General features: G+C 73.5%; 93 protein-coding genes and 2 pseudogenes (1 of these 95 running past the window's edge). 36 read left to right on the top strand and 59 right to left on the bottom strand.

The genetic code is table 11. The features are described from left to right. On the bottom strand, positions 1 to 1,053 hold the 5' portion of the coding sequence (locus AC3CHW_RS29235; protein WP_488468441.1) for an MBL fold metallo-hydrolase. The gene continues 51 nt to the left of window position 1, outside the view; the window shows 1,053 of its 1,104 coding nt (coding positions 1-1,053); the start codon lies at positions 1,051 to 1,053; its stop codon lies off the left edge, out of view. 174 nt (positions 1,054 to 1,227) lie between these two features. Next, positions 1,228 to 2,553 carry an aminotransferase class I/II-fold pyridoxal phosphate-dependent enzyme gene (locus AC3CHW_RS29230; RefSeq protein WP_488468440.1) on the bottom strand — a complete coding sequence of 442 codons (1,326 nt, stop codon included), beginning with the start codon at positions 2,551 to 2,553 and terminating at the stop codon, positions 1,228 to 1,230. A 371-nt stretch (positions 2,554 to 2,924) separates the two neighbouring features. Here AC3CHW_RS29230 and AC3CHW_RS29225 point away from each other — a divergent pair, with 371 nt between their 5' ends. Beyond that, positions 2,925 to 3,482 (top strand): hemerythrin domain-containing protein, encoded by a 558-nt coding sequence (locus AC3CHW_RS29225; protein WP_488471203.1) that lies wholly within the window; start codon positions 2,925 to 2,927, stop codon positions 3,480 to 3,482. On the opposite strand, the gene AC3CHW_RS29220 is transcribed toward AC3CHW_RS29225, so the two are convergent. Further along, the gene (locus tag AC3CHW_RS29220; protein WP_488468439.1) at positions 3,421 to 4,359 is read right to left on the bottom strand and encodes an ANTAR domain-containing response regulator; all 939 of its coding nucleotides are present in this window, start codon (positions 4,357 to 4,359) and stop codon (positions 3,421 to 3,423) included. The two genes, AC3CHW_RS29225 and AC3CHW_RS29220, sit on opposite strands and share 62 nt — an antisense overlap. 184 nt (positions 4,360 to 4,543) lie before the next feature. On the opposite strand from AC3CHW_RS29220, the gene AC3CHW_RS29215 reads away from it, so the two are divergent. After that, complete coding sequence (locus AC3CHW_RS29215; protein WP_488468438.1) at positions 4,544 to 6,346, top strand: PAS domain-containing protein; 1,803 nt, start codon at positions 4,544 to 4,546, stop codon at positions 6,344 to 6,346. Between the two features lie 88 nt (positions 6,347 to 6,434). On the opposite strand, the gene AC3CHW_RS29210 is transcribed toward AC3CHW_RS29215, so the two are convergent. After that, positions 6,435 to 7,229, bottom strand: coding sequence for a SigB/SigF/SigG family RNA polymerase sigma factor (locus AC3CHW_RS29210; protein ID WP_387601716.1), 795 nt, complete (start codon positions 7,227 to 7,229; stop codon positions 6,435 to 6,437). 421 nt (positions 7,230 to 7,650) lie between these two features. On the opposite strand from AC3CHW_RS29210, the gene AC3CHW_RS29205 reads away from it, so the two are divergent. Continuing rightward, the gene (locus AC3CHW_RS29205; RefSeq protein ID WP_176160841.1) at positions 7,651 to 8,199 is read left to right on the top strand and encodes a type 1 glutamine amidotransferase domain-containing protein; all 549 of its coding nucleotides are present in this window, start codon (positions 7,651 to 7,653) and stop codon (positions 8,197 to 8,199) included. Positions 8,200 to 8,314: 115 nt separating this feature from the next. Here AC3CHW_RS29205 and AC3CHW_RS29200 read toward each other — a convergent pair whose 3' ends face one another. Then, the gene (locus tag AC3CHW_RS29200; protein WP_488468437.1) at positions 8,315 to 8,902 is read right to left on the bottom strand and encodes a TIGR03086 family metal-binding protein; all 588 of its coding nucleotides are present in this window, start codon (positions 8,900 to 8,902) and stop codon (positions 8,315 to 8,317) included. A 552-nt stretch (positions 8,903 to 9,454) separates the two neighbouring features. Here AC3CHW_RS29200 and AC3CHW_RS29195 point away from each other — a divergent pair. The 4 genes and pseudogenes from AC3CHW_RS29195 to AC3CHW_RS29180 all read left to right on the top strand — a co-directional run. Next, positions 9,455 to 9,874 (top strand): annotated as a pseudogene (locus AC3CHW_RS29195) (CBS domain-containing protein); the annotation flags it as partial. A gap of 633 nt (positions 9,875 to 10,507) precedes the next feature. Continuing rightward, on the top strand, positions 10,508 to 12,082 hold the full coding sequence (locus AC3CHW_RS29190) for a phosphatase PAP2 family protein (protein WP_488471202.1): 1,575 nt from the start codon (positions 10,508 to 10,510) through the stop codon (positions 12,080 to 12,082). A gap of 291 nt (positions 12,083 to 12,373) precedes the next feature. Further along, on the top strand, positions 12,374 to 13,204 hold the full coding sequence (locus AC3CHW_RS29185; RefSeq protein WP_488468436.1) for a methyltransferase domain-containing protein: 831 nt from the start codon (positions 12,374 to 12,376) through the stop codon (positions 13,202 to 13,204). A 24-nt stretch (positions 13,205 to 13,228) separates the two neighbouring features. After that, positions 13,229 to 13,588: a VOC family protein gene (locus AC3CHW_RS29180; RefSeq protein WP_488468435.1), complete on the top strand. Its 360-nt coding sequence runs from the start codon at positions 13,229 to 13,231 to the stop codon at positions 13,586 to 13,588. 263 nt (positions 13,589 to 13,851) lie between these two features. On the opposite strand, the gene AC3CHW_RS29175 is transcribed toward AC3CHW_RS29180, so the two are convergent. The 3 genes from AC3CHW_RS29175 to AC3CHW_RS29165 all read right to left on the bottom strand — a co-directional run bounded on the left by AC3CHW_RS29175 (position 13,852) and on the right by AC3CHW_RS29165 (position 17,537). Beyond that, a complete protein-coding gene (locus AC3CHW_RS29175) occupies positions 13,852 to 15,978 on the bottom strand; it encodes a DUF5107 domain-containing protein (protein WP_488468434.1) in 2,127 nt (708 codons plus the stop codon). Positions 15,979 to 16,201: 223 nt separating this feature from the next. Next, positions 16,202 to 16,681: a hypothetical protein gene (locus tag AC3CHW_RS29170; protein ID WP_488468433.1), complete on the bottom strand. Its 480-nt coding sequence runs from the start codon at positions 16,679 to 16,681 to the stop codon at positions 16,202 to 16,204. 106 nt (positions 16,682 to 16,787) lie between these two features. Then, positions 16,788 to 17,537, bottom strand: a complete 750-nt coding sequence (locus tag AC3CHW_RS29165) for a FadR/GntR family transcriptional regulator (protein ID WP_488468432.1) — start codon at positions 17,535 to 17,537, stop codon at positions 16,788 to 16,790. 114 nt (positions 17,538 to 17,651) lie between these two features. Here AC3CHW_RS29165 and AC3CHW_RS29160 point away from each other — a divergent pair, with 114 nt between their 5' ends. From AC3CHW_RS29160 to fes, 3 genes are all read left to right on the top strand, one after another. Then, entirely contained in the window at positions 17,652 to 18,197 is a 546-nt protein-coding gene (locus AC3CHW_RS29160) for a flavin reductase family protein (RefSeq protein ID WP_488468431.1), read from the top strand. Positions 18,198 to 18,220: 23 nt separating this feature from the next. Continuing rightward, positions 18,221 to 19,423 carry an acyl-CoA dehydrogenase family protein gene (locus tag AC3CHW_RS29155; protein WP_488468430.1) on the top strand — a complete coding sequence of 401 codons (1,203 nt, stop codon included), beginning with the start codon at positions 18,221 to 18,223 and terminating at the stop codon, positions 19,421 to 19,423. A gap of 307 nt (positions 19,424 to 19,730) precedes the next feature. Further along, positions 19,731 to 21,128, top strand: coding sequence for an enterochelin esterase (gene fes, locus AC3CHW_RS29150; protein ID WP_488468429.1), 1,398 nt, complete (start codon positions 19,731 to 19,733; stop codon positions 21,126 to 21,128). Positions 21,129 to 21,177: 49 nt separating this feature from the next. On the opposite strand, the gene AC3CHW_RS29145 is transcribed toward fes, so the two are convergent. The 5 genes from AC3CHW_RS29145 to AC3CHW_RS29125 form a co-directional block, all read right to left on the bottom strand. Continuing rightward, positions 21,178 to 21,627: an RICIN domain-containing protein gene (locus AC3CHW_RS29145; RefSeq protein ID WP_387601690.1), complete on the bottom strand. Its 450-nt coding sequence runs from the start codon at positions 21,625 to 21,627 to the stop codon at positions 21,178 to 21,180. Positions 21,628 to 22,379: 752 nt separating this feature from the next. After that, a complete protein-coding gene (locus AC3CHW_RS29140; RefSeq protein ID WP_488468428.1) occupies positions 22,380 to 22,742 on the bottom strand; it encodes a glyoxalase superfamily protein in 363 nt (120 codons plus the stop codon). Continuing rightward, positions 22,739 to 23,350, bottom strand: a complete 612-nt coding sequence (locus tag AC3CHW_RS29135; protein ID WP_488468427.1) for a GNAT family N-acetyltransferase — start codon at positions 23,348 to 23,350, stop codon at positions 22,739 to 22,741. Before AC3CHW_RS29135 ends, AC3CHW_RS29140 begins: the two co-directional genes overlap by 4 nt. A gap of 127 nt (positions 23,351 to 23,477) precedes the next feature. Continuing rightward, positions 23,478 to 24,011 carry a hypothetical protein gene (locus AC3CHW_RS29130; protein ID WP_488468426.1) on the bottom strand — a complete coding sequence of 178 codons (534 nt, stop codon included), beginning with the start codon at positions 24,009 to 24,011 and terminating at the stop codon, positions 23,478 to 23,480. Next, entirely contained in the window at positions 24,008 to 24,328 is a 321-nt protein-coding gene (locus tag AC3CHW_RS29125; RefSeq protein WP_387601682.1) for a hypothetical protein, read from the bottom strand. Before AC3CHW_RS29125 ends, AC3CHW_RS29130 begins: the two co-directional genes overlap by 4 nt. A gap of 394 nt (positions 24,329 to 24,722) precedes the next feature. Here AC3CHW_RS29125 and AC3CHW_RS29120 point away from each other — a divergent pair, with 394 nt between their 5' ends. From AC3CHW_RS29120 to AC3CHW_RS29105, 4 genes are all read left to right on the top strand, one after another. Continuing rightward, on the top strand, positions 24,723 to 25,547 hold the full coding sequence (locus tag AC3CHW_RS29120) for a helix-turn-helix domain-containing protein (RefSeq protein ID WP_488468425.1): 825 nt from the start codon (positions 24,723 to 24,725) through the stop codon (positions 25,545 to 25,547). Next, complete coding sequence (locus AC3CHW_RS29115; RefSeq protein WP_488468424.1) at positions 25,544 to 25,750, top strand: DUF397 domain-containing protein; 207 nt, start codon at positions 25,544 to 25,546, stop codon at positions 25,748 to 25,750. Before AC3CHW_RS29120 ends, AC3CHW_RS29115 begins: the two co-directional genes overlap by 4 nt. A gap of 228 nt (positions 25,751 to 25,978) precedes the next feature. Beyond that, positions 25,979 to 26,182: a DUF397 domain-containing protein gene (locus AC3CHW_RS29110; protein ID WP_488468423.1), complete on the top strand. Its 204-nt coding sequence runs from the start codon at positions 25,979 to 25,981 to the stop codon at positions 26,180 to 26,182. Between the two features lie 32 nt (positions 26,183 to 26,214). Next, entirely contained in the window at positions 26,215 to 26,418 is a 204-nt protein-coding gene (locus tag AC3CHW_RS29105) for a DUF397 domain-containing protein (protein WP_488468422.1), read from the top strand. A gap of 127 nt (positions 26,419 to 26,545) precedes the next feature. Here AC3CHW_RS29105 and AC3CHW_RS29100 read toward each other — a convergent pair whose 3' ends face one another. Both AC3CHW_RS29100 and AC3CHW_RS29095 read right to left on the bottom strand, forming a co-directional pair. Further along, a complete protein-coding gene (locus tag AC3CHW_RS29100) occupies positions 26,546 to 26,917 on the bottom strand; it encodes a VOC family protein (protein ID WP_488468421.1) in 372 nt (123 codons plus the stop codon). Further along, positions 26,880 to 29,804, bottom strand: coding sequence for an AfsR/SARP family transcriptional regulator (locus tag AC3CHW_RS29095; RefSeq protein ID WP_488468420.1), 2,925 nt, complete (start codon positions 29,802 to 29,804; stop codon positions 26,880 to 26,882). The genes AC3CHW_RS29100 and AC3CHW_RS29095 overlap by 38 nt, the downstream gene beginning before the upstream one ends. 183 nt (positions 29,805 to 29,987) lie before the next feature. Between AC3CHW_RS29095 and AC3CHW_RS29090 the strand changes: the two genes are divergently transcribed. The 4 genes from AC3CHW_RS29090 to AC3CHW_RS29075 all read left to right on the top strand — a co-directional run bounded on the left by AC3CHW_RS29090 (position 29,988) and on the right by AC3CHW_RS29075 (position 32,601). Further along, positions 29,988 to 30,482, top strand: coding sequence for a ricin-type beta-trefoil lectin domain protein (locus AC3CHW_RS29090; protein ID WP_488468419.1), 495 nt, complete (start codon positions 29,988 to 29,990; stop codon positions 30,480 to 30,482). 480 nt (positions 30,483 to 30,962) lie between these two features. Further along, entirely contained in the window at positions 30,963 to 31,604 is a 642-nt protein-coding gene (locus AC3CHW_RS29085) for a DUF6461 domain-containing protein (protein WP_488468418.1), read from the top strand. Then, positions 31,601 to 31,807, top strand: coding sequence for a DUF397 domain-containing protein (locus tag AC3CHW_RS29080; RefSeq protein ID WP_488468417.1), 207 nt, complete (start codon positions 31,601 to 31,603; stop codon positions 31,805 to 31,807). Before AC3CHW_RS29085 ends, AC3CHW_RS29080 begins: the two co-directional genes overlap by 4 nt. A gap of 407 nt (positions 31,808 to 32,214) precedes the next feature. Then, positions 32,215 to 32,601, top strand: a complete 387-nt coding sequence (locus AC3CHW_RS29075; RefSeq protein WP_488468416.1) for a hypothetical protein — start codon at positions 32,215 to 32,217, stop codon at positions 32,599 to 32,601. 77 nt (positions 32,602 to 32,678) lie between these two features. Here AC3CHW_RS29075 and AC3CHW_RS29070 read toward each other — a convergent pair whose 3' ends face one another. Further along, the gene (locus AC3CHW_RS29070; protein ID WP_488468415.1) at positions 32,679 to 34,397 is read right to left on the bottom strand and encodes an eCIS core domain-containing protein; all 1,719 of its coding nucleotides are present in this window, start codon (positions 34,395 to 34,397) and stop codon (positions 32,679 to 32,681) included. A 246-nt stretch (positions 34,398 to 34,643) separates the two neighbouring features. Beyond that, complete coding sequence (locus AC3CHW_RS29065; RefSeq protein WP_488468414.1) at positions 34,644 to 34,976, bottom strand: type II toxin-antitoxin system PemK/MazF family toxin; 333 nt, start codon at positions 34,974 to 34,976, stop codon at positions 34,644 to 34,646. A 255-nt stretch (positions 34,977 to 35,231) separates the two neighbouring features. On the opposite strand from AC3CHW_RS29065, the gene AC3CHW_RS29060 reads away from it, so the two are divergent. Then, the gene (locus AC3CHW_RS29060; protein ID WP_488468413.1) at positions 35,232 to 36,449 is read left to right on the top strand and encodes an MFS transporter; all 1,218 of its coding nucleotides are present in this window, start codon (positions 35,232 to 35,234) and stop codon (positions 36,447 to 36,449) included. 57 nt (positions 36,450 to 36,506) lie between these two features. Here the strand turns inward: AC3CHW_RS29060 and AC3CHW_RS29055 are convergent, their stop codons facing one another. Further along, a complete protein-coding gene (locus AC3CHW_RS29055; protein ID WP_488468412.1) occupies positions 36,507 to 37,085 on the bottom strand; it encodes a DinB family protein in 579 nt (192 codons plus the stop codon). Positions 37,086 to 37,439: 354 nt separating this feature from the next. Here AC3CHW_RS29055 and AC3CHW_RS29050 point away from each other — a divergent pair, with 354 nt between their 5' ends. Together AC3CHW_RS29050 and AC3CHW_RS29045 are read left to right on the top strand one after the other, a co-directional pair. Further along, entirely contained in the window at positions 37,440 to 37,802 is a 363-nt protein-coding gene (locus tag AC3CHW_RS29050) for a trypco2 family protein (protein WP_488468411.1), read from the top strand. Positions 37,803 to 37,857: 55 nt separating this feature from the next. Then, complete coding sequence (locus AC3CHW_RS29045; protein WP_488468410.1) at positions 37,858 to 42,540, top strand: hypothetical protein; 4,683 nt, start codon at positions 37,858 to 37,860, stop codon at positions 42,538 to 42,540. 148 nt (positions 42,541 to 42,688) lie between these two features. On the opposite strand, the gene AC3CHW_RS29040 is transcribed toward AC3CHW_RS29045, so the two are convergent. After that, a complete protein-coding gene (locus AC3CHW_RS29040; RefSeq protein WP_398610003.1) occupies positions 42,689 to 43,453 on the bottom strand; it encodes an alpha/beta fold hydrolase in 765 nt (254 codons plus the stop codon). A gap of 209 nt (positions 43,454 to 43,662) precedes the next feature. On the opposite strand from AC3CHW_RS29040, the gene AC3CHW_RS29035 reads away from it, so the two are divergent. Genes AC3CHW_RS29035 through AC3CHW_RS29025 form a run of 3 tightly spaced genes read left to right on the top strand, consistent with a single transcriptional unit; the run spans position 43,663 to position 46,168 of the window. After that, complete coding sequence (locus AC3CHW_RS29035) at positions 43,663 to 44,469, top strand: alpha/beta fold hydrolase (protein ID WP_488468409.1); 807 nt, start codon at positions 43,663 to 43,665, stop codon at positions 44,467 to 44,469. After that, positions 44,466 to 45,773 (top strand): PP2C family protein-serine/threonine phosphatase, encoded by a 1,308-nt coding sequence (locus tag AC3CHW_RS29030; protein WP_488468408.1) that lies wholly within the window; start codon positions 44,466 to 44,468, stop codon positions 45,771 to 45,773. Before AC3CHW_RS29035 ends, AC3CHW_RS29030 begins: the two co-directional genes overlap by 4 nt. A gap of 56 nt (positions 45,774 to 45,829) precedes the next feature. Beyond that, complete coding sequence (locus AC3CHW_RS29025; protein ID WP_488468407.1) at positions 45,830 to 46,168, top strand: STAS domain-containing protein; 339 nt, start codon at positions 45,830 to 45,832, stop codon at positions 46,166 to 46,168. A gap of 34 nt (positions 46,169 to 46,202) precedes the next feature. Here the strand turns inward: AC3CHW_RS29025 and AC3CHW_RS29020 are convergent, their stop codons facing one another. Continuing rightward, positions 46,203 to 46,772 carry a TetR/AcrR family transcriptional regulator gene (locus AC3CHW_RS29020; RefSeq protein WP_488468406.1) on the bottom strand — a complete coding sequence of 190 codons (570 nt, stop codon included), beginning with the start codon at positions 46,770 to 46,772 and terminating at the stop codon, positions 46,203 to 46,205. A 205-nt stretch (positions 46,773 to 46,977) separates the two neighbouring features. Between AC3CHW_RS29020 and AC3CHW_RS29015 the strand changes: the two genes are divergently transcribed. Both AC3CHW_RS29015 and AC3CHW_RS29010 read left to right on the top strand, forming a co-directional pair. Then, on the top strand, positions 46,978 to 48,477 hold the full coding sequence (locus AC3CHW_RS29015; RefSeq protein ID WP_488468405.1) for an MFS transporter: 1,500 nt from the start codon (positions 46,978 to 46,980) through the stop codon (positions 48,475 to 48,477). 104 nt (positions 48,478 to 48,581) lie between these two features. Next, positions 48,582 to 49,823: an FAD-dependent monooxygenase gene (locus AC3CHW_RS29010; protein ID WP_488468404.1), complete on the top strand. Its 1,242-nt coding sequence runs from the start codon at positions 48,582 to 48,584 to the stop codon at positions 49,821 to 49,823. Positions 49,824 to 49,924: 101 nt separating this feature from the next. Here AC3CHW_RS29010 and AC3CHW_RS29005 read toward each other — a convergent pair whose 3' ends face one another. Beyond that, positions 49,925 to 50,473, bottom strand: coding sequence for a DUF1062 domain-containing protein (locus AC3CHW_RS29005; RefSeq protein WP_488468403.1), 549 nt, complete (start codon positions 50,471 to 50,473; stop codon positions 49,925 to 49,927). 259 nt (positions 50,474 to 50,732) lie between these two features. On the opposite strand from AC3CHW_RS29005, the gene AC3CHW_RS29000 reads away from it, so the two are divergent. Next, on the top strand, positions 50,733 to 51,848 hold the full coding sequence (locus tag AC3CHW_RS29000; RefSeq protein WP_488468402.1) for a MerR family transcriptional regulator: 1,116 nt from the start codon (positions 50,733 to 50,735) through the stop codon (positions 51,846 to 51,848). Between the two features lie 60 nt (positions 51,849 to 51,908). Here AC3CHW_RS29000 and AC3CHW_RS28995 read toward each other — a convergent pair. Then, positions 51,909 to 52,298: pseudogene (locus tag AC3CHW_RS28995) on the bottom strand (carboxymuconolactone decarboxylase family protein); the annotation flags it as partial. On the opposite strand from AC3CHW_RS28995, the gene AC3CHW_RS28990 reads away from it, so the two are divergent. After that, the gene (locus tag AC3CHW_RS28990; RefSeq protein WP_488468401.1) at positions 52,242 to 52,748 is read left to right on the top strand and encodes a sigma-70 family RNA polymerase sigma factor family protein; all 507 of its coding nucleotides are present in this window, start codon (positions 52,242 to 52,244) and stop codon (positions 52,746 to 52,748) included. The pseudogene AC3CHW_RS28995 and the gene AC3CHW_RS28990 sit on opposite strands and share 57 nt — an antisense overlap. Before the next feature lie 29 nt (positions 52,749 to 52,777). On the opposite strand, the gene AC3CHW_RS28985 is transcribed toward AC3CHW_RS28990, so the two are convergent. The 11 genes from AC3CHW_RS28985 to AC3CHW_RS28935 all read right to left on the bottom strand — a co-directional run bounded on the left by AC3CHW_RS28985 (position 52,778) and on the right by AC3CHW_RS28935 (position 66,372). Beyond that, complete coding sequence (locus tag AC3CHW_RS28985) at positions 52,778 to 53,635, bottom strand: alpha/beta fold hydrolase (protein ID WP_488468400.1); 858 nt, start codon at positions 53,633 to 53,635, stop codon at positions 52,778 to 52,780. 162 nt (positions 53,636 to 53,797) lie between these two features. Then, positions 53,798 to 53,950: a hypothetical protein gene (locus AC3CHW_RS28980; protein ID WP_488468399.1), complete on the bottom strand. Its 153-nt coding sequence runs from the start codon at positions 53,948 to 53,950 to the stop codon at positions 53,798 to 53,800. A 102-nt stretch (positions 53,951 to 54,052) separates the two neighbouring features. Further along, the gene (locus AC3CHW_RS28975; protein ID WP_488468398.1) at positions 54,053 to 55,195 is read right to left on the bottom strand and encodes a hypothetical protein; all 1,143 of its coding nucleotides are present in this window, start codon (positions 55,193 to 55,195) and stop codon (positions 54,053 to 54,055) included. A gap of 19 nt (positions 55,196 to 55,214) precedes the next feature. Beyond that, positions 55,215 to 55,454: a LapA family protein gene (locus tag AC3CHW_RS28970; RefSeq protein WP_381166990.1), complete on the bottom strand. Its 240-nt coding sequence runs from the start codon at positions 55,452 to 55,454 to the stop codon at positions 55,215 to 55,217. Between the two features lie 231 nt (positions 55,455 to 55,685). Further along, the gene (locus AC3CHW_RS28965; RefSeq protein WP_488468397.1) at positions 55,686 to 60,041 is read right to left on the bottom strand and encodes an amino acid adenylation domain-containing protein; all 4,356 of its coding nucleotides are present in this window, start codon (positions 60,039 to 60,041) and stop codon (positions 55,686 to 55,688) included. After that, the gene (locus AC3CHW_RS28960) at positions 60,038 to 60,268 is read right to left on the bottom strand and encodes a phosphopantetheine-binding protein (protein WP_176160880.1); all 231 of its coding nucleotides are present in this window, start codon (positions 60,266 to 60,268) and stop codon (positions 60,038 to 60,040) included. The genes AC3CHW_RS28965 and AC3CHW_RS28960 overlap by 4 nt, the downstream gene beginning before the upstream one ends. Positions 60,269 to 60,273: 5 nt before the next feature. Next, positions 60,274 to 60,906, bottom strand: a complete 633-nt coding sequence (locus AC3CHW_RS28955; protein ID WP_488468396.1) for an isochorismatase family protein — start codon at positions 60,904 to 60,906, stop codon at positions 60,274 to 60,276. 91 nt (positions 60,907 to 60,997) lie between these two features. Then, entirely contained in the window at positions 60,998 to 62,716 is a 1,719-nt protein-coding gene (locus AC3CHW_RS28950; protein WP_488468395.1) for a (2,3-dihydroxybenzoyl)adenylate synthase, read from the bottom strand. Beyond that, entirely contained in the window at positions 62,713 to 63,885 is a 1,173-nt protein-coding gene (dhbC, locus tag AC3CHW_RS28945; protein ID WP_488471201.1) for an isochorismate synthase DhbC, read from the bottom strand. The genes AC3CHW_RS28950 and dhbC overlap by 4 nt, the downstream gene beginning before the upstream one ends. A gap of 431 nt (positions 63,886 to 64,316) precedes the next feature. Then, positions 64,317 to 65,096, bottom strand: coding sequence for a 2,3-dihydro-2,3-dihydroxybenzoate dehydrogenase (locus AC3CHW_RS28940; RefSeq protein ID WP_398609988.1), 780 nt, complete (start codon positions 65,094 to 65,096; stop codon positions 64,317 to 64,319). 268 nt (positions 65,097 to 65,364) lie between these two features. Continuing rightward, positions 65,365 to 66,372 carry an ABC transporter substrate-binding protein gene (locus tag AC3CHW_RS28935; protein ID WP_488468394.1) on the bottom strand — a complete coding sequence of 336 codons (1,008 nt, stop codon included), beginning with the start codon at positions 66,370 to 66,372 and terminating at the stop codon, positions 65,365 to 65,367. A 172-nt stretch (positions 66,373 to 66,544) separates the two neighbouring features. Here AC3CHW_RS28935 and AC3CHW_RS28930 point away from each other — a divergent pair, with 172 nt between their 5' ends. From AC3CHW_RS28930 to AC3CHW_RS28920, 3 genes are read left to right on the top strand one after another with little or no spacing between them, the layout of a single operon-like run. Further along, a complete protein-coding gene (locus tag AC3CHW_RS28930; RefSeq protein WP_398609986.1) occupies positions 66,545 to 67,645 on the top strand; it encodes a FecCD family ABC transporter permease in 1,101 nt (366 codons plus the stop codon). Then, positions 67,642 to 68,838 (top strand): FecCD family ABC transporter permease, encoded by a 1,197-nt coding sequence (locus AC3CHW_RS28925; protein ID WP_488468393.1) that lies wholly within the window; start codon positions 67,642 to 67,644, stop codon positions 68,836 to 68,838. The genes AC3CHW_RS28930 and AC3CHW_RS28925 overlap by 4 nt, the downstream gene beginning before the upstream one ends. 2 nt (positions 68,839 to 68,840) lie before the next feature. Then, on the top strand, positions 68,841 to 69,758 hold the full coding sequence (locus AC3CHW_RS28920; protein WP_488471200.1) for an ABC transporter ATP-binding protein: 918 nt from the start codon (positions 68,841 to 68,843) through the stop codon (positions 69,756 to 69,758). Between the two features lie 36 nt (positions 69,759 to 69,794). Here the strand turns inward: AC3CHW_RS28920 and AC3CHW_RS28915 are convergent, their stop codons facing one another. From AC3CHW_RS28915 to AC3CHW_RS28865, 11 genes are all read right to left on the bottom strand, one after another. Continuing rightward, complete coding sequence (locus AC3CHW_RS28915; protein WP_488468392.1) at positions 69,795 to 70,553, bottom strand: hypothetical protein; 759 nt, start codon at positions 70,551 to 70,553, stop codon at positions 69,795 to 69,797. A 12-nt stretch (positions 70,554 to 70,565) separates the two neighbouring features. Beyond that, entirely contained in the window at positions 70,566 to 70,925 is a 360-nt protein-coding gene (locus AC3CHW_RS28910; protein WP_398609984.1) for a hypothetical protein, read from the bottom strand. Further along, on the bottom strand, positions 70,922 to 72,649 hold the full coding sequence (locus AC3CHW_RS28905) for a hypothetical protein (protein WP_488468391.1): 1,728 nt from the start codon (positions 72,647 to 72,649) through the stop codon (positions 70,922 to 70,924). Before AC3CHW_RS28905 ends, AC3CHW_RS28910 begins: the two co-directional genes overlap by 4 nt. A 295-nt stretch (positions 72,650 to 72,944) precedes the next feature. After that, positions 72,945 to 75,005 carry a S9 family peptidase gene (locus AC3CHW_RS28900; RefSeq protein WP_488468390.1) on the bottom strand — a complete coding sequence of 687 codons (2,061 nt, stop codon included), beginning with the start codon at positions 75,003 to 75,005 and terminating at the stop codon, positions 72,945 to 72,947. A gap of 3 nt (positions 75,006 to 75,008) precedes the next feature. Continuing rightward, positions 75,009 to 76,382, bottom strand: coding sequence for a M20/M25/M40 family metallo-hydrolase (locus tag AC3CHW_RS28895; protein WP_398609981.1), 1,374 nt, complete (start codon positions 76,380 to 76,382; stop codon positions 75,009 to 75,011). Positions 76,383 to 76,395: 13 nt separating this feature from the next. Next, positions 76,396 to 77,229, bottom strand: a complete 834-nt coding sequence (locus AC3CHW_RS28890) for a M55 family metallopeptidase (protein ID WP_398610085.1) — start codon at positions 77,227 to 77,229, stop codon at positions 76,396 to 76,398. A gap of 372 nt (positions 77,230 to 77,601) precedes the next feature. Continuing rightward, on the bottom strand, positions 77,602 to 79,866 hold the full coding sequence (locus AC3CHW_RS28885) for an MMPL family transporter (RefSeq protein ID WP_488468389.1): 2,265 nt from the start codon (positions 79,864 to 79,866) through the stop codon (positions 77,602 to 77,604). 490 nt (positions 79,867 to 80,356) lie between these two features. Continuing rightward, positions 80,357 to 81,079, bottom strand: coding sequence for a class I SAM-dependent methyltransferase (locus AC3CHW_RS28880; protein WP_488468388.1), 723 nt, complete (start codon positions 81,077 to 81,079; stop codon positions 80,357 to 80,359). 200 nt (positions 81,080 to 81,279) lie between these two features. Further along, positions 81,280 to 83,826 carry a SpoIIE family protein phosphatase gene (locus tag AC3CHW_RS28875; protein WP_488468387.1) on the bottom strand — a complete coding sequence of 849 codons (2,547 nt, stop codon included), beginning with the start codon at positions 83,824 to 83,826 and terminating at the stop codon, positions 81,280 to 81,282. A gap of 365 nt (positions 83,827 to 84,191) precedes the next feature. Beyond that, positions 84,192 to 86,849 (bottom strand): MFS transporter, encoded by a 2,658-nt coding sequence (locus AC3CHW_RS28870; protein ID WP_488468386.1) that lies wholly within the window; start codon positions 86,847 to 86,849, stop codon positions 84,192 to 84,194. 533 nt (positions 86,850 to 87,382) lie between these two features. Next, positions 87,383 to 87,826 carry an SRPBCC family protein gene (locus AC3CHW_RS28865; protein ID WP_387604016.1) on the bottom strand — a complete coding sequence of 148 codons (444 nt, stop codon included), beginning with the start codon at positions 87,824 to 87,826 and terminating at the stop codon, positions 87,383 to 87,385. A 145-nt stretch (positions 87,827 to 87,971) separates the two neighbouring features. Here AC3CHW_RS28865 and AC3CHW_RS28860 point away from each other — a divergent pair, with 145 nt between their 5' ends. Further along, positions 87,972 to 89,000 carry an Rv2578c family radical SAM protein gene (locus AC3CHW_RS28860; RefSeq protein WP_488468385.1) on the top strand — a complete coding sequence of 343 codons (1,029 nt, stop codon included), beginning with the start codon at positions 87,972 to 87,974 and terminating at the stop codon, positions 88,998 to 89,000. Positions 89,001 to 89,048: 48 nt separating this feature from the next. After that, positions 89,049 to 89,447, top strand: coding sequence for a RidA family protein (locus AC3CHW_RS28855; RefSeq protein WP_176160893.1), 399 nt, complete (start codon positions 89,049 to 89,051; stop codon positions 89,445 to 89,447). A 58-nt stretch (positions 89,448 to 89,505) separates the two neighbouring features. On the opposite strand, the gene AC3CHW_RS28850 is transcribed toward AC3CHW_RS28855, so the two are convergent. From AC3CHW_RS28850 to AC3CHW_RS28835, 4 genes are all read right to left on the bottom strand, one after another. After that, positions 89,506 to 91,266: a dipeptide ABC transporter ATP-binding protein gene (locus tag AC3CHW_RS28850; RefSeq protein WP_488468384.1), complete on the bottom strand. Its 1,761-nt coding sequence runs from the start codon at positions 91,264 to 91,266 to the stop codon at positions 89,506 to 89,508. Between the two features lie 50 nt (positions 91,267 to 91,316). Beyond that, positions 91,317 to 92,309 carry an ABC transporter permease gene (locus tag AC3CHW_RS28845; protein ID WP_488468383.1) on the bottom strand — a complete coding sequence of 331 codons (993 nt, stop codon included), beginning with the start codon at positions 92,307 to 92,309 and terminating at the stop codon, positions 91,317 to 91,319. Positions 92,310 to 92,326: 17 nt separating this feature from the next. After that, a complete protein-coding gene (locus AC3CHW_RS28840; RefSeq protein ID WP_488468382.1) occupies positions 92,327 to 94,102 on the bottom strand; it encodes an ABC transporter substrate-binding protein in 1,776 nt (591 codons plus the stop codon). A gap of 196 nt (positions 94,103 to 94,298) precedes the next feature. After that, positions 94,299 to 95,267, bottom strand: coding sequence for an ABC transporter permease (locus AC3CHW_RS28835; RefSeq protein WP_488468381.1), 969 nt, complete (start codon positions 95,265 to 95,267; stop codon positions 94,299 to 94,301). 597 nt (positions 95,268 to 95,864) lie between these two features. On the opposite strand from AC3CHW_RS28835, the gene AC3CHW_RS28830 reads away from it, so the two are divergent. Beyond that, positions 95,865 to 96,296, top strand: coding sequence for a subtilase-type protease inhibitor (locus tag AC3CHW_RS28830; RefSeq protein WP_488468380.1), 432 nt, complete (start codon positions 95,865 to 95,867; stop codon positions 96,294 to 96,296). Positions 96,297 to 96,557: 261 nt separating this feature from the next. On the opposite strand, the gene AC3CHW_RS28825 is transcribed toward AC3CHW_RS28830, so the two are convergent. From AC3CHW_RS28825 to AC3CHW_RS28790, 8 genes are all read right to left on the bottom strand, one after another. Beyond that, positions 96,558 to 97,619 (bottom strand): S1 family peptidase, encoded by a 1,062-nt coding sequence (locus AC3CHW_RS28825; RefSeq protein WP_488468379.1) that lies wholly within the window; start codon positions 97,617 to 97,619, stop codon positions 96,558 to 96,560. Positions 97,620 to 97,957: 338 nt separating this feature from the next. Then, positions 97,958 to 99,046: a slipin family protein gene (locus AC3CHW_RS28820; protein ID WP_488468378.1), complete on the bottom strand. Its 1,089-nt coding sequence runs from the start codon at positions 99,044 to 99,046 to the stop codon at positions 97,958 to 97,960. A 195-nt stretch (positions 99,047 to 99,241) separates the two neighbouring features. Next, positions 99,242 to 100,165, bottom strand: a complete 924-nt coding sequence (locus AC3CHW_RS28815) for a S1 family peptidase (protein ID WP_398609968.1) — start codon at positions 100,163 to 100,165, stop codon at positions 99,242 to 99,244. A gap of 282 nt (positions 100,166 to 100,447) precedes the next feature. Further along, positions 100,448 to 101,437, bottom strand: coding sequence for a DUF1684 domain-containing protein (locus tag AC3CHW_RS28810; protein WP_398609967.1), 990 nt, complete (start codon positions 101,435 to 101,437; stop codon positions 100,448 to 100,450). A 14-nt stretch (positions 101,438 to 101,451) separates the two neighbouring features. Next, entirely contained in the window at positions 101,452 to 102,780 is a 1,329-nt protein-coding gene (locus AC3CHW_RS28805; RefSeq protein WP_488468377.1) for an NtaA/DmoA family FMN-dependent monooxygenase, read from the bottom strand. After that, positions 102,777 to 103,802 carry an LLM class flavin-dependent oxidoreductase gene (locus tag AC3CHW_RS28800; RefSeq protein ID WP_488468376.1) on the bottom strand — a complete coding sequence of 342 codons (1,026 nt, stop codon included), beginning with the start codon at positions 103,800 to 103,802 and terminating at the stop codon, positions 102,777 to 102,779. The genes AC3CHW_RS28805 and AC3CHW_RS28800 overlap by 4 nt, the downstream gene beginning before the upstream one ends. A gap of 99 nt (positions 103,803 to 103,901) precedes the next feature. Continuing rightward, on the bottom strand, positions 103,902 to 106,001 hold the full coding sequence (locus AC3CHW_RS28795) for an FAD/NAD(P)-binding protein (RefSeq protein ID WP_488468375.1): 2,100 nt from the start codon (positions 105,999 to 106,001) through the stop codon (positions 103,902 to 103,904). A 962-nt stretch (positions 106,002 to 106,963) separates the two neighbouring features. After that, entirely contained in the window at positions 106,964 to 108,286 is a 1,323-nt protein-coding gene (locus AC3CHW_RS28790) for a DUF5685 family protein (protein WP_488468374.1), read from the bottom strand. Between the two features lie 230 nt (positions 108,287 to 108,516). On the opposite strand from AC3CHW_RS28790, the gene AC3CHW_RS28785 reads away from it, so the two are divergent. After that, a complete protein-coding gene (locus tag AC3CHW_RS28785) occupies positions 108,517 to 108,951 on the top strand; it encodes a cell division protein SepF (RefSeq protein WP_176160906.1) in 435 nt (144 codons plus the stop codon). A gap of 152 nt (positions 108,952 to 109,103) precedes the next feature. On the opposite strand, the gene AC3CHW_RS28780 is transcribed toward AC3CHW_RS28785, so the two are convergent. Together AC3CHW_RS28780 and AC3CHW_RS28775 are read right to left on the bottom strand one after the other, a co-directional pair. Beyond that, a complete protein-coding gene (locus AC3CHW_RS28780) occupies positions 109,104 to 110,291 on the bottom strand; it encodes an acyl-CoA dehydrogenase family protein (protein ID WP_398609962.1) in 1,188 nt (395 codons plus the stop codon). 184 nt (positions 110,292 to 110,475) lie between these two features. Beyond that, positions 110,476 to 112,230 carry an MFS transporter gene (locus AC3CHW_RS28775; RefSeq protein ID WP_488468373.1) on the bottom strand — a complete coding sequence of 585 codons (1,755 nt, stop codon included), beginning with the start codon at positions 112,228 to 112,230 and terminating at the stop codon, positions 110,476 to 110,478. A 775-nt stretch (positions 112,231 to 113,005) separates the two neighbouring features. Here AC3CHW_RS28775 and AC3CHW_RS28770 point away from each other — a divergent pair. Beyond that, a complete protein-coding gene (locus tag AC3CHW_RS28770; RefSeq protein WP_176160909.1) occupies positions 113,006 to 113,962 on the top strand; it encodes a phosphatase PAP2 family protein in 957 nt (318 codons plus the stop codon). A gap of 145 nt (positions 113,963 to 114,107) precedes the next feature. Here the strand turns inward: AC3CHW_RS28770 and AC3CHW_RS28765 are convergent, their stop codons facing one another. After that, a complete protein-coding gene (locus tag AC3CHW_RS28765; protein WP_488468372.1) occupies positions 114,108 to 114,323 on the bottom strand; it encodes a proteinase inhibitor I78 in 216 nt (71 codons plus the stop codon). Positions 114,324 to 114,597 lie beyond the last annotated feature (274 nt).

The following is a 114,597-nucleotide window of genomic DNA, read 5'->3' as shown; positions in this document are numbered from 1 at the left end:
CTCGCGGTCCCGCCCGGCCGCCTCCCACGCGGCGCGCACCCGGCGCTGGGGTTCCACCGGCGGCTCGGCCGAGAGGAGGAACGTCGCCCAGTGCATCGGCGCCATCCGGCGCGCCCCGAGGTCGCCGAGCGCGCGCACGGCCTCCTCGGGGTCGGTGTGGACCGGGTGCAGCATCCAGCGCGGTTCGTACGCGCCGATCGGCAGCAGGGCCAGGTCGATGCCGGGGTAGCGGTCGCCGATCTCGGCGAACCAGTGGCCGTAGCCGGTGTCGCCGGCGAAGTAGATCCGGTGCGCCGGCCCCTCGCCCACCGTCTGCGGGGCGGTGATCACCCAGCCGCCCCACAGCGAGCGGCAGGTGTCGGTCAGGCCGCGCTTGCTCCAGTGGTGGGCGGGCACGAAGTCGAAGCGGACGGCGCCACCCTCGGGGGCGGGCAACTCGACCGCCTCCCACCAGTCGAGTTCCGTCACGCGGGTGAACCCCCGACGGCGGCACCAGGCGGCGAGCCCGGCCGGCACCAGCAGGTGGGTGGCGCGCGGCAGCCGCCTGAGGGTGGGCACGTCCAGGTGGTCGTAGTGGTTGTGGCTGATCACGACGGCGTCCACGCGCGGCAGGTCCTCCCAGCGCACCCCCACCGGCGTCACCCGGGCCGGGGTGCCGAGGATCTTCCGGGACCAGACCGGGTCGGTCAACACGGTCAGCCCGCCGACGCGGATCACCCAACTGGCGTGCCCCGCCCAGGTGACCGACACCGCGCCGGGCCCGGGCGTCGGCAGCGGGCCGGGGGCGAACGGCAGCTCCGGAACGGTGTGCAGGGCCCGGTCGGAGGGGCGCAGCAGCCCCTCGCGGGCGAGTCTGGCCAACGCGCGCACGCCGGGCAGCGGCGCGGTCAGCCGGTGCGCGAACGTCCGGGGCCAACGGCGCACTTCGCCCAGCGGGCGGGGCGCCGGCAGCGGGCGCGGGCCCGTCGCGGGGCGCGCGCGGCGCACGGCGTGCGGGCGGCCCGCGCCACGGGGGCCGGCGTCAGTGCGGGACCGCTCGGTCTGATCGGTCATCGGCAGGACTCCATTCGTCGGGGGAACGGACTCGGGCGCGGCGATACGTCCCCTCACACGGCTACCCCGTCACGCCCGTCAACCGACGCGCCCGGCGCGCCCGCGACAGGGCGGCGAGGGGCTCGGTGTGGTCGGGGGCGTACGAGGGGGCGTGGGGCGTACGGGGTGGGCGGGTCAGTCGGCCGCCAGCTCGCTGAAGGCCGACTCCAGGAGGGTCAACGCCGCGCGGACGTGCGGCCGTTCCAGCGGGTCGCGCGCCGCCAGGGTGGCGAGCCGCTGCTCGTCGTCGGCGCCGAGCAGCGGCAGCGTGGACAGCCGCACCCGCAGGTCGTCCGGCGCGTCCCCGAACCGGTGTCCGCCGGGCACCGGCCGCCCGAGGCGCCGGGTCAGGTGGCGTTCGAGGTCCACCACGTCGGCGATGCCCCGTTCGGCGAGCGGCCCGCGCAGCTCCGCCAGGTCGACGTACAGGTGGTGGCCGGCGCGCGGTGGGCGGCTGAGTACGCCGAGGTCGGTCAGCCGGTCGTAGGCGGCGGTGCCGACGGCGCCGTAGGCCCGGGCGGCTGCGGCCGTCCTGGCCCGCACCGGCGCCGGCTCGCGCAGCGCGTGCAGCGCCGCCGCGGCGACCGGGGCCGGGAGTTCGCCGCGTACGGCGCCGAGCGCGGCCAGCAGCCCGGCGTGCAGCTCGGCGCCGCGGTCGGAGGCGGGCAGGCGGGCGATGGCGGCGGGCCAGCTCGGCGGGGTGAGCGCGCCGGCGAGGTCGGTCAGCACCACCACCCGGTCGGGCACCATCTCGGCCGGGCTGACGACGACGGTCTCCCCCGGCCCCCCGGTGACGGGCCGCTCCGGGCCGTCCGCCGGTTCGGGGGGCGCCGCGCCGCCGGGGCGGGGTGGCGGGCCGGTCGCGGCGGTGGGCGGCGGGTCGGCGGCGGTGGGGTGCACGGTGTCGCGCCAGGTCTCGTCACTGATGATGAGCAGGTCCTCCGCCGCGGCGGCCTCGCACACCTCGTGCAGCAGCTCGGGGGGCGCCACCGTGCCCGTCGGGTCGTCGGCGACCGCGAGCACCAGCACCCGCGGGTCGCCGCCCTCGGCCCGGACCCGGCGCACGGTCTCCAGGAGCGCGAACGGGTCGGGCACTCCGCCGCTCGGGGCCGGCGCCGGGGCGTGGTAGGTGGGGCGGCCGGCGAGCCGGGCGAGCGGCGCGTACCAGGCCGCCGACGGGCGGGTCAGCAGCACGTCGCCGCCGCTGGCCGCGAGCAGGGCCAGCAGCAGCGGCTGGCCTCCGGCCCCGGCGAACACCTGGTCAGGGGCGGTGTGCAGGCCACGCCGGGCCCAGTAGCCGCAGGCCGCGCGGTGCAGTTCCGGCGCGCCGCCGACGGGCTCCGGCTGACTACGGCCGGTGGCGGCGGCAAGGCGGGCGGCGAGTTCCGGCAGCGGGGGCAGCGCGCCCTCCGCCGCCCAGGGGGTCGCGGCGCTGTGCGGAGCCGGGGCGGGCCGCTGCATCGGTACCTCCGTCGACGAGCGGGGCGGGGCGGTCTGCTACGCGCTGAACGCGTACGCATATCAACACATACTCTCCTACCCGCCGAACGGTGCCACCTTCGCGGACCGCCCGCCTCCGGTGGCGGGCCGACACGACACGTGGGGGCCCGGCCACGGCGTTTGCCCGTCGGGGGTGCGGGCACTCGGCCGGTGCCCGGCGCCGCCCCGGCGTCACGGCGTCCGGACGCCGCGGCGACCCGCGCAACGGGCGCGTGAGTGCCCGCGTGGCGAGGGTGGCCGCCGGGCGCGCCCGGTCGGGGCGGTCGCACCGCGCGGCCCGGCAGGCGGAAGAAGCGACGACGAGGACGAGCAGGGGGCACACCGTGACGACCATGCCCGAGGGGCAGCGGGACGGCCTGGAGGTGCTGGCCAGCGACCACCGGGCGGTGGAGGGCCTGCTCGCCACGTACGGGCCGGACCTCGAACCCGAGGAGCAGCTCGCCCTGGTCGAGCGGGTGACGGTCCTCGTGGTGCGGCACATGGTGGCCGAGGAGGAGTACCTGTACCCGGTGGTGCGTGGGGAACTGCCGGACGGCGACGCGCTGGCCGACGACGACCTGGGACGGCAGGCGGCGATCGAGGCCACGCTCAACGAGCTGGACGGGCTCGACCCGGTCAACGAGCGGTTCGAACCGCTGGTGCGCCGGCTGACGGACGAGGTGGCCGCGCACGTCGAGTTCGCCGAGGGGCGGCTCTTCCCCGGGCTGCGGGAGCGGCTGAGCGCCGAGCGGCGCATGGGGCTCGGCCTGCGTCTGATGTCGGCCAAGCGCACCGCGCCCACCCACCCGCACCCGGAGGCGCCGGACCGGCCGCCGCTCAACAAGCTGATCAACCCCGGGGTCGGGCTCGTCGACCGGGTGCGGGACTGGCTGTCCGGCCGAACTCGATGAGCTGCGGTTCCAGGCCGCGACCCCGGCTGCGGACCACCGTCTCGGCCAGTTCGGCGAGCTTGCGGTTGGACCGCTGGGACATCCGGCGCAACATGTCGAAGGCGGTCTGCGCGTCGCAGCCCACGATGTGCATGAGGATGCCGCACGCCTGGTCCACCACCGGTCGGGTGCGCAGCGCGGTGTCCAACTGGTCGACCTCGGCGAGCGCCGCCCGGTAGCGCTGGGCACATACCAGGTTGGCGACGGTCAGGTCGCCAAGCAGTTCGGCGGTGTCCCGGTCGGCCGGGCCGAGGACGCCCGGGCGCAGCCCGTACAGCGTGATGGTGACGGCCAGCCCGTCGTGCTCGAAGGGCAGCGTGGCGCTGGCCCGTACGCCGGCCGCCAGCGCCCTGGCCCGGTAGCGCGGCCAGCGCTCCTCGTACAACAGGTCGTCGGTGACGGCGGGCCGCCCGGTGTGCAGGGCGGCGGGGATGGGGCCGTCGCCCTGGCTGAGTTGCACGGCGACCAGCGCGGACAGGTCGGGGTGGGTGGCGGCCGTCAGTTGCTGCTCCACCTCGGCCTCGGCCACCTCGGCCTCCGCCGCGCCGGCTGCGGCGGGCCCGCCGTCGGGCCCGGGCGCCTCGGCGGGCGGGCGGGAGGCGGGCGGGCGGCTGCGCCCGGCGGGCGTGTCCTGGCGCGGGACGCGGGGCGGGTCGCCGGGCCCGGCCAGGGCGGCGACGTCGCGGGCGGCGACGGCGGTCGCGGTGGCGCCGCAACTGCCGGGGGTGTGCGCGACGGCCTGCTCGGCGAGCCGCGTCAGCTCCCGGCTGAGGGCGACTCCGGCGTCCGGCGGCGGGGTGAGTGGCTGGTGGGGAACGGCGGATGTGCGGTCGTGCATGTTCACGAGCTTCCTTTCCTGGGCGGTGGCCGTCTTCCCCCTGCTCCTCTCCTCGTGCTTCCTCGGATGCCCGGGTCGACGCGGCGGAAACGAAACGGTGAACGACGCGCGAGCAAGCGTGTTCCTATCATTCGGACATGGCGGGGCGGGGCCGGAAGGGTCGGGCAACGGTTAGCGTGTGGCCATGACAGAGGGTGAGGACGAGGGGTTCAGCCAAGAGCTGACCGACTTTCGCCGACGAGTGGAAGAACTGCGCGCCGTGCAGGCGCTGCCTGCGGCGGAACGGCTTGGTGCGCTGGACGCGGCGCTGGTGGAGCTCCAGCACGCCGCCGACGTCCTGTGGCCGCGTTTCGAGCGCTGGACGGCCGTACGTGGCGACGGGCGCGGCAACGCGCAGGAACAACGGCTGCTGCGCGCCCTGTTCCAGCGGCTGCCGGTGGCCGTCGCCCTGGTGGACCGGGAGGCGGTCGTACGGCGGATGAACTTCGCCGCCACCCAGCTCTTCGGCACCCAGGCCGGCTACGCCACGGGCCGCACGCTGACCGGCTGGTTCCGGCACGACGGCCGGGCCGCGCTGCGCTCGCAGATAGCGGCGGTGGCCCGGGGTGAGGGCGGGCGCATCCTGCTGGCGCGCGTCCCGCGCCGTCCGGGCGCGACGGACCCCGTGCCGGGGCTGCCAGGCCGGGCGGCGGAGGCCGAGAACGCGGGGCCGGAGAGCGCCCCGGACGCGCTGTGGGTCACGCTGGGCGCGATACGCCCGCCGGACGAGCGGCAGCTCGCGGTGCTCGCGGTCTTCCAGCCCGCGGACGGCGCGAGCGCGACGAACGGCCCCACCGCAGCGGGCTTCTCGCTCGGCCCCAGCCGTTCGCCCGCCCAGCCCGACCTCGCCGAGGTCACGCGCCAGGCGGAGGTGCTCGACCTGGTGGACGAGGCGGCCACGGCGCTGCTGAGCGCGCCGCCCGACGCCGACCCGGAGGCGGTCGCCCTGCGCGCCGCCCAGGTGCTCCACCGGCGCTTCGCCGACTGGGTGGTCGTCGACTGGGCCAACCGCGACGGCACCGGAGGTGGTGGGCAACGCGTCGAGACGCCCGCCACCGCAGGTGCCCCCGAGGTCGCGACCTTCGGGGGCACCGCTCATGGCACCGGTGGTGCCACGGCCCCCACGGCGGCCGAGACCGCGCCGCCGGGCACGCCCGTCGAGGCGCCGCCCGGCGCCGGGCCCGGGGGCGCGCTCCCGCTGCGACGCCTGGTGGTCTGCGGCCCGGACGACGGAAGCGACCTGGTGGCCACCGTGGCCGCCCAGGACCCGGCCGACTGCCCGCTGGTGGCGGGCGCCGTACGCAGCGGCACCTCGGCGCTCCAGGTACGCCCCGACGAGGTGACGGCGTTCGGCCGCGACGCGTCCGGCGCGCCGGTGCTGGTGGCCGCCGAGGTGACGTCGCTGCTGTGCGTGCCGCTGCGGGTCGCGGACGCCGGGCCCGTTCAGGGCGCGCTCACCGTGTTCCGGACCGGCGCCCGGGGGGCGTTCGGAATGGCGGAGGCGGGCGCGCTCGACCGCGCGGCCCGACACCTGGCGCTCGCCCTGGACCGCGCCGCCGCCTCCGGCGCCGCGACCCGGAACGGGCCGGCCGCGCCCGGCGCACCGGACACGCCGGACAGACCCGACAGACCCGACAGACCTGAGAGACCCGGCAGACCCGAGGGGTCGCCGGCGGTCGCCGCCACGACGTGCGCCACCGCGACGGGTGCCGCCCCCATCGGTGGGGACCGGACCGGCACGCCCGCCCCAGCGGGCACCACGGCATGCGCCGCCGGCCCCGTGGGAGGCGCGGGGCACGCCGGCGCGGCGGCGGGCCCGGACCAGGGCCAGGTCAGCCAGCAGGTCTGCCACACCCCACCCACGGAGCCGGGCGCCGGGCCCGGGGGCGCGCCCCGGGCGCCGGAGCCGCGGCACCCGTCGGACCCGACGCGCCCGCCGGGGCGCTGAGGCGCCGGCCGCCGCCCGCCGCGTGGTGGGCGGCCCGGCCGGGGGTCACGGCGCGCGGCGCGGTCCGCGCCGCGCGCCGGGCGCCCTCTCACGCGGCGTCCGCCAGCACCCGTTCACCGATCCGGGCGCAGGTGCGGTTGATGAGCCGGGAGACGTGCATCTGGGACATGCCGAGCTGGTCGGCGATCCGGCTCTGCGTCATGTCGCAGAAGAAGCGCAGGTAGAGGATGCGCCGCTCGCGTTCGGGCAGGGCGTGCAGCTTGGGCTTGACGGCCTCGCGATCCACGATGCGGTCGTAGTCGGGCTCGGGGGCGCCGAGCGTGTCCACCAGCGAGTAGCCGTCGGCGGCGCCGGTCAGTTCGGCGTCGAGCGAGAGGGCCGCGAAGCTGTCCAGGGCGCCCATGCCGGTGCGCACGTCGGCCTCGGACAGCCCGGTGTGGCGTGCCACGTCCTCGACCGAGGGCCGCCGGCCGTCGGGGGTGCGGGTCAGCTCCTGGATGGCGGCCCGCACCTTCTGCCGCAGCTCCTGTACCCGGCGCGGCACGTGCAGGCTCCACAGGTGGTCCCGGAAGTGCCGCTTGACCTCGCCGACGATGGTCGGCACGGCGTAGCTCTCGAAGGCCGTGCCACGGCCCGGTTCGTAGCGGTTGACCGCCTTGACCAGGCCCAGCATGGCGACCTGCTTGAGGTCCTCGCCACTCTCGCCGCGGTTGCGGTAGGTGGCGGCGATCCGTTCGGCCATCGGCATCCAGGCGCAGATGACGCGCTGGCGCAGCGCGTCCTTCTCCGGGCCGTCGGGGAGTTCGTCAATACGTCGGAACTCGGCCGAGGTGTCCGGGGCGTCATCGTGCGGGTGCCGCTTGCGTGCACGTACGGACGTCATGTTCCGCTCTCCCTGAAGTCAGTGCATCGGTGCGTCGCCGTGGGGGACGGCGAGCGGGGATGTCATCGCGGGAGTGGCGCACGCGGACCGGACGGGGCCCGCACAGGTGGCCAGAGCCTCCCGCGGGTTGTGCCTCCGGTCCGAAGCACGTCCTTCGGGTGCCCGAGGGTCCGCGGGGGCAAACCCCGCTTCCCTGGGAAGTCGGCGGAGCAGGGTGTCCGATCGGGTGTGGCACCTTCTTGGGCGAAGCCCCTCGATTGGCGTACACGGCGTCGAGCAACTATCGAGGGAGCGGGGGCACACATGACCTGTCCGGCCGCACCGGGCCATACCGAGCAGCGGCCGGAACGCCAGCAACAGCAACCCAGCAACCACCAGCAACAGAGCACAGCCAGCACGAGATCAGAGAGGGACTTCCACCATGCGAGTCGCGTTTCTCACCGCTCCCGAGGGTGTCGAGCAGGTCGAACTGACCGATCCCTGGGAGGCCGTACGGGCCTCGGGGGGCACCCCGGCCCTGCTGTCCACCGCCTCCGGCAAGGTCCAGGCGTTCCACCACCTCGACAAGGCCGACACGTTCCCGGTGGACGAACTCGTCGGCGAGGCCGACATCGAGACCTTCGACGGTCTGGTGTTGCCCGGCGGCGTGGCCAACCCGGACGCGCTACGGCAGGACGCGAAGGCGGTGGCGTTCGTCCGGGACTTCTTCGCGGCGGGCAAGCCGGTCGCCGCGATCTGCCACGCGCCGTGGACCCTGGTCGAGGCCGACGTCGTCCGGGGCCGCACCCTCACCTCGTATCCCAGCCTGCGTACGGACATCCGCAATGCGGGCGGCGAGTGGGTGGACGAGGAGGTCAAGGTCTGCTCGGGCGGCCCGAACGTGCTGATCACCAGCCGCAAGCCGGACGACCTGCCCGCGTTCAACGAGGCGTTCCTGGCGGAGTTCGGCCGGGTCTCGGGGGACCGGTAGCGGCCACTCCCGCGCTGACCGGGGCGCGACCGGCGGGGCCTATGGCCACGCCGCGCGCCCCGGCGCCCGGGCCGGAGCGCGGGGCGCGCGGCTCGGCGGCGCGGGCCGGCTCGGGTCAGGGGCGCCGCCCGAGCAGGGACAGCAGCTTGGTCTGCACGTCGGCGCCCGGCGGCGGGGTGACGGCCGGGGCGAACAGGCCGGTGCGCGCCAGGTCCGCCGCGTACGGCGAGACCTCGCGTACGGCGAAGTCCACGAGGTTCCGTGGCAGTCGCTCGTCCGCGCCGATCGCCCGTGACAGGTCCCACGCGTGGACGACGGCGTCCATCGTCATCTGGGAGCAGTAGGCCAGCGCGCTGTCCGTCCCCGAGGAGAGGTGTACGGTCCGCTCGAGCGCGCCCGGCTCGGCGAACGCGGCGAGCGCTCCCTCGGCCGCGCGGTCCCAGGTCGCGACGGGGTCGTCGCCCAACTGGTCGCCGTCGAAGCGGTCGCCCTGCTCCTCGATGGTGGAGCCGTCGCGGACCAGCGCCGGCACCCACAGTTGTTCGACCGTCAGGTGGTTCACCAGGTCCCGCACGGACCAGTCGGTGCAGGGCGTGGGGGCGGACCACTGCCCGTCGCCGACGGCGTGCACGCGTTCGGTGAAGAGTTCGATGGCCTCGCGGTGTCGCTGCGCCACCCGGTGTTCGTCCGTCGTCTCAGCCATGCGCCCCATTGTCCCCACACATCTCCCCACCCGCCCGCTCCGCCACCGCGCGCTGCCACCGGTGGCGCACCGGCCGGGCCGTACGCGGCGTCGGTGACCCCGGCGCCCGGTGGCGCGACAACGCGCCGGGCGCGGGCCCTGACACCCGCGCCCGGCGCCCGCCGGCGCGCACCGCGCCGACAGGTGGCCGCTCAGCCAGCGCCCGGGTCCCCTCCCCGAGCGCGCCCACACCGCGTACCGCGTACCAGGCACCCGCCCACCGCGCACGCGCGCCGCACACACCCAGCCCGCACGCGCGCCCCGCACACCCACCGCGTACGGCCTCCGCGCATCCCGCGCACACTCCCGGTGCCCCCGGCACGGCGGTCCGGGCTCGCCGGAGCGCGAGCCCCGGCGCGGCGGCACAACGTTGTCACCAGCCTCCCGTGTGACCGGGCGGCCCTCGGGTACTCGCGCTCGGCGATGGGCCTGGACGGGCCAGGCCCGGGGCGGTAGCCCCGAGCAGCGGGGGCGCGGACCCACGCCCCAAGCCCACGGACAAGGCGGAGCGAGATGGCACGGAACGTACGGCAGGTGATGACTCCCCAGGTGACGGCGGTATTGCCGGACGCGTCGCTGGTGGAGGCCGCCCAACTCATGCGCGCCAGGGGCGTCGAAGACGTTCTCGTCGCCGAGCACGGACGGGTGCTCGGCGTGTTGACGGACCGCGACATCACCGTGCGCGCGGTCGCCGACGGAGCCGACCCCCTCACCGTGAGCTGCCGTGCGATCTGCACGCCCGAGCCGGTCACGGTGACCCCCGACACGACAGTGGCCGAGGCGGCGCACCTAATGCGCCGGTACGCCGTACGTCGGCTCCCCGTAGTGGAGGACGGTCAGCCGCTCGGCATGGTGAGTATGGGGGACCTCGCCGAGCAGTACGACCCGGGCTCGGCCCTCGCCGACGTCAGCCGGGCCGCGCCCACCGACGGCCACCCGGGCGTCCTCGGCGGTCCCGGCGACTCCGTGGACGGACAGACCGGCCACCACCGTACGGACGGGTTCGGTGGCGGCCTCACGGGCGGGCCCGGTGCCCGCTGACGCCCGCCCCAGGCGCGCGGCCGACCCGGTCGCGCCCCGGCGGGCCTGGCCGAGGCGCCGCTCTCCCGGCCCGGCCAGGCCCGCCCTGACCAGCGCCTACGGGCCGGTCCGGCCTACGCTGGCCGGCGCTGGGTAGGCGGGGCAGCCGTGGCGCGGCCACGCGCAGGTTCAACGAAGGAGTCACGCATGGCAGGTCAGGGCGGGAGATGGGGCACGGCGCGCCGGTCGCGTGGGGGTGACCGGGCGTCGGGCCTGGCGGCGGCGTGGGCGTCGCCAGGGCGCGCGGGCGACCGGGCCTCGTGGCCGGCCCGGCTGCGGCCGGCGGGCCCACTCGCCCTGTCGGCCGTGGTCGGCGCGCCCGACGCCCTGCTGTCGCGCGCCGCCGCGGCTGCCGAGGGGTGGCGCGGTGCGCGCCGCGCGCCGTTGCGGCGCGCCCGGGCGACGCGGGCCGCCCGCGCCGCGCTCGACGCCGCGGCGACCGACGTCACGCCCGCGCCGGGCCACCCCGGCGTCGGTGACCACTGGATGGTCGGGCTCGACAAGAAGCTCTTCCACGCGGTGGCGTCCCGGCACTGGCCGGGTGCCGAGCGCGTGCTTCCCGGGCTGAGTCACAGCGCCAACCACGGGCGGCTGTGGCTGGCCCTGGCGGCGGGCATGGCGGCCACCGGCCACCGCACCACGCGCCGGGCCGCGGTGCGCGGCGTGGCCTCGCTCGCCCTGGCGTCGCTGACGGTCAACACGGTGGCCAAGCGCTCGGTGCGGCGGACCAGGCCACTGGTGCACGTCGTCCCGATGGTCCGCCGGTTGCGTCGGCAGCCCATCACCACCTCCTTCCCCTCCGGTCACTCCGCGTCGGCCGCAGCCTTCGCGGTGGGGGTGGCCCTCGAGTCGCCGCGCTGGGGCGCCGTGGTGGCGCCGATCGCCGCGTCGGTGGCCTTCTCCCGCATCTACACCGGCGCGCACTACCCCAGCGACGTCCTCGTGGGCTCGGCCCTCGGCGCCGGCGCGGCGCTCGCCGTGCGCGGCCTGGTGCCCACCCGGTCCCAGTTGCCGCCCGCCGCGCGCCCCCGCACGGACGCCCCGGCGCTGCCGCGCGGCCGGGGCCTGATCGTCGTGGCCAACTCCGGTTCGGGCGCCACCAGCGTGTGGCCACCGCGCGCCGACCCGCTGGACCCGATCCGCGAGGCGCTGCCCGAGGCCGAGTTCTGGACCTTCACGCCCGACCCGGAGCCGGACCTGGTCCCGGAGGACGAGCGGGCGCGGGCGGCGGCCGAGCAGAGCGACGGTGGCGCGGCCACGTCGCACACGGCACCCGCCGAACCGCCCTCGCTGATCGAGCTGTTGGAGAAGGCCGCACGCCGGGCCACCGAGGTCGGCGGCGCGCTCGGGGTGTGCGGCGGCGACGGCACGGTCAGCGCCGCGGCGGCGGTGGCCGCGCGTGAGGGGCTGCCGCTGGCCGTGCTGCCCGGCGGGACGCTCAACCACTTCGCGTACGACCTGGGCCTGGAGACCGTCGACGACACCTGCCGGGCGGTGACCGCGGGTCAGGCGGTCGCCGTCGACCTGGCGCGGTTCACGGCCGACGGGGCGGCCACGTCGACGGCCACGCACTACGTCAACACCTTCAGCATCGGCTGCTACCCGGAGATGGTGCGCATTCGCGAGCGCTGGGCGGGGCGCGTGGGCAGTTGGGCGGCCGAGGTGCTGGCCGCGGCCCAGGTGCTGCGCACGGCGGAGCCGCTCGACCTGGTCATCAACGGCAAGCGCCGCGCGGTGTGGATGCTCTTCGTGGGCAACTGCTCGTACCGCGGAGTGGGTTCGGCCCCGGCCAGCCGGCACGACCTCGCCGACGGCCTGCTCGACGTGCGCATGGTGCACGGCGGTCGGCTGCCCCGCGCCCGGCTCCTGTCGGCCGCGCTGCTCGGCGTCCTGCGCCGCTCCCCCGTCCACGCGGAGGCCCGACTGCGGCACCTGCGCGTGGACGAGATCCCGGAGGGCGCCGACCTGGCGTACGACGGCGAGATCACGCGCGCCCCGCGCGGCCTGACGCTGGACAAGGTGAACGAGGCGCTGCGCGTCTACCGCCCGCTCGAGGTCTGAGCGACGGCGACGGCGACGGCGACAGCGTCGAGAGCAGCGACCGCGACGGCGGAAACAGCGACGCCCCGGCCGGGCGAACAGGCGGGCAAGCGGGCCAGCGGGCACGCGATGCCCGAGCCCACCCGGCCGGGCCGGAGATGCCGAAGCCCCGCCCGGCCGGGCCGGAGGCGACACACCCGGGCCTCTCACATGCCAAGACGCCTCTCTCGCGGAGCGAGACGGCGACGTACGGTGCGGGAGTGGCGCCCGCTCGGGTCGCCGCGCTCTGACCGGAGTTACGGAAGGTTCGCCATGCCCTCGTCGCCCACCGGCACGCCGCGCCGCGCCGCGCACTACGTGCACGGCCACCACGAGTCCGTGCTGCGCTCCCACACCTGGCGCACCGCCGAGAACTCGGCCGGCTACCTGCTGCCCGAGCTGACCGCCGGGCGCTCGGTGCTCGACGTCGGCTGCGGGCCCGGCACCATCACCGCCGACTTCGCGGCCCGGGTCGCGCCGGGCCGGGTCACGGGCGTGGACGCGGCCGGCGCCGTGCTCGACCAGGCCCGCGCCGTGGCCGCCGAGCGCGGCCTCGACAACGTCACGTACGCCGTCGGCGACGTCTACCGGTTGGACTTCCCGGACGCCTCGTTCGACGTGGTCCACGCCCACCAGGTGCTCCAGCACGTGGCGGACCCGGTGGCCGCGCTGCGCGAGATGCGCCGGGTGTGCCGGCCCGGCGGGGTGGTGGCCGTGCGCGACGCCGACTACGCCGCCATGGCCTGGTACCCGCGGGTGCCCGCGCTCGACGCCTGGCTGGCCACCTACCGCGCGGTGGCCCGCGCCAGCGGTGGCGAGCCGGACGCCGGGCGGCGGTTGCTGTCCTGGGCCCGGCAGGCGGGGTTCACCGACGTCACGGCGTCGGCCGCCACCTGGTGCTACGCGACGCCGGAGGAGCGCGCCTGGTGGAGCGGGCTGTGGGCGGACCGGACGCTGGTGCCCGCCTACCAGGAGCGCGTGGTGGCCGGCGGGCACGCTACCGAGGAGGAGTCGCGGGCGGCGGCCGACGCCTGGCGGACGTGGGGCGCGGCGTCCGACGGCTGGTTCGCCGTGCTCCACGGAGAGCTCCTGTGTCGCGTGTGACCTGGCTCAACTAGGCTCGTTCGCATGGACATTCTGGGGACTTCACTGCGGGTGTGCGTCGCGGATCTGGACGCCGCGATCGCCGTCTACGAGCGGCTGACCGGGGCGCAGGCGATGCGCTTCGAACGGGGCAACGTCTCGGTGGCCGCGGTCGGCTGCTTCTTCCTCATGAGCGGCCCGGCGGCCGAGATGGAGATCCTGAAGAAGGTCACGGCCACCCTGGCGGTCCGGGACGTGGACGCGGCCGTGGCAGACCTCAAGGCCGTCGGCGCGCAGATCATCGCCGGCCCGCTGCCGACCCCGATCGGCCGCAACCTGGTCGCCCGGCACCCGGACGGCTCGGTCTTCGAGTACGTGGACCGCAACCCCCAGCCGACCGCCTGACCCACCACCCCGCGCCGCACGCGCCACGCGCTCCGCGCGCCCCCGAGCCGGCCACCGCACCCACGCGGCGGCCGGCTCGACCGTCTCCACCCGCCCCGGAGCCACCCACCAACCAGGCCCCACCCCACCAACCGGCCCGCAACCCACCCCAACAACCCACCAGCCCACGACCCACAACCCGCCACCCGCCACCCGCCACCCACCACCCACCACCCACCAGGCAACCACCCACCACCAACCCGTCGAGCGTCAGCCGGCTGCCATCAGGCGGGCCGCATGCGGAACTCGTAGCGGTCGGGCAGCGGGTGCAGTTCCCTGGCGCGGGCCCGCAGCGCGTCGGCGTCGAGGCCGGCCGACTCCGGGTCGGCGGCCACGAGGCGTTCGGCCACGGCGAACCACGTGTCGCTCAGCGTCTCGTCGCCCTCGCGCAGGTCGTCCACCTCGAAGCCGGCGTCGAACAGGGCGCGGGCGCCCGCCGCGTCGCCGCCCGCGACCAGCACCTGGGCCGTGAGCAGGACGAACCGGCCACGGGCGCGCACCGCCGCCGGCAGCGCGGCCAGCACGTCCCGCGCCTGTGCCGCCCGGTCCACCGCGAGGAGCGCGGTCACCGTCTCGCGCCCGAGCCCGGCGAGCGCGGCCCGCCACTCGGCGCCGCCCTCGTCACCGCCTTCCGCACCGGCCTCCCGGTCGGCCGCCGTGGCGCTGCCGTCGCCGCCCTCCCCGTACCGCTCGCGCCACTCCCCCACCGCGCCGTGGAACGCGGCGAGCCAGCGGTCGGCGGCGCGGTGGGGGTGGCCGTCCGTCTGGTCGGCGACGGCCAGGCAGCGCAGTACGGGCCACCAGTCGCTGATCTCGATGGCCCGCTCCCAGCTCCGTACGGCCTGCGAGCGGTCGCCCTCGTGCCACTGGGCCACCCCGAGGTGGTACTTGAGGTGCGGGTCCACCAGGACGTCCGCGTCGGCGGTCTCCAGGAGTTCGCGCCAGGGTCGGGAGACCAGCGAGGTGCCGGGTGGTGTCGCCAACTCGGGCGCCGGCAGCGCGCCGGTGCGCAGCAGTTCGCGCCACGGTTGCTGGTCCGCCCCCAGCGAGGCGGGCGCGAACGGCGTGCCCGGCAGCGCGTACCCGGCGCGCTCCACCTCCAGGGCGCCCCAGCCCGAGCCGCTGGCCAGCACCTCGTCGGGCTCGGTGTCGGCGCTCGGCAGCCACGCCTGGTACGCGGCCTCGACGTCGGCCCGGGGCAGTGCCCGCGCCAGCCGCTCGGCGACCGCGCCGCGCGCCGCGGCCCAGTCGTCGCCGTGCACGGTGGTCGGGTCGGCGCTCAGCGGACCGTACGCCTCCAGCCAACTGAAGTCCTCTTCGGCGCCGAGCCGTACGTGTTCGAGCTGGGTGCGGGCGAGGCCGGCCTGGATCTCGGCGTAGCCGCCGGTGCCGGGCTCGGTGAGCCAGTCCTGCCAGCGCCGGCCGCCGCTGCCGGCGCCCCACAGGAACAGCTTGCGGCCCCGCAGCAGGTCGGTCGAGGTGTGCACGAGGCCGTGCCCGTCGCCGTCCAGCGCGGCGATCCACCGCCGGGCGCCCGCGGGCAGGTCGTAGAAGTAGTCCGCGGCGTGCGTGCCGCGCAGCGGGTACGTGTGGTCCACGCCGCGCCAGTGGGGCACGGGCACCCGGCGCAGGTCGCGCTCGTAGCCGAAGTGGTACGCGGCCTCGGCCGGCGCGAGCACCCGGGTGCGCTCGGTCTCCGGGACGGCGATGTTGGACCACCAGTACACCGGCGCCGGGTGCGGGTGCGGGTTGCGCACCCGCACGCCCACGTACAGGAAGTCCGAGCCGTCCGGGAGCCACAGGTCCACCTGGAAGGGCAGGTCGCGCAGCCGCTCCCATTCCCACAGGCGCAGCATCCGGCCGCCGGAGCCGTCCGGGGCGGGCACGGTCGCCGCGTGCACGGGGGCACAGGAGAGGGTGGTGTGGCCGGTGGCGCCGATGTTCCACTCGATGCCGCCGGAGAACCAGGCGCCGTTGAGCGCGAAGTCCGCGGGTTGCAGGACCGGGTTGCGGTAGAGCAGTTCGCGCTCGGTCGGCTTGTGGAAGAGGGAGGCGACGCGCCCGCCGAGCCCGGGCAGCACGGTCGCCCGCAGCCGGTCGTTCTCGATCACGATCGCGTCCAGCTCGGTCGGTACCCGGTCTCGGGTGTACGCGTCGCGCAGCCTGGTGGGCAGTATCGAACGCAGCGGCTCGTACGCGACCTGCCGGGCCATCTGGTCGGGCAGCCCCGCGCGGGTGTGGTCGTCGATCTGGTGGACCTCGTCCAACGGACGCAGAGCGGGCAGCGGGTTCTCCGGGCCCAGCGCGGCGGCGGGAAGGGTGAGGGTGGTGCGTCGCACGCTCGTTACCACTACTGCCTCTCTCGGTCCTTACACCCGCGACCGCCTCGCTGCGACCGCGTGATCACCATGGAACATGGTGTGAGCGCCGCTGAACAGGGCTTCAGGGGGGTGGGGTTCATTCGCCTGCCGGTGTTGACGTCGCGGGGCCGGCGCGTCGTGGCCGTGCCACCAGTGCGTTGTCGGCGTACGACCGTACCCTCGCTCCCGGGCCCGGGCGTTGGGTCGCCCTGTCTCAGGCCCAGGCGTTGAAGAGGACTCCGCCGAGCGTGGTGATGCCGTAGGCGCGGACCTGGCGCCACTCCGTCCTGGTGAGGGCCGAGGTGTCGACGGCTGACAGGGCCATGGTGAGCTGTGCGCGTGACAGCACGGTGAAGCCCAGGTCACCGAAGACGCGGGCCCACGGTGGTGGCACCAGGAACTCGTCGGTGTACCAGTTCCGGTCCTCCCGCGCGAACGCGACCCAGGGGTGGTGCGCGTGGCAGAGGACAACGGACTCGTCCGTGCCGTGGGGGTGGGTGACCGTCGCCGTGTGGAACGTGCGGGGATACGTCTGCGGCTCCCACCCACCCACCGTGCCCCCGGCGACGCGGGCGCCCGCGTACAGCGCGGTACGGAAGGTCGCGAGGTCGGTGACGGGCAACGGGCCGTCCTGCGGGCGGAAGAAGCCGGACGCTCCGCGCGGGATTCTGAAGCTCACGTCCTCAACGTTCATGGGGCCATCCTGCACGCGGGTCCCGGCGTACGAGGGTCGATTCCCGCGGGGTCCGAACCGCTGGTGGGCGCGTGGTGAGCGCCCAGGGCCGCGAGGCTACGGCGCCTCAGGTGGGTTGGGCCGCTTCCAGAGCCGTCGCGCGGTCGCGGGCCTCCAAGGCGTCGAGGAGTGCCGCGTGCCGCGCGCACCGCTCCGCCGGGTCGGCGACGGGAGCGGCTGCCGCGAGGGTCAGGAGCGTGGCGTACACGGAGCGCAGCAGCGCGTTGGGGCTGATGGCGGCGAGCCGGACGCGCCACTGACGGTCGGCTTCGGCGAAGGCGTCCGGGTCGTCGGCGTCCGCGGCGGCGGTGACGTCGGCGAGCATGCGTCGCAGGTCGGCGAGGTCGGCCGGCGAGGCGTGCCAGAGGGCGTCCTCGGCGAGCAGCGGGCCCAGGGCGTCGCGGATGCGCCGGGCCTCCTCGCCGCACACCTCGTCCGGCCGTTGGGTGTCCAGGGCGAGTACCGAGTTGCCGAGGCGGCGCATGGGCGACTGTTCGGCGGCGAAGAGGCCGCCACCGGGGCCGGGCCGGACGGTGACCAGTCCGCGTGACTGGAGCAGGCGCAGGGTCTCGTTGAAGGTACCGACGGAGACCCCGCACTCGGCGCGCAGTTCGTGCTTGGTGCCCAGGCGCGCGCCGGGCTCGGCGCCGGCGACGAGTTCGGCGATGCGCTCGGCGGCCACCTCGGCACGGGAGGCGGCGGGCGGGCGCTCCCACTCGCCTCGCCGTAGCGCGGGGGGCTCGTCGCTCTCGCGCGCGCCGGTGCTGACGGGCGTGGCTGATGAGCGCCTGTTCCTGCTGTCGTCCGTGGCTTCCACTTGGCTCACCGTTCTCGCGAATTGATTATGACGAATAGCATCGCACTCCCTTGACACCCCTGGAAAGCCACCCGCATGATCTCCATAATCATCATGATGGATTGGAGGTAGGAGATGGCTAGCGCATTAGTGGACGAACAGGACTTCCGCGAGCTGATGGCGGGGGTCTGCGCCCCCGTGACCGTCGTCACCGCCACCCAGGGCGGGACTCCGTACGGGGCGACCGTCAGCGCCTTCGCCTCGCTCTCCCTACGCCCGCCGATGGTCTCCCTCGCGCTGGACCGCGCGTCGGGGCTGCTGGCACGGGTGTTGGCGACGGAGCGGTTCGGGGTCAACGTGCTGGGGGCCGACCAGCACGAGACGGCCCGGACCTTCGCCCGCCGCACGCCCGACCGCTTCCGTGCGCTCGCGTGGCGGTACGACCACGGGCTGCCCCGACTGACCGACGCTCCCGGGTGGCTGGTGTGCGAGCTGACCTCGGTGGCCGAGGGCGGCGACCACCTCTTGCTGCTGGGCACCGCCGTGCACGCCGACACGTCCGCCGCCGCCGCGCCCCTGGTCTACGGCCACCGCACCTTCGGGACGCACTCCGCCTTCGCCTCGCACCCCACGCCCGAGCGGCCCCTGGCCGCCGGGCCGATCACCACTCCCACCCCATGAACGACTTCAGACAGGAGACTGAGATGTCCACGGCCCTCACGCCCACCACCAGCATCCCGACCAGGGCCGAACTGGTGGCGAGAGCGACCGCGCTTCAGGCGCTGCTGCGCGAGCAGGCCCCGCGGATCGAGGCGGATCGCCGGGTGACTGACGAGGTCATCGACGCGTTGACCGAGGCCGGGCTGTTCAAGCTGACCGTTCCCCGCCGTTTCGGCGGTTACGAGACCGACATCCGCACCGTACTGGACGTCTCGGCCGCGATAGCGGAGGGTGACGGCTCCACCGGATGGGTGGTGACCCTGGTCAGCACCTGCAACTGGCTGGCCGGGCTTTTCTCGCCCCAGGCTCAGGACGACGTCTTCGGCGCCGACCCCGACGCCCGGGTGACCGGGGTGTTCAGCCCCACCTCCAGCAGCCGCAAGGTGGCGGGAGGTTGGCGACTGACCGGGCGTTGGTACTACAACTCGGGCTCCTGGCACTCCACCTGGGCCGTCTTGGGCATGCCACTGACCAACGAGGGCGGGGAGGTGGTCGACCAGGCCATGGTGCTGGTGCCGCGCGCGGAACTGACGATGGAGGACGTCTGGTTCACCGCGGGCATGCGGGGCAGCGGGAGCAACTGCCTGATCGCCGAGGACGTGTTCGTTCCCGAGCACCGGGTGGCGTCCGTACCCGGGGCACTCGGCGGCGAGGACCTCGGCGGGCGGGGTGAGACGGGCCTGTTCCGCTCGTCGTTCGCGCCCTTCGTGGTCGCCGTCATCGGCGGCGTGCAGTTGGGGCTCGGTCGAGCCGCGTTGAAGCTGGTGGCCGACAAGGCGAGGACCAAGCCCGTCTCGTTCACCTACTACGAGACCCAGGCGGCCTCGGTGGCGGTGCAGTTACAGGTCGCGGAGGCCGCGACGAAGATCGACACCGCGGAGTTGCACCTCCACCGGGCCGCCGCCGACATCGACGAGGCCGCCGCCCGAGGCACCCACCTCGACGTGCTGACCCGCGCCCGGGTTCGGGCGGACACCAGCCACGCCGTACGGAACGCCCTGGACGCCATCAACATCCTGCTCAACGTGCACGGTGGCGGCTCCTTCGCCGAGGCCAACCCGTTGCAGCGGATCTGGCGTGACGCCGAGGTCGCCGGACGGCACGCGGTCGCCTCCCACGCGGTCGGCATGGAGGTCTACGGGAAGTTGCTGCTCGGCGTCGAGGAACGGATCACACCTTTCGTCTGACCAGGGCCCGCCCTGGCGGTGTGGAGGCGCCAAGCCGCCGCGGGTACCGGGCAGGGCTGGGCCGCGAGGTGGCTTCGCGCGGGTGCGGGCCGGTCGGCCCCGGAGCCGAGCCGGGCGCCTCGGCTGGAGCGTGGGCCACCTCGCGGGCGGACCCCGCCACGTATGGAACAGGCGCCAGGTAAGGTAACCCTCACCCGTAGCGGGATCTTGTCAGCCGCCGGTCCGCGCCTCGCCGGCCCGGTGTCGGTCCGGCTGCCGGTTCCCGCCCGTACCCGACCGCCCTTCGTCGCGCCGGAGGTTCCACGCCATGTCCGCCTCCCCGCCACCGACCGACGCGTCGGCCCACGCCCGCGGCGGTGCCCCGACCGACGCGCCCAAGCGCCCCCCGCGCGTGCCGCGCCCCGCGCCCGTGCCCCGGGTGGCCAGCCCTCGGGTGGCGGAGCTGGACCGGCGGCGGCGACGGCGCGACGCGGCGGCCACGCACGCGGTGCCCGACTTCTGGCGCGAGGTCGAGGCCGCGGGCACGCCGCTGGTCGAGCCGGACCCGCGGGGCGACCCGGAGCACGCCGTCGTCACCTTCCTGTGGCGCGGCACCCCGGCCACCCGGTCCGTGCTGGTGCTGCCCAACAAGGTGATCGACCCGCGCGCGCCCGAGCACAACCTGATGGAGCGGCTGCCCGACAGCGACGTGTGGCACTGGTCGATCCGCATGCGGCGGGACTGGCAGGCCACGTACGCGCTCTGCGTGGACGAGGGGGCGCCGCTCTCCCCGTCCGACCCCGGCTACCTCGCCTGGCTGCGCGGCCAGGGCCGCCCCGACCCGCGCAACCCCCACACGCTGCCGCGCCGCTGGGGCGGTCCACCGCAGTCGGTGGTCCGCCTCCCGGCCGCGCCGCCCGACACCGCCTGGCAGCGGCGCGCCGACGTGCCACGGGGCACGGTCAGCCGTCACACGGTGGGGTGCGCGGGGCTCGGCAACGAGCGTCGGGTGTGGGTGTACGAGCCCGCCCGGGCGGCGCCCGACGACGGGCCCGGTACCGGTACCCGCCCGGAGGCAGAGGCCGGCCTGCCCGTGCTGGTCCTCTTCGACGGCGAGATGTGGCAGCCCGAGCTGGGCGTCGCCACGCTCCTCGACAACCTGATCGCCGACGGGCGCGTTCCGCCGCTGGTCGCGCTGCTGCCCGAGTCGCTGGACAGCGACACCCGCTGGGCGGAGCTGGCCTGCAACGACCGGTTCGTGGACTTCCTCACCGACGACCTGCTGCCCTGGGCCACCGAGCGCTGGCCGCTGACCACCGACCCGACGCGCACCGTGCTGGCCGGCCAGAGCCTGGGCGGCCTGATGGCCACGTACGCCGCCGTCCGCGCCCCGCACCGGTTCGGCAACGCGCTGTCCCAGTCGGGCTCCTTCTGGTGGCCGGACGGCCCCGCGGCGCAGTGGCTGACCTCCCTGGTCGAGGCCACCCCGGCGGCCCCGGACCATCCGGTGCGCTGCTGGCTGTCGACCGGCGAGCAGGAGTGGGTGCTGCTCCCGGCCAACCGCCGCCTGTCCGACGTGCTCCGGGCCCGGGGTTACGCGGCGGAGTACCGGGAGTTCAACGGCGGCCACGACTACCTGTGTTGGCGCACCGAACTGGCCGACGGCCTGACCGCCCTCCTCGGCCCGGGGCGGGGCGAGGAGGGGCGGCGAGGCGGGCCAGCCTGACGGGCCGAGCCCGCGTCAGGCAGCGCCCGTGTGCTGTCCGACCCGCGGGTCAGCCTGCCCAGCGCTGGTAGTTGCCGCCGTTGCAGCCCAGCGTGTAGAGGTTGCCGGCGCCGTTGCTGTCCAGGCACTTGCCCGTGGCCACGTTCTGCCAGACCACGATGCCGGCGCCCGACTCGCGTACCGACCAGCGCTGGTAGTTGCCACCGTTGCAGCCGAGCGTGTACGCGTTACCAGCGCCGTTGCTGTCCAGGCACTTGCCCGTGGCCACGTTTCTGATCTCGCCGCCACCGGTGCTGTTGAACGACACCGTCCAACGCTGGTAGTTACCGCCGTTACAGCCCAGGGTGTACGCGTTGCCGGCGCCGTTGCTGTCCAGGCACTTGCCCGTGGCCACGTTCTGGTACTGCACCTGCGGGGCGGCGTAAGCCGTGCTGGAGAACACTCCCGCCAGGGCACAACCCATGCCCATGGCCGCCACTACTGTGGTCCGTAAGCGCATGACAGAACCTCCTGCTTGAAATGGATGAGAAGCGTTTTCCGTGCGCCGTTCACGGCGGGCCCGTTGGCGAACTCCAGGGAAGAGCGTGCGACCCCACGCGGCACCAACGTGCCAAAAGCCCGGCCTCGAAAGAACTCTGAACGACAAACACCTGTTGGCTGCCCCGGGACACGGGCCCGGAACGGCCACTGCTCTACTGCCGTCATGACTGACCGGCGCGCACAGCCTCCCAGGCCGATACGTGGCACCGCCAGGTTGTATTGGGCCAGGGAATTCCGCCATGGTCGCCGTTCGTGGGCTGACCGAGTGCGGGTCACGTGGGCGCGCGCTCTCGGTACCGCGCTCACCAGGTGTTTCGAGAGCCGGTCCAGCGTCCGGGCCCCCGCGCTTTCGCCTGAATTCAAGGCGGTTAACGACTCACCCGCAAAAGGGAACCCACGGCGGAACATGTGACAGCTTCCTGACTCGTGGACTTCACGAGGTTTTTCACGAGGATGGCACAGAGCGAGCGCTGTCGGCATGACATGGCAGGGACAAATAGCGAACCCACGGAGATCTCTCTGCCCCTGTTGTGGCCAGCCGAGTCAGGCCCTATCAGAATTCTGGCCACGAGCGCGAAACGGCGGCAGGAAACGTTGTCAGGCACCTGCGAGCAGCCACCCCGTTGCCCGGAATTCCCACACCGGCGGACCCCGACCGCCACCCGCTCGGCAGACAGGAACCCCGCACGACAGGGCCAGGCACAGGGTGGGTCAGTCCACCGGCTGGCTGAGCCGGATCTGGTTGCCGAACGGGTCAAGGAGGGTGACCGAGAGGCCGTCCTCTTCGAGGCCCGGCCTGAGATACGGGTACTCCTTGGCCGTCAGCTCGGCGTGCAGCTCGCGCACCCCGTCCAGCTCGACGTACACGGCCGTACCGGGTGTCCCGTCGCCGTGGTGTTCCGACAGGTGCAGCACCAGCGCGCCCCGGGAGACCTGGGCGTACCGGGGCAGGTCGGGGGCGAAGCGGTGCTCCCAGTCGACGGCGCAGCCGAGGTAGGTGACGTAGAACGCGTGGGCCTTGGCCCAGTCGAAGACCCGTAGTACGGGGACGGTACGGCGAAAGGTGACGGTCATGGCCCCACTGTGCCCTGCGGCCCGCCACGGCGGGGCATTTCGCTGGTGATGGCCCAGCGCTCGTGGTCGCGCCAGGCGCCGTCGACGTAGAGGAAGTCGGGCGACAGGCCCTCAAGCCGGAAGCCGATCCGCTTGACCAGCGCGATCGACCGGGCGTTGGCGGGTTGGATGTTGGCTTCCAGCCGGTGCAACCCCAGCGGCCCGAAGGCGTACTCGATGACCAACCCGAGCCCCTCGGTGAGCAACCCACGACCGGCGGCGTGCGAGAAGGCTCCGTAGCCGAGCGCCCCGCACTGGAAGACGCCGCCGACGATGTTGTTGATGGTCGCGTAGCCGGCGATCCCGTCCGTGGCCCGTTCGCAGACCACGAACCCGGCGCGCGCCGGCTCCTCCAGCCGCGCCACGTAGTGCGCGAACTGTTCGGCCGTCGTGGGTGGGAACAGCCACGGCCGGTGCAGCGCGACGCTCTCCCGCGCGCGGGCGGTGAACTCCGCCTCGTCGCCCCGGCGCAACAGCCGGATCGCCGTACGCTCGCCCACGGCGAGATACCCGCCGCCGGGCGCGGCGGGACGCTCGTGAGGTGGCCGTTTGCGGTGCGAGGCGGGCATCGACCCATCGTACGGAGCGGGCTACGGGCCCGCGAGTCAGGCCGGGCCCGCCCCGTTCGCCCCACTCCCCCGCGCGCGGGCTGCTGGGTGACGGGGTGGCGGGGCGACTGGGTTGGATCACCCTGGATCAGGGCGAGGGCCGGCGGCCGGGATCAGGGTCGGGTGCCGGTTCGGGTACGGGTGCGGAATCGGGGTCGGGGTCGGTGGCCAGGCGGAAGGGCGCGCCGTTCCAGAGGGCCGGGGGTGGCTGGCCGACGACGAGGGCGCGCAGGGCGTGCACCAGGGCGACGTGCCCCAACTCGGACACGGGCGTCCACGACCAGGGGTGCTGGCCGCAGGTGCAGGCGACGGGGACGTCGTCGGCGAGCCAGCCACCGTCCACGATCAGCGAAAGCTCCTCCGGGCAGTCGCCCTCGGCCGGTCGCTGGTCCACGGCCAGCACGCGGGGCAGGGCGGGTGGCCGCAACCCCAGCGCGGTGGCGACGCGGCCGGCGGCGGCTCGTATCGACTCGTCGGGCCGCAGGATGACGCCCGGCGGCGCGGGCGCGCCGCCACCCGCCACCTGGAGGACGCGCGGCCATGCCCGGCTGACGTCGAGCGGTCGGGCCGGCTCGACGGGACGCCATACGAGCAGGTGAACCCAGGTTTGGCGCGCCGTCATGAGACGTCGCCAGCCGTGAGCTGAGCCATGCCGGGACACTCCCCGGGGCTGCGGTCGTCGAAGGTGCACAACCCGGCGGATCGGCAGCCGTCAGACCAGTACCACCCCTCATAGGTGTCGCACTCGACGCGTCGCGCGTTGGGGCAGAGCACGTCCTTGCGGAGGGCGTCGGGGTCGAAGAGGGCCAGTTCGTAGGCGCGTTGGAAGTCGGTGTCGGTGACCGGCACCCATGCGTCGTGGGTACGCAGGAAGAACCGGAGCGCCACGCCCTCCACGATGACGCGGTGCGTGTCCGCGAAGATGTGCTGCTTCAGCACGCGCCATCACCTCGTTCGGGGGCATGTTGGCGAAGACGGTGGACATGCAAAGCCTCGATGGCCTTACGGTGCTGAATGGCATCGCGCAACGCTCTTGCCCGTTCGGCGACCGTCCGGATGGCCCTGCACGTGGCACACGAACGTGACGCTCCAACCCACGAGTTGGCCTGCTGACGCGTCCGCGTGTCTACCTGTGGGGTGCTGCCCCGTGCCTCGCGATCGCGCTTGTCGAGCAACGCGGCAAGTTTGGCGTCGGGAGGGGGGGGCGGGGGTGTTGGACACGGTGGGGTCCGCTCCTCTCCGTAGTGATGTCACTACCGGGAGCACCGAGGGTCCCCTAGAGTCGGGGGGTCTTCAACTTGTGAGAGACGAACGAACAGTTGGTGATCACTCCTTGAACCTGAAGGACTTGAACCCGGACAGCTCGCCGCAAGCGGCCTTTGGCGCGCGTTTACGCAGGGTGCGCGAGGAACGCGGGTGGACGCAGGAGGAGTTCGGCGAGAAGGTGGGGTACTCCGGCACCCACATGTCAGCGATCGAAACCGGCCGCAAACCCCCGACTCTCCGATTTTCGCGCAGTCTGGATCGCTTCCTCGGCGGCGACGCGTACGAGCGTGAGTGGCGCGAGATGCGGAACGGGAGCTTGCTGGAGGGCTTCCCGGAGTACGTTGACTATGAGGGGCGAGCGGCGGAGGTACGGCTGTTTGAGATCGGGATCATCCCCGGACTGCTTCAGACACCGGAGTACGCATCGGTTCTCGCCGAGCACGCTGTGCAGCGGGGTGCGATCACGGAAGAGCAAGCACATGAGCGCGTATCACTCGTCGCGCAACGGCAATCCGCAGTTGCTCGGTCATCCCCGCCCATGCTCTTCGTCGTCATGGACGAGAGCTGCGTCCGTCGCCCCATCGGCGCACCAAAGGTGATGAAGGCGCAGTACGAGAGGCTGTTGGAGTTCGCCGAGTTGCCAACCACCGTGCTCCAGATCGCGCCATACGACATGGGCGCACGCCGCACGTTCAACCTGCCGCTCTACATCCTGACCATGGCAGATCGCTCGCTCATGTCGTACGCCGAGTCTGCCCATCGGGGACATCTGGAGCGCGAAAGTTCGTTCGTGCTGCCCATACTGACGGCCTACCATCAGCTACAGGCCGAAGCCTGCCCGCAGGCGGAATCTGTGGCCACGATCAACCAGTTGCGAAAGGGCTCCCCGTGACGACCGAATCCCCCCGCTGGTTCAAGTCCTCCTACAGCGACAACGGCGGCGCATGCGTTGAGGTCGCCGCCAACCTCGCCGCCGCGCACGGCACCGTCCCGGTCCGCGACAGCAAGGACCCGCACGGCCCCACCCTGGCCTTCGACACCACGGCCTGGACCGCCTTCGTGGCCGGCATCAAGGCCGGCGACTTCACCGCGTAACCACGCACCACACCGGGCCCCTGCCACACTCCGACCGAGAACGGCAGGGGTCTTCGCGTGCCACAACTAGCTGCCGCGTACGGGCAGTTGACACCAGCAACGGAGTCACTTGGCCGGGAGACCACTTCCCCGAGGTCCGTGCCGGCGGCCTACCATCGGTGAGCCGAAGCGCCATGGCCGGCATCCCGCTCGCATCCGTGACCAAGCAAGGGCGAAGGGGCACACTCCATGACGACCGAATCCCCCCGCTGGTTCAAGTCCTCACACAGCGAACACGGTGGTGCCTGCGTTGAGGTCGCCGCCAACCTCGTCACGCACGGGACTGTTCCGGTCCGCGACAGCAAGGACCCACACGGCCCCGTTCTTGCCTTCGACACGACGGCGTGGACCGCCTTCGTGGCCGGCATCAAAGCCGGCGACTTCACCGCGTAACCGTGCACCGCACAAGCGCAAAGGGGCTCCCCGTGACGACCGACAACCCCCGCTGGATCAAGTCCTCGTACAGCGCCAACGGCGGTCAATGCGTTGAGATCGCCGCCAACCTCGCCGCGCTCGGCACAGTCCCCGTCCGCGACAGCAAGGACCCGTACGGCCCCACCCTCACCTTCGACACCACGGCCTGGCACGCCTTCGTGGCCGGCGTCAAGGCTGACGACTTCACCGCGTAACCACGCACCACCCCCAGACCCCTGCCACCACACTCCGACCGAGACCGGCAGAGGTCTTCGCGTGTCACGACCAGCGCCATATGAGGCGGCGTTTGCCCTGGTGACCACGGCACGTGGGCGCTGGTCGTCAGCCGTGACTGGTGTCGATGACGCAGAAGCGGTTGCCCTCGGGGTCGACGAGCACGATGAAGTCGGCGTCGTCCGGATAGAGGTCCCAGTCGACGCGTTCAGCACCGAGGGAAATCAGTCGCGCCACTTCGGCTTCCTGATCGGCGGCGTCGCCGGCGTAGAGGTCGAGGTGGATTCTCGGATGTTCCTGCACGGGCGTCGCACTACGGCCGAGGGCCAGTCCGACACCGGAGCCATCGGTCGGCACCAGCACCACCCAGTCGTCCTTCACCTCGCCATCGCGAGGGACATAGCTCAGCGCCCGACTCCAGAACTCCGCGGCCCGTCGCACATCAGCAGCCCCCATCACGATCGTTCCGATGCTCAGCATCCGCCGATTCTGGCAGACCCCGAGGGGCCCAGCGCGAACCACCTCCCTCGCTAGGAAGCGAGCGTCGGATGAGCTGCCGCATCGCGTCGGCCTCGGCGTCCAGGCCCCGATCGGTGTAGATCGCGGCGGCCTCCCGCCGACAGGCGAGGGCCTCCTCCGTACGCCCGAGGGCGTCCCATGACGTGGCGAGGACCGCCAAGGGCCAGGCCAGTGTCTCGTCGTGGCTGCCGATGGACCGGCGACCGAGGTCGACGGCGCGCCGGCACAGGACGACAGCCCTGTCGTGGTCGCCGATGCCCTGCATGCCCCTGGCGATGGCCGAGAGCGCGCATGCCTCACCGTCCTTGTCGCCGAGCCGACGGCGCAGTCGAGCGCTTCGGATGCCGTGCTCGATGGTGAGGCGGGGGTTGCCGAGATCAGCGTGGAGTGCGGCGATGTTGCCTTCCGCCACCGCCTCCCATCGCCCGGTGTCGAAGCCCCGGCTGAGCACGAGCGCCTCACCGAAGGGGCGCAGTGCCTCGACGAGGCGGGTCTGTCGGCGGAGCAGTTGACCCAGTTCGGTGCGGGCGGCGATCTGGATGTGGTGGTTGCCGACGTCCTTGGCCAGGGCGTGGGCGCGGGTGAGGTCCCGCTCCGCGTCCGGATGCTGGAGGTGTGCCAACGCTTCCCCACGAGCGAGCAGGACGTTGGCCTCGTGTTCGGTCCGGCCGGAGCGCCGCGCCGCGTGCAGGGCCGCGGTGGCGGTGTCGACGCGCTCCTGCCAGCCACCCATGAGCACCAGGAAGCCGAGAGCGTCGACGAGGTGCAGCGCGTACCGGTCCATGGCGGTGTCGACAGCGTGGTGCAGGGCGGCGACGAGGTTGGCCCGTTCCGCGGTGAACCACGCCCAGGCGTCGTCACGGCCGGCCAGAAGGTGTGGATGGGCCGACTCGATGGGGTTCGTCACCACACGGGTGCAGGTGGGGTAGACCAGGCGGTCGGCGGTATGCGCGGTGTGGGCGTACCACGTGAGCATCGCGTCGAGAGCCTGTCCCCGTTCGGTCTCGGAGTCGTGCGCACCGGCCAGTTCGCCGGCGTAGGCGCGCAGTAGATCGTGAAAGCGGTACCGGTCGTGCGCGACCGGTTCGATGAGGTGCGCGTCTGCCAGCGCCCGCAACAGTCGCCGTGTCGTGTGTGGGGGCAGGCCCGCGAGGGCCGCGGCGGCGGGTGTGGAGATGTCCGGGCCGGGATGCAGTCCAAGGCGCCGGAACAGGCTCGCCTGCGCTGCCGGCAGTTGTGCGTAGGACCACTGGAGTACGTTGCGGACCGCGGCGTAGGGATCCTGCCCCCAGCTCAGTGCGTCGAGTTTGGAATCCTCGTCGGCGAGTTCGTCGGCGATGTCGGCGACGGCGACGTGTTCGTACGCGGCGGCACGCCCGGCGGCGATCCGCAGCGCGAGCGGTAATCGCGCGCACAGCCGGACGAGGCTCTCCACCGCGGCCGGCTCCGCCTGGGCGCGAGCGGGGCCGATGATGCCCACGACCAGGGACGACGCCTCGTCCGGAGACAGCACGTCGAGGGTGATCCGGTGCGCGGCTTCGGTGACCACCAGCCCGGTCAGGCTGTCGCGGCTGGTCACCAGCACCATGCATCCGGGCGCTCCCGGCAGCAGGGGCCGGACCTGCTCCGCGCTGTTGGCGTTGTCCAGCACGATCAGCATGCGCCGCCCCGTCGCCAGCGTGCGGAACAGTCCCGAACGGGCGCCGGTACCGACCGGCACAGCGGCCGGGTGTACGCCGAGCGCGACCAGGAAATCGTCGAGGACCTCGCCCGGGGTCGCGGGCTTTCCGGGCCCGTAACCGCGCAAGTTGGTGTGCAGGGTGCCGTCCGGGAACCGGTCCTGGACGCGGTGGGCCCAGTGCACGGCGAGCGTCGTCTTCCCCACTCCGCCGGATCCGTCGAGGGCGGAGATCACCACGGCCTGACCGCCGGCGGGCGGTAACAGCGCGTCGAGCGCCGCCACGTGATCGGCACGGCCGGTGAAGTCGCGAATCGCCTGCGGCAGCTCACGGGGCACCCGTGGCGTGACGGACTGGGGTGGCCCCGGGGCGGGCAGCGTGCCGACCACCCCGTCGCGATCGTCCCGCGGCGTCCGGTCGACCCGGCGGGCCCCGGGTTCACCGCGCAGGATCCGCTCGTGGAGCCGCTGGGTGCAGGGACCGGGGCCGACCCCCAGTTCCTCGGCGAGACGGGTTCTGAGACGGTGGAAGACACCCAGCGCGTCAGCTCGTCGGCCACAGTGGTCCAGCGCCGCCATCAGTTGGACGTGGAGGCCCTCGTGCAGGGGGTGGTCGTGCACGAGGTCCGCCAGGTCGTCCACGACCTCGTGGTGCTCGCCGAGTTCCAGCCGCCACTTGGCATACTGCTCCAGCGCGCTGAGCCGCTGCTCGTCCAAGCGCGCGGCGGACCTGGCCAGGACCGCCGTGCCCAGCCCGTCGAGTGCGGGCCCACGCCACAGGCCCAGCGCCGGCCGGATCAGTTGGACCGCCCGCTCAAGTCTCCCCCCGGCGGCGTGGCGGCGGCCCTCGGCCACTCCGGCGGCGAAGCGGAGCGAGTCGAGCCGGGCGGCGTCGAGGCGGATGCGGTAGCCGGGCTCCTCGGTGAGGATGAGCCGCCGGTCGGTGTCGCCCAGGCATTCCCGCAGCGCCGAGACGGAGTTCCGCAGTTGTTTGGTGGCGGTGGGGGGCGGCTCGTCATCCCAGGTCATCTCGATCAGCCTGGACAGCGACACCACCGTGTTGGGCGCCAACAGCAGTGCCGCCAGCAGCCGTTGGCGACGCGCCCCGGGCACCGGCACCCGCTCACAGCCTGTCCGGACGTCCAGCGCACCGAGAACGCGAAAGTCCATCCTTCCGGCCTCCCCCCTTGCCACCAGTGAGAAGAGCAAAGCACAGCATTCGGGGCAACGCCCCCCACCGGCCGTTGATGACGGTGTGAGGACGGCGTGAGGACGGCGTGCGAGAGGTTGTGGACGTCTCAAGGCCACCCAGAAGCAGGCCCACGGATACGCCGAACTCAAGGGGATACGTCAATGGAGAACAAGGGGAAACTCGCGCGTCTCGCCGGCGCCGGGGCGGCGCTGGCAATGGGATCGACGCTGCTGGTCGGCGCACCGGCTTCGGCACAGGCGGCGGCACGGACGCCGATCTACCAGGTGATCAACGGAAACAGCAGCAACTCCTGCCTTCAGCTGGAGGGAACGCAGGTGCACGAAAAGAACGTGGTCCTCGGAAATTGCGACCGGAGCGCGAAGCAGGTGTGGACCGTCATCGACGGCGTCTTCGAAAATCACCAGTACGATCACTGCCTCGACGGAAACGGCGCGGACGTCTACACGAAGCCGTGCAACGACGGGGAATTCCAGGAATGGAGGACCACCTCCAGCAGCCCGAAGTCCATCATGCATGCCCAGAGCCTCAAGTGGCTGCACGCGAACGGAGCAGTCGGGGCCCAGGTCGTCTTCCAGCCCACCAAGGAGACGGCGTCTCGCTGGGTGATCGACCAGGTGGGTTGGATCGACCTGTGAGTGCGGGGGCCGGCCTCGCTGACGGCTCACGCTGAGGGCTCACGCTCAGGGTCCGTGCTGACGGCTCGCGCTTTCGGCTCACGCTGAGGGTCCGCGCTGGCGGCTCGCGCTTTCGGCTCACGCTGAGGGTCCGCGCTGGCGGCTCGCGCTTTCGGCAAGCGGTACGCGGACAGCGCGGTCCCGCCGCCTCGGCACTGGGGCGCCTGCGCGGTGACGTCACGGTGGGGCAGACTCGGGGGACGGACCAGCCGGTCCGTCCCCCGAGCCGTCGAGGCGGGCACCGCGTAGCTCCGCGACCGTGAGTGCGTCGTGCAGCGCCTCGTACGGTCGCGCCACCAGAATGCGCGGTTCGACGGTGGGAGCTCCGGCGCGGTACGCATCGCCCGGGCGTGAGCGAGCACCGTCCGGCGACCGCAACGGACTGGCCTCCGTGACCGCCTCAATTCCCACAACCCGAATAACAAGGGGTAGAGAGTCACGGTGAACACAGACGGAATCAGATGGCTGGCCGACAAGGCCCCCACCTGGTACGGCTACTGCATCCATCTCGCACGCGGACTCAAGGCCGACCAACTGGTCAATCGCATCACACGCGGCCCGGCTCCGGTGCTCATTGGCGCATACACGGCCGAGGACATCGAAACGTACATCAACTCCCAGGAACGGGAGATGGCTGCCGTTCGCTACGGCACCCACGGCGACCTCGCGTTCACGGTTGCCCATGGCTACTGGCCGGGCGAACTCGGCCCCGGCTACAGCAACCACCTCTCCCGCAACAGCGGCGAGGAGGTCTTCGAGCTCTACTACGAGACACAGAACCCGAAGGTGCCGCCACCCCAGTTCACCTTCTACCGCGACGGCGAGTACGCATGCGGCTTCGACATGTACATGTACACGTGGTCGCACGAGGTTACCGGCCCGGACGCCGATCTCATCCATGCTGACATCGAGGCGGCAGGAATCCACAACGAAGACAGACGCGAAACTGCTCACCTCAAGTCTCTTACTATCATCGAAAAACGGTTCACGCTCACCCTGCCTATGAACCAGATTCTGCACGGATCGCTGCCCGCGGCATTCGTACACGGGCACCACGCAAGCGCGAAGGGGCACGCTCCATGACGACCGAATCCCCCCGCTGGTTCACGTCCTCCTACAGCGAGAACGGCGGCGCATGCGTTGAGGTCGCCGCCAACCTCGCCGCCGCGTACGGCACCGTCCCCGTCCGCGACAGCAAGGACCCGTACGGTCCCACCCTCGCCTTCGACACCACGGCCTGGACCGCCTTCGTGGCCGGCATCAAGGCCGGCGACTTCACCGCGTAACCACGCACCACACCGGGCCCCTGCCGCACTCTGACCGAGACCGGCAGGGGTCTTCGCGTGTCACAACCATCCGCCGCATACGAGTAGTTGACTCCAGTAACAGAGTCACTTGGCCGGGAGACCAATTCCCCGAGGTCCGTGCCGGCGGCCTACCATCGGTGAGCCGAAGCGCCATGGCCGGCATCCCGCTCGCATCCGTGACCAAGCAAGGGCGAAGGGGCACACTCCACAGGGGCTGTCGCAAGATCGCGAGTCCGGAACACCGGGCTGGCCCGGACTCGGGGGTGGGCGTCCCGGTTCGGGCAGGGAGTGAACGCAGCGCAGGCACGGTATCGGTGATCATGTGAGTGTCGAATTGCCATGAACACTTGGCGAGTCCCTGCCTGCTCCTGCATCGCCTGAAGACCGTGGCCTTCGCCCACCTCGACTACCCCGACGCCCACCAGGCCCTCCAAGTCGTCTGCTGGAAAGCGGACTTCACCACCGGCAAGCTCACCATCGAACGCGCCGATCTGATCACCAGCCTGCTACCCGGCACGGCGACCGGCACCCAGCCCGCCGCCTGGGTCAGAGGACAATGGAAGATCGAAAATCTTCCGCACCACGTCCGCGACCGCACGTTCCGCAAGGACGACTCCAAGATCCATGTCGGCCGCCTCCCCCGCATCATGGCCGGCCTGCGCAACCCCGCCGGCATCCGCCGCCAGGACGGCCACATCAACATCGCCGCCGCCCTACGCCACACTGCCCGCGACTGCCACAGACCCCTGATCGCCCTCGGTCTCGCCGGATGAACCCGGACAAGCCGCAAGCGTGCAAGGGACCCTGGGGGCAGCCCGAGGGAGTCTCCCCCTCTGGCTACCCCGACGGACTACTCCTGGAAGGTCCAGCCGAACAAGTCGTCGCCGCTGTGGAAATGCAGGCTCTTACCCTGCTTGGTGGTGACCAGGGTTCCCTCGTCATCTCTCGTGAACGAGCGAATCCGCTTCACCTCGTTGCCCTCGAAGTGTGTGGGGAGATCTGCGTCGTCGTAGTCGATTGCCTCACGCTTCCGCTTGCGCCGCTCCGAGCTTCTTTCAATGGCCTCGTCGATGTCGGCGGCGACGTCCTTCTGGGAGAGGGGGGCGACGACCGCGCTTGCGAGGGTGCGTTCGCCGATCTCGCTCACATCGGTGATCTCGAGCGTGCACGGGCCGACCACGACTTCCAACTGATCCTGATTCAGGGGCACGCCCGTCGAGCCGCCGCCGACCTGGGACAGCGAGACCAGCTGGTGGTTCATGGGGACATCGATCGCCAGGACGACGGGCTTGTCACCCCATTCCTGGGCGGTGAAGTCATAGCTGTAGGTGGCCGAGAACGGTAATGCCTGACGAACCTTCCCGCCCACCTTCAGTTGGTCCTTAGCGACATCCGTCGACCGGTACAGCCGCATCTTCCTGGACTTGACGTCCTGGGGAAGTTCGTCCCGCAAGTCACTGGTGAACTGGTGGAAGTCCTGGACCCGTGACTTGAGCTGCTCCAGTTCGCCGGTGTCGAGGTCGCCTCCCAACCGCCCCTCGGCGTCGTACTTGCTGGAGAAGGTACTTCCGCTGACAATCCCGCGCAGCATGGCACTCCGGTCGCTATCGAACTCGGCCTTCGCGGCGTGGACCCGCTCCGTATGTTGCCTCGTAAGGTTGCTGAGCTCGCCCAAGGTGAGACTCCCGTCCGTACCGACGCCGGACTCCCGGGCGACCTCGGCGGCGAACTCGTCCGCATTCGCGAATGACCTTTTCATCTGGACCATCCGACTGACGACGGTCATGCTCATGGCTGCGCCGTCCGGTTTGCCGAGCAGTAGCTTGACCGCCTCCTCGAACCCCAGACGCATGGCATCACTGTCGCCGGAGGACGCGATCGTGATGGAGCGTTGAATTGTTTCCTCCGGCCGCCCCGGAGAACCGGTGCCCACCGACTCGTCAGCGGTCCGTTGCACGTGAACGCCGGAGTCGGGAACGGGCCTGGACATGACCCGCGCCGCGTTCGCCTCCGCTGCACGCTCGAACCGGTCGGACGGGGCACTGATCCGCAGGCCCGTCCCGTCGTCGACACCGGCTACGGGCCCCCGGCGCTGCTGGACGACGTGGGTGAGTTCATGGGCGAGGGTGTGTTTGTCCACGCCACCGTCGCCCATGACGACGTGCTCCCCCGAGGTGTAGGCACGGGCACCCACTTCGGCCGCCGAGGCTTTCGCGGTCGCGTCGGAGTGGATACGGACGTCCGAGAAGTCCGCACCGAGCCGGGCTTCCATCTCGATGCGTGTGTCGTCGTTCAGGGGACGGCCCGGAGTGCGCAGGACGTCGTGGACGGTGGAGCGCTGTACGGGGTGCCCGGGCTGCCGGTGGCCGCGGTCGGCGCCATGTTGCTGTTCTTCCTGGGCGCCTGGATGCCCGGCCTTTCGAAGCATCTGGATCACTGTCGCGTTGCCGGCGCTGCGCTGAAGGGCCAAGAACGAGGGTGGCGGCGTCGAGACAGGCGCCGGAGAACTACGGACCGGTAATCGGCTGGTCTTGGTCTCTTCGGTCTTTGCGCTGTAGCGGATGTGCATGGCCTCTCCCCTGACGCGAATAGCGAGGATTCTCTTGATAGCAGCCGACCGGAGACAACCACCACAAGCCAGGGGGCCACCCTTGTTGGCCGATTGGGCGAGGTTGTCCGCCCTCCTGTCGTAGGGGCTATCGCGAGATTACGTTCCGTCCGGAACGCCGGGCTGGCCCGGACTCGGGGGGGGGCCACTTCCCCGATGCCCTACTGACGGCCCGCCACCGTCGGCGGCGGTCCGCCCCTTGCCCGCCTACCCCAGGCCACCGAGGCGGAGGGCGTCCTCGATCTCGCTGAGCTTCGAGGAGGACAGCACGCCCACCCGCTCGACCAGGTCGTCCCGGGACACGGTGGTCAGCCACGTGCACGGGGTGAAGCCCGGGCGCGGCAACGCGAACCGCAGGACGCCCTCGAAGGGCAGACCGTCCCCGGCACCCACGGCCACTTCGACGGCCAGACCGCTGATGTCGATGCCCGCCGGAGCGACGACCTGCATCGCCCGGAGCCCGGACGCCTCGTCTCCCGGCAGCAGCACGACCGGCCGTCGCTCGTCGAAGTCGACCCACCAGACTTCGCCGTGTCGCATTCCTCCTCCTGGCACGGTCTGCGGTGAGGGCGCTGTGCGGGCGAGTGCGGTCGCCGTTGCTCATCGGTGGGTGAAGACCGGAGAGCACGCGATGGCCGCGAGTCACAGCGTAGGCCGTGCAGCGCGGGCCGCCGTGAGCCGGAATGCGACACCACCGTGACGTGCGAGGTTGCGGTCGCGGAACTGCCAGCCACCTCGTGGTGAGCCCTGCTGGACTGAGCGCGAGACGCGCTGCCTTCACAGGACGGAACCGCCATGCAGGCCACCACCACTACCGTTCCAGTCAACGGCGAACACCTGCCTTCCCGGACCCCGCTGGCGGGGTGGCTGGGCGTGGTCTCGGTGATGTGGGGGATCTTCGTCATCGTCACCACCGAGATCCTGCCGATCGGGCTGCTGACCTCGATCGGGTCCGATTTCACCGTCACGAACGGGATGGCCGGGCTGATGATGACCATGCCGGGCTTCCTGGCGGCGGTCTCCGCTCCCCTGGTGACCGTGGCCACGGCGCGTTTCGACCGCCGACTGATGCTGTGCGTCTTCATGTTCCTGCTGGCACTCGCGAACTTCCTCGCCGCCGTGGCCCCCGACTACTGGCTCGTACTGGTCTCCCGGGTCCTGGTCGGGATCACGATCGGCGGCTTCTGGTCGATCGGAGCCGGGTTGGCCGAACGGCTGGTGCCGCCGGCCTCTGTCGGCAGGGCGACCGCTGTGATCTTCTCGGCCGTCCCGCTGGGGTCGGTCCTCGGGGTGCCGGCGGGCACGCTCATCGGGGATCTCGCAGGGTGGCGAACGGCCTTCGCCGTCATGGGGGCGCTGACCGTCGGCGTCCTGGTCATGCTGGTCTTGTTCGTGCCGCCGCTTCCCCCGGGCCAGGCCACTCGGCTGGGCGTGCTCAGCGGCCTGCTGCGCGGCGCCACCACCCGCTTCGCGCTCCTGCTGACGTTCCTCGTCGTGCTGGCCCACTTCGGTACGTACACCTACGTGACGCCGTTCCTGGAACAGGTCACCCACGCCAGCGGCGGTCTGATCACCACGTTCCTGCTGCTCTTCGGCGCCGCCGGCATCCTCGGCAACTGCCTGGGCGGCGCCTGGGTGGGCCGGTACCCGCGCACCGTCTTCGGGCTCGCGGCGGCCCTGATCGCCGCCGTGACCCTGCTGCTTCCCGCGTTGGGCCGCTGGGAGGCCGGCGCGGTGCCGCTGCTGATCGTGTGGGGCGTCGCGTACGGCGCCGTACCCGTCGCGTCGCAGACCTGGTTCGCCAAGGCGGCGCCGCACGCCCCGGAAGCGGCATCGGTCCTGTTCACCGCCTCGTTCCAGGCGACGATCTCCATGGGAGCGCTCGTGGGGGGAGTTCTCCTGGACCGCTCCTCCCCGACCTCGGTCATGGTGCTGGGCGGCTGCGTCGCGGTGCTCGCGGTCCTGGCGGCAGGGGCACACCTCGTCGGGCCGGGCCGCGCCGCTCGGCCCTGAACCCGCGGGCGGGTGGGCTCGATGTCGCGGCTGCCGTGCCGGCGCCGTTCCCTTCGCTCAACCCTCGTGCCGGCGGCGTTCCCTCCGCTCAACCCCCGTGCTGCTCGGGGCCGACGTCGAGGTCGCCCAGATGAGGCGTAGCTGGCCGATCTCGGCGACGTTCTTCATCAACTCGGCGTTCAGCCAGGCGACCATGTGGCCGACGGTGTTGTCCGGAGGGGCCTGCCACGGCAGCGCGGAGGTGGCGTCCAGGTCGGCGTCGGTGAGCCCGTCGAGGACCGTCAGCCACCGCGTCCGCAGGTCGCGGAGCCAGGCGACGGCCGCCGGACCGTCGCCCGGCCAGGTGATGTCGGTGCGCTCGCGGGGCGTACGTCCCTGTGCGTGGTCGATGGCGGTGCTCCACCACCAGCCGATGTGCCAGCTCACCCAGCCGATGGTGGGCACGGGGACGGGGTCGGGCTCGGTGTCGGCCCAGTCGGGCAGCCAGTTGCCGGCGGCGTCCGGGCGCACGGTCCAGGTCAGGTCGGTGGGCTCCCACAGGAACGCCTCGGGCGCGAGCCGCTCCAGGTGGTACTCGAACAGCGACCAGGTCATGTCGAACTGCCAACGCAGGAGTTCACGGCGCGGGTTGCTCATCGTGTGATCCTCGCATGCGGCCGTGTCCGCTTCCCGGGGAGGACGCCTGGAGCGTCTTTCCGGGGAGGACACCCGGAGTGTCCTCCCCGGGGAGGACCCCCGGAGCGCCCCGTTCCCCCGTCAGGGCCGGCGGCCTCGGCGCGTAACCCCCGCACGCACCACCCCAGCACCCTCCCGCGCTCCAACCCGGGCCGGCGGGGGCCTACGCCTGCGTCAACGGCCGTGCGGGCCACTCCCACCTTCCCGATCCACGGGACAGGCCAACCGCCGCTTGGCTACAGTCAGTCCGCCGTGGTGGGGCGCCGGGCGGAGGGCCAGGGTTCCGCGTGCCACGGTCGAATCCGGGGGGATCACGTGGAGATCGAGTTGGCCGACGCCGTCGCCGCTGTGCGCGACAGTCTCGTGGAGGCCGCGCGGCGCGGCGAGGGGCAGGACGTCACCTTCGACGTCGGCCCGATCGAGTTGGAGTTCCTGGTCGAGGTCCGCCGGGAGGCGCGGGCGGGTGGGGGGCTGCGCGCCTGGGTCGTCACCGCGGACACGGAGGGTTCCGCGGCGCGTAGCCGCAGCCACCGGGTGATGGTGACCCTCACCCCCCGGCGCGGCGACGGCCCGGTGCGCATCGTCGCGCAGGGGCAGGGGCAGGGGCAGGGGCAGGCGCAGGGCCCGGCGGCCGGCGCGTTCCCGGACGGCGGCGCTGCCGGCCGGCGGCCCAGGTGACGGGGCCCGTTTCCAGCGTTTGACGGTGGCATCGGTACGGAACGGGGGGCGTCCGGTGAGTGGTAACCGTGTGGTGCGGGTGGCGTGGGCGGACAACTGGGGGGCGGGGTACGAGATCGCGCCCGGGCTGGTGCTGACGGCCGCACACGTCGTGGGCGAGGTCGACTCACCGGTCGGCGTCGCCCGGATCGGGACGAGCGTCGACCATCCCGGGCTCGTCGTGTGGCGCGGGATGCCGGAGGGCGGCGGCGCCGGCGAGCACGCGTCCCACAAGGACGCCGCGCTGGTGCGTGTCACTTCGGAAAGCTGGGAGCCCGCCGGGCCGGCCCGGGTGTTGTGGGGGCGGATCGCCGGGGACAGCGCGTCCGTCGCGTGGCGCGCCACCGGTTTCCCGCACACCGAGCACCGCTCCCGCGAGTCGGAGCAGGCACGGGGCCACATCAGCCCCCTCAGCGGTCTGGTCGGCGGTGTGTACGTGCTGGACGGCACGACCTACCGGCCCAGGGGGACCGAGGATTCCGCCTGGAACGGGATGTCGGGAGCGGCCGTGCTGTGCGGCGAACTCGTGGTGGGCGTCGTCGTCGTCGACATCCCCGACCGCGTCCCGGCGCGGCTGGAGGCGGAACCGGCCGTCGTCCTCCTTGACGACGCGTCGTTCCTCGCCGCCCTGGACGCGCACGGGGCGCGCGGCCCGCACGTGCCCCAGCCCGTCGAGTACGCCGACCTCGCCGACCCCGACCACCACGCCGTCACGCGCCACCCTCCGCGCTCGGCCGTCGAGTTGCTCCACCCGGCGCGCGCGGTCGTGCCCTTCCACGGCCGCGCGGCGGAGTTGCGCGCGCTGACCGCGTGGACCGAACAGGCCGACAGCGAGGTCGCCGTCGTGCACGCCCCCGGCGGCCGGGGCAAGACCCGGCTGGCGGTGGAGCTGGCCCGAAGCCTCCAACCTCGGTGGTCCGTCATGTGGTTACGGCCCGGTGCCCAGCCGGGACACGACACGTGCGCGCCCGGGTTGCCCCTGCTCGTGGTGGTCGACGGGGCCGACGGCCGCGTCGAGGAGACGGGGGCCGTCCTGGACTTCACCGCGCGACACCGCGAGGCGCCGGTCAAGGCGCTCCTGCTCGCCCGCTCGGCCGGCGACTGGATCGAGGAGGTCGCCGGGGACTCCCTCCAGCGCGGCGCGATGCTCTCGACCGCGCTGGTGCGTGAACTCCCCGAACTGCCGCTGGGCGGTCTCGACGGCTACCGCAGCACCGCCCGCGCCCTGGCCCACGAGTTGGAGGCGCTCTCCGGTCACGACGGGCCGGCGTGGCGCGGGTTCGTCGCGCGCACCCCGCCGCCCCTTCCCGAGGGCACCCACGGCTCCCCGCTCACCCTGCACATGGCCGCCCTGGTGCACCTGCTGGACGCGGCGCAGGGAGTGGCGGCCAGCGCGGGAGACACCCAGGCCGTCGAGAAGCGGCTGCTCCAACACGAGCGGGCGCACTGGCGCGGCACCGCCCAGGCACACCGGCTCTGCCCTCCCCTGCTGTGGCGGACACTGGAGGACGCGGTGGTGGCGGTCGTGGCCCTGGGGCCGAGCGGGCCGCGCGAGACGACCGCCGTGCTCGCCCGCGTGCTCGGCACCGACCACGGCGGCGCGGCACCCGGTGGGCTGCGGGCCGTGCACGCCTGGGTGCGGGCCGCGCTCCTGGCCGACGGTGACGCCGTCGTACGCCTGCGGCCGGACCGGCTGGCCGAACGGCTGGTCGGCGAGCACGTCCGGGACAGCCCGGACCTGGTCGACGCGCTGCTGCCGGCCGCCACCGCCGACCAGGCCACCAGCTTCCTCGCCCTCGTCACCCGGGCCTGCGTACGGGACGCCGGCCCCGACACCGAAACGCTGACCGACTGGTGCCTGCGGCACCCGGCGGTGCTCGGCCCGGCGGCCGTCGCCCTGGCGTCCCGCCTGGAGGACCCGGCCCCGCTGCTGGCCGCGCTGGAAGCGCTCGTCGACCGCCCCGGTGTCGGACTCGACGAGTTGGAGCACCTGGCATCGGCCGTCCCGCCACACCCGTACCTGCTGGCCCCCTGGGTGCTGACCCTGCACCGGCGCATCGTCGCCGCCCACCGGCTGCGGGCCGCCACCGACCCGGCGGCGCGCCCCGGCCTGGCCGTCGCGCTGCGCGAGATCTCCAAACGCCTGTCGTCCGTGGGCGAGCGGGAGGAGTGCCTTGAGGCGGTACGGGAGGCGTACGACCTGTGGCGGGAGATCCCGCCGGACCACCCGCGCCACCAGGCCGAACGCGGAGCGTGCCGGGTCAACGCGGCCATCTTCCTCGCCGACGTCGAACGCCGGCGGGAGGCGTACGAGGCCGCGACGGAGGGCGTGGAGCTGTTGCGGGTCGCGCTGCGCCCGGACGACCCGGAGAGCCGGGTGGACCTGGTGAAGGCCCTGGACACGCGCGCGACGGCGGCGCGCCTGCTCGGCGACCACGACACGGCCTGGCGCGTGGTCGAGGAGAGCCGGCGACTGTGTGAGGCCCTGTGGGACGGCGACCCCGAGGCGCACGACTCCCTCATGGTGAACCACCTGAACAACCACGCCATCGTCGCGATGGAGTCCGGCCGCCGCGACATCGCCCTGGCGTCGACCCGCAGGGCGGTCAGGCTCCAGCGGCGGCTCGCCGACGATAACCCCGACGCCGAGTTGTCGGGCCTCGCCCTGGTCCTGGCCACCGCCTCCTCCGCGGCCCAGTTGGCCGGTTCGCACCGCGAGGCGCTGGCCGACATCCGCGAGTCCGTCGCCCTCCGCAGACGGCTCGCCGAGGCGCGCCCGCGCGCGGACCTGGCGAACAGCCTCAACAGCCTCGCCATCGACCTGGGCAACCTGGGGAACCTCGCCGAGGCGCTCGACGCCGCCGAGGAGTCGGTGGCGCTCTACCGCGACCTGGTCGACGGGCGACCACACATCCACACCCCCCGCCTGGCACTGGCCCTCAACACCCTCGCCACGCAACGCCAGGCCAACGGCTACCGCCTTCGGGCACAGCGGGTCGCGAGCCAGAGCGTCCACCTCTTCCGCGAGCTGGCCCGCGCCGAACCCGACGGCTTCCGCAACCTCCTGGCCATGTCCCTCACCACTCTCGCCGGCACGCTGCGGTCCGAGGACGGGACGCCACTGGAGACGGCTCGCGCGATCGACCACTTCCGGGAGGCCGCGGACATCCTGCGGGAGCTGGCCGACTCCGCGCCCGCGGCCCACCTGCCGGACCTCGCCGGCTGCCTGAACAACCTGGCGGGTGCCCACCTCGCACTCGGCGACCCCGCCGCGGCCCTGGCGACGGTCCGGGAGTCCATGGCGGTCAACAGCGGGGCGGAGCGGGACCTGCCGGCGGCCTTCGCCGAACCGATGCTCAGGAACTGGCTGACCGCCATGCGCATCCACTACGACCTCGGGGACCTCGAGAACGCGCTCGAAGCCGCCGAGGAGGCCCTGCGCCGGCTGCGTACGCTGTCCGTCGAGGCGCCCCTGCGCTACGAGACCGACCTGTGGAGCGTCCTGGCGACCACCGGGGAGCTGCTGTGGATCGGCGGGCAGCACGAGGAGTCCGTCAGGCGGTCCCGCGAGGCGCTGGACATCAGGGACGGCTGGGTCCGGCGGGGCGACGGCGAACAGCGCCGGGAGCACCGGGCCGAGCAGGCCGGCGACCTGGAACGGCACGTGCGGCGGCTGTGGTGGCTCGGCCGCACCACGGAAGCGGCCTCGACCGCCGCCGAGCTGTGCGCGCACCGGCGCGCGGAACACCAGCGCCTGGGCGACGAGGCCGCCGGGCTCGCCCTGGCCCTCGCCGAGGCGCTGCACGCCGAGATGCTGGACGCCTGCGGTCGCCGGCGGGAGGCCCTGGCCCCGGTGGAGAGCGCCCTCGCCGGGCTCCGCGCCCGCCATGCCGGTGACCCGTCCGGCCTGCGCGCCGAACTGTCGACCGTGCTCCTGCGCCGGGCCGGCCTGCTGTGGCGTACCGGCGACCCGGCGGCGGCGGTCGCGAGCGTCGAGGAGGCGCTCGCGGTCGCCCGCACCGACGCCGAACCGCCACTTGCCGACGCCACGGTGGGGGACGCCCTGCTGCAACGAGCCGTGTTGCGCTTCGAGGTGGCCGCCGCCTCCGACACGGCCGCGCCGGAGGCCGCCCTGCCGCTGTTCGCCGAGGCCGTCGAGTTCTGCGCTGCGCTACCCGACGACACCTGGGGCACGGCGCTGCGCGCCGGGTCGCTGCACGCGTTCGCCCTGTGCGCGGCGGCCGTTCCGGGCAGCCGGGAGGAGGCCGTCGCCGCGAGCGAGGAGGCCGTACGCGTCCTGCGCGGCCTCGGCGACGGGCCGGCTCCGCTGGGGTTCGTGCTGACCGAGTTCCTCGCCGGGCAGGCCCGGGTGCTCGCCCTGACCGGGCAGGCGCGACGGGCCACGGAGGTGGCGCGGGAGGCGGTCCGGCGGGCGCGTGAGCACGCGGCCGGGGAGCCCCACACCCACCGGGAACTGCTCGCCCACGCGCTGGCCAGCCTCGCCCGCGCCCGGTTGGCGGCGGGCGACCGCTCCGACGCCGCCCGCGCCACGTCGGCCGAGGCCGTCAGCCTGTTCCAGGACCTCCTCGCGGAAGAGCCCCTGGCCATGGCCCGGCACGCGAGCGAGGCGCGGGAGGTCCACGACCTGCTGCACGCGGGCCGCGCGGGAGCGGCGGAGGAACCGGTTCCGTCACCCTGAGCGCTGAGCGGGCGCTGTGCGGTCGGGCGGCGCCTGGTCGGGCGGCGCGTGGTCGGGTGCCGCCTGGACGGCGTCGGGGCCGGTGGCTGAACCGCGTACCCGCGCCGCGCAGCACACCGCGCGCCAGGCGGAGTGCCAGGCGGTGGCCTCAGCCGACGGGAGCAGGTTGGCGCAGAAAACCGAGCAACAGGTCCGTGGTGTCGGACGGCCGCTCCAGGCTGGGCAGGTGTCCGGCCCACGGCAGTTCCACGTGGTCGGCGTGCGCGAGCAGGCCCGGCAGCCGGGCGGCGATCTGGCGGAAGTCGGTCACGTCGTGCCGGCCCGACACGGCGAGGCAGCGGGCCTCGATCGCCGTCAGGTCGATCTCCGCCTGGAGCGGCCAGAACTCCTCGTCGACGGCCAGTTGCACCTCGAAGGCGTGCCGCTGCATCCGGCGTACCGCTTCCCGGGCGGCCTCGTCGGCCTCCGGGCCCAGCCAGGTGTCCACCATCAGTTCCGTCGCGCCGGCGACGTCCCCCGCTTCGAGCAGCGCGTCCTCGCGCGCACCGATCGCCCGCAGGTCGGCCGAGGGCTCGTGCCCGGGAAAGGCGGAGCACAGCAGCGCCATGGCGCTCACCCGCTCCGGCCACCGCGCGGCGACCTCCAGGGCGACCCGCCCGCCGTACGAGGACCCCACCAGGGCCACCCGCTCGATCCCCAGGCTGTCCAGGAGGTCCAGCACGTCGTCGGCGTTGCTGTGGGGCCGGTCCGGAGCGGGGGTCTCGCCGAAGCCCCGCAGGTCACAGCGGACCAGTCGGTAACCGGCATCGATCAGGGTTGGCCACTGTGCGTCCCACATCCGCCGGTCACACACCCCGGAATGCAGCAACAACACCGCGGGACCGTCGCCGGCCACGTCATGAGAGAGAGTCATCCGGCAGACCCTACGCAGTAACCCTTCGTGGCGCCTCCCGGTAACGCCGCCCGCCCGACCCGGCCCCACCTCCGGGGCCAGCCCAGCCCGTCCAACCCACCTGCCCACCCGTACCGACACACCCGGACCGACCCACCCAGGTCGACCCACCCAGTGACCAATCCAACGCGGCGCTCCGGCGGGTCGCCGGGCCTGTCAGACTGCTTGGTATGGACATCCTCCGGAGGAACAACGTCACCGTCGCCGGCAACCCGCAGGGCCCCACGGTCGTGCTGGCCCACGGGTTCGGCTGTGACCAGAACATGTGGCGGCTGACGGTGCCCGCGCTGGCCGACGCCTACCGCCTCGTGCTCTTCGACTACGTGGGGTGTGGCCGCTCGGACCTCACCGCCTTCTCCGAGGAGCGCTACGCCTCACTGGAGGGTTACGCTCGGGACGTGGTGGAGGTGTGCGAGGCACTCGACCTGCGGGACGCGACCTTCGTGGGGCACTCCGTCAGCTCGATGGTCGGCGTGCTGGCGGCGGAGACGGCTCCGGAGCGGATCGGTTCGCTGGTGATGGTCGCGCCGTCCCCCCGGTACGTCGACGACGAGGGCTACCACGGCGGGTTCAGCGCGCAGGACATCGACGAACTGCTCGCGTCCCTGGAATCGAACTACCTGGGCTGGTCGGCGGCGATGGCTCCGGTGATCATGGGGCACCCGGACCAGCCCGAACTGGGCGAGGAGCTGAAGAACAGCTTCTGCGCGACCGACCCGGACATGGCCCGCGTGTTCGCCCGCACCACGTTCCTGTCCGACACCAGGGACGACCTCGGGCGGGTCAAGATCCCGACGCTGGTCCTCGAATGCGTTCAGGACGTGATCGCGCCCCGGGAGGTCGGCGCCTTCGTGCACCAGGCGATCCCCGGTTCGACGCTGGTCACGCTCGACACGACGGGTCACTGCCCGCACCTGTCCGCGCCCGAGGCGACCAACGAGGCCATCCGTGACTTCCTGGCCGGCCTACCTCGTTGACCAGCACCGACCAGCAGCCAGAGCCACACGAGTCCGAAGACGAAGGAGCCCCCGACATCCAGAGCCACCGCGACTCCACGCCGGACGCGGCCTTCGCCGCGTTGCTGGAAGACAGCGCCGAGGAACTGTACGAGGCAGCGCCCTGCGGCTACCTCTCCACGTTGATGGACGGCACCATCGCGAAGATCAACACCACCTTGCTGGACTGGCTCGGCCTGGAGCGGGACGCGGTGCTGGGCCGGATGCGGTTCGCCGACCTGCTGACCGTGGGCGGCAAGCTGTACCACGAGACGCACTTCGCTCCCCTGTTGCGGATGCAGGGTGACATCAGCGGCATCGCCATGGAACTCAGGTGTGCCAACGGCGACCGGATGCCCGTGCTGGTCTCCTCGGTGGTCAAGCACGGCGAGAGCGGCGAGCCCCTCCTCATCCGCACCACCCTCTTCGACGCCCGGGACCGCCGCGCGTACGAGGAGGAACTGCTTCGCGGACGCAAGGCGGCCGAGGAGGCCCGCAGGCAGGCGGAGGCCGACCGCGCTCGGCTCCAGGACGCCCTCACCGTGTTGCAGAAGTCCCTGCTGCCCGACACCCTGCCGACGATCCCCGGGGTGGAGACGGCGGCCCACTACCACATCGCATCCCCGGACCGGCTCGGCGGCGACTTCTACGACGTCTTCCCCCTCGACGGCGAACGCTTCGCCTTCTTTCTCGGCGACGTGTGCGGCAAGGGGCCGCAGGCCGCCGCGGTCACCTCGCTGACCCGCTACACCCTGCGCGCCGCCGCCCTGCACGACGCCGACCCCGCCGCGGCCCTGGCCACGCTGAACACCGTGCTGCACGACCGCTACACCGGCAGCGGGGACCCGCGCTACTGCACCGCCATCTTCGGCATCCTCACCCCCGGTGCCAGCCCTGGACGGCTCAGCGTCCACCTCGCCTCGGGCGGCCACCCTCCGGCCGTCGTCCTGCGCGCCGACGGCACAGCCGCCTTCCTCCCCACCCCGGGCGGCCTCCTCGTCGGTGTGCTGCCCGACGCGCACTTCGCCACCGCCGAGACCGTCCTCACACCCGGCGACACCCTCCTGCTCTACACGGACGGGCTCACCGAGGCCCGCACCGGCACCGACCGCACCAGCCTGTACGGGGACGAGGCCCTGCTGGCCTTCGCCGCCGACCACGCCGGCAAGTCCGCCGTGGACGTCATCGGGGCCCTGACCGACCTGCTCGCCAGCTTCGGGGACGGCCTCGACGACGACACCGCCCTGCTCGCGCTGGGTGTCCCACCCCTCACCGCGCGGCCCTGACCCCGGCCCTCCTCCCCCTCCACTCCGTGATGCCACTCCCACCTGAAGAACAGCCCGTGAGCATGCTGAAGATCACCGCCCGAGACGCCGCGACCGGCCCCGTCCTGGAGGTTTCCGGTGACCTGGACTACCGCGACGCCACCCAGCTCAGGGAACGCGTCACCGCGACCGTCCTGCAACCGGGCCAACGCCTGATCCTGGACCTGAGCGGCCTGGAGTTCTGCGACTCCAGCGGCATCAGCGCCCTGATCGCGGCCCACCACCACGCGACCACCCTGGGGGCGAACGTCGCCCTGGCGGCCGTACCCGCTCCCACCCTGCGCATCCTGCGTCTCATCGGGTTGGACACCATCATCCCCCTCCACCCCGACAGCGACCCCGGCGCCCTCGCCTGACCAGCGGCAAGGTCACGTCGGGAGGCAGGCCGAGTCAGGGACGGACCAGCGGGAGGAAGATCGTGTCGACGATCTCCTCGATCACCTCGGGCGCGACGGGCCGTAGCGTCATCATCGTCTCGCCGCGCAGCAGGTCGAACGGGAGCGAGGCGATCCGTGGCGTGAGCTTGGCCGGGTCGATCTCGCCGCGCCCGATGGCGCGTCGCATGATCTCGTCCCGTCCGGAGCGGCGCCCGGCGACGAACATCTCGCGCAGGTCGGCGAAGCTGGACTCGGCCTCGGCGAAGTAGTCGACGAGCAGCAGGCTGAGTTGGGTGAGGAACGGCCCCCGCGTCTCGCTCAACTCGGTGAGGGTGGCGATCAGGTCGCCGCGCAGCGACCCGGTGTCCGCCGGCGGGGCCAGTTGCGCGTCGTTGCGGCGCACGACCGCCGCCTCCACCAGCTTCTGCTTGTCCGCCCAGCGCCGGTAGAGCACCGGCTTGCTGGTGCCGGCCCGCCGGGCGACGGAGTCGACGGTCAGGTTCGCGTACCCCCGCTCGCTCAACTCCTCCCAGGCCGCGTCCAGGATCGCCGCCTCCAGCGCTTCGCCCCGCCGTCGTCCCACAACACTCCTTAGAACCTTTGACGTTTCTTATCGGCGCACCCTACTCTGACGAATAAGAAACCAGAACGTACCCTAAGAGCCTTCGCGTGAGCCTTCGTCAGAGCCTGGACGAGCGCCCCGGGCGCCGCCGCCCGCGTAGTCGCCCCCTCCGCACCCACCTCCGGTCGTGCCGGCACCGTCGCGGCCCCGGAGTAAGGAGCCCTTCATGCAGCAGAGCAGCACCGGAAGCGCGGATGCCGGGCCGCACACGAGATGGAACGGGCGACTCATCGGCCTGGTGGCCGTCCTGGCCCTGGTGAACTTCGTGGTCGACTCGGCCATCGCCGCGCCGCTGCTCGTCCTGCCGGAGATGCTCGACCACTTCGACACCGACCAGGCGGCGTGGCTGAACGCCACCGCGATGCTGGCGGGCGTGATGTGGGCGCCCCTGCTCGGGAAGAGCGCCGATATCCACGGAAAGCGCCGGGTGCTCGTGTTGACCCTGCTGCTGAGTTGCGCCGGCGCCCTCTTGTGCGCCGTCGCTCCCAGCGTCTGGTTATTCGTGCCGGGCCGCATGCTCCAAGGAGCGTCGCTGGCGGCCGTGTTCCTCGCCGTCGCCATCGTACGGAGCGTCTGCGCGCCCCGCATCGGGATGCTGATCGTGGGCATCGTGACCTCCGGGTCCGCGGTGCTCAACATCGCGTCCCGGTTTCTCATCGAAGACATGGCCAGGGAGTTCGGATTCCAGGTCCTGTTCCTCGTATCGGCCTTCGTCGCCGTCGCCATGGCCCTTTGCGTGCACCGCTTCGTCCCCGAATCCCTCGTCAGGACGCCGGGCACCATCGACGTCGGCGGCGCCCTTCTCCTCGGCGGAGGACTGGCGGGCGTGCTCGGTTATGTCAGCCTGGGATCGGACCTCGGTTGGCTCGCCGTCGGCCCGCTGACTCTCCTCGTCGGTGGCGGCGCGGCGCTGGCCCGGTGGTCTCTCTTCTCCAGCCGAAAACCCCAACCCCTGATCGACGTTCGGGATCTCGGCCGGCCGTTGGTGCTGACACTTCTCGTCGTCTTTCTCGGCGCCGGTTCGTACCAGAGCACCCTGCAACTCGTTCCGCTCATCAGCGACGTCTCGGCCGATCAGGATCTCGGATACGGACTGGCCGGCCAGGGAACGGTGGCGCTCCTGCTCTCGGCGCCGGGGCTGGGCGTCACGCTCGGCGGCCCGGTGGCCGGCTGGCTCACCGCACGCGTCGGGCCGGCCAAAACCCTGGCCGGGTCGGTCGCGCTCGGAACGGTGGCCACCATCGGCATGTTCCTCGGCGTTTCCCACCTCTCCGCCGCGCTCTGCTTCACCTTCCTGCTGGGCGTCACGGTGGGCGGGCTCGGAACGTCCGGCTTCACCATGGCGGGCAGCCTGGCGCCGGCCGAACGTCAGGGAATCGTGTCCAGCCTGGTGATGGTCATGGTCTCGGTCGGTTCGGTGGTGCTGAACTTCGTGGGCGCGGCCGTGCTCAAGTCGACCGCCGTGGACGTCGACGGAGAATGCATGAACTCGTCCACGGGCGTTCTCAGTTACCTCGCGATCGCCTGCGGCGCCTTCGCCAGCGCCGCGGTGCTGGTCTTCCTCCTCGTACGCGCCACCCGCCCGGGCTCCCCTTCGCCGTCGCCCGACCGGAACCGCGACCACGACCACGACCTCGGACGGGACGCGGTCGCCGGGAATCCGTGAGCAGGCCGAAAAGAAACCGCCAGCAGAATCCGACAGTTTCGTCGCGGGCCAGGTGCTACCGAATGGGCCCGCGCATCTCTCATCACACGTCGAGGAGTTGACGCATGGGCACACGCACGACGTCGCAGGGCACGGTCCTGGTTTCCGGCGCGAGCATCGCGGGAGCCGCCGTGGCGTTCTGGCTGCACCGGTACGGATACGCGGTGACCGTGGTGGAGAAGTCCGCCGGAGTGCGGAACGGCGGATATCCGATCGACGTACGGGGCACCGCCGTGGGGGTGGCGCGCCGCATGGGAATACTGCCGCGCCTTCGGGAGGCGCACATCGCGTCACGGCGGTTGACCTTCCTCCACGCCGACGGCAGCACGGTCGCCTCGGTGCGCCCCCAGGCCGTGGCCGGCGGCGTCGAGGGACACGATGTCGAGGTCCCGCGCGGGGAGTTGACCAGAGTTCTGTACGGGGCCGTGAGGGACGAGGTGGAGTTCGTGTTCGACGACTCCATCGACACGCTCACGGACCACGGGCACGGCGTCGACGTCACCTTCCGCAGCGGCGTCCGGCGCGGCTTCGACCTGGTCCTGGGCGCGGACGGGCTGCACTCGCGCACCCGGGAACTCGTCTGCGGCCCGGAGCGGCCATTCCACCACTACCTGGGGTACTGCTTCGCCATCTTCACGATGCCCAACACCCTGGGGCTCTCCCACGAGGCGCTGATCTGGAACACCCCCGGTCGAGCCGCCGCGCTCTACGCGGTCCGGGACAGCGCGGAACTCCACGCGTTCCTCACCTTCGCCCACCCGCGACCGCCGTACGAGGCCCTTCGCGACCCCGCGGCACAACGCGAACTCGTCGCCGCCACCTTCGCCCACGACGGATGGGAGATACCGGAAATGGTGGCCGCGATGCACCGCGCCACCGACCCGTTCTTCGACACCGTGAGCCAGATCCGCATGCCGCGCTGGTCCAGCGGTCGCACGGCATTCCTCGGCGACGCCGCCTACGCCCCGTCGTTCCTCACCGGCCAGGGCTCCAGCCTCGCCCTCGTCGGCGCCTATCTGCTCGCCACATCGCTGGCCACCCACCGCGGCGACCACACCGCCGCCTTCGCCGCCTACGAACGCGAAGCCCGCGCGTTCGTCGAACTCAACCAGGCGCAGGTCGCCACGGGAGACGCCGCGCTCTTCCCCACCACCACCGAAGCCCTGGAAAAGCGCGACCAGAAACTCCGCGGCCTCACCACCACGCCCCCGAGAACCGGCCGCCCGGCCCACACCGCCCTCACCCTTCCCGACCCCGCCGATGCCGGCGGGCCGGCTTCACCGGCTCATCCAGCCACGTCCCACTGACCCGGCCCAGGGCCTGCCCGAAAAAGCACACCGGACAGGCCCTGGGCCCGAAAGGGAAAGCAGGGGACGCGCATGACCGCCCCGGGCTTGACCACCCAGGTTCAGTGCTTGAGGGTGAAAGTGAAGCCGTCGGAGAGCTTGCCGGTCAGCCGTACGCCCGAAACGAGCTTGCCCGCCACGATCAGCCGCTCGACCTCGGCCCGCGAAAGACCGCAGCCTTCGGCGATCAGCCGCACCGGCCGGACGGGAATCCGCGCCGCGAAACGCACCTCGACATCGATCACCTCGCGGTCCAGGTAATCCGATTCCCCCGTATCGAGGCGCCAGGCATCATCCCAATCCAGGGCGATCCGATCGCGGCGCCGTACCACCGGGTCCCGCAGCAACTCGGCCGCCAACCCGGGATCGTTGCCGTGCAGCCGAGCCAACAACGCGGGTCGTACGGAACGCACGTTCACCCGCTCCAGAACAGGGAGCTTCACTGTCGCCCCGCACCCCGTACAGAACGCGAGGAGCCAGGCGTCGAGGAGTTTGTGGTGGGCGTTGACGCGAAATTTTCCGTTCGCCCGCAATCGCTCGGACGCGCACGTGTGGCAGCGTCGGACAATGAGCGGCAGGCAGGTGGGCATGACCACCCAACTGGTGAGCACAGAAGTACACCGATTTCAGTGAGAAGTCCGCAGCAAAAGGAGCGCGGCACGCACAGGGCGTGACGCGCGACGATTCAGCGCTCGGGAGGTCTCACAGGGTGTACAACGGCATGTCCTTGCCTGGACGACGTGTTTCCGCCGACACGGTAGGGGCCGATACCGAAGCCGTTCCACTGGTTTTCCGGTAGCGCCGCGCCGCGCGTTCCAAGACCGGCGGTCGCTTGACCCTCACGCGGCGTGATGCCGCATTCTCAGGGGCGTGGAAGAGCACCTGACCGTGGGGCGCGTGGCCGAGTTGGCCGGGGTGAGCGTCCGCACGCTGCATCACTACGACGAGATCGGCCTCGCCCAGCCGTCCGCGCGGACCTCGGCCGGCTACCGGGCCTATTCAGCGAGCGACGTGGAGCGACTGCGGGAGGTACTCGCCTTCCGGCGGCTGGGCTTCGGCCTGCGCGAGATAGCCGACCTGGTGGACGACCCGCACACCGACGCGGTCGCGCGCCTGCACCGACTGCGCGGCCTGCTCTTGGACCAACGCGACCGCGCGGCCGCCATGGTCACCGCCATCGACAAGGAACTGGAGGCACGGGCCATGGGAGTCCGGACGACGTCGGAGGAGCGACTGCACCCCTTGGGCGCGCGGTTGTACGAGAACATCGGGTCCGCCTATCCGGCGACGCGGCGCACCGAGCCGCGGATCGCCGCGCAGGTCTGGCAGGCGCTCGGGGACGCGCGGACGGTGCTGAACGTGGGCGCCGGCACCGGCTCGTACGAGCCACCGGACCGGGACGTGATCGCGGTGGAACCCTCGGCGGTCATGCGGGCCCAGCGCCCCGAGGGATCGGCACCGTGCGTGGCCGCCGCCGCGGAGCGGCTGCCGTTCCCCGACCGGTCCTTCGACGCGGCCATGGCGTTCAGCACCGTGCACCACTGGCGGGACCCGATCGCCGGGCTGCGCGAGATGCGACGGGTGGCCCGGCGCGTCGTGGTCTTCACGCACGACGCCACCGACGCCGGCTGGCGCGACCGCTTCTGGCTCAGCCGCGACTACCTGCCCGAGGTCGGCCACCTCGTCGCCGGCCGCCCCTCGGTGGACCAACTGGCCCGCGCGTTCGGCGCGCGCCTGGAGCCGGTCCTCATCCCGTGGGACTGCGCCGACGGCTTCTTCGAGGCGTACTGGCGCCGCCCCGAGGCGTACCTGGAGGAGCCCGTACGCCGCGCGATATCCGTGTGGACCCGCGTCGGCCCGGAGGCCGAGCGGCGGGCGGTGGCCGCGCTCCGCGAGGACCTGTCATCGGGCCGCTGGGCCGAGCGCAACCGCCACCTGGTCGACCTGGACGCGGCGGAGCTGGGCCTGCGGCTGCTCGTCGCCTGACCGGGGGCGCGCGGGGCCGCAGGGCTGTCCGTGCGGGCACCGGCCGCGCTGGGCTCGGCCCCAGGTCCTGCCGGCCGGCTCCTTGATGGTGCGGTTGATCCGGTTGAAGAAGTTGGTCAGCGCGATCTCCAGGGTGATCGCTCCGACCTCCTCCTCGGTGAAATGGGCGCCGGCCTCCTCCCAGATCTCGTCGGTGACGCCCGCCGCGCCGTCCTGTAGCCGGGTGGCCGCCTCCGTCAGCGCCAGGGCCGCGCGCTCCGCTTCGGTGGAGAACGGCGCCTCGCGCCACGCCGCCACGTTGTGCAGCCGCTCGTCGGTGTCGCCGGCCTTCACTCCCGCGGCGGCACCGGCGTGGACGCACGCCGAACAGCCGTTGATCTGGCTGGCGCGCAGGTGGACGAGCGCGAGCAGCTTCGGGTCCACGCCCCCGGCGGCGACCGCCTTGTGGAGGTCGCCCCCATCCTCGGCAGGTCAGCCGACGCGACCAAGATGCTCACCAGCCGCGCCCGCAGGAAGGCGCGGGCCGCCCGGCGGCCGGAAGGCCCCGGACGGCACCAGCGCGAGGTGGTCCGGGCCTTCCTGGCCGCGGCCGGCGAGGGCCGGTTCGACGAGCTGCTCCGGGTCCTGCACCCCGAGGTGACGTTCACCGCCCACACCCCGGACGGCCCGTTCGTCACGATCGGAGCCACCGAGGTCGCCACCCGCGCGCGCCTGGCCGGCAGCGCGGCACGCGGACACGCGGCGACCGTCAACGGCCTCCCCGGCGTCATCTCCTGGCACGAGGACGGCACCCCGCTCTCCCTCCTCGCGTTCACCGTCGCGGATGGCCGCATCACCGACATCACCGCCGTCGTCGACCCGGCCACACTCGCGCTCCTGGACCTGCCGCGCCCGGTGTGAGTCCTCGCTTCGCCGTGGCGACCGGGCCCTCAGCCGGCCCGCACCCCCACCCGCCCGGCGGCCACGATCGCCTCGGCCAGCGCGTCCGGCTGGGACAGGAAGGGCGAGTGGGAGCAGTCGAGTTCGGTGACCTCGGTGGGCGTGGCCGAGACGGTGTCGATCTCCTTGACGAAGCGATACTGCAAGGTCGCGGGGATCACGTTGTCCCGGCCACACACCACGTACGCGTGCGGCACGCTGCCGTAGCGCTCCTGGGTGACGGTCAGGGGCTCCAGCGGAATGCCCGCCGGCCCGTCCGTGCTCAGCAGCGCGATGGTGGCGTCGGCCGTGCGGTCGTCGACGTCGTTGTAGAAGGTCTCCTTGATCTGGTCGCGCCGCTCCGGGTCGCCGAAGTCGATGCGGGCCGCGCCCACCACCATCGGATCGGCCGCGAGGTGCCGGCTCACCATCTCGCCCGCGTTCTCCGGACAGGTGTTGTAGTAGCCCGCCGGCGCCCCGCTCACCGGGGCGAACGCGGAGACGTAGACCAGGCCGGCCACGAGTTCGGGGACCAGCTCGGCCACGGCGGTGGCGACCACGCCGCCCATGCTGTGGGCCACCACGAGGACGGGTTGGCCGCCGCCGACGGTCCGTATCTGCTCGGCGAGTACGGCCGCCGCGGACGACGCGGTGACCGCCGCCACCGGCGACGGCTCGGTGGCGAACGACGCCGTGTCGAACGGCCGCGCCCAGCGGGCGCGCGGCGCGGGGCCGCGCAGCCCGTGCCCCTCCAGATCGACCGCGACCGACGGCACGCCCCGCGCGGCCAACCGCTCGACCACCGGGCTCCAGCACCAACTGCCGTGCCAGAAACCGTGTACCAGGACCACGGGCAGGGAGTTGTTCATGCTCTCCTCTAACGGTTCGTGTGGGGTGGGCACCGACCGGCAGCGTAGACCGCGTTGATGTTGGTGCGGCAGATGGTCACACCCGCGACGCCGGTCGACACCCGGCAACTGGCCGGTCGACGCGCGTCGTTGGAGCGCCGGGCGCGGCGATCCGCTACGGGCTCACGCGTCACCCCGGACTCGGGCGTGCGGATGCCTGTCGTGCCAGCCGTCCGCGTGCCGCGACAGCAGCGCGCCGTCGAACGACACGAGCGTGGGCTGTGCGGAGTGGGACAGCCTCCCCGTGGGGATGACCGGCGCTGGCGACAGGCTCATGGTCAACATCATCGCCTGGCACGGGGAAGGGTTCCACACCCCGCCCGGGCGCGTGCGTGGACCGGTGGCTGGTGAGGGTGGCCGGTAAGTTCGCCCCCAGGGTCACCCCGGGGGCCGGGCCTTCTTCCCGAGGATCGGGCAGGCGGATTCCGTCGCCGAAGCGGAGGTCGCGGGCGCCCCGGCCGGGCCGCCGAGCTGACGCAGGATCTCCACCGAGAGCAGGTCCTCTCTGCCCTTGAAGGCGTCGGCGACCACCGGGTCGGTCGGCAGGACCATTTCGGCCGAGACGTTGTCCGCGACGATCCTGGCGAGATTGTCCAGGGCGACGGAGATGGGGTCGCGCGGGATCTCGACGGTCGACAGGTCGATGAGATGGGTGGCGACCTTCGCCGGATTCATGCACCGCCTGATGATGATCGAAGCCTGGTTCGCCTCGGATGTCGTCCAGATCGACAGCACGACCGTGTACAGGTCCTTCCACTGCTCGTCGCCGACCGTCGCCCGCCACTTCCGCATGAGACCTTCCACCCCGGAGATCTGGGCCGAGGCCGCGTACTCCATGGTGGTGCGGATGCTCGGGTACGTCGCGGCGGAGAACCTCGTGAACGACGCCATGTCGAAGGTTTCGTCTCTCACGGAATCGCGGACGAACGTGAGTGACTCGTCGAGGATCTTTCGACAGGACAGTTCCAACTTCCGTGGCAGGTGGGCGTTCACGAGCTGCCGACGCGCGGTGGTGAGCGTGGTGGCGTACTCCTGGAGGGGGCCGATCCAGTCGACCGACCCAGGCCCCCTGAACGCGACCATGTCCAGGTCGTGTGGGTCGATGCGGCTGGCGTTGGGGAGGTTGGGCACGGTGTCGCTGACGTACGCGGCGAGGATCGAGAAGAGGCCCTGGGGTACGTGGCTGATCGACTTCGCCAGCTCGAACAGCTCCGGCACCGGGCAGATGGTCTCGGGTGGGCTTCCGTCGCGGATGAGCGTGAATCTTCCGCCCGTGGCGTCGTTCTGGACGACGATCACGGGACTCAGACGCGTGCTCAGTTCGGACTTGAGGGCGGCGTAACTGGCACGCATGCCGACGTTGGCCGCCCGGATCGCGTCACGGGCCCGCGCCTCGGCGTGCGTCACGCCCGCGGCTGACGGTGCGGGGGCGGTGGTGGCGGCTGCGGCCGGGGTGGTGCCGAGGAGCGTCGTGGCTCCGATCGCGGACGTGGCGTCGATGAATGCCCTGCGGGTGACCACGGCCGGGGACGGAGCCGGATCACCGCCGCCGGAACAGATACGCCCCACACAACCCCCCGATCACCGCCACCGCGGCCAGCGCCAGCCACAGCGGCATGGTGACCTCGGGGATCAGCAGGCGGATCTTGACCTGGCGGGTGTTCTCGAAGATGAAGATCAGGCCGAGGACGCCCAACACGAGGAGGGCGATCCTGCCGGGCGTGAAGAACTCGTGTGTGCGCCCGCCTGCGCCGGTGTCCGGCCTTGTCTTGGGACTCATGACGCGCCCTTCCCTCGAACATCGGACCGCCCCGCACGTCCGGTGGCGTCCCGTCGCGTCCGGCCACGTCCGGTCACGCCTGGAGTGCGGCTTACCTCCCAGCATGCGGCGCGGCCGGCGGCGCGCACCGCGTGGCGGCGGGGCGTAGGCCAGACGGGTGAGGGGTGGGCGGGGAAAGGCCCAGGGGCGCGCCCGCTCGCGCGCCCCTGGGGGTCTGGCCACTCGGCGTGCTCAGGCGCTGCCGGTCGGCCACTCCCGTATCGCCGCCGCGACCACCGCGAGCGCGTCCGGCTGGGTGAGCTGGGGGTGCAGGCAGTCGATGTCGTGGTTGACCAGGCGGCCGGTGACGTAGGGCTGCCACGCGTCGCGGGTCAGCCAGTCCTCGGGGCGGGGGGCGGCGGCCGTGAAGAACAGGACGTCGCCGTCGAAGGCGCGGTGCTCGTGCTCGCGCATCAGGGTCGCGTTGTTGACCACGATGTCCACGACCGCCGAGAGGGTGTACTCCGGCAGGCTGGCCAGCGCGCTGCCCTCGCGGCGCAGCGTGTCGAGCACCTGCTCGCGGGTGAGCGCGCGGCCCTCCTGGATGTCGAAGCCGGCCATCCGCAGCAGCGCGCGCGGGGCGTCCGCCTGGGCCGGGATGGCCAGGTCGCGCCACTGGTCGGAGGGGTAGGCGTCCATGAGGGCCAGCAGTTCGACGCGCTCCCCCGCCTCCTGGAGGCGGACGGCCACGGTGTGGGCGACGACCCCGCCGACCGACCAGCCGAGCAGCCGGTAGGGGCCGTGGGGCTGGACGGCGCGGATGTGGTCGAGGTAGTCGGCGGCCATCTCCTCCATGGTGGCGGGCAGCGGCTCGGGGGCGGTCAGGCCGCGGGCCTGGAGCCCGTACACCGGCTGGTCGGGGCCGAGCGGGGCCAGCAGGCCCGCGTAGCACCAACTGATGCCGCCCGCCGGGTGGAAGACGAACAGCGGGGGCCTGGCGCCGCCGGGGCGCAGCGGGAGCAGGACGCCCAGCGCGTCGTCCGCGGCGCCGGCGCCGCCCTCGCCCTCGGCGGCGGCGCGCAGCCGCTCGGCGAGCGCGGCGGGCGTGGGGGCCTGGAAGAGGGTGCCCAGGGCGAGTTCGACGCCCAGCGTCTCGCGGATGGCGGCGACGAGTCGCATGGCGAGCAGCGAGTTGCCGCCGAGGTCGAAGAAGCTCTCCTCGACGCCGGCCTGGTCCACGCCGAGCGCCCGCGCGAACAGCCGGGTCAGGGTCTCCTCGCGGTGGCTGCGCGGGGCGCGGCCGGGTCCCGTGGTGGCGGCCGGGGGCGCGGGGAGCGCCTTGCGGTCGAGCTTGCCGTTGGGGCTCAGCGGAAGCGCGTCCAGAACGACGATGGCGCTCGGCACCATGTAGTCGGGCAGCCGCGCCGCGAGGTGCTCCCGGAGCAGGGCGGGGTCCGGGCCGCGGCCCACATCCGGCGTCCCCTCGGGGACAGCGGCGCCTGTGCGCCGGGCTCGGGCGGCAGCGTCGGGCCCCACATGACCGGCCCGCTCCGGCGCCGTCGGCGCGGCAGCCACGTGCGTGCTCTCATCGCTCCCCATCGCTGGACGGTCGGCCCCGGCGGCGGCATCCGCCGGAGCCGACCGCCCGGTCCGCGCGGCGGGCTGGTGGCCCGTCACGTAGCCGACGAGGCGCTGGTCGCCCGGCCGGTCCTCGCGGACCAGCACGCAGGCGGCGGCGACCTCGTCCGTGGCGGCCAGGGCCGCCTCGATCTCGCCGAGTTCGATGCGCAGGCCGCGCAGCTTGACCTGGTGGTCGGTGCGGCCCAGGTACTCCACGGCCCCGTCGGCCCGCCAGCGGGCCAGGTCGCCGGTGCGGTACATGCGGGCGCCGGGCTCGGCGGCGAACGGGTCGGCCACGAAGCGGGCGGCGGTCAGGTCGGGTCGCCCGAGGTAGCCGGTGGCGAGTTGGACGCCGGCGAGGTAGAGCTCGCCGGCGACGCCGGGCGGGCAGGGTTGGAGCGCGGCGTCCAGGACGTACAGCCGGGTGTTCCACACCGGCTTGCCGATCGGTACCGGGCCGCTCTCGCCGGGCACGCACGGGTGGTACGTGACGTCGACAGCGGCCTCGGTCGGGCCGTACAGGTTGTGCAGTGGCACGCCGGGCAGCAGGCGGTGGAAGTCGGTGACGGTCTCCCGGGGCAGCGCCTCGCCGCTGCAGAAGACGCGGCGCAGGCCGGTGCAGTGCGCGGCGCCCGGCTCGGTGAGGAAGACGCCGAGCATGGACGGCACGAAGTGGACGGTGGTGATGTGCTGGTCGCGGATGGTGCGCGCGAGGTAGGCCGGGTCCTGGTGCCCGCCGGGCTCGGCGACCACCAGCGTGGCGCCCTCGCGCAGTGCCCAGAAGAACTCCCACACCGAGACGTCGAAGCCGGAGGGGGTCTTCTGCAACACGCGGTCGTCGGCGCGCAGCGGGTAGGTGTCCTGCATCCAGCGCAGCCGGTTGTCGATCGCCCGGTGCGGGACGACGACGCCCTTGGGGCGGCCGGTGGAGCCCGAGGTGTAGATGACGTACGCGGGGTGGTGCGGGGTCAGCGCGCGGCCCGGGTCGGTGCCGGGGAAGCGGGCCAGGTCGGCCCGGACCTCGGGGTCGTCGAGGACGAGGGCCGGCACGGCGGTCTCGGGCAGCGCGCCGTGGGTGGCCCGGTCGGTGAGCACGCACGCCGGGGAGGCGTCGCCCAGCATGTACGCCAGGCGCTCGGCCGGGTAGTCGGGGTCGAGCGGCAGGTAGGCGCCGCCCGCCTTGAGGACCGCGAGCAGCGCCACCACCAGGTCCACCGAGCGGGGCAGGGCGACGGCGGCGAGGACGCCGGGGCGTACCCCGAGTTCCGTCAGGCGCCGGGCGACCCGGTTGGCCCGCGTGTTGAGCTGCGCGTACGTCAGCGTCTGGTCGCCGAAGACGAGGGCGGGGGCGTCCGGGACGCGGGCCGCGCGGTACTCGATGGGGCCGATCAGCGTGGTGGGCGGCAGGGCGCGGGCGGTGTCGTTGAAGTCGGTGAGGACCAGGGTGCGTTCGGCCGGGGTGAGCACGGACAGCTCGCCCAGCGGCGCGTGCGCGTCGGTGGCGGGGTCGGCGATGCGGGCCAGCAGGTCCAGGAAGCGGCGCTGGTGGCCGGCGAGGTCGTCCTCGGCGTACAGCCTCGGGTTGCCGTCGTAGTCGATGCGCAGGCCGGTGCCGTCGGCGCGGTCGTAGATGTTGACGGTGAGGTCGTCCACCGGTCCGGTGGACAGGTTGTGCGCGTCCGAACGGGCGCCGGCGAAGGTCAGCCCGTAGTCGAAGGGCATCACGTTGACCAGCGGGCCGACCAGGGCCCGGCCGTCGCCGAGCAGTCCCAGGTCGCGGCGGATGTCCTCGTACCGGTAGCGCTGGTGGCGGCGGACGGCGCGGATACCGAGGACGACCTGGCGCACCAGGTGGGCCAGGGTGTCCTCGGGGCGCACCCGCAGTCGTAGCGGCAGCACGTTCATCACCATGCCGGGGATGCGCAGCGCGGCCGAGCCCATGCGGCCCATCATCGGGACGCCGAGCACGACGTCCTCGCTGTGCGTGGCCCGCGACAGGTACAGCGCCTGGGCGGCGAAGAGCAGGTCGGGCCAGGTGGCGCGGAGTTCGGCGGCCAGCGTGCGCAGCCGCTCGGTCTCCTGGTGGCCCAGGTACGCGGTGCGGCGCAGGAAGGTGTGGTCGGGCAGCGCGGTGCGGCCGGCGAGGCTGGGCGCGTCGGGCAGGTCCAGGGCGCGCGGGGCGCCGGCCTCGGTCGCGGTGGCCGGGGTGTCGGTGCCGGCGGGGGGCGCGGCGCCGAAGGTGGCCGCCCAGTGGGCGCGGTCCTTGGCGTAGCCGTCGCCGGCCCGGTACGCCTGGTCGTCGGCGATCAGGTCGGTCAGTCGGCCGAAGGGGCTGGGCGTGGGCTCGGCGCCGGTGGCCAGGGCCGTGTAGACCTCGGCGACGCGGCGGGCCAGGAGCGAGTAGCCGTAGCCGTCCATGACGAGGTGGTGCACGCGCTGGTACCACAGCCAGCGCTGGTCGCCGACCCGGAACAGGGCGTGCTGGAACAGCGGGCCGCTGGCCAGGTCGAAGGGCTTGGCCAGGTCGGCGCGCATCCAGGCCAGGGCCGCCGCGTCCGGGCCCTGGTCGGTGTCGGCCGCGTCGCGCAGGTCCGCCTGGTGCAGCGGGAAGGCGCGGCGGGCCGCGCCTTCCGGGTGCGCGGGCCGGGTCGCGGCCGGGCGGCCGGGCGGCTCGATCTCGATGGGCACCTGGCGGGGCCCGGCCGCGTCCCCGTCGGCGTCCCCGTCGCCGTCACCCGCGATGACGCGTACCCGCAGCGCGTCGGCCTCGCCGGTGGTGCGGTGCAGGGCCTCGGCGAAGACGGCCGGGTCGATGGGGCCGTGGATCTCGATGTACTCGGCGGTGTTCTGGGCCGGGCTGTCCGGGTCGAGGGCCTGCGCGAACCACATGCCCGACTGGGCCGAGGTCAGCGGCAGCCCGGGCGCGGGCCGCGCGGCGTCGGTGGCCGCCCCGCGCCGTGGGACGGCCGGATCGAGCAGAGTGGTCATGTCCGCGCCCCCAGGAGGGGGGCCCACCGCTCGATGGCGGGCTCCTCGGCGAGGTCCACGAACGTCACCTCGACGCCGTGGTCCCGGCGCCAGCGCTCGACCAGGGCCATGACACGGACGGAGTCGAGGCCGTAGTCGACCAGGTTCTCGTCGTCGGGGATGTCGGCGGGGTCCTCGCCGAGCACGTCGGCGACGTCGGCGCGGATCTGCTCCACGGTCAGGGCCATCGCGGTTACTTCCCCTCGAAAACGGTGTCGGTGGTGGTGACGACGGCGCACTTGGCGGCGGCGTAGCGCAGGGCCATGGCGTGGTCGGCGGCGGAGAAGTCGGCGACGGCGTCGGCGACCAGGAAGGGTTGGATGTCGCGCATCCAGGCGTCGGCGGCGCTGAGCAGCACGCCGATGTGGGCGTAGACACCGACGATGACCAACTGGTCGCGGCCCTGGGCGGCCATCCGCTCGGCCAGGTCGGAGCGGACGAAGGCGCTGTACTTCCACTTGGTGAGCACGGTGTCGCCGGGCTCCGGTGCCACCGGGGCGGCGATGGCCCTGGCGTGCTCGTCGTCGGGCAGTCCCGGCCCCCAGAAGTCCTGCTGGAGCCCGCGCTCGGCGGGGCTCTGGCCGCCGGGCTGGGCGGAGTACACGACGGGCACGCCCAGGCGGGCGCAGTCCTTCTTGACCCGGGCGACGTTGGCGAGCAGTTCGGTCACCGGCGACGCGTCCTGGTCGAACGCGGACAGGAAGTAGTTCTGCAGGTCGTGTACGAGCAGTACCGCGCGGCTCGGGTCGACCGTCCAGGCCACCTTGTTGGCGGGCAGGTCGGCCGCGGCGGGCATGGGGTAAGGCGCGATGGCGGGCAGGGCCATGACGGGGCCTTTCAGGCTTCGGGTCGAGCGGGTGGAGCGGTGCGCGCCCCCGCCGGTGCGGGGTGGCGGCCCGCGGGGCGGCGGCGGGGCGTCAGGGGGTCGGGGCCGTCGCGGGCGGCGCTGCCCGCGACGGGTCGGCCGGCGCCTGACCCGGTTGCTCCGCCGCGCGGGCGGCGACCTGGGCGGCGATGGCCGCGCGCAGGTCCTTCTTGCTGACCTTGCCGACGCCGGTGCTCGGGAACGCGTCGATGAACTCGACCCGGTCGGGCACCTTGTACGCGGCCAGGCCGCGCTCGCGGACGAACTTCTTGATGGCGACGGGGCGCACGGGTTCGGCACCGGCCCGGGGTACGACGTACGCGCAGGTGCGCTCGCCGAGGTAGGCGTCGGGCATGGAGACGACGGCGACGTCGTGCACGGCCGGGTGGGCCAGGATGTGGTTCTCGATCTCCTCGGCGGCGACCTTCTCGCCGCCCCGGTTGATCTGGTCCTTGGCCCGGCCCTCCACCACCAGGTAGCCGTCCTCGGTCAGCCGCACCACGTCGCCGGTGCGGTAGAAGCCGTCGGCGGTGAAGGCGGTGGCGTTGTGCTCGGGGGCGCGCCAGTAGCCGCGGATGGTGTACGGGCCACGGGTGAGCAGGTGGCCGGTGGCGCCGACGGGCAGGTCGTTGTCCTCGTCGTCCACCACGCGCACCTCGTCGTCGGGCGAGATGGGGCGACCCTGGGTGGTGACGATGGTCTCCTCGTCGTCGTCCAGGCGCGTGTAGTTGACCAGCCCCTCGGCCATGCCGAACACCTGCTGGAGCGTGCAGTTCAGGGCGGGCCGCACGCGGCGGGCGGCCTCCTCGCTGAACTTGGCGCCGCCCACCAGGAGCACCTGGAGGCTGGAGAGGTCGTGTTCGCCCCGCCCGGCGGCCTCGATCCAGGCCAGGGCCAGGGGCGGTACGAGTCCGGTGAGGGTGACGCGCTCGCGCTCGATGAGCGGGAACGCGACGTCGGGGCTGGGCTGCGGGGCCAGCACGACGCGGGCCCCGGCGTACAGCGCGCCCAGCGTGCCCGGCGAGCTGAGCGGGAAGTTGTGGGCGGCGGGCAGCGCGCACAGGTAGACGCTGGCCTCGTCCACGGCGCAGATCTCGTTGGAGCCCCACAGCGAGTAGATGTAGTCGTCGTGGGTGCGCGGGATGAGCTTGGGCACGCCGGTGCTGCCGCCGGAGAGTTGCAGGAAGGCCAGGTCGCCGGGGGCGGGCGGGTCGGTGATCGGCACCGGATCGGCCGGCACGTCGGCCAGCGGGGTGTGCCCGCCCGCCTCGGCCGGGTCCGCCGCGACGAACACGTGCCGCAGCGTGGGCACCTGTTCGCGGACGGCGGTGGCCAGTTCGCGGTAGTCGAACCCGCCGTGCACGGCCGGGATGACGTACGCGGCGGCCTCGGTGAACTCGCAGAAGTAGCGCACCTCGCTCTCCCGGTGCGCGGGCAGCGCGAAGACGGGCAGCGCGCCGACGCGGAAGAGCGCGAACATCACCTCGAAGAACTCGGCGACGTTGGGGAGTTGCAGCACCACCCGGTCGCCCTTGCCGATGCCACGGGCCAGGAAGCCGGCGGCGAGCCGGTCGGCGCGGGCGTCCAGTTCGCCGTAGGTCAGGCGGCGGCCGTCCGGGGAGCCGGGCGCGGGCGCCGGGTCCACGATCGCGATCCGGTCCGGGTGGCGCTCCGCGCGCTCGCGCAGCATCTGCCCGAACGTCTCGCCGCGCCACCAGCCGGCGGCCCGGTACCGCTCGGCGAACTCGCTCGGCCAGGTCGGCGTACTCACTGGTCAACCCCCACCGCGTGCAGGAACGTCTGGAACTTCGCGCCGGTCTCGGCGGTCTCGGCCTCCGGCGTGGAGGCGGCCACGACGCCGGCGCCCGCGTACAGGCGCAGCGTGCGCCGCTCCGCCTCGGCACACCGGATGGTGACGACCCACTCGCCGTCACCGCTGGCATCTTCCCAGCCGACCATGCCGGTATACAGACCGCGGTCGAAGGGTTCGAGGTCGCCGATGACCTCGCGGGCCAGGTCGGTGGGGGTGCCGCAGACGGCCGGCGTCGGGTGCAGCGCGCAGGCCAGCTCCAGGGCGCTGGCGGCGCGCCCGTCGCGCTCGGCCAGCTCGCCGGTGACGGTGGTGGACAGGTGCCACATCGCGGCGGTGCGCACCAGGGTCGGCCGCTCGGGCACGTGCAGGCTCGCGCAGTACGGGGCGAGGGCGGCGCGCACCGCGTCCACGACGACGGCGTGCTCGTGCAGGTCCTTCTCGGACTCCAGGAGCGCGGCGGCGCGGCGGACGTCCTCGGCGAGGTCGGCGCTGCGCGGCGTGGAGCCGGCCAGCGGGTTGGCGACGAGCTGCCCGCCGCGCCGGCTGACGAGCAGTTCGGGGCTGGCGCCGAGGAGCGTGCGGCCCGCGCCGGCGGGCACGGCGAAGGTGTAGCCGCGCGGGTCGCGGCGGGCCAGCCGCTGCACCATGGCGGGCAGGTCGAGGTCGTCCGGCGAGGTGAGTTCCAGGGTGCGGGCGAGGACGACCTTGCTGAACTCGCCGCGTCGCATGCGGGCCACGGCCGCGGCGACGGCCGCCCCGTACGCCGCGGGCTCCGGCACCGGGCGCACCGACCAGCCGGCGGCCTCGGGCGCGGCGGCGGGCAGGGCGATCAGCGGGTCCTGGGCGAGCGGCGGGGCCCACTGGACGGCGTCGGGGACGGCGAGGGCCGCGGGTGCCGTGTGGTCGAAGGGCACGGCCCCGACCACCAGCGGCGCCTGGTCGCCGGCGCCGGCCTGCTCGGCGAGCGTGGCGGCGACCCGCTCGGGCAGCGGGCGGGCGTCGTGCGGGACCTCGGCGCGTACGCCGTGGGTGAGCAGGGTCCTGGTGGGCGAGGCGAAGAACCGGGCGTCGCCCGCGGGGTAGGCGTCGAGCAGGGCGGTGGCCGAGCCGACGGCGTCGGTGTCCACCGTGCGCGCGGGCCGCTGGGCGGGTGCCGTGCCACGGCCACTGCCGCGCGCCGGTCGCACCCGGGTCGTACGGGCCGCCTCGGCCGCCGGCTCGGCGCTCGCGGCGTGCTGGGCGGTGTGCCCGGCGCGGGGCACGGCGGGGTGCGGGGCGGGCCGCCCCGGCGTGGCATCCGGCTCGGACGGGCCGGATATCGGGCGCTCGGCGACCTCGTGTGTCGTCGTCACCTGCTACTCCATTCGTTCGGTGCGGGGGCACCGGTCGGGGTGTCGATGGGGCCGTTTCGCCCGGCGCGCGGGCTCGCGGGGCGGGGCCGGTCGTCGGGCGGGTCCGGTCGTCGGGCGGGGCCGGTGTCGGTCGCGGCGCCCGGCGGTGTCGGCGCGGCGGCGTACGGGCCGGCCGGCCGCCGGGCGGGGTCGCGGCCGACGCGTGGTCAGGCGCGCAGCGTGGCGCCGCCGTCCACGTACAGGTCGTGCATGGTGATGTGGCGGGCACGGTCGGAGACGAGGAAGGCGACGGCCTCGGCGATGTCGCTGGGCTCGGCGATGCGGCCGAGCGGGATGCCCACCCGGTAGGAGGCGGGGTCGCCGTCGATGACGCGCAACGGGGCCTGCGGGTCGGTCCACAACTGCCGCTGCATGGCGGTGTCGGTGGAGCCCGGCGAGACGACGTTGCAACGCACGCCGCTGCGGGCCAGTTCGAGGCCGAGACACTTGGTGAACATGGTGGCGGCGGCCTTGGACGCGGCGTACGCGGCCATGCTGGTGCGCGGCACCCCGGCCGCGTTGGAGCCGACGGTCACGACGCTGCCGCGGCGGCGCTCGCTCATGCGGCGGGTGACGGCGCGACAGGTGTGGAAGACGCCGGTGGTGTTCACGGCGAACGTCTGGCTCCAGTCCTCGTCGGTCAGCTCCGCGACCGGCGCGGGGCGCAGCACCCCGGCGACGTTGACGAGGATGTCGATGGGCCCCACCTGGTCCTCGACGACGGACACGACGGCGTCCACGGCCGCGCTGTCGGTGACGTCGGCGGGGTACGCGCTGACGCGCGGCGCCCCGTACTCCTTCTCCAGCGCCGTGACGCCGTCGGCGTCGCGGTCGAGGGCGGCGACCTTGGCCCCTCGGTCGGCGAGGGCCCTGGCCACCGCCTCGCCTATGCCCTGGCCCGCGCCGGTGACCAGCGCGATCCGCCCGGAAAGTTCTGGCTGCTGCACGGTGTTGCCCCCTCGGCGTGACCTTACTTAGGTAAGCCTAACCTAGCATGGGTTGCCCGCTTCGCCCCAGGTAGCGGGCCTGTCGCGGCACCGGGACGGCCGGCGACCCGGCCGCCTCCCGTACCCGTCGGAACGCCGCCCTCCGGGCGGGACGCGGTCCCCTCGCGTACCCGGGACCTCGCGAGGCACGCGGCGTGACGCCCCGTCGGAGCGCGGGGCGCGGGGGCGGGACGCCGCCCGTGAGCGGCCCCGCCCCGGCCGGACGCGACTACTTGCCCATCGCCTTCTCAACGTCGTCCAGCACCGACATGGCCGCCAGCGAACCGCCCAGGCTCGTCCACTTGGAGCCGTCGATCTGCGTCACGTGGCCGCTCTTGACGGCACCGAGCTGCTGGTAGGCGGGCTTCTTGCGCAACTCGCCGAAGAGGTCGGCGTCCTTGCCCTTGGAGGAGAGCGTGCCGATGAACAACCAGTCGGCGTCGATCTGCTGGATGTCCTCGTCGCTGAGCGGCGTCGAGTGCCCGGCGCCCTTCTTGTTCTGCAGCGCCGGCCGCTTGAACTCCAGGTCCTTGAGGACGTCGCTGATGAAGACGCCCTGCTGCATCACGGCGGTGCCCTTGGCGGAGTAGCGGGCCACGCTCACCGACGAACCGGCCTTGTCGCCCAGCGACTTCTTCACCTCGGCGACGCGCTTGTCGTAGTCGGCGAGGAAGGTCCTGGCCTCGTTCTGCTTGCCCAGCACCTCGCCGGTGAGGGTGAGCGCCGACTTCCAGTTCTTGTCCTTGCCCACCGTCATCACGGTCGGCGCGATGCCGCGCAACTGCTTGAGCACCTGGGCGTCGGCGATCTGGCCGGCCAGGATGACGTCCGGCTTGGCCGCCAGGACCTTCTCCAGGTCGGGGCCGGTGACCGCGCCGACGACCTCGATGTCCTTGGCCTTGTCCACCAGGTACTCCGGCGCGCCCTTCTGCCCACGGCCCGCCGTCAGGCCGACCGGCTGCACGCCGAGGGCGAGCGAGGAGTCGAGGTCCATCTCGCTGAGCACCACGACCCGCTCGACCTTCTCGGGCACCTTCACGTCGGCGCCGGTCACGTCCTTGACGATGCGGGACTTGCCCTTGTCATCCCCCTTGTCCGAATCATCCGACCCACACGCGGACAGCGTGAGGGCCGAGACGACGGTGAGGGCGGCCAGCGCGGTCAGCCGGGCGCGCGGGGAACGCGCCAGGCCCGGGCGGGAGGTGGGCGAAGAAGCGGACGAGGGGGACGGGGACATGCGGTTCTCCGAAGTGTCAGCCGGCGGAGGGCAGTTGCCACCACCGGTCCTGCCGTACGAGCCGCGCCGCTGGTCGCGACGGGAAGCCCGCACCACCGGGGCATGGCATTCGACGGGTGGGTCTGGCGACCCACCCGGCACCCCGGGTCAAGAGCGAGGTTAGGCTAACCTCATGTCCGTTGCGCAAGAGGCCGGGCCTCCCATCGACGTGACGAGGCCCACGCTGACCAAGTCCGTGCGGCCCAGGCACCGTCCCACCGCGTGGGCCGCCGCCGCACTCGTCGCGTTGTTGCTCGCCCTGTGTCTGCTGTCCCTCCTCATCGGCTCGGGCAAGACCCCGATGGGCCGCGCCCTGGACTACCTCCTCGGCGACCCCTCGGCCCGCGCGGACGCCGCGCTGCGGCTGGCCGTGGTGGACGTGCGGTTGCCGCGCACCATCGCCGCCGTCCTGGTGGGCACGGCGCTGGGCGTCGCGGGCTGCCTGCTCCAGGCCGTCACCCGCAACCCGCTGGCCGAGACCGGACTGCTTGGCGTCAACTCCGGGGCCGCGCTCGGCGTCGTCATCGGGCTCACCTACTTCGACGTGACGTCGGCCTACGGCATCCTCGTGTGGGCGCTGGTCGGCGGCATGGCCGCGAGCGCCGTCGTCCTGCTGCTCGCCGCGTCCGGACGGGCCACCACCTCGCCGCTGCGCCTGGTGCTCGCCGGCTCCGCGCTCGGCGCCACCTTCCACGGCATGACCTCGTACGTGCTGCTGGGCACCCAGTCCACCTTCGACGTCTACCGCTACTGGACCATCGGCTCGTTGGCCGGCGTGGAGACGCGCACCGCGCTGTCGATCGCCCCGCTGATCGTCGTCGGCCTGGTCATCGCCGTGGGCGCGAGCCGCCCGCTGTCCGCGCTGGCCCTCGGCGACGACAGCGCCCGGGCCCTCGGCCACCACCCGGGCCGCATCCGCCTCGTGGTGGCCGGCGCGGTCACGCTCCTCGCCGGCGCCGCCGTCGCGCTGGCCGGCCCGATCGCCTTCCTCGGCCTGCTCGCCCCGTACGCCGCGCGCCTGGTCACCGGACCGCGGCTGGCGGCCCAACTGCTGCTGTCCGCGCTGGTGGCCGCCAACGTCATGGTCGCGGCCGACATCGCGGCCCGTGTCGTCATCCGCCCCTGGGAGACGCCCGTGAGCGTGCTGCTCGCCCTGATCGGCGGACCGCTGCTGATCTGGATCGCCCGCACCAACCGCATGCTCGGCCTCGGCGCGCCCGGCGGTGGCGCGTGACGCCCCCCGAGGCGCGCCCGGCGCCCGACAACCGCGACCCCGACGCGCACCCGGCGCCCGACGCGCCCGCGCCGACCCCGCTGGCCCCGGCGGCCCCGACGGCCTCGCTGGCCGCGCCGGCGACGGCCCCCGCGGGCGGCGACGCCGCGCCGCGCGTCGCGCCGGCCGACAGCACCGTGCTGCGCACGGGCACCTGGTCCTGGCTCTTCCCGCACCGGGCCGCGCTCGTCTCGCTCGGCCTGGTCGCGGTCATCGCCGTCATCGTCGCGCTGGCCACGCTGGCCAGTTCGACCGGCATGAGCGTGGGCACCTCGCTGCGCGGGCTGCTGGGCACCGGCGACCGGCTGACCGTGATGCTCGTGCAGGAGTTCCGGCTGCCGCGCATCGTGGTGGGGCTGCTGGTCGGCGCCGCCCTCGGCATCGCCGGCTGCCTCACCCAGACCCTGGCCGGCAACCGGCTGGCCACCCCCGACATCATCGGCGTCAACGAGGGCGCAACCGCCGCCGTGGTGGCCTCCGTCGTCGGCAGCTCCACCGCCATGGTCGGCGACTGGTGGCTCGGGCCGCTGGGCGCGGCGGGCGCGGCGGCCCTGGTCGTGCTGTGCGCGGGCGGCGCCGGCACCCGCGGCTACCGGGTCCTGGTCGTCGGCATCGGCGTCTCCACCATCATCGGCGCCATCAGCGACCTGGTGATGTCGCGCCAGAACGACAACACCGCCGGCGGCGTCTTCCTGTGGAGCGTCGGCAGCCTCAGCGGGCGCGACTACGGCGTGGGCGAGCCGCTCGCCCTGTGCCTGCTGGTCCTGGTGCCGCTCGCGCTGGTCGCCGGGCGCCGGCTGGACGTCCTGCGCTTCGACGACGACGTGGCCGCGGCCCTCGGCCTCAACGTGCCCCTGCTGCGCGGCCTCACGCTCGCCCTCGCCGTCGCGCTGGCCGGCATCGCGGTCGGCATCGGCGGCCCGATCGCCTTCGTCGCGCTCGCCGCGCCGGTCATCGCGACCAAGCTGTACGGGCCGACCCGGGTCCCCGTCATCGGCTCGGCCCTGGTGGGCGCGGCACTCGTGGCCGCGAGCGACGCGCTGGGCCGGGTGGTGGCCCCCGTGGAGATCCCCGTCGGCGTCATCACCAGCGTGCTCGGCGGACCGTTCCTGCTGTGGGTGCTGTTCGGCGGCTCCCCCTCGCGAAAGGCATGACCGTGGAACTCGTCGTCCAACAGCTCAAGGCGGGCTACCCGGCAGGCACCCGGGGCAAGGCCGAACCCGCCCACCTCGCCGTGCGCGGCGTGGACCTGACCATCGCGCCCGGCCAGGTCGTCGCGATCGTCGGCCCCAACGGCTGCGGCAAGTCCACGCTGCTGCGCGCCATGGCCCGGCTGCACCAGCCGCACGCGGGCACCGTCACCGTCGGCGGCGACGACGTCTGGCGACTGCGCCAGCGCGACGCCGCCCACCGCGTCTCGCTCCTCCCCCAGTCCCCGCAGGCCCCGGAGGCGGTCACCGTCGCCGGCCTCGTACGGTACGGACGCCACCCGCACCAGGGCCTGTTCCGCCAGTGGTCGCGCGAGGACGAGCGCGCGGTGCGCGCCGCGCTGACCGCCACCGGCGTCGCCGACCTCGCCGAACGCCGGCTCGACCAACTCTCCGGCGGCCAGCGGCAGCGCTGTTGGCTGGCGATGGTGCTGGCCCAGGAGACCCCGGTGGTCCTCCTCGACGAGCCCACCAGCGCGCTCGACCTCGGCCACGCGGTGGAGGTCCTCGAACTGGTCCGCGAGGTGGCCACCGCCGGCCGCACCGTCGTCATGGTCCTGCACGACCTGACCAGCGCCGCCCGCTACGCGGACGTCGTCGTGGCCATGCGCGACGGCGAGGTGGTGGCCAGCGGCCCGCCCCGCGAGGTGGTCGACGCCGCGCTGGTGGAGCGGCTGTACGGGGTCCCGGCCGACGTGCTGGCCGCCCCGGTGGACGGCTCGCCGGTGGTGGTGCCGAGGGCGCGGGTGGCGGCGGGGCCCGAGCAGGCCCGGGAGCCCGACGCGCCCGAGGCAGCCGACGCCGCCCTGGCGAAGGCGGGCCCGGCTCCGGCACCGAAGAAGGCGGATCCGGCGCTCCCCGCATAGCGCCGGGAGCGGCTGCCCGGTGACTCACCGGGCTTCCTACGTGCTCTCGCGCTTCTCCTTCGGGGGGCGGAAGTGGCGGAAGGCCGCATCGGCCACCTTCCGGGCGCCGTCCAGTTCGTTGGAGTCAACGAACGAAGCCACGCCGTAGACGGCGCCGTCGGCGGCCTTGAAGTGGTACTCGACGACGTACCAGGGCGTCTCGTTCTCCATGCTCGACGAGTACTCCATGCCGCACTGGGTGCCCCCGCGTTCATCGGTAACGCATCCTCGGTCTTTGATCTCCTCGAAGCCGTTCTCCTGCCGGAGGCCCTCGATGGACGCGCTGGGGGTGGACTCGGGCAGGTCGAAGACCCGAAGGTACCGGTCCCCGTGGGGGTCGTCGTAGTCGATGTTGAACCTCCCGGTCGCCCGCGCCTCCGTCCGCTTCCATCCCTTCGGGACGGCCGTGCGGAAGCCCACCTTGTCGTCACAGACCTCGGAGGCGGGCAGCGGGTCCACGGACGGCTCGGAAGCGCCGGAGCCGTCGGCCGAGGCCGAGGAGGAGGCCGCCAAGGCGGAGCAGTCGGGCTTGCGGTCAGCGTCCGCGTTGCCATCGCCATCGAACCGCGACGCCCCCAGGACCGTCAGGACGCCGAGGACGAGGAACGTGGCGGCCACCGCCCACATGACGGGGCCGCCGAGCCTGTGCGGGGGTGTGGGCGGGGGCGGGTGCGTGACGGTGGGTCGCGCGTCGCGGTCGGAGCTGTCCCGCCAGCTCTGGGCGTCCTCGTCCCAGTAACGCCGTCGTTCGGTCATCGTGATCGCCCGTCACGTTCCCAGCAACGTGGCGACGGTCGCCGCCGAGGCCGCCACGGTGGACACCGCGACGGTGTCGGCGAGGAGGGCGCGCAGGCGCCGCAACCGGCCCTCACCCGCGCTCCCGGTCCGGGTGATCTCGTCCTCCGCGTCCGCCAGGGCCGCGTCGAGGTCCGCGCCCTCGTCGGTCGGCTCCGCGCCGGACAACTCGGCCCGCAGCCCCCGGAGGGCGGCCAGGAGTTGTTCCGTCGCCTCGTCGCGGGGCGGGGTGGCCCCGTGGTAGCTCCTGGCCTCCGCGTGGCTGCCGATGGCGAAGGTGCTACCGGACACCTCGCCGATGTGGATCTGGGGCTGTGGCTCTTCACTGGTCATGTCGGGCGGATCCCCTCCCCCGGCGGTGTCGGTCCGCCGCTCGTCGTGGCTCGGGCGTGGTCGCCGACGGCGAACGTGCTGCCGTCCACCGACCCGATGTCGATGTTGATGCCGCCGTTGCTGATGTAGATGACCTTCCGGGCGAACTCGTCCGTCTGGTATCCGGCTTCCGTGAGCGCCGTCTTCACGCCGTACGCGACGCGGTCCTGCACGCTGCGCAGATAGCGGTCGACGTCCATGGTCTGGAAGAGCGACCCGGTCGGCTGCGCGGCGAGTTCGCGTACCGAAAGGGCCGGCCCCTCGGGCGGCCCACCAGCGAACTCACCGGTGAGCCGGCGCCAGTTGCGCACCGAGCGGCGACCGAGCGCCACCAGTGCCTGGCCGGGTGCGCTGGCGGTCAGGGTGAGGATGTGGACCGCCTTGCCGAAGACGTTCTGGTTCACGAAGCGGTACGCCTCGTGGTCCGCCTCCTTGAAGTCCTCCCGGATGGGCAGCAGCACATGGGGCGCCACCTCCAGCATCAGCATGCGGCCCTGGGTGTGGACGCGCACGAAGACCGTGACGACCAGTTCCTCCTCCCAGCCGTCCACCCGAATCCGCAGGAAGTGCCGGCGCTTCTCGCCGCCCTCCTCGGTCGCCCGCTCCCGGTGCTGCTCAAACGAATCCTGGTCGTAGGGCGCGTGTTCACGCCGCGCCAGGCCCTCCACCGGGAGGAACACGCGCTCGTCGATCCGCAGCTGACGCAACCGGTCCCGTACGGCCCGTCCTTCCCGGGCGGGCGTCTCGGCCACCTCACGCAACTGCTCGAGAAAGGGGCGCATCGCGGCGAGGACGGTGCCGTTCCCGATCGGCTCCCGCTCCCGCTCCCGCTCCGGGGTCGGCCGCAACTCGACCGCCAGGACCCAGGTGTCGTACGCGGTGCCCGCACCACAGAACGGACGCGCCTCGTGGTACATGACCATGGGGGCGTACTGCTCGGTTCGGATGAGCTGCCTCAGCCGCTGGAACCGCCTCCCGGGGGCCCGCTCCGCCGGATCGCCTGCCGCGTCCGGGAAGCACTCGGGGGACAACTCGCCCCGCAGCACCCGGACGAAGTGCAGTTGCTGCCCGGCGACACAGGCTCCCATCACGAGCAGGGCGGCGAGCGCGAGCCACGCCTGCGGTGCGCTCGACGGCCCGCCCAGGTTCACGAGCGCGTCCCACTGGATGCCGCGCTGGGACCCCGCCCGCCCGGGCCCCACGTCGTCCGACACTCCGAAGCCGACGGCCAGGCTCCGGTAGACCAGGAAGGCGAGGAGGAGCCGGCCCGCCCAGCGCAGTCCGAAGGCGGGCAGGCGACGACGTCCCGGCGCGCCGGCGGGGCTCCGTAGCCGCCGCGCGAAGGTCAGCAGCAGTCCGGGAATCACCAGGAGCAGCAACCACCCACCGGAGGCCGCGGCCCCGACCACCAGCAACCCCAGCACACCCCAGGCCCAGGCCAGTTCCACGCGCCGGGCCCGCAGCGCGTGGGCCAGCACCCTGGCGGCGTCGAAGCCGAGCGAGGGTGCCACGACCCGGTGTTGCCTGAGGTAGAGCTCGTCGATGACGCGGTCTCGGTACGTCACGTCCAGATACGTCCCGGCGCACAGGAGGCGGGTGGCCTCGCTCGCGTGCGGGGCAGGTGTCTGCGGTGGTGCGCTGTTCGACGGAGGTCGCGGCTGTGGCGGCAGATAGGCGTTGCTCATGTCCCTCTCTACGCTCGGTGCGTCTCGGCACGCGGAACCGGCAGGGCGGGGCTCGTTCGCGAGAGCATCAGCATAGGAGTGCGCACCGACAAAGCCGAGCCGCGGCACCGCCCGCTATCGGCCAACTTCCCTGCCCAGGCGCCGTGTTGTGGCTGGTACGCCAGGGTGACGGCCACCGTCACGACCTTGACCGCTCGGCAGCCCGGCGCGCCCGCCGACCCAGGGGCGGGCGGGCACACCGTACGGCTCCGGGCTCCCGGCACAGCGTTCGGGCCGAGGCCCGGCCACAGGCGCCCTACGGCGCCAACGCCACCGCCCGCACCCCCGCCGGCTCGAAGCCGAAGACCTGCCCGTAGAGCGACAGTTCCGCCTCCAGCGCGCTGACGATGGTCTCCGCGCGCCGGAAGCCGTGGCCCTCGCCCGGGTAGGTGAGGTAGGCGTGCGGGATGTCGCGGCCCTCGATCGCCGCGAGGAAGCGCTCGCACTGCACCGGGGGGCAGATCGCGTCGTCGAGCCCCTGGAGCAGCAGGAACGGGGCGCGCAGGCGGTCGGCCTGGTGGAGTGGGGAGCGCTCGCGGTAGCGGTCCGGGACCTCGGCGAGGGGGCCGATCAGGCTCTCCAGGTACTGGGCCTCGAAGTCGTGGGTGTCGTCGGCCGCCCAACTCGCGAGGTCGAGCACGGGGAACATGATGGTGCCGCACGCGTACCGGTCGGTGCCGGTCAGCGACGCCGCGGTGGTCCAGCCGCCCGCGCTGCCGCCCCGGATGGCCAGCCGGTCGCCGTCGGCGCTGCCCTCGGCGGCCAGCGCCTCGGCGACCGCGGCGCAGTCCTCGACGTCCACCACGCCCCACTGGCCGCGCAACAGCTCGCGGTAGCGCCTGCCGTACCCCGTCGAGCCGCCGTAGTTGACGTCCACGACGCCGATGCCGCGCGAGGTGAAGTAGGCGATCGGCAGGCCGAGCACCAGCGGGGAGCGTCCGGTCGGCCCGCCGTGCGCCCACACCACGTACGGCGGCAGCTCGCCCTCGGGTGCCTGGTAGTCGGGGTTGCGCGGCGGGTAGAGGTGCGCGTGGACCTCCCGGCCGTCGGGGCCGGGGAAGGTGCGGGCCACCGGTTCGGGGTAGTACGCCGGGTCCACGACGTCCGTGTGCGGCTCGCCGACGACGCGGGCGTGGCCGGTACGGGTGTCCAGCTCGACCACCTCGTACCCGCTGGTCGGGCTCGCCGCCACGCCCACCACCCGGGTGCCGGCCACCGCGAGCGTCGGCTGCCACTCGCTCCACGGGCCGACCACGTCCACCGGCCCCGCCCCGGCCGTGCCGCCGCCGGCTGCCGTGCCGGGCTGCTGGGCCGGGTCGTCGTGCGGGCCCGGGTCGAGTATGCCGAGCGTGGTGACGCCCCGGCCGTGGATAACCGCGATCAGCCCGCTGGGCAGCGGCGCGAACCAGCGGAAGCCGACCTTCCACAGCGGCCCGGCGAACTCCTCGTCGCGCGGGCACAGGTTGACCGCCGCCCCGCTGTCCGGGTCCACCCGGTGCAGGTTCCACCAGCCGGTGCGGTCGCTCGCGGCGATCAGCGTCCCGTCGGCGGCCCACTCGGCCTGCGTGATGGACTCGCGCGGGCCGCCGGCGAGGGTCCGTACGCCGGTGAGCGCGCCGTCCGCGCCCACGTCGGCGATCTTCAGCTCGGTGCCGTCCCACGGCATCCGCGGGTGGTCCCAGGCGATCCACACCACCCGCCGCCCGTCGGGCGAGCGGCGCGGGCCGGTCAGGAACCGGTGCGCGTCGTCGGTGAGTTCGCGCACGGCGCCCCGGTCCCGCGCCGCCGAACCGTCCAGCGGCACGGCCGCCAGCACCCGGCGCACGTCGCTCGGGGCCGGGCCGGTGAACTCCTCCAGGACGCACCACACCTCGTCCCGCTCGGGCACCAGCACCGGATCGACCCAGCGCAGCCCGCCGCCGACGGCGGACACCGGGGTCAGGGGGCGCGGCTCGGCGGCGCCCGCGCTGGCACCGGCGTCGGCGGCGTCGGGCTCGTACGCGTACAGCCGCTGGTCGTCGAAGTGGCTGAAGACCAGCAGCGGCCCGCCGGTGGCGCGCGCGACGGCGGCCCAGGGCGCGCCGCCGTACTCCATGACCCGGCTGCGGACGTTCCACGGCCGGGCCAGCACCGGTTCCTCGGCGCCGCCGGGGCGCCGGCGCACCAGCGTGCGCCGGCCGCCCTCCGCCGGGCGCGGGGCGGTCCACCACACCTCGTCGCCGACCACGCCCACATGCTCGGGGCTGCCGTCGTGCGCCGCGGTGAGTGCCGCGTCAATCGGGGACCGCCAGGCTCCGTACGGGGCCGTGGACACCATTTCTCATGCCTCCCGCAGAAAGTGATCGAGGACGCGGACGCCGAAGTGCAGGGCCTCGACGGGCACCCGCTCGTCCACGCCGTGAAAGAGCGCCGCGTAGTCGAAGCCCGGGGGCAGCTTCAGCGGTGAGAAGCCGTACCCGGTGATGCCCAGGCGCGAGAACTGCTTGGCGTCGGTGCCGCCCGCCATGCAGTACGGGACGACGTGTCCGTCCGGGTCGAAGCGCTCGACGGCCGCGCGCATGGCCGCGAACGCGGGCGCCTCCACCGGGGCCGACAGCGGCACCTCGCGGTGGTGGTACTCCCATTCGACGCCGGGTCCGGTCAGCGCGTCGAGGGTGGCCTCGAACTCCGCCTCGCAGCCGGGCAGCACCCGGCCGTCGACGTAGGCGGTGGCGCTGCCGGGGATGACGTTCACCTTGTAGCCGGCGTCGAGCATCGTGGGGTTGGTGCTGTTGCGCACGGTGGGGGCGATCAGGTCGGCGGCGCTGCCGAGTTCGGCGAGGAGGGCGTCCACGTCGAAGTCGGGGGCGTCCAGCTCGGCCTTGACGCCGTAGAGCTGGGCCAGTTCGGTCAGCGCGCTGCGCACCGTCGGGGTCAGCCGCACCGGCCAGCGGTGCTCCCCGATGCGGGCCACGGCGGCGGCCAGTCGGCTGACCGCGTTGTCGTGGTTGATCTTCGAGCCGTGTCCGGCCCGGCCGCGCGCGGTCAGCCGCAGCCAGGCGGTGCCCCGCTCGCCGGCGGCGACCGGGTAGAGGCGGCGCACCCGCTCGGCGCCCGGCGTGGTGCCGTAGTAGGTGAAGGCGCCGGACTCGCTGACGCCTTCGGTGCAGCCGGCGAAGAGGTCCGCGTGCCGGTCGGCGAGGAAGCTGGAGCCGGCGTCGGCGCTGTCCTCCTCGTCGGCGGTGAAGGCGAAGACGACGTCGCGCCGGGGGCGCAGGCCGAGCCGCTGCCAGGCGCGGACGACGGCGACCATCATCGCGTCCATGTTCTTCATGTCGATGGCGCCGCGGCCCCAGACCACGCCGTCGCGGATCTCGCCGGAGAAGGGGTGCACGCTCCAGTCGGCCGCCTCGGCGGGCACCACGTCCAGGTGCCCGTGGACCAGCAGCCCGGGCGCGGCGCGGTCGTGGCCCTCGACGCGGGCCACGACGTTGGTGCGCCCGGGCGCCGCTTCGAGCAGGTGCGCCTCCACGCCCGCGTCGCTCAGCCGCTCGGCCACGTACTCCGCGGCCGGCCGCTCCCAACAGGAGCCGCCGCCCCGGTTGGTGGTGTCGATCCGGATCAGGTCCGAGGTGAAGCGCACCACCTCGTCGAGCGCCTGCCCGTCGAGGGCGGGCCCGCCCGTGGTGTCGTTGCCGCCTCGCGTCGGCGTCATGTGTCTCCCCCGCTCAGCCGTACTGTTCCTCGACCGCCGCCGATACGACGGTGGTCACCGCCTTGAAGCAGCGGATGCCCTCGTACATCGTCGGCGAGGTGTACGCCACCCGCCGCTCGCCGCGCCGCTCCACGCCCGGCACCACCGTCGCGGCGCCCGCCAGGTGCTCGGCGTCGAACTCGACCACCACCTCGTGCGGCCCGGCTCGCTCCGGCTCGCCGCGCGCGGCCAGCGCGGTCGCCTCGCGCGCCGCGGCCCGGATGTCGGCCGCCGTACGGGCCGGGGGGCGGCAGACCGCGGCGTACCGCGACACGTGGTCCTTGACCGCGACCATCCGCGCGCGCGGGGCGTACCCCTTGGCGTCCTCGCAGGTCAGGTCGTCGCCGGTGACCAGGACGACCGGCACCCCGTACTCGGCGACCACCAGCGCGTTGAGCCGGCCCTCGCTGGCCCGCACGCCGTTCACCCATACGCCGGTGATGGAGTTGGCCAGGTAGGTGTGGGCGAGGACGCCCTCGCTGCCGGCGCCGGTGTGGTAGCCGACGAACGCGATGCCGTCCACGTCGCCGTGTTGCACGCCCTCCACCATGCTGAGGCTCTTGTGCCGGCCCGTGAGGAGCAGGGCGCGTTCGTCCAGTCGCTCCAGGAGCAGGTTGCGCATCGTCCAGTGCGCCTCGTTGATGAGCACCTCGTCGGCGCCGCCGTCGAGGAAGCCGAGGACGGCCGCGTTCACGTCGGAGGTGAACAGCGCGCGGCAGCGTTCCCACTGGGGCGTGCCGGGCAGGACGTCGGCGGGCCAGGTCACGCCGGTGGCGCCCTCCATGTCCGCGGAGATGAGGATCTTCACCATTAACCCGTTCTACCGCAGGCGGAAGGGGCCGCGCACGAACCCCGACGTCAGTTGTTCGCCGCCGGCACCCGAACACCCCACCGGCCCCCGCTCGGCCCGGGGGGCGCGCGGACCGGCGCGGCGCGCGCCGGACGGCCGGCCGGATACGCCGGCACGACCGTGCCCCATGATGACCCGACGCGCCGGGTCGGCGCACCCCCTGTAACGGCCCGCGTCCCACCGTCTCGCGGCGTGGGGCCACCCCGGGCGCGGGAACGCGCGCCGGGTCGGCGGGCCGCCGGAGCATCCGCCGGGGCGCGGTGGATGCGGCGGGGGCGGGCGGAGACCGGCTCGGTCCCGCCCGCCCCCGTCCCGGGGCCCGGCCGCGCGCTAGTCGCGGTTGGCGGGCTCCAGGTCACGCTCGGCCGCACCCGTCTCGTCCGGCTTGACCGGCGTCGGGAGGGGCTGCGCGTCGCCCTCGCGCAGGCCGATCTTGGCGTGCAGCGCCCGCAGCGGGCCCGGTGCCCACCAGTTGGCGCGGCCGGCGAGCCGCATGAACGCGGGCACCAGGGCGCCACGTACCAGCGTGGCGTCCATGAGGACCGCGAGCGAGAGGCCGACGCCGATGGCCTTCATGTAGCTGATGGAGCTCATGATGAAGCCGAGGAAGACGATCGCGATCAGCACGGCGGCGGCGGTGACCGTCGACCCGGTGTGCTCCAGGCCGCGCGCCACCGCCTGGGTGTTGTCCTTGGTGAGGTCGTGCTCCTCCTTGATCCGGGAGAGCAGGAAGACCTCGTAGTCCATGGACAGGCCGAAGGCGACGCAGAACAGCAGGATCGGCACGGTCCAGGTGATGGTCCCGGTGACCGCGAAGTCGCCGACGATGCCCTCCAGGTGGCCGTTCTGGAAGCCCCAGACGAGCACGCCGAGGGTGGCGCTCAGGCTCAGGCAGTTGAGCACCAGCGCCTTGAGCGGCAGCACGATGCTGCCGGTGAACAGGAACAGCACGATGAACGAGCTGATCGCGATGACACCGAGGCCCAGCGGCAGCTTGTCGTTCATCGACTCGATGGCGTCGTGCAGCTCCGCCGCCGGGCCGCCCACCTGCACGTCGTACGGGGCGTCGACGGCGCGGATGTCCTGGACGAGCTGGCGACCCTTCTCGGACAGCGACTGGCTCTTGGGCACCACCGACAGGTACGTGCTGTCGGCGACGCCGAACCGGTCGGCGGCCGGGGTCGGCGGGGCGACGCGCTGGCCGCCGGCGAAGGTGCCGATCTCGGTGTCGACGCGGGCCACGTTGTCCAGCTTGGACAGCCGCTCGGCGTAGCCGGCGACGTTGCCGCGCTCGCCCTTGCCCGGCGTCTCGTTCAGGACGACGTTGAGTGCCTGCGTCTCCTGGGCGTTGAAGTCCTTCCGGAGCGTCTCGCCCACCTGGCGGGACTGGGTGCTGGTCGGCAGCACCCGCTCGTCGGCCAGGCTCATCTTCAGGTCGAGGAACGGCGCCCCGAGGAAGAGCAGCAGCCCGATGACGACCGCGGCGATCGGCACCGGGAAGCGCATGACGGTGATCGCCGTACGGTGCCAGAAGCCCTCTTCCGGCCTGGGCGTGGTGGGCTTCTTCTTGCCCAGGATGCGGCCCTTGTCGATGCGCGGGCCGAGCGCCTTCAGCAGCGCGGGCAGGAAGGTCACCGACACCAGCGCGGCGAGCAGCGCGGTGGGGATGCCGGCGTAGGCGAAGGAGCGCAGGAAGTAGAACGGGAAGACGAGCAGCGCGCCCATGGCCAGCGCCACGGTGACGGCGGAGAAGACGACGGTGCGGCCCGCGGTGCGCAGCGCGATGGAGATGGCCCCGTCGGTGTCCACGCCGCGCCCGAGTTCCTCCCGGTAGCGTTTGATGAGGATGAGGCTGTAGTCGATGGCGAGGCCGAGCCCGAGGCCGGTGGCGACGTTGGTGGCCATCACGGAGACGTCGGTGAACAGCGTGAGGATACGCATCGTCAGCAGCACGGAGACGATCGTCAGACCACCGACCATGAGCGGCACGGTGGCCGCCACCAGGCTGCGGAAGACGAAGAGCATCACGACGAGCAGGATCGGGAAGGTGATCATCTCGATCTTGACGAGATCCTTCTCCGTGATGTCGAAGATCTCCTTGTTGGCGAGGACGGTGCCACCGATCTCGACCTCGACGCCGTCGACCTTGCCCTCGTACCGGTCGGCGAACTTGTCGAACCGGTCCTGGACCTCGTCCTCGTTGCCCAGGATGCGCGCCATCACCAGGGCGCTGTCGCCGTCCTTGCCACGCAGCGACTCGGCCTTGCCCAGGGACCAGTAGGAGACGGCCTGCTCGACGTGCGGCTCCTTGCCGAGGCGGGCCGTGATGTCCTGGCCGGCCTTGGCCACCTCGGGGGCGTCCACGCCGCGCTTGTCGGTGATCAGCAGGGTGAGGTTGGGGGCGCCCGCGTGGAAGCGTTCGTCCATGACCTCAGCGGTCTTGGCCGACTCGGTGGAGCTGTCGACGAAGCCGCCGGAGGACAGCTTGGAGATGACTCCGCCGCCCAGCGCACCCGCGACGAGGAAGAGGACACCTGAGAGATACAGAACGAGTCTGCTGCGACCGGAGGTGAACCGGGCCAGGGAAGCGAACATCTGACAATTCCTTCAACTCGAACGATCGACCGCGGTGACTGGCGGCGGCCAGGACGACGGCGGCGCATGTCAGAGCCGCCCGTCCACGCACTGTGGAACAAGCTGCCCCTGTGGAACAGTCTGCCCCACAGGTCCTGGGCCCGCTACCGGACCCCCCTCCCCAGCCGCCCCACCAGCCGCCTGGGACCCACCGAACGGAGCGCGCCCGGCGCCGATCACCGCCCGAACGGTCCGACATAGCCCTGGGTATGCGGATATGACCGAACGTCACGTTCGGTCGGGGTGTGGGCGACGGCACACGCCCCGCCCGCTCCGTGGACTCCCACCACCACCGCCGCGACCCCGCCCGGGGCACCAGGCGCCATGGCACCGGGGCGCGCCGGCCCGCACGGCGACGCGCCGCGCGCCCCTCGCCGCGGGGTCGGGTCCGGGCAGCACGGCAGCCCGGCGAGCCGGCGAGCCGGTGGCCCGCCGGGCCGGTCACGGTCGGTCAGGCGGCGCGCGTCACCAGCCACCACGCGGACGGCAGGACGATCAGCGTGCCGTCCGGGGCGTGTTCGGTCGTGGTGAGGGGGAGTTCGCCGCTCGCCAGGCAGCGCAGCCGCGCGGCGCTCAGCAGGTCGGGCACGACCTGGTCGGAGACCTCGCCGGGGGCGATGCCGTGCTCGAAGACCGCGGCGAGCTTGGGCGGCGGCCCGTCCGGCCCGCTGGCCAGGCCCCGCAGCACCCGGCCGGCCTCCTCGGCCAGTTCGACGACGAAGGCCCGCCCGCGCGCGCCGGTCAGCACCGCGATGGCCTCGGCGACGCGCGCCAGGTCGCGGCTGTCGCACTGGTGCAGCACGCCGCGCAGGTAGATGTTGGCGTCGCCGAGTTCGGCGTGCAGCGCCCGTACGGCCGGCAGGTTGGCCGCGTCCAACTGCCGGTAGCTGGCCACGCCCGCCGGGTCGTCGACGCGGGCGCGGGCCACGGCCGCGTGCGACAGGTCCACGCCGATCACCCGGTCGAAGTGCTGGGCCAGGTAGCGGCTCTGGGTGCCGTTTCCGCACCCGACGTCGAGCAGCGGCAACTCCGGGTCGAACTCGCCCTGGAACAGCGGCAGGTGCAGCCCCGCGGTGTGCTGCGCCGGAGCGTCCCACAGGATGCCGCCCGGCTCGGTGGGGGCGTCCCGCCAGTACTCTTCCCAGGCCCGTACGTAGCCGGTCGACTCAGTCATGCCCAATTGCTACTGGCCGGGGCCGACCGGCACAAGCGGCCGATCGAAAGTTTCCCCATTCCGCCACCGGCCAGCCGCCGTCCCGCCGCCCGCGTCGCTGCCTGCCGCCACCCGGGCCCGCGCCCACCCGTCCGCCTGCCGGCCGGCCGGCCGACCGGCGCCGGACGCGGGCGCCGGTCGCGGGTCGCGGGTCGGTACAGCTAGCCCAGTGACTGTTCGAACCAGACCGTCTTGCCCTCGGCCGTGCGGCTGGTGCCCCACTCGCTGGCCAGCCGGCTCACCACCCGCAGCCCGCGCCCGAACTCGGCGTCGGGCGCGGCGTCCAGCAGCGCGGGCAGCGTGTGGTCGTCGTCGCGCACCTCGCACAGCAGCGCGTCCGTGCGCACCAGGCGCACCCGTACGACCTGCCTGGCGTGCCGCACCGCGTTCGTCACCACCTCGCTGACCAGCAGCTCGGCGGTGGGCACGGCCTCGTCCAGGCCCCAGCGGCACAGTCGCTCGCGGACGTAGCGGCGCACGGCGCGCACCGAGCGCGGCTGCGGGGCCAGCTCCCAGTCGGCCACGTCCTCGGCGGCGATGCCGTTCAACCGGGCCATGAGCAGGGCCACGTCGTCCTTGCGCCCGCCACGGCCCCGGTTCAACGTCCCGGCCAGCGAGCGGATGATGGTGTCGCAGGCGTCGTCCATGGAGGCGGCCGGGTGGGCGGCGGACTCGCACAGCGCGGCCAGGCCCACCGCGATGTCCTCGCCGCGCACCTCGACCAGGCCGTCCGTGCACAGCACCAGCCGGTCGCCGGGCTCGACGGGCACCCGCACCGTCTCGAACGGCACGCCGCCCACGCCGATCGGCGCGCCCGTGGGCAGGTTGAGCAGCTCGCTGCGACCGTCCCTGGCCCGGACGAGGACGGGCGGGATGTGTCCGGCGTTGGCGATGGCCAACTCGCCGCCGATCGGGTCGTAGACCGCGTACAGGCAGGTGGCCAGGTAGTGCTCGCCGAGCCGTTGGGCGAGGTCGTCGAGGTGGCGGAGCAACTGGGTGGGCGGCATGTCCAGGCCGGCCATGGTCTGCACGGCGGTGCGCAACTGGCCCATCATCGCGGCCGAGTTCAGTCCGTGCCCCATCACGTCGCCGACCACCAGGGCGGTGCGCGAGCCGGGCAGCTTGACGCTGTCGAACCAGTCGCCGCCGACCCGGCCGAGCCGGGTGCCGGGCAGGTACCGGGTGGCGGTGTCGCAGCCGGCCATGCGCGGGGCGATGTGCGGCAGCATGCTGTCCTGGAGCGTCTCGGCGACGTTCTCCTGGTGGGTGTACATCCGCGCGTTGTCGAGCACGAGACCGGCCCGCGCGGCGAGTTCGGCGCCGGTGACCCGGTCCATGTCGTTGAACTCGGGCCGCTCCTGGTGCCGGAGCAGGATCATGAAGCCCAGCACCACCTGGCGGGCCTTGAGCGGCACCACCAGCATGGAGCGGTTGTTGATCAGCGGGCTGATGTCGCGCTTCTCGAACTGCGCGGCGATCGCGTTGCCCATCTGCTCGGAGATGCGCGGCACCAGGACCGGCTGGCCGCTGGTCATGCACTGGAAGAACGGGGTGTGCACGGGGAAGGGCATCGACTCGCCGACCGGGATGACGTCATCCCAGCGGCCCGGTTCGTCGTTGTGCTCCACGGCCACCCGGTGCCACATCGTGGTCGCGTCGGGCGGGCCGTCCGGGAAACCCTCGCCGGCGACGACCTGTTCGCGCAGGTAGGTGCCCGCCACGTCGGTGAAGCGCGGCACGACCGCCGCGCTGACCTCCTCGATGGTGCGGGCGAGGTCGAGCGAGGTGCCGATGGCGCCGCTGACCTCGTTCAGGAACTCCAGCCGCTCGCGGACCGCCGCGTACTCCAGGTCGGAGGCCAGTTCGGCGGCGGCAGCGGCGGCCGTCCGCGGGTCCGCCGCCTCGTCGCGGACCACCCGCTCCAGCCGGGCGCGCCGCTCGACCCGCTTGGGCACGCCCCAGTCGGGGGTGACCGGTACCCGCTCGTGCTGGCTGATCTCCAGTACGGGGTAGCCCAGTTCGAGCACCTGCGCCACGATGCGGGCGCTCTCCTGCGGGCTCATGCTGGGCAGGATCTCGGGCAGCCGGCGGGCCAGCTCCCGCGCCTCGCCGAACTCGGTGTGCAGCGCGAACCCGGGCGCCACCCGCTCGTGCCAGTCCCGGTCACCGGCCAGCCGCCGCGCGTCGGCGGCCAGCAGCAACAGCCGCTCGGGCCCCGGCCCCACCAGCGGGTAGGCCCACCACAGCACCTGGCCGGGGCCGCGCTCGGTGGCGGCCAGGTGCGCGCGGCCCGCGGTGGGGTAGCCGGACCCGCCGGTCAGCGAGAGGTCGAGGGAGGGGCCGAGGCCCGCGAAGTCGGCGAGATCGGCGAAGTCGGCGAGGGCGCCGCCCTCGTCCGAGGCGTCGGCGTCCGAGGCGTCGGCGGGCCGCGGTCCACCGCCGTCTCCCCGGCCGTCGCGGTCATCGCGGCCGTCGCGGAACGCGCCGGAGACCGGCATGAGGTCCACCGCGGGCGCGCCCACGGCCTCCTCCCGGTCGTAGCCGAACAGCTTGCGCGCACCGATGCTCCAGTGCGTGACGAGCCCGGCGCCGTCCACCACGACCACCGCGAGCGGTATCCGCCCCGGGGCAGGCGACCGCTCCGCCCGGGCCGGTGGCTCCGGGGTCACCCTGTCGTCGCCCTCACCCGGCGACGCGCCGTGGTCCATTGGCGAAGTCTCCTTCGTACGCGTACGCAAGATCTGCGCCCCCGCGGCTACGGTACGGCCTGGGCGCGGCACGGTGTGCGGCATTGTCGGAATAGGAGTGCGCCCGGCGCACGCCGCGTGCGCCCCACGCCGCCGGACAGCGTCGCGACACCGCGCCGCCGCCCGTGCCCGGTGTGGGACGGGCCGCTGGGACCGTCCCGCCACACGCCTGGGGGCCGGGTCGGCGCACCGACCCGGCCCCCACGCTCCCCGGGACCCCGCGTACCGCCCGGTGGGCTTCGCGTACGCCCACCGGGCCGCGCCGGGCCGCACGCGGCGTCCCCGGCGCGTGGCCGGCGCGTGGCCGTCGCGTCCGCGAGCGGCGCTCAGTCCTCGTAGCCCAGTTGCAGATCGCGCTCCGTGCGCCCGCCGCCGGCGACCCGCAGCACGGTGGCGACCGGCGGGTAGCCGGCCGCGATCACCGTGTACTCGCCGGCCGACAGGTCGATGAAGCGGAAGACGCCGTCCGCCCCGGTGGTGGCCGTGTCCACGACGTTGCCCGCCGCGTCCAGCAGCGTCACCCGCGCGTCCTCCACGGTGCGCCCGCCACCGGCCCGCACCGTGCCGCGCAGCACCGCGCCGCCGGCCAGCTCGATGTCCTGCCGGGTCTCGCGGGCCGCCTGCACGCTCACCGGCAGCGCGGCCGGCCGGTAGGCGGGGGCGCTGGAGGCGAGCGTGTACTCGCCGGCCACCAACTCCGTGATCAGGTAGCCGCCTTCCCGGCCGCTGCGGGTGGAGGCGACGACCTCGCCGCGCACGTCGGTGAGGGTGACCATCGCGTCGCGCACCGGCGTGCCGTCGGCCGTGCGCACCGCGCCGGCCAGCCGCCCCGCGCCGCCGAGCACCACGTCGAGTTCGATCGGCCGCTCGCCGACGGTGACGCTGACAGCCTGCGGCTGGTGCCCGCTGGCCGCCGCGATCAGCACGTAGGCGCCCGCGCCCGGCGTGCTCAGCGCGTACCGCCCGTCCTCGCCCGTCGCGCCCCGGCCGACCTGCCGCCCGCCGACGTCGATCAGGGTGAGCGCGGCGCGCGGGACGGTGCTGCCGTCGTGGTGGGCCACGGTGCCGCACACCGGCGGGCCGGCCAGCAACTGGGCGTCCGAGCGCGGCTGGTCGCCGGCGCCGTAGGAGGTGGCGTACGCGTCGTCGGCGCACGGGTCGGTGGTGTACGCGTCGGCGTACGACTCGGGCGCCCGCTGGTCCGCGGTGGGCGACGGGGAGCCGTTGGTGACGGTGTCGGCCAGGCCGCGCGCGGCGGGGACGGCCGGGTCGTGCTGGTCGGTCTGGGACGCCAAGGGATTCTCCTTCAGCAGCAGGGCGAGCAGGAAGCCGAGGACGAGCACGGGCACGAGGTACCCGAAGACGCGCGGCAGCGCGTCGACATGGGCGGCGACGTGTCCGTCGCGCAGGGCCTCGGGGAGCGAGCGGACCACCTCCGGGGCCCTGACGTCGGAGGGCAGGTGACGCGCCACGGCGTCGGCGGCCCGGTGCGCGAGGACCGCGCCGAGCACGGCCACGCCGACGCCGCCGCCGACCCGCCGCAACCCCGGGTGCCCGCCGGTGGCCGGGCCCGCGCCGGCCGGCCCGCCGGCGCCCCGGACCGCCAGCGCCAGAACCGGCAGGACGAGCCCGACACCGAGGCCGAGCACGCCCGTCCACAGGCCGTACGTCAGCCGGGAGGTGTCCGCGGTGAGGTGGGACAGCAGCCACATGCCGACCGCCGCGACGCCGCAGCCGAGGATCGGGTACGCGCGGAAGCGGCCCGTGCGGCCGGCCAGCCGCCCCGCCACGAGCGCGGCCAGGGCGGCGCCGCCCAGCAGCGGCAGCGTCAGCAGCCCGGTCTCCGTCGCGCTGGCGCCGGCCGTCCTGTGGAGGTGGGCGGGCAGTTGGTCGCTCGCCCCGTACAGCGCGATTCCCACGGCCGCGCCGACCAGCGTGTCGACGGTCAGGAGCGAGCCGCGCGCCCGGGGCGGCTGCGCGGCGCGCTGGCGGGCGAAGTACCGCACGACGACGCACAGGAGCACGGTGCCCAGGGCGCCGAGGCCGATGCCGAGGACGGTCCGCCCGTCCCAGGCGCCGTCCGTGCCGCCCCAACTCGTCAGCAGCACCAGGCAGAGGGTGGCCGCGGCCATGAGCAGGGCGCCGAACGTGCCGGCCCCGGACCGGCCGGCCGGGCGCGGCATTCGCGGCGCGCACAGGGCGGCGACCAGCGCCAACAGGCCGAGCGGCACGCCGAGGTAGCAACACCAGCGCCAGGAGGCGTGCTCGGTGACCAGCCCGCCGACGGCCGGCCCCGCAGCGACGGCGAGCCCGAACACGGCGCCGAGCAGGACCGCGAAGCGCCCGCGCCAGCGGGGCGGGGCGACGGTCGCGGCGATCGACTGGGCCCCCATGACGAGACCGCCGGCGCCGGCGCCCTGGAGGGCGCGGAAGACGATGAGTTCGTCCATCGTGCGGGCCCAGCCCGCCAGCGCGGAGCCGGCGACGAACACCAGGACGGCGATCAGGAACAGGCCCTTGCGGCCCACGAGGTCGCCGAGCCTGCCGTAGACCGGCAGCGCGAGCGCCGCGGCCAGCAGGTAGGAGAGCACGACCCAGGACAGCCTGTCGCCGCCGTGCGCGTCCGCCGCGAGGGCGGGCAGCGCGCCGGCGGTGACGGTCTGGCCGAGGCCCGCGAGCAGCAGCGCCAGCAGCGACCCGGCGCGGACCAGCGCGGCCCGGCCCGGCCCGAGCGGCTGGGAGTCGGTGGTGGCAGCGCCGGACGGTGGCGCACCGGGCGCCGGAGCGGCCGGGTGCGGCTCGTCCGGCTGCCAGGGGTCGGCCGTCTCGGCCGCGCCCCACCCGGTGGGTGCCGGCCGCGCCTGTCCCGCCGCGACGGTGAGTCCAACCGTCGGCTCCCGCGCCGTCCTGTCGTCCTGGGTCGCGGGGTCCGGGCCGAGCGCCGTGCTTGGCTCGTCCCGGTCCGCCAGGGTGGTCCCGCCCACGTACCGCTCCCGTCGTCACGTCTACACCGCGACCATTTCTCGCATTACGCGACAACCGCGAGCAACCGCGACGAATCCCTGAAACATGGCGGCGGCGGGCCCCAACTCCCTTGTCCGAAGCGCCTGTCGCGCGCCCATCAGGGGTTTCACCGCCCACGGCGGGGGCGGGCGAGGCCGGCTCGGCGTCGACAAGTCCACTCGTTCCGGTGAGTGGGCACCCCGCGCGCTCGGCGTCGACTCCGGGGCGGCGGGCGGCGACCGGACGGGCGCGGCGGGCCGGGCGGGGCCGGCCGAGGGCCAGGGGGGCCAGGCGAGGGCCGGGCGTACGTCGCGGGGCGGGCCGGGCGTACGGGGCCGGGCGGGACGACTGGCCGGGCGAACGGGGCGTGGCCCGCGAGGCGGCCCGGCAGGGCCGGGCGGGTGGCCCGTCGGCGGGCCGGGGCGGTGGGTTCGGCGCCGTGCGGCGCCGTGCCGCCGACGGGGCGCGCCCGGCGTCGCCCCGTCAGCTCCGCTGCCGTCGGTCGGTCAGCGGGTCACTTCTCCAGCTCCGCGGCGAGGCGGGTCAGCAGGGCGTCGTAGATGCGGCCGAGCCCCTTGGGGGCGAAGGTCTTCTCGAAGAAGCCGCCGATGCCGCCGGCGCCGGTCCAGGTGGAGGTGACCACGACGCGCGAGGAGCCCTCGCCGGCGGGCGTCACGATCCACGTGGTGACCATCGTGGAGTTCCGGTCCTTCTCGACGAGCTGGCCGTCGGTGGGCTCGGTCACCTCGACGAGGCAGTCGCGCACCCGCTTGCTGGTCGCCTGGAGTTTCCAGTGCACCAGGGAGCCCTCGCCGTCGCCGCCCTCGCGTACCTCGTACTCGCTGAACTGCTCGGGCATGACCCGCTGGCGGGTGCCGTTGTAGTCGGCGAGCGCATCGAACACGTCCTCGGCGCCCGCCCTGATGATCCGCTCCGTGGTGGCCTCGACCTGCGCCATCGCTGTTCCTCCGGTCCTGTGCGCGTGCTGTCGTGCGTGATCGGCAAGCCAACCACCTTCCCGGCATCCGCCCAAATCGGAGGTTGACACCCTCCGGATAGCACGTATGTTCTATTAGGCAGGGCGTACGACCGAGGAGGTGCACATGCGCTGGGAGACCCTGGCGGAGGAGAAGGCGGCACCCGCGCTGTTCGGCACGGCCAGCGTGACGCGCACCTTCGACACCCCCGAGTTCCGCGGCATCACCTTCCACGAGGTGCGGGCCCGCTCGCTGGTCAACCGCGTGCCGGGCGCGTCCCGGATGCCGTTCGAGTGGACCGTCAACCCCTATCGCGGCTGCTCACACGCGTGTGTGTACTGCTTCGCGCGCAAGACGCACAGCTATCTCGACCTGGACACCGGCATCGGTTTCGACTCGCAGATCGTGGTGAAGGTCAACGCGCCCGAGGTGCTGCGTCGCGAGTTGGCCGCCGGGAGTTGGACCGGCGAGCACATCGCGATGGGCACCAATGTCGACTGTTACCAACGCGCCGAGGGTCGGTATCGGCTGATGCCCGGCATTCTGTCCGCCCTCATCGAGCGGTCCAACCCCTTCTCGATCCTCACCAAGGGCACGCTGATCCTGCGCGACCTGGAGCTGTTGCGGGCGGCGGCGGCCCGTAGCGACGTGGGCGTCTCGATGTCCGTCGGTTTCACGGACCCGGAGCTGTGGCGCACCGTCGAGCCCGGCACGCCCTCGCCCGAGCGGCGGCTCGACACCGTGCGCACCCTGACCGACCACGGCATAGCCTGCGGCGTCCTGATGGCCCCGGTCATCCCGTACCTGGGGGACTCGCCCGAGCAGCTCCGCCGCACGGTGGCCGCCATCGCCGCGGCCGGGGCGACCTCGGTCACGCCGCTGGTGCTGCACCTGCGGCCGGGCGCCCGCGAGTGGTTCCTGGCCTGGCTCGACCAGCACCACCCGCGGCTGCGCCGGCGCTACGACGCGCTGTACGCGAACGGGGCGTACGCGCCGACCTGGTACCAGCGCCGCATCACCCGACAGGTGCACGAGCTGGCCACCGAGTACGGCATCGGCCCGGCCGGCCCCGGCGCGGCCCGCGCGCTCCCCAGGCCGCCGGCCGCGCCCGCCCCGCCCGACCCGGCCGCCGGGACGCAGCTCGCGCTGTTGTAGAAACGGGTCGGCGGCAGCCGCCGTACCACCCGCACCGCGAGGAGTCCCATGGCCGAGCACCAGCACATCACCGCACCGGACGGCGTCGCGCCGGGCAACGGCTTCAGCCACGTCGTCATCGGCACGGGCACGCTCGTGGCCGTCTCCGGGCAGATAGCCGTGGACGCCCAGGGCGAACTGGTGGGCCGCGACGACCCCGAGGCCCAGGCCCGCCAGGTGTTCGCGAACCTCCAGCGCTGCCTGGAGGCGGCCGGCGCGAGCTTCGCCGACGTGGTGAAGCTGACCTTCTACGTCACCGACGTCGCCCACCTGCCGGCCGTGCGCGCCGCCCGCGACGCGTACGTGGACACCGCGCGGCCCCCGGCCAGTTCGGCCGTCCAGGTCGCCGGGCTGATCCGGCCCGAGTTGCTGGTCGAGGTCGACGCGCTGGCCGTGCTCCGCGCCTGAGCGACGGCCGGGCGCCCCGACGGTCGGGGCGCCCGTCCGTGGCGCGGCGCGGCGCCGGTCACAGGGTCGCGGCCAGCAGTTCCCGGGTGTAGTCGTGCGACGGCTGGTCGAAGACCTCGTCGCGGGTGCCGGTCTCCACGATCTCGCCGCCGCGCAACACCGCGATCCGGTCGCAGAAGTGCCGCACCACCGCCAGGTCGTGCGAGACGAACAGCAGCGAGAGGCCGAACTCCTCGCGCAAATCCATCAGCAGGTTCAGCACCTGGGCCTGGACGGAGACGTCGAGCGCGGACACCGGCTCGTCGGCGATCAGCAGCCTCGGTTCGACGGCCAGCGCCCGGGCGATGCCGACGCGCTGCCGCTGGCCGCCGGAGAACTCGTGCGGATAGCGCCCGAGGTGCTCCGCCCGCAGCCCCACCCGCTCCAGCAGCCACACCGCGCGCTCCCGCCGCTCGGCCGCGCCCTGTCGGGTGTGGACCTGGAGCGGCATGGTGACGATCTGCTCGACGGTGCGGCGCGGGTTGAGCGAGGCGTACGGGTCCTGGAAGACGAGCTGCACCTCGCGGCTCAGCTCGCGGCGCAGGGCGGTGGAGCGGGCGGCGGCGGAGATGTCCCGCCCGTCGAAGCGGACGGTGCCGGCGGTCGGCCGCTGGAGGCCGGCCAGCACCCGGGCCGTGGTGGACTTGCCCGACCCGGACTCCCCCACCAGGCCCAGCGTCTCGCCGGGCGCGATGGCCAGGCTGATGCCGCGCACGGCCTGGAGCGGCGGCCGGCGCAGCCCCGGCAGCCGGGGCCCACGCGCCGGGAACTCCACCCGCAGCCCGCGCACCTCGGCGATCGGCGGCACGGGCTTGCCGGCGGCCGGCACCGTGGTCGGGGCGGCGGACTCCTCGCGCCCGGCGGGCCGCGCGGGCGTCGCCCCGCCCCGCCGCGCGGACGGGGCGCGCGCCGGCGCGGGCGCCGGGTCCGGGTCGTCCACGGTCGGCAGCCGGGTGCCCGGCTCGGTGCGCAGCGTGGGCGCGGCGCCGATCAGCGCCCGGGTGTACGGCTCGCTCGCGGCGGTCAGCAGTTTCTCCGCCGGGCCCTGCTCGACCTCCCGGCCGCCGCGCAGCACCAGCATCCGGTCGGCCATCTCGGCGACCACCCCGACGTCGTGGGTGACGAGCAGCACGGCGGTGCCGTGCTCGCGGCGCAGCTCGTCGAGGAGGCGCAGCACCTGGCGTTGGACGCGGGCGTCGAGCGCGGTGGTCGGCTCGTCGGCGATGAGCAGGTCCGGCGAGTTGACCAGGGCCATGGCGATCATGACGCGCTGCCGCATGCCGCCGGAGAACTGGTGCGGGTAGTCGCGGGCGCGCGCGGCGGGAATGGCGACCCGCTCCAGCATCTCGCTGGCCCGCTCGCGCGCCGCCGCCCGCCCGGCGCCCGGGTGGTGCAGCCGGTACGCCTCGGCGAGTTGGGCGCCGACGGTGTGGAAGGGCGAGAGGGCGGCGAGAGCGTCCTGGAAGACCATGGCGGCCCGGGACCCGCGCACGGCGCACAGCCGCTTCTCGCTGGCGCCGACGATCTCCGTGCCGCCGACCTGGATGCTGCCGGTGACGCGGGTACGGGCCGCGTCGTGCAGGCCGAGGGCGGCCAGGCCGACGGTGGACTTGCCCGAGCCGGACTCGCCGACCAGGCCGAGCACCTCGCCGGGCGCCACCTCGAAGGTCAACTCGCGTACGGCGGGCACCGCGTCGGCGCCGCCGTGGGCGTCGCGCGCGCGGGTGAAGGAGACGGACAGGTCGCGAACCCGCAGCGCGGGGTGGCCTGGTTCGGCCATGGGGGCTTCCTCTCGGGGCGGGCGGCCCGGCCGCCGGGCGGCGGTGGCGCTCATGCGAGCCGTACCCGGGGGTCGAGCCAGGCGACGACGAGGTCGGCGACGGCGACGAAGACGACCACGCACAGCGCGGCCAGTAGCACGGTGCCCACCACGGTCGGCAGGTCGTTGCCGACCACCGCGTCCACGGCCAACTTGCCGACGCCGCCGAGGCCGAAGACGGTCTCGGTGATGAACGCGCCGCCGAACAGCGCGCCCGCCTCCAGGCCGAGCAACTGCACGAGCGGCGGCGCCGCGCCGCGCGCCGTGTACTTCAGGTGGGCCCGGCGCGCGCTGAGCCCCTTGCCGCGCGCGGTGCGCACGTACCCCTCGTGCATGACCTCCAGGAGTTGGGCGCGCGAGAGCCGGGCGAAGACGGCCGCGTTGACGAACCCGAGGACCAGCCACGGCAGCAGCAGCCCGGCGGCCCAGCCGCCCGGGTCGTCGGCCAGCGGCACGTACTCGGGCAGCGGGAAGAGGTCGGTGCTGTACACGAGCAGGTACTGCAAGGCGTAGCCGAGGAAGTAGATCTGCACGCTGGCGCCGACCAGGGTGAAGGCGGACAGCATCCGGTCGGTGCGGCTGCCGCGGCGCAGCGCGGAGACCAGGCCGGTGCCGACGCCGAGCACCACGATCACCGCGAGCGCGCCGACGGCGAGCGACAGGGTGACCGGCAGGTGGTCGGCGATGGCCTCGGTGACCGGCTGGTGCAGGGTGTACGAGTAGCCGAGGCAGGGCGCGCCGCACTCGATGGGCGTGCCGTCCACGTCGTTGATGGTGCGCCCGGTGACCAGTCCGCCGAGGTAGTCGACGTACTGCGCCACCAGGGGTTGGTCCAGGCCCATGCTGTGGCGCACGGCCTCGACCTGGGCGGTGTCGCACTTGGGCCCGCAGGCGATGAGCGCCGGGTCGGACGGCGCGGCGTAGAAGAGCCCGAAGGCGGCGGCGGTGATCGCCAGGAGTACCGCCGCCGCCTGGAGGGTCCGTCGGAGGACGTAGCTGAGCATGGAGTGTGGGTCCCGGGTCAGGAGTCGGCGCGGTAGAGCCAGGCCGCGCTGATGCTGCCGTAGATGGGGTGGATGAACGCGCCGCCGATGTTCTCGCCGCGCACCTGGGAGACGTGCGGGTAGAGGAACGGCACCACGGGGGCGTCCTTCATCACGACCTGTTCGAGGTCGATGAGGGCCGCGGCCTTCTGCCGCGCGTCGCCGATCTTCTCGATCCGCTCCAACTCCTTGTCCACGGCCGGGTTGTTGTACCGGATGCCGTTGGAGAGCGCGTCCAGCTTGCTGTGGTAGCCGTCGGGCAGCAGCGTGGAGGGCGTCGGCCAGTCCACCGAGTTGGTGCTCAGCCACAGGTCGTACGGGGCGGGCCCGCGGAAGACCTGGTGGGTGAAGGAGGCCGGGTCCAGCGGCTTGGTGACCAGCGTGATGCCGGCCTTGCCGAAGGCGTCGACGAGGACCTGGGCGAGGCGGTCCTGCACCGGGTCGCTCTCGTAGGCGTACGTCAGCTTCGTCACCGGCTTCTCCGCCTTGGCCAGGTGCTCCTTGGCCTTGGCGATGTCCCCGGTGGGCGGCGCGGGGAACAGGTCGTACTTCTTCCAGCCCACGACGGCCGGCGAGGAGAGCGTGGTGGCGAACTCGCCGGCCCGCGGGCCGCCCATCACCTGGCGGGCCTGCTGGCGCGGGAAGAGGTAGGCGATGGCCTTGCGCACCTCGGGGTCGGTGACGCGACTGTTCTTGATGTACAGGTCGTTGACGTACGCGCCCTGCCGGCCGCTGACGACGAGCTTCCGCTTGGCCGGGTCGCGCTCGGTCTCGCGGAACAGCTCGGGCGGCAGGTCGGCCCGGGTGGTGACGGAGGAGGCGCCGTCGCCGCGTCCGGCGAGGATCTCCTGGCTGGTGTTGAGGGCCTTCTTGCCGAAGGTGAACTCGAAGCGGTCGGCGTACTGGTGCCGGATGGAGTCGGTCTCGGGCTTCCAGTGCGGGTTGCGCTCCAGCGTCAGGTGTTGGTTCTGCCGGTGCTCGACGATCCGGTACGGGCCGGTGGCCAGCGGCTTGATGTCGTACCCGGTGCCGGTGTCCTTGTCCTCGCGGACCGGTGACGAGGAGGACTGGGCGGCCATGTAGGGCACGTCGGCCTGCGGCTTGGGGAAGTGGAAGACGATCGTCTTGTCGTCCGGCGTCTCGATGGCGTCGAGGTCGCCGTCCTTGGGGCCGCCGTACTTCTTGACCGCCGCGGTGCGGTCGGCCGAGCCGGTCAGCCACTCCGGCCAGTAGGTGGGCCCGAGTTCGAAGCCGGGCGCGAAGGTGCGCTGGATGCCGTACTTGACCTGCTGCGCGGTGACCGGCTTGCCGTCCTCCCAGGCGATGCCGTCCTTGAGGCGGTACGTCCAGGTCCGGCCGCCGTCCGACGAGGTGCCGGTGTCGGTGGCCAGGTCGCCGACGAGGGTGGGCTTGCCGTCCACCACCTGGTACTGGGTGAGCTGCCGGCCCCACAGCAGCGAGGTGTTGTACGTCTCGCCGGCGTAGATCTTCTGCGGGTCCAGGTGCGCGTAGCCGGTGGGGTTGGCGATGTGGATGGTGCCGCCCTTGCGGGCCCCGTCGATCGCGGGGGCGGGGCCGGTGCTGTCCTTGGCGGTGCCGAGGGCCGCCGTCAGCGGGGCGGTCTCCTTCGGCGCCGGGTCGTCGCCGCCGCTCGTGCCCGCACCGGCGGAGCAGGAGCACAGCAGCGTGGCGGCGACGACGGCGATGGCCGGCACGGCCACGGTGCGCGGGCGGTGGCTGGGCTTGCTGGGCATGCGGAACTCCGATGCGGAAGGTACGGATGGGGCGGGTTGGTGACAAGAGGACGCAGAGTGGCTTGGGGTGATGTGTGTGTGGGGGGGATGTGTTGGCGCGCGGGCCCGGGGCGGGAGGCGCGGCGCTCGGGGGCGGTTGTCCGCCGTGCGGGCGGGCGCTCGCGGCGCTTCCGGCGCGGCCCGGGGCGCCGGAGGGTCAGCGGGCCGTGCGAGGGTCGATGGCGTCGCGCACGGCGTCTCCGAGCAGGTTGAAGGCGAGGACGAAGACGAGGATGGTGACGCCGGGGAAGACCATGTACGTGGGGTCGTCGTAGAAGACCTCGGAGCCGCGCGAGATCATCCGGCCCCAGTTGGGGATCGGTTCGTTGATGCCCACGCCGAGGAAGGACAGCGCGGCCTCGGCGGTGACGATGCCCGGCACGGCGAGCGTGACGTGCACCAGCACCGGGGCCCAGACGTTGGGCAGCAGTTCCCGGAAGATGATGTGCCGCCGCCCCGCGCCGACCGCCCGGGCCGCCTCGACGAACTCGCGCTCCCGCAGCGACCGCACGGTCGTCCGCAGCACCATGGCCAGCGGCACCCAGCCGAAGGCGGAGAAGACCGCGATGAGGACGGCGAACTGCATCCAGGCGGGTTCGTTTTCGCCGGGTGAGACGAATCGGGTCTGGATGATGGGGCTGAGGGCGAGCAGAAGCAGCAACGTGGGAAATGCGAGTAGCACATTGCAGATAAAGCTGAATACCCGGTCCGTGATTCCGCTCAGATAACCGGCGGTCACCCCGAGCACGATGCCGATGACGGCGATGACGGCGACCGAGGCGAGGGCGATGAGCAGCGAGGTGCGCATGCCGTAGAGCAACTGGGTCAGCACGTCGCGGCCGAGCCCCGGTTCGAGCCCGAACCAGAAGTCGGCGGAGATGCCGCCGTTCGGCCGCACCGGCAGACCCTCGGGACTGAGCAGGTCAGGGTCGTTCTGGCCATAGTGCTCGGTGGGGTTCTTGCCGTAGAGCGCGGCGATCAGGGGCGCGCAGACGGCGAGCACGGCACACAGCAGGACGACACCGAGGGCGGCCATCCCGACCCGGTCGCGGCGCAGCGCGCGGGCGGCGGTGACGAGTGGACCCGCGGGCCCACTGGACTTCACTTCGGCCATCACTTCGGCCATCGCTGCCGTTCTCCTGAATCTCAGCGGGGATCGCCCGCAGCCGGTTCGCGACTATTAGAACGACGGCTCGATGCAGTGGCAAATCATCTCTTTCGATGGCTCATAAACGACGAAGAAAACATTTCACGGATGCGGCTTTATTTCACGCTTACGTAACGCACCCGAAATAAAAACCCGGACAAAAGCCGCACAGCACCCGGCGGGCGTCACATGCGGGCCGACCGCTGAGATTCCGCTCACACTGCCTTCAGTTCCAAGGTTCAACGAACAATCGACCTTGATTGAGAGGACAATCGACGGCGCGCGCCTGTCCATCCATGACGGGCGAGCGTGCGAGCGATGCGTTCCAGCCGATCCGCGCCAGCCGGCTTTCGAACCCACACGGCGCACTCCGCGCGCCCAACCCACCCCGACGCACCGACGCGCCCCAGGTCCCCGCATCGCGACCGCACCCCGACACATCCAGGCGTCACGCCACGATAAGCCACCGTTCGATTACGAGTGGTGACCGGAAGCGAGCCATCGCGCGTGCGATCACCGCATGCGTCCGTAAGACTCCGGTCCGTATCTGCCACCTCGAACAAGGGAGTGTTCGACATGCGGAAGATCGCTGGGGGACTCGCACTGGCCGCGGCGCTGAGCATCGGCTGCCTGGCCACCACCGTCGGGACCGCGCACGCCGCGCCCGCCGGCACCACCTCGCTGTACCCGCCCTCGTCCCTGGTGCTCTCGGTCGCGCCGGGCGAGGACGCCACGGCCGTCGCCACCCGCGCCGTGACCCTGTCCTGTCAGCCCAAGGCGGGCGGCAGCCACCCGGCGCCGACCGCCGCCTGCGCCGAGCTGGGCGTCACCGGCGCGGACTTCGCCCACATGACCGAGTCGGCCGACGGCTCGTTCTGCACCCGCGAGTACGACCCGGTCACCGTCGTGGCGCAGGGCGTGTGGGAGGGGCGGAACGTCTCCTTCACGCACACCTTCGGCAACTCCTGCCTCCAGCAGGCCGCCCGGGGCACGGTCTTCCACTTCTGAGCCCGGCCCGCCCGCCGAGCGCGATCCGCCCGCCGAGCGCGCTCCACCCGCCGGGCGCGACCCGTGATCGGCCCGGCCCACCGGGCGGTCCCACGGGGACGACGGGCCGGCGGCGGTGAGCGCCGCGCGCACGAGCGGCCCCCGGACACGGTGTGGGTGTCCGGGGGCCGCTCCCCGTGCGGGGGGTCGCGCGGCGCGCGGCGCCCGCCGACGGGTCGTACGGCCTACGGGCCGTGCGCCGCGCCGACGCTCACGCGCCGGTCAGCCGATCTGCGTCCCGGTGGCCTGCAGGGCCTCGGTCACCGGCTGGAAGAAGGTCTCGCCGCCCGAGCCGCAGTTGCCGCTGCCGCCCGAGGTCAGGCCCAGCGCGGTGTCGCCCGCGAAGAGCGAGCCCCCGCTGTCGCCGGGCTCGGCGCACACGGTGGTCTGGATCAGTCCCTCGACCGTGCCCTCCTGGTAGTTGACGGTGGCGTCGAGCGCGGTGACGTCGCCGTCGTGCACCTGGGTGGTGCTACCGCTGCGGGTCACCTTCTGGCCGACGGTGGCCTCGCCGGCCTTGGCGATCGCCTGCGTGCCGCCGTACAGGTTGACCTCGCTCGGGTGCGGGACGTCGGCCGTGTACTTGGCGATGCCGTAGTCGTCGCCCGGGAAGCTGCCGCCCTCGGTCGCCGCGACCTGCTGGCCGCCCTGCGAGTCCGACCAACCGGAGACGGCGTTGGTGCAGTGACCCGCGGTCAGGAAGTACGGCTCGCCGCCCTTGGTGACGTTGAAGCCGAGCGAGCAGCGGGAGCCGCTGCCCCAGATCGCGTCGCCGCCCGCGAGCAGCGGCTTGAGGGTGTTGGTCGAGCGCTTGACCGTGACCCGGTCGCCGAGCGAGTCGGTGACCTTGGTCAGCTTGGCCAGCTTGCCGCCCCGCACCGTGCGGTCGGCGGTGACGACGACCGTGTTGCTCTTCGGGTTCATCGCCCAGGACGTGCCGGGGATGGTGGCCTTGGCCTTGAGGGTGCCGCGCGCCTGGTTCAGCGCGGCCAGCGAGTGCTTGACGACCCGGGGTTCGGCGCCGGCCGCGCGCACCCGCTCGGCGGCGGAGTCGTCCACCACGTTCACGACGAGCTTGCGGTCCTTGGCGTCGTAGTACGAGCCCGCGGCGTCAGCGCCGAGGTCGGCGGTGATGTCGGTGGCCAGCGCGCCGGCGGCGGTGGCCGTGAGGGGGTCGGGGGCGGTGGGCGCCGCGTTGGCGCTCTGGAGCGTGAGGGTGGTGGTGATCAGTGCCGCTACGCCGGCGCCGGCGATGACCGAACGGCGTACGCTTGTGCGCTTCAACTCAAGACCTCCAGTGGGGGGATGGGCCCGGCTTGTGGGGGTTCGGGCCCGGAGGAGGCATGTACGGGCCGCTCACCAGGAGGACGCGTCCATGCCAAGTTGCTCCGCTGAGTATTCCCAGGCTCTCGCGCGGCACACAAGGTCGCGTTCAAGTCGCTGCCTTGACGCGCCCCACGCGCTACCCGAGTCACAGAACACACCTACCGCGCCCACGTCGGAACCGCACCCGGACACGTGCCGTGCGGGGCCGCACACCTGCGGTGATCGCCGCGAGTGGCTGATACTGCCGCCCGTTCGCCGTCCGGCCCAGCGGGGCGCGGCCGGCGCGCGCGGGTCGGCTAGCGCCCGTCGTCGCGCCGCTCGTCGCGGGACGCGACGGCGCCCGGCCCGGCCTCGCCGCCGGCCCGCGCCGGGGTGCCCTGGGTACGGGCCCGCGCCGTGGACGCCGGCGCCTCGCCGGCCGCGCGCCGGGCCGTGACGCCCGCGAGCGCCCCGGCGCGCGCCGGAGCCTGCCCCGCACCCGGCGCGCCGGCCGGGGCGGCACCGGACGGCTCGGCCACCGGCTCGTCGGCTGGGGAGCCAAGCGCGGCGGAGCCGTCCGCCGAGGGGCCGTTCGCGCTAGAGCCGGTGGAGCCGTCAGAGCCGTCGGCGGGCGGCGGCGCGGCCGGCTGCTGGGCCCGTTCGAGGAAGCGCAACAACTCCACCGGGAAGGGCAGCACCAGCGTGGAGTTCTTCTCCGCCGCCACCGCCACCACCGTCTGGAGCAGGCGCAATTGCAGGGCGGCGGGCTGCCGGGACATCTCGCTGGCCGCGTCGGCGAGCTTCCTGGACGCCTGGAACTCCGCGTCCGCGTTGATCACGCGGGCCCGCCGCTCGCGGTCGGCCTCCGCCTGCCGGGCCATCGACCGCTTCATCGTCTCCGGCAGCGACACGTCCTTGATCTCCACCCGGTCGATGTGCACGCCCCAGCCCACGGCCGGGCTGTCGATCATCAGCTCAAGGCCCTGGTTGAGCTTCTCCCGATTGGAGAGCAGGTCGTCGAGGTCGCTCTTGCCGATGATCGAGCGCAGCGAGGTCTGCGCCATCTGGGAGACCGCGAACCGGTAGTCCTCCACCGCCACCACCGCGTCCGCCGGCGACACGACCTTGAAGTAGACGACGGCGTCCACCCGGACCGTCACGTTGTCCCGGGTGATGCCCTCCTGGGCGGGGACCGGGAGGGTGACGATCTGCATGTTCACTTTGCGCAGCCGGTCCACCGCCGGCACGATCATCGTGAAGCCGGGCTGCCGCACCTCGCGCCGGAGCCGGCCGAGCCGGAAGACGACGCCCCGCTCGTACTGCTTGACCACCCGGGCACCCGCCACGGCGTACACCACGCCGCAGCAGAGCAGCACCACCAACACCGTCAGCAACGTCTCGATCATCACGGCCACCTGCCGTCCATAGCGCGAGCGATGCCCCATCCGGGCTACTGGTGTCCACGATAGACCTGATTCACCCGATTGGCCCCGTCATGCCTGGTTGAGAGGGCGGCGGACTCGGCCGGGGCCGCCGCCGCTCGGCGCGGCGGCCCGCCACGTACGGCCGGGCCCGGTCAGGTCAGGTCAGGTCAGGTCAGGTCAGTAGACGTTGACCTTGTACTTGCTCAGGGCCTCCTTGACCGGCTGGAAGAACGTCGTGCCGCCCGACGAGCAGTCGCCGCTGCCGCCGGAGGTGAGGCCGAGGGCGGTGGTGCCGGAGAACAGGGCGCCGCCGCTGTCGCCGGGCTCGGCGCAGACGTTGGTCTGGACGAGGCCGGAGACCACGTCCCCGCCGCCGTAGTTGACGGTGGCGTTCAGGCCGGTGACCTTGCCGCCGCGCAGCCCCGTGGTGCTGCCGCTGCGCTGGACTTTCTGGCCGACGGTGGCGTTGGCCGCCTTCTTGATGTCGCGCGACGAGCCGTTGTACAGGTTGACGGTCCCCGGGTGCTTGAGGGAGCGGTTGTCGTAGCGGATGAGGCCGTAGTCGTTCCCGGGGAAGCTGGACCCGACGGTCTTGCCGATCTTCGTGCGGTGGTTCGACGTGGTGTACCAGGGCGGCTTGCCGTCGGTGCAGTGGCCGGCGGTCACGATGAAGTACTCGCCCTTGGCGTTGCGCGCGTTGAACCCGGCCGAGCAGCGCCAGTCGCCCGCGTAGATGGCGTCGCCGCCGGCGATGAGCTTGTTGAAGGTGCCAGGGGTGCGCTCGACGCGGATCGCGCCGGCGTGCGCTCCCGCCGCGCGCCTGAGCCGGGATATCTCGGCCCGGCTGACGGTGCTGTCGGCGGTGACGACCAGGGTGTGGGTGGCCTTGTCGACGTACCAGGCGGTGCCGGGCACGTTCGCCGAGCGGACCGCGTCGCCCGCGGTGGCCGCCCGGACCGCGGCGGGCGCGGCCGGCGCGTCGGTGGCGGCTCCGGCGGCCGGCACCGCGAGCGCGGAGACGGCGGCGAGTCCGCAGGTCACGCCGATGAGGCGGACGCGTCCGCGCGGGCGGGGGCGGAGCGTGGTGCGGGTGTTCCTCAACTCTTCCTCCGGGGAAGTCGTGGGCCGGCTGCCGCGCCGGGCCCCGGGTGGCACGGCCACGGGGGTACGGCTGCCCGACACGGCACAGCTACACGACGCTTCCGCCACGCTTCACGTCCCCCCGCACGAGCGCTGCCCGGAAGTATTCGGGCTGCGGCCGGCGCCGCACAAGGGGGTCTTGACCCGCCCTCGGCGGCGCCCGGCGCCCATCGCGCCCGGAACGGCCCGCTCCCCCGCCGCCCCACCGGCCCACTTCCCCGCCGGGCCGGCGGCCGGCTCCGCTCAGCCCGTCGCGAGCGGGTTGCGCTCGCCCGCCGTGAGCGGGAACGGGAGGGTGTTGCCGGGCGGCGGGAAGGGGCACAGGAAGTGGTCGGTGAACGCGCACGGCGGCAGCAGGGTGCGGTTGAAGTCCAACGTCAGCCTCCCGTCGACGCCCGGGGCGCCGGGACGCAGGAAGCGGAACCGGTAGCTGCCGCCCTCGGCCCTGGCCCGCCCGCTGGTGGCGTCGGCGAGCACGATCCACAGCGAGCCGTCCCCCTCGTCCCCGGCCACCAGCGTGTGTTCCACGCCCTCCACCGTGAACACCACCTCGCCGGTGAGCCCGAGCCCCCGCCGGGCCCCGTCGGCGTTGGCCACCTGGATGGTGCGCCCCTCGGGGAACGGCCGGAAGACGGCGGGCACCGCCCAGCGCTCGGCGTAGTCGAATGCGTCGATCCCCGCGAACGCCCGCCGGGCCGCCGCGTCGGGGTCGAAGACCCGTACCGCCCACAGGCCCTCGCGGCGCAGCACCACCAGGTGCCGGTCGCCGCTGGTGACCCGGGCGTCCAGCGGCCCGTGCTCGGGCCCGAGCCTGGCCTCGCCCTCCAGCGGCTGGCCGTCCACCGCGAGCAGGTCCTCGGCGGTGGCGCTGACCACGAGTTCCTCGCCGTCCTCGGTCCACCGGCCTGGCACGCCGGGCAGCCTGCCGTCCGGCGCGTCGGCCAGCCAGTGGGTGCCGGTCACCGACAGCGGGCCGTACGGCGCGGCGACCGCCTCGGTTCGCTCCCGCAGCCAGGCGCGCCACTCCGCTCGCTCGGAGGTCTCGCCCGACGGCTGGCGCCGGGCCGCGTCCGGCCCCGGTATCTCCGGCTCACCGCCGGCCCCGGGCTCGCTACCGGTCCGGGCCGTGGAGTGCAGGATCGTTCCCGGCCGCACCGCGCCCTTGGGCGAGGCCGTCGCCGCGGGCCGCGCCGGGGTGGCCGCCGTGCCGCGCTGTGCCGCTGTGTCCGTCATGCTGTCGTGTCCTTTCACGAGGGCTGGGCGAGCCCGAGATGGGCGCGCAGCGTGCTGCCGGTGTACCGGGTACGGAACGACCCGCGCTCCTGGAGCAACGGCACCACCTGCTCGACGAAGTCGTCGAGCCCGCCCGGAGTCAGGTGCGGTACCAGGATGAAGCCGTCGGCGGCATCCGTCTGGACGAAGGTGTCCATCTCCTCGGCGACCGCCGCCGGCGTCCCGATGAAGGACTGCCGCCCGGTGGCCTCGATCACGGTCTGCCGGATGGACAGCCCCTTCTCCTCGGCCAGCGCCCGCCAGGAGGCGACGACGGCGCGCGGGTCGGCGTGCCGCACCCGGCCCTGGCTGAGCTGGGCGTCGTAGTCGGGTTCGATGTCCGGCAATGGGCCATCCGGGTCATATCGCGATAGGTCGACTCCCCAGATCTGCTCCAGCGTGAGCAGCGCCGTCTGCGGCGAGATCTGCTGGTACCGGATCTCGGCCGCCTTCTCCTGGGCCTCGGCCGCGGTGTCGCCGAGTACGAACGTCACCCCCGGCATGATCTTGAGGTCCGCCGGGCGGCGCCCGTGCGCCGCGAGCCGGCCCTTGACGTCGGCGTAGAACCGCCGGCCGGCCTCCAGCGTGCCGTGCCGGGTGAAGACGACGTCGGCGGTGGCCGCGGCGAACTCGCGCCCCTCGCTCGAGTCGCCGGCCTGGATGACGACCGGGTGGCCCTGCGGGCCGCGCTCCACGCTGAAGTGGCCCTCGATGTCGAAGTGGCGCCCGTGGTGCGCGAAGGCGCCGGCCCGCGCGCGCTCGGCGCCCGGCGGCCAGGAGTCCCACAGCTCGCGCGCGGTGGCGACGAACTCGGCGGCCCTGGTGTAGCGGTCGGCGCGGTCCAGGAAGCCGCCGCGCCGGAAGTTCTCGCCGGTGAAGGCGTCGGATGAGGTCACCACGTTCCAGGCGGCGCGCCCCCCGCTCAGGTGGTCGAGCGAGGCCAGGCGGCGGGCGAGTTCGTAAGGCTCGTTGAAGGTGGCGTTGACGGTCGCGGCGAGCCCGAGCCGTTCGGTGACGGCGGCCAGCGCGCTGAGCACCGTGATCGCCTCGGGCCTGCCGAGGACGTCGAGGTCGTGGACGCGGCCCTGGTGCTCGCGCAGCCGCAGCCCCTCGGCGAGGAAGAAGAAGTCGAACAGGCCGCGCTCGGCGGTCTGGGCCAGGTGCGTGAAGGACGCGAAGTCGATCTGGCTGCCGAGCGCCTGCGGCGTCGCGGTCCACACCGTCGTGTTGTTGACGCCCGGGAAGTGGGCGGCGAGGTGGATGGGCTTACGGCTGGTACGCGGGGTGCCCGAGGTGTCGGTCATCGTGCTGATGCCTCCCTGGCGAGGGCGTAACGGTTGGCCGGGCGCGCCAGGCCCAGGTGTTCGCGGAGCGTGGCGCCCGGATAGAAGTGGCGCGCCAGCCCGCGGTGTTGCAGCACGGGCACCGTGCCGTCCACCAGGAGCCGCAGGTCGCGCTCGGGGTTTCGGGGGCGGAAGTGGAAGCCGTCGGCGACGCCGTCGGTGTGCCAGCTCGCGGCGAACTCGGCCAGCGCGACCGCGTCGGCCGACGCGTCGAGGTCCACCGGCAGCGAGGCGAGCACGATCAGCCGGTCCGGCTCCCGGCCCCAGGCGCGGGCGCGTTCGCGCAGGTCCGCGCGGGCGGCGCGGACCACGTCGGGGTCGTCGGTGCGGAGAAGGGCGACGTCGGCGTAGCGGGCCGCCGCCGCGCGGGCGTGGGACGGTGTGGCGTCGATGACGGTCACGGGGTGCCCCTGTGGCGGGCGGGGCACGATGGAGGGGCCGCGCACCGAGAAGGTGGCCGACTCGAAGTCGACGTAGTGCAGCTTGTCCCGGTCGACGAAGCGACCGGTGGCCACGTCGCGGATCTCCGCGTCGTCCTCCCAACTGTCGAAGAGCCGGGTGACGACGTCCACCACCTCGCCCGCCTCGTGCCACAGCTCCGGCGCGGGGGCCGCCGGCCGGCGGCCGACGAGCCGGGCCTCGGCCTCGGTGGCCGAGACCTCGACGATCCAGCCGGCCCGCCCACGGCTGACCCAGTCCAACGTGGCGACCTGGGTGGAGACGTGGAACGGCTCGGTGTGGGTGGTGGTGACGGTCGGCACTAAGCCGATGCGGTCCGTGGTGGGGGCGACGCGGGCCAGCACGGCGAGGGCGTCGAGCCGCGCCACGCCGGGCGCGGGCTGGCCGAGCGAGTCGTCCAGGGTGACGAAGTCGAAGGCGCCGCGCTCGGCGAGGTGGGCCCGGTCGACGAAGGCGGACGCGGTCTGGGGCGCGCCGCCGTCGATGGCGACGGCCAGTCGCAGCGGACGGTTCAAGGGGGGCATGGGGGTCCTCAGGGTCCGTGGGTGGATAGGCGTCGGGCGGTCGTTCTCGCGTCGGCTCGGGCCGGCGCGGCGCGCGAGCCCGGGTCGTACCGGGGTCGGTCAGGCGGTCAGCCGCGCCGGCCGGGCGTCCTCGGTGAGCAGGCGCAGCAGGGCCCGGGCCACCGCGTCGTTCTGGCGTACGGCGGGGGCTCCGGTGCCGGGTCGGGCGAAGGCCGCGGCGACCCGGGCGTCGGTGGGCGCCCCGATCGCGAACCGGCGCGGGTGCGGCCGGCCGGCCCGGTCGAGCAGCCGGGCGTCCTCGGGGCGTACGGCGACCAGCCCGCCGGGCGTCACGCGCAGCCCGTCCGGGTCCTCCTCGTGCAGGGCGCGCAGGAGCCGGTCGCGGGAGCGGGCCACCGACGGGTCGGGCAGCCTGGCCTCGACCAGCGCGGCGGCCTCGACCCGGTGGCCGGGCACGGAGGCACTGGTCGCCACGAAGGCGCCGCGCGCCGGATCGGCGGTGACGCTCATGTCGGCCCCGACGAAGCGCACGACGCCGGCCCGGGACAGGGCGAGCAGTTGCCGCAGCCGGGGGCCGGGCGGGCCCGAGGCGAGGTAGCTGAAGAAGCCGTGCCACCACGGGCCGATGTCGCCGAGCCCGGCGACCTGCCCGTACACCGCCAACAGGCCGAGGAAGACGGCCAGGTCGGGGCTGTGTTCCGGGTCGTGGCGGCGTGTCAGGTCGGCGGTGACGTAGTCCCGCAGCCCCTCCTGGAGCGCGGCGTGCGACGCGAAGGTGAGCCCGGCCAGCGGGCGGTCGAGGCGGGTCAGGTCGAGCCGGTCGGCGGGGTCGGGTACGGCGTCGGCCACCAGCGCGGCCAGCGCGGGGCCTTCCACCTCGCAGGCGGCGTACGCCGTCTCGAACTCCGCCCAGCTCCCGACCGTGCGCTCCGGGTGGGCCGCGAACAGCCGGTGGTAGTGCACGTAGCCCAGTTCCTTGCGGACCAGCGGCCACGCGTCCCGGGCGAAGTCGACCGGCCGCTGCCGGCGCAGCACGTCGGCCACCTGCTCGGGCCCGAAGAAGCGGGGCAGCGGGGGCAGTTCGCCCGTCCAGTCGTAGCCGAGCTTGGCGTGGTACGGCACGCCGCGCCGCGACCCGACGTACAGCACCGGCTCCCGCCCCGACGGCCGGTAGACCAGCTCGGGGCCGTCGCCCGGCCCCTCGCCACGGGCGCCGGGCGCCTCGGCGTACGTCCCGCCGCGCCCCTCGGTCAGCAGCACCATCAGGTCCACGAAGGCCAGCCCGAAGCCGCGCACCAGCACCGGCTGGCCGGGCCGCAGCGCCCGCAGGTCGCTGTCGGCGGTGTACTCGGGCGGCAGGTACGTCAGCCGGTGCCGGGCCGCGAACGCGCCCAACTCCCGCTCTCGCACGTCGGGTTCGGCGTCGAGGTGGCCGAGGGCGAGCACGACGGCGTCGGCGACGAGCGGCAGTTCGCGGTCCTCCAGCCAGACGCGTTGCGCGCCGTCGCGCGGGCCGGTCAGCCGCACCGCGCGACGGCGGTGGACGCGCAGCTCGACGCCGGCCGGCAGCGCGGCCACCGCCCGCTCGTACACCCAGCGCAGATACGCGCTCTGTAGCCGCCGGGTGGCGAAGGTGCGCCCGGTCAACGCGGCGACCTCCGCGGCGAGTTCGGGCGCGAGCGGCACGTTCAGCCGCCCGGCGCGGATGTCCTCGGCCCACTCGGCGAGCGAGGGCCCGGAGTCCGGCGGCCCGTCGCGCTCGGCGTCCCAGCCACGGCTCCCGTCGTCGAACACGGACACGTCGGCGGCCATCGAGTTCATCCACAACAGCGGCGACTGCCGCGGTCGCCAGACCCGACCGCCGCCCGGCGGGTGCGGGTCGACGAGGTGCAGCACGAGCCGCCCGCCCCACGGCGTCGCGCCGCCCCCCGGAACCGCGCCGGCGCCGACCCGCCGGGGTCGCGAGGGCAGGGGGCCCGCGCCGCCGCGCGACCGACCGCCGACCGGCGAACCCGCGCCGACGTGCGAGGACGCGCCGGCCGGCGAGGCGACCAGGTCGGCGGAGGCCGGCAGGAGTTGGGCGGCGCGCGCGGCGATCCGGGCGATCAGGCCCACGCCGCGCGGGCCCGCGCCGACGATCGCGATGGCCGGGGGCCGGGGGCGTCGGGGAAGAGGGGAGCTATCCGGTGACACGGACATGCGAAGACTCCGTGGGTGCTCGAATCCGAGCACGCGTCCCGTCCACACACCGGTCGAGCCCCTCAGCAGGACCGGACGGTGAAGGCTATGCGTTGGCCACGGCCCACTGTCAAGGCTGTCCATACTGTGAACGGCGCGTCTCACGCCAGTTGACGGACAAACGGAAGCCTGCTCCACTTGGCCCATGTACTCAGGGCAGCGCCTGGTCACCCGCGACCACATCGACTTCGGTCGGGTGTGGTCCTCCTCCTGTTCGGGCTGACACTGCTCCTTCGCGCCTGAGCGCCCGCCCTCACCGGCCCGGCCGCGCTCGGCCCCCCCCGTGACCTCAGCCGTTACGGCCCCAACCCCAGCGCGGGCGAACGCGCCCCGCACCCACGCTTTTCGGCACGCATCCCCACACGGTCAACGCTCGGCCTCCCCTCGCCTTGCTCACACACCACCCGCTCTCCCGCTGTTCCGCGCCTTTCACCCACCCCTGCCCAACCCACGACTCGGCCCGTCCCACCCGGGCCCCACCCCACCCTGCCCCGAACGCCACCCACCTCACGGCCGTACGACACCGGCCGCCCAACTGCCCTGCCTCTGCTGCCCGTTGCACCCGACCTCGTCCCACCCTGGAGGCGACGGCCACCCACCGACCGTCGCCTCCGGCGCCCACTCACGCGCGCGACGAGGTTCCACGCCGCCCCCGACACCACCAGCCACCCTCACCACACCCGCACCCGAGCAACCCATCGGGAACCCGCCGCGCCCCTACCCGCCAGAACCAACCGCGCCCCGGACGAAGCGCCGCACATGCGCGCGTACCACCGCCGGCCGCTCCAACCAGGGCTCGTGCCCGGCGCGCTCGACCAGCGTCAACGGAACCGCGAGCCGCCGCGCGAGCACGCCAAGCGCCGCCAGCGGCCGGGGATCAGCGACCCCACCGAGCAGTTCCGCACGCGCGGGCAGGCAGGTATTCAGCAACTACAGTCGCAACACTCACAACATTCGCAGCATTCACAGCACTCGCAGCATTCGCACTTGTGGCACCAGCCGCCACGCTTGTCGCCGCTCCACGGGTCGTGGTACTCCTCGCGGCAGCAGAGCTGGCACGTGCAGCACAGGCCGAGCCAGACCGCGCAGCCGGGGACCAGTGAGCGTCGGCGCGGCGGGCGGCCGGGGGAGCCGCCGGCGTCGCCACCTCCGTCGCCGCCCCCGCCACCGAACCAGTCCCCGTCCGAACCGCCGTGGCCCGGCCCCGGGTGCAGCGGCTGGGGCGCGCCGTGGGCACCCTGTGGCGCGTTCAGGCCGCTGTACGGGGCGTACGGGCCGTTGCCGTGCGCGGGCTGGCCGCCGTGCGGCTGGGCGTACGGGTTGCCGTACGGCTGCTGCGTTCCGGGGCCGTACGGGTTCGCGGGGTGGCCCGCCGGGTGCGAGCAGGTGGGGCCGAACGCGCGGTCCACGGCGTGCCGCAGCTCGTGCGCGAGCAGCACGTGGGCGAGCTTGCCGTCGGTGAACTCCACGTCCCGCAGGGCCAGCCGCACTCCGTGCACCGCGTCCTCGCACAGCCGCCGCGCCTCGTCGAGCGTCGCGCCCGTGGCGAGCAGCGGGTTCCACGCGCCGGTGCGCGCGTCCTCGTCCAGGTCCTCCACCGCGTCCAGGAGGTGCGCGAGGCGGCCGAAGAGTCGCCCGACCTCGGCGAGCGGGGCCCGGTTCGCCGGTCGGCCGGCCAGCTCCGCGGTGTGCGCGAAGGCCGCGGCGGTCGCGGTCTCGGTCGGTTCGGTGATGGTCAGCAGCGGGGTGCCGCGGCCGGCGAGCGCCTCGATGTCCGGCTGCCGGTCCACCGCCGCCACCAGCACGGCCGTGTCGAAGCCGAGGTCGGAGCCGGTGAGCGCGCCGGCCCGGTCCCAGCGGGTGGCCACCCGGCGGGCCGCGGCGGCCACCGGGCGGCGGCCCAGCGCGCCGTCGCCGTCGGCGATGTGGTCCCGGACCTTCGCCGACGCCAGCACGAGGGAGACGGCGGCGGCCAGCCGGGCGCCCTCGCCGCGCGCGACGGGCGCGGTGCGCATGCCGCGCAGCGGACAGGGGCCGGCGGTGCGCCGCCCGGCCGCGCGGGTGGCCTCCGGCGACTGGGCCTCCACCAGGACGGAAATAATCAGGCCGTCATAGTTGGTGGCAACTCGGGCGAACTGGCCGTGGTCGGCCCGGAGCGCCAGGCACAGCCCGCACAGATGTGCCATCCAGTCGGTGCGGAGACGATCCGACAAGCGATGCCGACATGGTCGGACAATCCCAAACAAAGCTTCCTCGTTCCCCCGTACGCCGCGTGGCGTCACTCATTTAGCCGGCGAGTCTAACTACCATGCCGTCAGGCCCCTTGCACGGGAGGAACTCTGATTCCTGGGCATGCGTTGTGCACCAGTACCGTCACGAATCCCCTGTGCGGCGGCAATCCGCTTGGCACATCATCTACAACATGGCCGACCATAGAGGAGCGGACAGTACCCACCGCACGTGAGAGGAGGCGTCCATGGGATCGGTGCGCAAGGCGAGTGCTTGGCTTGGCCTCGTCGACGACAGCGATGATGAGCGCTACTACGACGACGACTACTCCGAGGGCCCCGAGCCCGGCGACGCCTGGGTGACCGACCCGCGGGTGCGGGTCGCCGACCAGGCCGCGCAGGACCAGGGCTCGCGCATCGCCACGGTCACCCCGGACGGGTTCCGTGACGCGCGGGGCATCGGCGAACTGTTCCGCGAGGGCATTCCGGTGATCGTGAACCTCACCGCCATGGAGCCCGCCGACGCCAAGCGCGTGGTGGACTTCGCCGCCGGGCTGACCTTCGGGCTGCGCGGCTCCATCGAGCGGGTCGCCACTCGGGTGTTCCTGCTCACACCGCCTGACTATCAGGTCGTCAGCGGCGAGGCCCGCCGCGGCAACAGCGGCTTCTTCAACCAGAGCTGACCTGGCGGCGTGCGCGCCTTCGCTGCGCACGCCGCCGGGCCGGGTCCGGCCCCGGTCACCCGACCCGCGCCGCCACCCCGCCCGCCTCGCTCGTCTCCCCCGCGCCTCTCACCCCGCTCGTCGCGCTCGCACCAGCCACCTCGCCGGGTCCGTCACCGGAACGCGTCGAGCCCGGTCAGCGCCTTGCCCAGCACGAGCTGGTGCATCTCCACCGTGCCCTCGTAGGTGAGCACCGACTCCAGGTTGGTGGCGTGCCGCATCACCGGGTACTCCAGCGAGATGCCGTTCGCGCCCAGGATGGTGCGGGCCGTACGGCAGATCTCGATCGCCTCCCGCACGTTGTTGAGCTTGCCGAAGCTGACCTGTTCGGGCCGCAGCCGGCCGGCGTCCATCCGACGCCCGAGGTGGTACGCGAGCAGCAGGCCCTTGTGGAGCTCGACCGCCATGTCGGCGAGCTTGGCCTGGGTGAGCTGGAAGCCGCCGATCGGCTTGCCGAACTGCTCGCGGGTCTTGGCGTAGTCCAGGGCCGCGTGGAACGAGGAGCGAGCGGCGCCCAGCGCGCCCCACACGATCCCGTACCGCGCGTGGTTGAGGCAGCTCAGCGGGCCGCGCAACCCGGTGACCTCGGGGAGCACCGCGTCGGCCGGCAGCCGTACCTGGTCGAGGACGAGTTCGCTGGTGACCGAGGCGCGCAGGGACCACTTGTGGTGGATCTCGGGGGCGGAGAAGCCGGGCGCGTCCGTCGGCACGACGAAGCCACGGACGCCCTCGTCGGTCTGGGCCCAGACGACGGCGACGGCGGCCACCGAGCCGTTGGTGATCCACATCTTGCGGCCGGTGAGCACCCAGTCGGAGCCCTCGCGCCTGGCCGTGGTGCGCATGCCCGCGGGGTCGGAGCCGTGGTCGGGTTCGGTCAGGCCGAAGCAGCCGATCGCCTCCCCCGCCGCCATCGGCGGCAGCCAGCGCTGCTTCTGTTCCTCGGAGCCGTAGCGGTGGATGGCGTACATGGCCAGGGAGCCCTGCACCGAAACCAGGGAGCGGATGCCGGAGTCGGCCGCTTCCAGCTCCAGGCAGGCGAGCCCGTACTGGACGGCGCTCGCGCCCGCGCAGCCGTAGCCCGAAAGGGACATGCCGAGCGCGCCGATGGAGCCGAGTTCCCTGGCCAGGTCGCGGATGCCGGGCAGTTCGCCGCGCTCGTACCAGTCGGCGACGTGCGGCAGCACCCGGTCCGTGGCCCAGCTACGGACGGTGTCGCGCACCGCGAGGTCCTCGGGCGCGAGGAGGTCGTCGATGCCCAGCGGGTCGGTCGGGTCGAACGGCGGCAAGGTGCGCGCGGACATGAGGGCGGCCTCCGGCTCGGGTGCGGTCTGGGTCGGGACCGGCGGCCGGGGCCCGTACCGCCTCGGCGACCGGGGTGATCATCCCGTCGCGCCCGACGCTACTTCCGGGTACGAGACGGCGTCCAGCCCCCCTTGCCGCCAGCGTCGCGGGGTCGGCGTTGGCGTCGGCGCGGGGCGCGCGGTGTCAGCGGCGTGCGGACGAGGTCGCCGGGGCCGTGTCGGACGCGGGCGCGGCGCGCTCGTCCGCGTCGGGCGCGTCGGGGTGCCGGCGCCGGCGCGGCACGGTGTTCGCCTTGCCGCGGGCGCGTGCGTGCTTGGGCGCGGCGGGGGTCGGGCGGGTCGTGTCGTCGTCCGGGTCCGCCGGGCCGTCCATGGTGCGCGGCAGGCACAGCGCGGCGAGCGCGCCGAGCAGCAGCAGGCCGGCGCTGACCCAGAGCGTGCTGTGCAGGCCGGTGACGAAGGAGTCGCGGGCGGCGGCCCGCAGCGCCGCGCCGGACGCCCCGCCGAGCGCGTCGGAGACCTCGTACGCCTCGCCGAGCGAATGGCTCGCGGCCCTGGCGGAGTCGTCGGGTATGCCCGGTGTCGCGGCGACCCGTGGGGTGTAGGCGGCGTTCATGACGCTGCCGAGCAGGGCGATGCCAAGGCCGGCGCCGAGTTGGTAGGAGGTCTCGCCGATGGCGGCGGCCCCGCCCGCGCACTTGGCCGGCGCCTCGCTGAGCATCGACTCGTACGCCCCGAACAGGGTGGTCTCCAGGCCGAAGCCGAGGAGGACGAAACCGCAGACGAGGACGGCGGGGCGGTCGTGCTGGCCCATCGCGGTCAGCGACAGGACCGCGCCCGCGGTGATGGCGAAGCCGAGGGCGACCATGGTGCGCGGGCCGAGCCGGTGCAGCATGCGGGAGCCCACGAGGCCGGCGGCCATGGCCGCGAACGTGAGCGGCAGCAGCCGGAGGCCGGTCTCCAGCGGGGTGAGGCCGAGGACCAGTTGCAGGTACTGGGCGGCTATCAGCTCCAGTCCGACCAGGGCCAGCATGGCGAGCACGATGCAGCCCACCGCCGTGCCGAACGCGGGCCGGGCGAACATGGCCAGGTCCACCAGCGGGTTGCTGCGCCGGCGCTGGCGGCGCACGAAGAGCACCAGGAGGACGCCGCCCAGCAGCGTCGGGCAGGCGGTCCCGAGCTCGGCCAGGCCCTGCCCGTTGCCCAGCCGCTTGACGCCGAGGACCGCGCCGAACAGGCCGAAGGCCGCCATCAGCGCGCCGGTCACGTCCCAGGGTCCGTTGCCGTCGCCGGTGGACTCGGGCAGCAGCCAGCGGCCGACGGGCAGGGCGGCGACCATCAGCGGGATGTTGATCAGGAAGACCGAGCCCCACCAGAAGTGCTCCAGGAGGAAGCCGCCGAGCAGGGGGCCGGCCGCGGCGCCGACGGCCGCGACGGCGCTCCAGACGCCGATCGCGACGGCGCGCTCGCGCCGGTCGGGGAAGACCTGGCGGAGGATCGACAGCGTGGCCGGCATGATCATCGCGCCGCCCACGCCGAGCAGCGCCCGGGCCACGATCAGGACCTCGGGCGTGGTCGCCAGGGCGGCGAGCGCGGAGGCCAGGCCGAAGAGTCCGTAGCCGAGGAGCAGTACGCGCCGGCGGCCCACCCGGTCGCCGAGGGTGCCGAAGAGGATCAGCAGCGACGCGCACACCAGTGGATAGACGTCCACGATCCACAGCAGCTCCATCGAGCCGGGGCGCAGGTCCTCGCTGACGGCCGGGACCGCGACGTGCAGCACGGTGGCGTCCACGGCGACCAGCAGCAGGCTCACGCACAGCACCACGAGCACGAGCCAGCGGTCGGCGCCGCCGCTCGCGTCGCGCCAGCGCGAGGCACCGGGCCCGAACCGGGAAACGCCCGCTGACCGCCGGTTGCCGGTCGTGGTCGTCCCGGTCATAGAGGTACCTCCCTGTGGTGCGCTCGCGGCGCGGGACCTGCTCGGGGCATGACGTCGACGTGACGTCGAGAAGGCAGTCCGGTGGCCCTGCGGGTTGGGCGAGTGAGACGTCAGCGTACGCGAGTCACGGTGGGGGCCACGTACCTCACCGCACTGTGAGCCCCTTGCCCCATTTGTCCCGACCATCCGTCTGACCTGCGCTCACACCCGGCCCTACCCGCACGGCCTGGGCCGTACCGGGCTCGGCGACGGGCCGACCGCGCCGTCGGCGACCGGACATCCGCCCGAGCCTCGCGCCCCCGGCCGGGCCGCGGCCCCGACCGGCGCCGCGGCGCGCGCGGGGACCACCGGCGCGCACTATGGCCGGATGTGATCGCGCGCCAGGGGCCGTCGCGCGGGACGCGGGCCGCGACACCGGCCGTTCACCGAGATGATCACCGCACGTCCGGCGGGGTCGACCGCCGCCCGGCAACCGGACGGGAAACGGCGGGGAACGTCACGGCCAATCAGCGATAAACAGAGGAGCGCTAATAGAATAAACGGGTTCCGCGCGATCCCGACGAGAAGCGCTACGGGAATAGACAAGCACTCCCGGCATTCCGTGAAATCGTGAACGGCAATGCCGAGAACGAGACCCTCTCCACATCACATCGTCATCACAAAGAGACGTGATCGACCGATGTCACCTGTCACGCAATGTAATGTCGATTGAGTGCGTACCGATGACAAGCTTCCTCAGGCGGAGGAGCGCCCAGCCAAAGTCGCGCGACCGCGCATGACGCGGACGCGGGGCTGGCTGCTGGGGTCCACTCTCGCGGTCTACGTGGCCACGGTGGTCGGCGTGCTCACCACCTCCTGGCTGGTGAAGCTCGACTGGCAAGTCATGTTGTTCCGGCCGTACAAGCAGTGGCCGGAATTCCACACCTTCCTGGACTACTTCGTCGTGCTCGGCCAGCGCGGGCCCACGGCCGTCATGGTGACCGCCTGGCTCGGCTGGTGCTGCTGGCGGCAGCGCAGCCCGCGCCCGCTGTTGCTGCTCGGCACCTCGCTGCTGCTGCTGAACGCGACCGTGGGCGCCGCGAAGTTGGGGATGGGCCGCCTGGGCCCGCACTACGCGACCGTGGTCGGCTCGAACGAGATGTGGGCCGACGGCGATATATTTCCTTCGGGTCACACCGCGAACGCCGTGGTCACCTGGGGCGTGCTGGCCTACCTGGCGACCACGCCGGGGGCCCGCAGGGTCGCCTCCGTGATCGCCTCCGTGGTCACCCTGGGCGTGGGCATGACGACGGTCTACCTCGGCACGCACTGGGTCAGCGACGTACTCCTCGGCTGGGCCGCCGGCCTGCTGATCCTGCTGGCGCTGCCGATGTTCGAGGCGCCGATGGCGTGGGCCGAGATGGTGCTGCGGATCGCCTGGGCGCGCCTGCGCGCGGGCTCCCTGTTCACCCCGCAGCCGACGGCCGCGCTGGCCAACCCGGCGCTGAGCACGCCGCGGGCCACCTCGGACGAGGAGCACCACACGCGCGAGCGGCTGCCGTTGGCCGGCCGCGCCGGCGGTGCCGCGCGGGCCCCGGAGAGCTGGCCGCACCATCCGGCCCGGCCGCACACCGCGCGCTCCGAGCGCACCCCCGTCACCCCGACCGGCAGCCGCCGCCCGCCGCACGCGGACCGCTCCCGCAGCGCGCCGCTCGGCTCGGCCGGCGCCCCGCGCGGACGCACCGGCGGCTGACGGCCGGCGGTCGCGCGGCGCCGCCCGCACGGCCACGGCCCGCAGGATCGGCGCGCACACCGGCGGACCACCCGACGACAAGGCCCCGACGCTCGATGGAGCGTCGGGGCCTTGTCGTCGGCGCCGGGGCTTCGCCGGCGCCGGCTCAGCCCTTCCAGCAGCGCTCGACGACGCCGTCATCGACGGTGAAATTCAGTCGGCCGGTCAGGTACTCCATGGTGATGATCGCGCCCTTCGGCAGCGACCTGACGGTGGTCCAGCCGCGCTCCCTGGCCCGCCGCTCGGCGGCCTCGCCGGCGAGGCCCACGTAGGAGTCCAGGTCGTCGGCCGGTTCGGCCGGGGGGTTCGGTAGAGGTGCCATGCCAGCCACCGTAGGCGCCCCCGCCGGGTGACGGAAGGCGGGCCCTGCCAGCGGAACATGGCCCACGGGCGCCTCACTGGTCACACTTGGGTCACAGAAAACAGGGCCCGGTTTGCCGCACCCCGCGTCACCCGTAAGGCCCTTCCGTTCCCCATCGGAAGGGGCGGCCGAGTTCTCATCAATTTCTCATTCCGGCGCCCGAAAAGGGCCGCGTCGCGCACCGTCGGGCGGCTACGCGTAGGGAAATTGAACGGCTAACGGAAATGCATACCGC

The organism is Streptomyces sp. MGP-BFMKR1 (genome assembly GCF_057766585.1).
This window is presented reverse-complemented; position numbering and strand designations above follow the sequence as displayed.

Bases quoted from the DNA above. Each gene is read 5' to 3' on its own strand.
- AC3CHW_RS29230 (WP_488468440.1), bottom strand. From the start codon at position 2,553: ATGCAGCGGCCCGCCCCGGCTCCGCACAGCGCCGCGACCCCCTGGGCG.
- AC3CHW_RS29225 (WP_488471203.1), top strand. From the start codon at position 2,925: ATGCCCGAGGGGCAGCGGGACGGCCTGGAGGTGCTGGCCAGCGACCAC.
- AC3CHW_RS29220 (WP_488468439.1), bottom strand. From the start codon at position 4,359: ATGCACGACCGCACATCCGCCGTTCCCCACCAGCCACTCACCCCGCCG.
- AC3CHW_RS29215 (WP_488468438.1), top strand. From the start codon at position 4,544: ATGACAGAGGGTGAGGACGAGGGGTTCAGCCAAGAGCTGACCGACTTT.
- AC3CHW_RS29210 (WP_387601716.1), bottom strand. From the start codon at position 7,229: ATGACGTCCGTACGTGCACGCAAGCGGCACCCGCACGATGACGCCCCG.
- AC3CHW_RS29205 (WP_176160841.1), top strand. From the start codon at position 7,651: ATGCGAGTCGCGTTTCTCACCGCTCCCGAGGGTGTCGAGCAGGTCGAA.
- AC3CHW_RS29200 (WP_488468437.1), bottom strand. From the start codon at position 8,902: ATGGCTGAGACGACGGACGAACACCGGGTGGCGCAGCGACACCGCGAG.
- AC3CHW_RS29190 (WP_488471202.1), top strand. From the start codon at position 10,508: ATGGTCGGGCTCGACAAGAAGCTCTTCCACGCGGTGGCGTCCCGGCAC.
- AC3CHW_RS29185 (WP_488468436.1), top strand. From the start codon at position 12,374: ATGCCCTCGTCGCCCACCGGCACGCCGCGCCGCGCCGCGCACTACGTG.
- AC3CHW_RS29180 (WP_488468435.1), top strand. From the start codon at position 13,229: ATGGACATTCTGGGGACTTCACTGCGGGTGTGCGTCGCGGATCTGGAC.
- AC3CHW_RS29170 (WP_488468433.1), bottom strand. From the start codon at position 16,681: ATGAACGTTGAGGACGTGAGCTTCAGAATCCCGCGCGGAGCGTCCGGC.
- AC3CHW_RS29160 (WP_488468431.1), top strand. From the start codon at position 17,652: ATGGCTAGCGCATTAGTGGACGAACAGGACTTCCGCGAGCTGATGGCG.
- AC3CHW_RS29155 (WP_488468430.1), top strand. From the start codon at position 18,221: ATGTCCACGGCCCTCACGCCCACCACCAGCATCCCGACCAGGGCCGAA.
- fes (WP_488468429.1), top strand. From the start codon at position 19,731: ATGTCCGCCTCCCCGCCACCGACCGACGCGTCGGCCCACGCCCGCGGC.
- AC3CHW_RS29145 (WP_387601690.1), bottom strand. From the start codon at position 21,627: ATGCGCTTACGGACCACAGTAGTGGCGGCCATGGGCATGGGTTGTGCC.
- AC3CHW_RS29140 (WP_488468428.1), bottom strand. From the start codon at position 22,742: ATGACCGTCACCTTTCGCCGTACCGTCCCCGTACTACGGGTCTTCGAC.
- AC3CHW_RS29135 (WP_488468427.1), bottom strand. From the start codon at position 23,350: ATGCCCGCCTCGCACCGCAAACGGCCACCTCACGAGCGTCCCGCCGCG.
- AC3CHW_RS29130 (WP_488468426.1), bottom strand. From the start codon at position 24,011: ATGACGGCGCGCCAAACCTGGGTTCACCTGCTCGTATGGCGTCCCGTC.
- AC3CHW_RS29110 (WP_488468423.1), top strand. From the start codon at position 25,979: ATGACGACCGAATCCCCCCGCTGGTTCAAGTCCTCACACAGCGAACAC.
- AC3CHW_RS29100 (WP_488468421.1), bottom strand. From the start codon at position 26,917: ATGCTGAGCATCGGAACGATCGTGATGGGGGCTGCTGATGTGCGACGG.
- AC3CHW_RS29095 (WP_488468420.1), bottom strand. From the start codon at position 29,804: ATGGACTTTCGCGTTCTCGGTGCGCTGGACGTCCGGACAGGCTGTGAG.
- AC3CHW_RS29090 (WP_488468419.1), top strand. From the start codon at position 29,988: ATGGAGAACAAGGGGAAACTCGCGCGTCTCGCCGGCGCCGGGGCGGCG.
- AC3CHW_RS29080 (WP_488468417.1), top strand. From the start codon at position 31,601: ATGACGACCGAATCCCCCCGCTGGTTCACGTCCTCCTACAGCGAGAAC.
- AC3CHW_RS29070 (WP_488468415.1), bottom strand. From the start codon at position 34,397: ATGCACATCCGCTACAGCGCAAAGACCGAAGAGACCAAGACCAGCCGA.
- AC3CHW_RS29065 (WP_488468414.1), bottom strand. From the start codon at position 34,976: ATGCGACACGGCGAAGTCTGGTGGGTCGACTTCGACGAGCGACGGCCG.
- AC3CHW_RS29060 (WP_488468413.1), top strand. From the start codon at position 35,232: ATGCAGGCCACCACCACTACCGTTCCAGTCAACGGCGAACACCTGCCT.
- AC3CHW_RS29055 (WP_488468412.1), bottom strand. From the start codon at position 37,085: ATGAGCAACCCGCGCCGTGAACTCCTGCGTTGGCAGTTCGACATGACC.
- AC3CHW_RS29040 (WP_398610003.1), bottom strand. From the start codon at position 43,453: ATGACTCTCTCTCATGACGTGGCCGGCGACGGTCCCGCGGTGTTGTTG.
- AC3CHW_RS29035 (WP_488468409.1), top strand. From the start codon at position 43,663: ATGGACATCCTCCGGAGGAACAACGTCACCGTCGCCGGCAACCCGCAG.
- AC3CHW_RS29015 (WP_488468405.1), top strand. From the start codon at position 46,978: ATGCAGCAGAGCAGCACCGGAAGCGCGGATGCCGGGCCGCACACGAGA.
- AC3CHW_RS29010 (WP_488468404.1), top strand. From the start codon at position 48,582: ATGGGCACACGCACGACGTCGCAGGGCACGGTCCTGGTTTCCGGCGCG.
- AC3CHW_RS28985 (WP_488468400.1), bottom strand. From the start codon at position 53,635: ATGAACAACTCCCTGCCCGTGGTCCTGGTACACGGTTTCTGGCACGGC.
- AC3CHW_RS28980 (WP_488468399.1), bottom strand. From the start codon at position 53,950: ATGAGCCTGTCGCCAGCGCCGGTCATCCCCACGGGGAGGCTGTCCCAC.
- AC3CHW_RS28970 (WP_381166990.1), bottom strand. From the start codon at position 55,454: ATGAGTCCCAAGACAAGGCCGGACACCGGCGCAGGCGGGCGCACACAC.
- AC3CHW_RS28965 (WP_488468397.1), bottom strand. From the start codon at position 60,041: ATGACCACTCTGCTCGATCCGGCCGTCCCACGGCGCGGGGCGGCCACC.
- AC3CHW_RS28960 (WP_176160880.1), bottom strand. From the start codon at position 60,268: ATGGCCCTGACCGTGGAGCAGATCCGCGCCGACGTCGCCGACGTGCTC.
- AC3CHW_RS28955 (WP_488468396.1), bottom strand. From the start codon at position 60,906: ATGGCCCTGCCCGCCATCGCGCCTTACCCCATGCCCGCCGCGGCCGAC.
- AC3CHW_RS28935 (WP_488468394.1), bottom strand. From the start codon at position 66,372: ATGTCCCCGTCCCCCTCGTCCGCTTCTTCGCCCACCTCCCGCCCGGGC.
- AC3CHW_RS28930 (WP_398609986.1), top strand. From the start codon at position 66,545: ATGTCCGTTGCGCAAGAGGCCGGGCCTCCCATCGACGTGACGAGGCCC.
- AC3CHW_RS28915 (WP_488468392.1), bottom strand. From the start codon at position 70,553: ATGACCGAACGACGGCGTTACTGGGACGAGGACGCCCAGAGCTGGCGG.
- AC3CHW_RS28910 (WP_398609984.1), bottom strand. From the start codon at position 70,925: ATGACCAGTGAAGAGCCACAGCCCCAGATCCACATCGGCGAGGTGTCC.
- AC3CHW_RS28905 (WP_488468391.1), bottom strand. From the start codon at position 72,649: ATGAGCAACGCCTATCTGCCGCCACAGCCGCGACCTCCGTCGAACAGC.
- AC3CHW_RS28900 (WP_488468390.1), bottom strand. From the start codon at position 75,005: ATGGTGTCCACGGCCCCGTACGGAGCCTGGCGGTCCCCGATTGACGCG.
- AC3CHW_RS28895 (WP_398609981.1), bottom strand. From the start codon at position 76,382: ATGACGCCGACGCGAGGCGGCAACGACACCACGGGCGGGCCCGCCCTC.
- AC3CHW_RS28885 (WP_488468389.1), bottom strand. From the start codon at position 79,866: ATGTTCGCTTCCCTGGCCCGGTTCACCTCCGGTCGCAGCAGACTCGTT.
- AC3CHW_RS28880 (WP_488468388.1), bottom strand. From the start codon at position 81,079: ATGACTGAGTCGACCGGCTACGTACGGGCCTGGGAAGAGTACTGGCGG.
- AC3CHW_RS28875 (WP_488468387.1), bottom strand. From the start codon at position 83,826: ATGGACCACGGCGCGTCGCCGGGTGAGGGCGACGACAGGGTGACCCCG.
- AC3CHW_RS28865 (WP_387604016.1), bottom strand. From the start codon at position 87,826: ATGGCGCAGGTCGAGGCCACCACGGAGCGGATCATCAGGGCGGGCGCC.
- AC3CHW_RS28860 (WP_488468385.1), top strand. From the start codon at position 87,972: ATGCGCTGGGAGACCCTGGCGGAGGAGAAGGCGGCACCCGCGCTGTTC.
- AC3CHW_RS28855 (WP_176160893.1), top strand. From the start codon at position 89,049: ATGGCCGAGCACCAGCACATCACCGCACCGGACGGCGTCGCGCCGGGC.
- AC3CHW_RS28850 (WP_488468384.1), bottom strand. From the start codon at position 91,266: ATGGCCGAACCAGGCCACCCCGCGCTGCGGGTTCGCGACCTGTCCGTC.
- AC3CHW_RS28845 (WP_488468383.1), bottom strand. From the start codon at position 92,309: ATGCTCAGCTACGTCCTCCGACGGACCCTCCAGGCGGCGGCGGTACTC.
- AC3CHW_RS28840 (WP_488468382.1), bottom strand. From the start codon at position 94,102: ATGCCCAGCAAGCCCAGCCACCGCCCGCGCACCGTGGCCGTGCCGGCC.
- AC3CHW_RS28835 (WP_488468381.1), bottom strand. From the start codon at position 95,267: ATGGCCGAAGTGATGGCCGAAGTGAAGTCCAGTGGGCCCGCGGGTCCA.
- AC3CHW_RS28830 (WP_488468380.1), top strand. From the start codon at position 95,865: ATGCGGAAGATCGCTGGGGGACTCGCACTGGCCGCGGCGCTGAGCATC.
- AC3CHW_RS28820 (WP_488468378.1), bottom strand. From the start codon at position 99,046: ATGATCGAGACGTTGCTGACGGTGTTGGTGGTGCTGCTCTGCTGCGGC.
- AC3CHW_RS28810 (WP_398609967.1), bottom strand. From the start codon at position 101,437: ATGACGGACACAGCGGCACAGCGCGGCACGGCGGCCACCCCGGCGCGG.
- AC3CHW_RS28805 (WP_488468377.1), bottom strand. From the start codon at position 102,780: ATGACCGACACCTCGGGCACCCCGCGTACCAGCCGTAAGCCCATCCAC.
- AC3CHW_RS28800 (WP_488468376.1), bottom strand. From the start codon at position 103,802: ATGCCCCCCTTGAACCGTCCGCTGCGACTGGCCGTCGCCATCGACGGC.
- AC3CHW_RS28795 (WP_488468375.1), bottom strand. From the start codon at position 106,001: ATGTCCGTGTCACCGGATAGCTCCCCTCTTCCCCGACGCCCCCGGCCC.
- AC3CHW_RS28785 (WP_176160906.1), top strand. From the start codon at position 108,517: ATGGGATCGGTGCGCAAGGCGAGTGCTTGGCTTGGCCTCGTCGACGAC.
- AC3CHW_RS28780 (WP_398609962.1), bottom strand. From the start codon at position 110,291: ATGTCCGCGCGCACCTTGCCGCCGTTCGACCCGACCGACCCGCTGGGC.
- AC3CHW_RS28775 (WP_488468373.1), bottom strand. From the start codon at position 112,230: ATGACCGGGACGACCACGACCGGCAACCGGCGGTCAGCGGGCGTTTCC.
- AC3CHW_RS28770 (WP_176160909.1), top strand. From the start codon at position 113,006: ATGACGCGGACGCGGGGCTGGCTGCTGGGGTCCACTCTCGCGGTCTAC.
- AC3CHW_RS28765 (WP_488468372.1), bottom strand. From the start codon at position 114,323: ATGGCACCTCTACCGAACCCCCCGGCCGAACCGGCCGACGACCTGGAC.